We start from the raw sequence: 115343 nt of genomic DNA on the forward strand, positions 1-115343 counted from the left end.
CGCGCGCCGGAAGCCGAGCGCGACCTCACGCTCTCGGCGCTGCGGCTCGCCGAAAGCCTCGGGGGAAAAAGCGTGGTGATCGGCGGGGGCGACGTCGCGACAGCGGTGCTCGACTTCGCGCGCGGGCAGAACATCACGCGCATCCTCGTCGGACGCCCGCACCGTCGCGGATTGCGCAAATGGCTCGTGGGGTCGACCGCCGACCGCGTCGTGGCCGGCGCGCACGACCTCGACGTCTCGATCGTCGGCGCGCAAGAGCGGCCGACGACGCTTGCCGCGACGATGATCGCACGCACGCGCGAAGCGCTCGATATACGGCGCTCCGACAAGCTGCGCTGGCCGCGGTACGCCTACGCCGGCGTGGTCGCGACGGTCGCTACTCTGATCGGGTCGACCATGCACGGCGCGTTCGAGCTCTCGAACATCGTGATGGTGTACCTGCTCGGCGTCGTCGCGGCGGCCTTCTTTCTGGGACGCGGCCCTTCGATACTCGCGGCCGTCCTTTGCGTCGCCGCTTTCGATTTCTTCTTCGTCCCGCCGTATCTCACCTTCGCCGTCTCGGACACGCAATACCTCGTCACTTTCGGCGTCATGCTCGTGGTCGGCCTCGTAATAAGCGAGCTGGCCGCCCGCGTTCGGCTGCAGGCGCGCATCGCCGGCTATCGCGAAGAGCGTGCTTCCGCGCTCTACGACATGAGCCGCGAGCTCGCTGCGACCGACAAGCTCGAAGTGATCGTCGGCATCGCGGTGCGCCACGTATCGGACGTGTTCGCAAGCCAGGTCGTGCTGCTGCTGCCGGACGCCGACGGGCGCATGCGCTATCCGAAGGCCCAAAGCGGATACGGCTCGCTGCATGGCGCCGATCTCAACATTGCGCAGTGGGTGTACGACCACACCGAGCCCGCGGGACTCGGCACCGATACGCTCGCCGGCAGCGACACGCATTTCGTGCCGCTCGCCGCGCCGGGCAGAACGATCGGCGTGCTCGCTCTGCTCCCCGCGAACCCGCGCCGACTCTTCGTGCCGGAGCAGCGCCGGCTACTCGAGACTTTCGCGGGCCAGATCGCGGTGGCGATCGAGCGCGCACAGGTGGCGGAGTCGGCCCGCGCCGCCGAGCTCCGCGCGCAGACCGAGAGCGTGCGCAACGCACTCCTCGCCGCGATCTCGCACGAGCTGCGCACGCCGCTCGCCACGATCCTTGGCGCCTCCTCGACGCTCGCCGAATCCGACGCGCTGTCGGATGCAGCGCGACGCGAGCTCGCGCGGAACGTGTCCGAGGAAGCGCGCCGCATGAGCGACGTCATCGCGAAGGTGCTCGACCTCGCGAAGCTCCAGGCAGGTGCGACACGAGTCCAGCTCGAATGGCAGCCGGTCGAGGAAGTGGTCGGCGCCGCGCTGTCGCGCCTCGCTGCGAGGCTCGCGCGGCATCACGTGACGACGGCGCTGCCGGCGCGAACCAAGCTCGCCCGGTTCGATTCACTGCTGATCGAGCAGGTGCTCGTGAACCTGCTCGAAAACGCAGCCAAGTACTCCCCCGAGGGCGGACACATTAATGTCGGCGCGGATTTCCGCCATGGCGAGCTGGTCGTCACCGTCACCGACGACGGCCCGGGGCTTGTTTCAGGCGAGGAGGCGAAGATCTTCGAGAAGTTCTACCGCGGCGCCGCGGGCGGCGGCCCGGGCGGCGTCGGCCTCGGTCTCGCGATCTGCAAGGCGATCGTCGAAGCACATGGCGGCACGATACGCGCCGAGAACATCCCGGCGGGCGGCGCGATGTTCGAGTTCACCATCCCGCAGGAAGGCGTAGCGCCGGTCGTCGAGCGCGAGCTCGAAACGGAGGCGCATTGAGCGCGCCGAAGGCGGTCGTGCTCGTCGTCGAGGACGAACCCGCCATCCGCCATTTCCTGCGCACCGCGCTGGGCGCGGAAGGATTCGAGGTGATCGACGCGGAAAATGCAGCGCGCGGCCTTACGCTTGCGGCCAATAGCAGACCGGATTGCGTGATTCTCGATCTCGGCCTGCCGGACCTCGACGGCGTGCAGTTCCTGAAGAAACTGCGAGAGTGGAACACCGTTCCGGTGATCGTCCTTTCCGCGCGCTTACAGGAGGACGACAAGATCGCCGCACTCGATGCCGGCGCCGACGACTATCTTACGAAGCCTTTCGGTGTAGGCGAGCTCCACGCGCGGCTGCGAGTGGCGCTCCGTCACGGGTCAGCAACCTCGCCGCTCCCGCAAAGCCCAATACTCGAGGCGGGCGACCTGCGCGTCGATGTTGATCAACGGCGCGTTATGCTGGGAAATGCGGAGATTCACCTGACGCCGATCGAATATCGCCTGCTCGTGACGCTGCTGAAGCATCACGGCAAAGTGCTGACCCACAGTTTTCTGCTCAAAGAGGTGTGGGGCGCCGCCTACGCCGATCGGCCCCATTACCTTCGCATTTACATGGCTAACCTGCGGCAGAAGCTGGAACCCGATCCCGCTCAGCCGAGACGTCTGCTGACCGAAACGGGCGTCGGGTATCGCTTGGTGGACCCATGACTCGCGGCGGCAGCGATGGACGTACGCCAACATCTTCCGAACGTTGGGAGTAAGCGCTCGGGGCCGCTGCGGAGAGAGTGGATTCGAAGATTCGCCCTGCGCTGCCGCCACCGCGTGTCCCGCAGCATTTCGGACGGCGTGCCGCCCGAAACAGGCCGCAGCGTCTTTTCACTACACGAGGCTCGCGCCGCTCGGCGCTGCCACTCGAAAGCACCCTCTTATCGCCAGCTTTTGCGTGGTGTCAGATAGACGCCGCTTGAACACGCCGCAGCCACGAGCACATACTCACATCGAGACGAATCGCGTCGTTCAACCAAGCACAGGAGGCACCTGATCACACATAGCTGACGAAGGATGCGCCGATCAAGACATCGACGTTTACACTCGACAGCACGTTCGTAAATAACGAAGCCGCTAATGACTGGAGGTACGCTAACGCGTTGATCTGACTGGAGGCGGGGGTCACAACCGAATCGCGGAGCTAACCTGTTGAATGCGTGCCCTTCTCTGCCTCGGTGGGCGACCCGGTTACCCCAACAGTTACCCCGCACAGCACAGCCCTCCATCGCGGGCATTCGGACGCCCTGGCTGCTGAGGTTCGCGGAGAAGGTGTCTGCCTCGATATGCTGAGGATCGCACGGTGCCGCGACATACATCTACTTCGGGAAAGCGGACGCGAGCCACCTCAGCGGCACGTCGCCACGCGTAATCGAGGACCCGGCCGCGGTCGCGTAATTCGCCGCCCAGGATTAAGCGGTTAGTCGTCGAAGTTGCTTGAGAAAAGCAACGACCTCGCCGCCAGTGAACCGGTCCGACGACAACCCTTTGCTTTCCCACAGTTCGAAGATCCGTGCTTCGTTGGCATTCGGAGCGCGACCGCCGCCACCCGTCCCGCCACATGCTGCCGTAGCAAGGCGCAGGTTGAGGCCGCTGGTATTAATAGCAACCTCAACGCATACAGGTTGGCCGTCGCCCCGTCTACGGTTCAGCTGATCAGTAATCCAACTTTCGGACGCATCAGCCAATGCCCGTGTTTCGGTCCCGATTCTCAGTGTGATCATGTCGTCCCCTCGTGCCGAATGCCTCGAATATAAGCACAGGGGGTGGCTCATAGGATGAGCTACTCAATATTTTGCGCTAAAGAAACTTGCTTATCTAGAGACGAGAGCGCGACAGCACAAGCTACCCGATAACAATCAAATCGCGGACCTCGGCGGCGTTAAAATTCGGGCGGCTGCACCGTTCTTGGAGAGGCCTGAACAAAATGTCGCAGATTTTCTTTTCCTACGCTCACGACGATGAGCAACACCGCGATCAGCTGGAGAAGCACCTCGCGTCCCTGCAGCACGAAGGCTTGATCGAGTCCTGGCACGACCGCCGTATTCTCGCCGGATCGGGCTTTGATGCCGAAATCGACACTCACCTTGAGCAGGCTGACGTTATTCTTCTGCTGGTCAGCTCAAGCTTTCTAGCCTCCCGCTATTGCTATGGAATCGAGATGCAGCGCGCAATGGCTCGGCACGCGTCCGGAGACGCAGTAGTGATACCCGTCATCGTACGTCCATGCGATTGGCAAAAAACTCCGCTCGGCAAACTTCTGGCCGTTCCCCGCCATGGCAAGCCGATTACAACCTGGTCGAATTTCGATGAGGCGTACGCTGACGTCGCGCGAAAGGTCCGCGAGGTTATAGAACACCTGGGAAGTTCCCGCGGAGGACAGCACAGCATTGCCGACACGCCGCCCCGCGAATTTGCGTCTCGGCCAGTCGCGAGTTCGTCACCGAGGCGCTCGAGCAACATGCGACTTCGGCAGGTATTTTCCGAAGCCGACAAGGACAACTATCTGCACGATTCGTTCGAGTTAATCGCGCAGTTCTTCGAGGCGTCTTTGCAGGAACTGCAAAGACGCCATTCCGACGTAGAGTGCAGGTATCGCCGAGTGGACGCGAACAACTTCACTGCGGCGATCTATCGATCCGGCAAGAAAGAAGCGGAGTGTGGCATACGGCTGGGCGGCACTTTTAGAGAAGACGGCATCTCCTACTCGCGCGAGGCCTCTGCACGCTCCAACAGCTTTAACGAAATCCTGACCGTCGAGCATGATGACCAGACCTTGTTTCTCAAGGCCATGGGGATCTTTTCTCAAGCCAAGCGTGACGACAAACTCTCGACGGAGCAGGCGGCAGAGTACTACTGGCAGATGCTCATCGAACCGATGCAATAGTGGTAGTTACACTCGCACAGACGGGAATAACGAAATGGCCAAGATCAATGAAGATCGCGTTGAGCTTTACAACGTACCCGATATTGCGGATCAGACGCTCTTGCTGATCGTAGTCGGGAAGCACTCGGAATACATAGCCGCCGCGGAGTCCTTCTTGGTGGTATTTGTTGACAAGTTGATGTATCGAGCCGAGCAGCTTCGCGTCGGCTTGCCCGGTCAGTCGTCGATGTATGTAGGAGGCTTACCTCGTCACGTGACGGCCGAGCGGTTCTCCCAGCACGCACGACGGCGCGCATTGCGTTAGGTGTGACCTGCTCCCTTCGACGACACCACCAAGAAGTTAGTAAAGTCCGTTCCTGAGGGAGGCGGACGTGAAGAAGAAGCGCTACACCGAGCAACAGACATCGGGCTACCGGCCTAACGACTAAGGATCGAACCGGCTGCCGGTCCTCTGTTCAATGCCGCGGTGACTTGTCGTTCCGCGCGTCGATCTCGGCGCCAAGCACAGCGAAGCGTGCCCGTTCGTGCTTGTCGCTCAACTCCATCCACCGGGTCCCGCCTTCATGATCGCCGCGGTCACGTCCACCGGCAATCCATCCGGTTCCGGCAGGCTCTCTTACCGCGGTTTGATCGCTGCGGCTTTCACCAGCTTTGCGTACTTCGCAAGATCGCTCTTGATGACATTGGCGAACTCTTCCGGGGTGCTCCCGACCAGCTCGCTGCCACCTTTCGTCACGAGCACGTCGATGACATCGGGCATGTGCAGCGCTCGAACGACCTCTCGGTTCAATCTCTGCACAATCTCCTTCGGAGTTCCAGCCGGCGCCACGACCGCTTGCCATTGAGTCAGCTCAAACCCCCTCAGCCCGAGTTCATCAAGCGTCGCGATCGCTGGCAATGCCGACGCACGCTTGAGTCCGGTCACACCTAGCGCCTTGATCTTGCCCGCCTGCAGTTGCGGCACCGAGGTGATCACCGTGTCAAACATGTAATTGATCTGGCCGCCCAGGAGAGCGCTCAGAGCTGGCCCGCTCCCGCTGTATGGGACGTGAATTGACTTCGTGTGCGTCATGAGATTGAACAACTCGCCAGAAAGATGGTTACCGCCGCCTATCCCGGTCGACCCGTATGTCATGGCACCGGGCTTTGCCCTGACGGATGCAATGAAATCGTTCAGTGAGCTGACGGGCATATTCGGGGGAACCACGAGCACGTACATGTACGACGTGGCAAGCGTGATCGGGGCAAAGTCTTTGACCGGATCGTACGGAACGCTTTCGTAGAGCACCGGGTTTATGGTCATGGGACCGCTATTGCCCATGAGCAGGGTGTAGCCGTCGCCCGCCGACTTCGCGACGAGCGCCGTGCCTATCCCTCCATTTGCACCGGCCCGATTGTCTACCACCACCGGCTGTCCCAAGGCGTCGCCAAGCTTCCTGCCGATCGTGCGTGTGAAGATGTCGCAATTGCCGCCGGGAGCGTAAGGACAGATAAATCGAATCGGACGGGAGGGATATGTAGATTCGCTGGCCCCGGCAACCCCGGCCGAGATCAACAACACGGCCGCCAAGTATCGAACTTTCATTTGTACCTTTCGGAATCGCGTTATGTCAAAGTGATCGAGCCCCGGGCGCAAAAAGTCAGTCACGGATGCGTAGCTCTCGAGGCGTGATCGTCAAGACTTCGACGCCGTCGTGCGTGACCATCCACGTCTCGCTATTGCCGATACAGCCGAGGCCGGGAACGAGTACCCACGGCACCGTATGAAACACCGTGTTGGGTTCCAGGACTCGGGTGTCGCCAGCCTTGATATCCATGATCTCGCCCTCGCCCCATGTGGGCGAAAAGCTCGCGCCCATCGAATACCCCGTTCGATGCAGCCAAAACCGCCCCAGTCCGGCTTTCTCCACGACTGCGCGTGCGGCTCTGTCGACTGCTCCAGCCGTGACGCCTGGCCCTGCGGTATCGAGGATGGCATTCAGAGCGCTCACCATGACGGCCGAAATCTTTGCCAAATCCGCCGACGGCTTCCCGATCGCGGTCGTTCGCATGATTGGTGCGCCATATCGGCGCACAAATGCGGAGCCTTCGTACCATACCGACGTTCCCTCCCTCAACGTTCGACCTTCCGTCAGACACCTTCGCGGAGGGTCTCGATATCCCGCTACGACGATCGGCTGCGCGCTCACGTAGTCACTACCTGCACGCACCATCGTGTTGTAAGACGCCGCCATGACGTCGCTCTCGGTTTTCCCGGGAGTCATCTCGTTGAATGCCGCCTCGAACCCCAGCACCGATAACTTGGCGGCGCTTCGGATCGCCTGCAGCTCGGGTTCTGATTTGTACAATCGGCATTTTTCGACCAAGCCGAAACTCGGCACCAAGCGAGCATTGGAGAATGTGGCGCGCAGCCGATCATAGAAAGCTGGGGGCATTCCCAGATTCTGATGGTCATAGCCGATTGAAGCGGTCGAGCCGGCAATGCGCTTCAATGCATCCAACGTCGCGGCATGCATGTCGTCAGTGTCCTCGACCGGCGTCCCTGCTTTCGTCCACGACAACCCCAGCACGGCCGTGAACCAGAGCTTGCGAAGCACAAAATGAGGCTCGCCGTTTCTCGGCACAATCAGGCACTGAAACCGATCCTGTCCCGAATTCTGATAGCCCGTCAGATAGTGAATGTTGATGCACGTCGTCACGAGCAACACATCGACGCCAGCTGCATCCATGTTCTCGTGCAAGACGTGGAGCCGGCGTTGATACTCTGATGCCGGAAATGCAAGCTCGTCTTCGTAGCGCGCCGCTTCAGCAGGCACAATGCGATCTGGATCGAAGCTCATTCGGGTTCTCTGGTAGGTTCGCGGTTAATTTAATACCGACAGAAGCAAATCGATCTCTTGCGGTGTGTTGTAGAAGTGCGGCGATACGCGGACGTGGTTCTCGCGCACGCTCGTTACAACGCCGCGCGCAAGCAAAGCATCGACGCACTCCTGAGCGGGCCTGCGAGGATGCTTGAACGCGACAATCTGCGATCTCAGGCCTGACGTTTTCGCTCCGCCGAACACGCTGCATCCCATGCGGGACAAACCCACTCGCAACCGATCGCCGAGCTCCACGACGGCATCCTCTACTGCGGGTATACCCACCTCCATCAGCAGGCACTGACTCGCGGTCGCTCCGCCTATCGCGTGAAAATCGAGAATTCCTGACTCGAATCGCGCCACGCAATCACGCGGCTGCAGAACGTGATCGAAATAGGATTCCCGAGGTTCTCGCGTTCTGACGCCTGCGGCAGTGAGTCCTGTCGCGGCGGAAAGTCTCTCGCTCATATAGAGCCAGCCGACGCCCTGTGGGCCGAGCAGCCACTTGTAGCTTTGAGTGACCAGCGCATCGACAGGCAACGATCCCACGTCGATATCGAGAGCGCCTACCCCCTGCATCCCGTCCACCACCAGAAATATGTCGCGCTTCCGGCAAGCCTCTCCAAGCGCACGCAAATCGAGTCTGAATCCGCTGCTGAACTGTACCCATGACGTTGAGATGACGCGGGTCCGACGGTTACAGGCGTCGAGCAGCGTATCGATCGACACTTGTCCATCCGGACACGGTATCCGCCGCAGCACAACGCCTTTGTCTCTCAGCACGACCCACGGGAGCACTGCGGAAGGAAATTCGATGGCGGGCGCTACCACCTCGTCTCCGTCCCTCAGGTCAAGCCCGGAAGCGATCATGCTGATGCCTGCCGACGTGCTCGGGACATATGCAATCTGGCGTGGCGACGCGCCTGTCAGCTTGGCAAAGCGGCCCCGTGCGTCCTCGGCCGTCTCGTGAAGTTGCGGATGGTCGAGGGAACCGCGCCGCGCCTGCGAGCCAAGACTCGCGGTCATCGTCTCCAGCGCCGGGCACGAAAGCGGCCCGACGCTGGCGTGGTCGAGATATGCGTACGAAGCCGTCACCGGGAATTGCTCTCGCCAGCTCGTATGACTCTGTGCCACAGGTAATCCCGAGTAAAAATCCGATTACATATTACATGTAAAATGCACGCATGGCTCAGGAACATCCCGATGGGATCAGGCGCTGCAAAATGATGGTAGTGGGTCAACCCCCGAGCCTTCCTCATTGATCGGCCACCGATGGAACGAATAGACACGACCGGCAGAATCTCGGATACCGTCTACGGCATCCTGCGTAACGCCATCCTCTCGCACGAGTTGAAGTCGGGAGAGTCGCTCAGCATTCCGGAACTCGCGCGTAAGCTGGGCGTCTCGCGGACGCCAGTTCGCGACGCGGTTCTTCAGTTGGTAGCCGAAGGGTTAGCCGCAAGCGAGCCCAGAAAAGGTGCCACGGTACTGCACCCGGACGAAGAATCGCTTCTCGCGATTCACGAGGTGCGCGAAGTGCTGGAGGGGCTTTCTGTCAGGCGCGCGGCCCAGGCGATCAGTGCGTCGCAAATTCGACGTCTGGATCAAATTCTCAAGAACCAGGCAAAAGCCGTTGGGCAGAGCGATGTCACGCTTTTTTCGAGCACCGATGAGGCATTCCACGAGCTCATCGCGGACGTGAATCCCGAGCCTCGCCTCTCGCAGTTCCTGCGAATTCTGCGCGATCAGATGCAGTTGGCAGTCACCGTGGCCACCGCGAACCCCCAACACCTGCGCGAAGCCCACCGGGAGCACGTCGCGATCTTCAGTGCGCTGTCGAAACAAGATGCGAAAGCGGCGGAGCGCGCGATGCGGCTGCACATTTCACGTTCACGAGCCCGTGTCGCCAGTGCGCTGGCGGGCCCGGCTCTGAACACGGGGTCCGCACGCTCGGAAACGCCGCAAAATGCACGCAGGCGTAAGGGATGATCCTTCAGCCATCTCGATCTACCTCGTCTAGCGTGATGCCGGCAGTGCCAATCACAGTGTCCGTGAGCGTAGAGACGGGAACGTTGGCGTGCCGCCCGGCCACTGCCCCACCTCAGCAGAGATGACCGACTGGCCTGCGCCGTCCCGGAACATGCGCGTGAAGAGGATGGCAGAGTGCGCGGGCATTCCGACGGCCAGGCGACGCAATTCGTCCATGCTCAAACCGTCTAAGATGTCGGCGGATACACGCCCGCGCGCCGCCTCCGCTGCAGCACGCGCACGCTGGATCGCACGGCGATCGACGGCAGCTGTCCCCCCGACGATAACGATGCGCCGCAAATCGGGATGGAGCCTCAGCACGAGCTCCATCGTTGCACCCGCGTTCTGGCGTTGCGCGAACCCGCTCACGAGGGGCCTAGGCCGCGCATGTCGAGGTCTTCCTCGGTAAGACCGACAACGACGAGAATCACGACGTCCGGCGGATCGCGCGCATATTTGGCGTTCAGATATTCGGTGAAAATCTGCTGCGAGCGCTCCGGCTGCATCCGGATAACGTCAAGGTTCTCGGCGTGCGTCTCGGTACGCACCTTCAGTGCGCCCAGCGCTTTGAGTATGAGCTGGTCGACGAGGACGAACCCGGGCGCGAGGCGGCTCTCGGTGGAGATGATTAGCACCCGGCACCCGATTCTGGCTGGCGCACCGGAGGCCACTATGCTGCACGAAGCTCACGCGGGGACTGGAACTAGGCATGTGCGCAGGTTTTGAGCGCGCTACGTTGCGCCACTCGAAAGCAGGCCCATTGTCACGGGGTTTTACATGGTGTCGCCTGGACGCAGCTTGAACACGCCTGAGCGACAAGCACATACTCACATCGGCACGACGAACGTCCTTCAACAGGACAGGAGGCGCTGCACGACACCTAACGCAGTAAGCCTCGATCACAAGATCGATGTTCGCGCTCGAAAGTTCTTCGAAAAATCGGACGCGCGGTAAGCGGAGGCGCGCTAGCGTGGGCAGCGTAGTGGGAATTTGCACGCACGCGCCGCTCGCAACGGACACCTCGGGCACGAACGGATGCGAGCCCCGCACGTCGGACGCGCACTCGAAACCCATGGCGGCTTCCAGCCCGAACGCGGCTTCATTCATCTGCCAGCCCGCGGCACCGTGAACGCCCGGCGCTTCGCCGAAGATCTCACCGAAGGCGTCTATGCCGCACTGCAGCTCGTGCCGCGACCAGCTGGCATCGCGCCGCGCCACGAAATCCTTGCCACTTCACGTGATCGTAGGCGTGCAGGCCGACGTCGAAGCCGTCCGTGCGCACGTGCCGCATGAGCGCCGCACACGCTCGGCCGATGTGCGGCCCGGGAAGCAGTGTCCCGTAGAGCAGCGTGCGCAGCCCGTAGTGCGACAGCACCGATGTCCGCGAGACTTTGCGGACCAAGCCCGGTTTAAGCACACGGCGCAGCGCCCGGCCGGTATGGTCGGGGCCGAAGCTGAACAGAAAAGTGGCCTGAGCGCCGATGTCGCCGAGAAAGCGCGCGATCGCCGGCACGCCTTCGCGCGTACCGCGCAGCGTGTCCACGTCGATCTTGAGCGCGAGCAGCGGCTTCGCCGCAATCACACCGCGCTCCGCCTCCGGTGCGGTGTCGGTTCTGCCGTCATCGCGAGGTGCGGCGCGCCCATGAGATCGTGCAACGCCGGCAACTCCGGGCCGTAATCCTCGAAGAGCCGCATCAGCGTCTCTTCCATGCCCACGCGGGGTGTCCAGTCGAGATCCGCGCAGGCGGTGTCGATCTGCGGCCTGCGGTTCAGCATGTCCTGGGTTGCATGCGGACGCCTGAATCCCGTGAGCGCATCGTGCGCTCGTGATGGTTGGTGTCGATCCCTACGGCCGAAGGCCGAGCGTCTTTATGATCTTTCCGAACTCCTGGAGCTCGCGCCGGATCTTCGCTTTGAACTGTTCGGGCGTGCTCGCTACCGGGTCGGAGCCGAGCAGGGTGAGCTTCTGGCGGGTGTCGTTCTCCTTGAGCAGCTTCGCCGTTTCGGCGTAGAGGTGCTCGACGATTGCGTGCGGGGTCGCCGCGGGCGCCAGCAGCCCCTGCCACACGCTCACGTCGATCCCGTTGACGCCGGCCTCGCTGAATGTCTGGACCTCCGGCAGATACGGCAGACGCGCGGGCGCCGATGTGGCGAGAACTTTCAGCTTGCCGCTTTTCAGCTGCGGAATCGTCGCGGTGGCCGTCGCGAAAGCGACCTGTATTTCTCCCGACAGCAGCGCGACCTGGACTGCGGCGCCGCCTTTATAGCTCACGGAGACCAGACTCTTCGCGATGTCCGTGCGGTGCTTGAAGATCTCAGTCGCGAGGTGGGTGGCGCTGCCGATCTGCGTATAGCCCGAGGTCAGCGTACCCGGCTTCGCCTTGCACAGCGCGATCAGCTCCTTGACCGAGCTCGCCGGGACCGAGGTGTTCACCACCAGCATCAGCGGCTGGTTCGCGATCTCGGTGATCGGCGCGAAATCCTTGACCGGGTCGTAAGGCAGCTTCGGCTGGAGAAACGGTGCGGTCGTGAACGTCGCATAGACGAAGAGGATCGTGTGGCCGTCGGGCTGCGCGTGCGCAACCAGCTCGGAAGCGATGATTCCGCCGGCGCCCGGACGATTGTCGACGACGACCGGCTTGTCGAATACCAGCGTCAGACCGTTGGCGACAAGACGCGCGACGCTGTCGTTGCTCGCGCCCGGCGCGGACGGCACGAGCAGGCGAATCGGCCGCAGCGGATAGTCGGCGCGTTGCGCGGCGTGGGTCGGCTGGGACGGGAGCAGCGCCGCGGCGGCTGCAAAACCAGCGTGCGCGGCAAATCGGATCGGCAGCATGGGCTCGCGTCCTAATAAAAAAATCGACCGACCTTGACGGCGGTCAGCCACGGTTTTTCCTGCCCCTCGACTTCGAGCCGGAACTCGACCTGCACGCGCAGCGAGCCGTCCGGCCGCTCCTCGACGCCGAGCAGGCGCGACAGCGCGCGCACGCGTGAGCCCGTGCGCAGCGGCTCGAGGAACCGGATGCGGTCCCATCCCTGGTTGAGCGAATACTTGCGCGGATAGCGGCCATACGCCGAGACGCTGCGGCTCAGACGCGGCAGGAGCGCGATGCCCATGTTGCCCGGCGCGATCGTCTTTCCGAACTTCGACTTTGCGGCACGCTCGGGATCGGTGTGCAGCCAGCCGGTCTCGCCGCTGATCGCGATGAATTCGTCGATCAGCTTCTGATCGATCGTGAACCAGTCGCCCGGCGCCGAGTCCTGCCCGACTTCCTTCCGCATGGCTGCGAGCACATCGTCCTTCGACGGTGCTTCCTTCGTTGTCGCTTCTTTCGTTGTCATTGGCTACCTCAGGACGATCAGTGCGTCCGCGGCGGCTACACCGCCGCCCTCCGGACGCACCAGAACGGGGTTGATATCCATTTCCGCGAGACGGTCGCGCAACAGCCATGCGAGCTCGGACACGCGCGCGAGAGTCTGCGCGAGGGCTTCGGTGTCGCGCGCAGGCTGGCCTCTGAGCCCGCCGAAAAGCGCGGCCCCGCGCAGCTCGCCGATCATCTCGCGCGCGGTCTGCAGGTCGAACGGGGCGATCCGGTAGGTCGTGTCGCGCAGCGTCTCCGCGAAGATGCCGCCGAGGCCGAACGCGACGACCGGGCCGAACGCGGGATCGTTGACCACGCCGACGATGGTCTCGATGCCGTCCGCAACCATCTCGGAAACGAGGACGCCCGCGAGCTTCGCCTGCGGCGCCGCTTTGCGGGCGTTGGCCACGACCTCCGCCGCAGCGGCGGCGAGCTCCTCGTCGCCCTCCACATTGAGCTTCACCGCACCGATGTCGGTCTTGTGCGCGATATCGCTGGAGGCGATCTTCACCGCAGCCGGAAACCGCATCCCGTCCGGCAGCGCAGTGACCTTGGAATCGACACGCAGCAGCACGTCGCGCGTCACGGCGATGCCGAATTCGGCGAGGATGCGCTTGGCTGCGTGCTCGTCGAGCGATCCCGGCAGGTCCGGCAGCGCAGGCCGCGGGCGCTCCGGCGGGCGATATTCCGCGGCCAGCCTGTCCTTGCGCTCGCGCGCGATGCTGAAGTCGGCGATTGCACGCATCACAGCCGCCATGCGGCGCGGCGTCGCGTAGACCGGAATGTTCGCGCTCTTCAGCACCGCCCGGCCGTCGACGGTCATCGCCGGCGGCAGCGCCGAGAACGTGTAGATCGGCTTCTCGAAGGGATTGCTGGAGGCGACGATCGCTTCCGAAGAGCTGACCAGGTTAGGCCCGCCGGCGGTCGCCATGAACAGACCCAACTGGTCGATTCCCGGATCGGCGAGCAGCGCTTCGATGCAATTGCGGAAGCGCTCGGCGTTCGCTTTCTTGTGAAAGCCGGCGGTGCAATCCACCGGGTTGTTGATCGACGCTATGCTCGGCAGGTTCTCCCTGAGCACCGAGCGCGTGTGCTCGGTGAGGGCGCCGAGCGTGAGCCCGTGATCGTCGGCCGCATCGGAGAAGCTCACGAGCGATCCGCCCGAGCCGCTCATCACCGCGACCCTGCGCCCGCTCGTGAAACGTCCGCCGACCAGACCCTGCAGGATGTCCACCGCATCGCCGATGTCGCGCGCTTCGATCACCCCGCACTGCCTGAACGCCGCTTTGTAGACGTCGTAGGAAGCGGTCATGAACGCCGTATGCGACGCTGCCGCGCGCTTGCCCTGGCTCGTATTGCCCGCTTTCACGACGAGCAGCGGCTTGCCCGCGGCGAGCGCGCGGCGCGCAGCGGCCATGAAGGCTCGTCCGTCCTGCACGCCTTCGAGGTACGCGAGGATCACTTTGGTCTCGGCGTCGTCGACGAACGCGTCGATGAGCTCGGTCACCTTGATATCGCTTTCGCCGCCACTCGCCACGAGGTACCGGAAGCCGATGCCCACGCTCGACGCCTGGATCACCATGCTGTTGCCGAAACCGCCGCTCTGGATCACCGCCGATACCGGCCCGGGCTGCAGATCCGGCGGACGCGTGATGCTGCCGAAGCTGCCGTACACCCGGTCGTGTATGTTCACGTAGCCGAGGCAGTTGGGGCCGATGATGCGCATGTTCCCGGCGCGCGCGGCGTCCAGCATCCTTCGCTCCAGCGCCTCGCCTTCGGGTCCCATCTCGCGGAATCCGCCGCCGACCACGACGGCGTAGCCGATCTTCCTGCGGCCGCACTGTTCCAATGCGCCGGGGACGAGCGCGGCCGGCAGCGCGATGACTGCGACGTCGCACGGCCCGTCGATGTCGTCGATCGAGGCGAAGCACTTCTGCTCGCCGATGCGCTCGTATTTCGGATTCACCGGGTAGATCCGGCCTTGGTAGCCGTGACGCTCGAGCGCATCGACGGTCTGGCGGCCCGGCCGCGTGATGTCGGTGTTGGCTCCGACCACGGCGATGCCCCGCGGATTGAACATGCGGAAAAAAGTCGATTCGCTCATTTGAGCGCCGCCGGCGCGGCTTCAGCGCCGCGCAGTTTGATGATCTGGTGATGGAAGATTTCCGCGCAGACTTCGCCGCGGCTGCGCACGGCGCAGTAAACCGTGAGCCAGTGGTTCTGTTTCTTCTCCCACTTGTCGATCGGCACGGTGAGGACCTGCACCGGGTCGCCGACGCGCAGCATGCGGCGGATCACCGCTTTGCCCGAGCTGTGCACCGCGCTCTCACCGATGAACTGGTTGTTGTACCCGAGCTGCACCTGGCGCAGGACGTGCGCGGGGTGCAGCGGCGGGCGCTCGCCTTCGCGGTATATCGCGAGATCGTCGCCGAGCACGCGAGTCCAGTGCGCGTTGTCTTCGGCGGTGAGAGTCGCATGCAGCGAGCGGTATGCCTTGCCGACGACGATGTTGTCCCACGTCCGCCGCAGCGTGACCGGCCCTTCCCACTCGTTGGGCGCAAGGTTCGCCGTGGGATCGAGCGGCGGAAACGGGTCCGGCACCGAGCTGGTGAGCTTCGCCGACACTTCGCCGCCGGCGGTTTCGTTGTACATCGTGACTTCGAATGCGCGCTCCGCCTCGCCGTCCGGCACCGCCAGCGTTTCGATGCGGATGCGGTCTCCCGCGCACACCGGCTTGATGAGCTTCACCTCGTTCACCGCGCGGCTCAGCCACGCTTCGCCGAGCGTGGCGACCAGCGCACGCGTCATGTAGCCGTAGAGGCCGACGCCGAGGACGAAAGCGCCGCGGAAACCGAGCTTCTGCGGCAGCGCATCCTCGTGCATTCGATTGTTCGACTTGTGTTCGGGCTGCTGCGCCACCGCGTGGTACGGCACTCCGATTTCGTATTTCTGGGTCATGCGTTCCTCTTCTTCGTAAGTCGATGCCCGGATGCGCCTTTGCTCATCCGCGTAGACGCTCGAGCCAGTTTTCGGGCAGCACCACTTTCCTGCTGGTGCGGCTGCCTTGCGTGTTGTTCGACATGTAACCGCGCGACTGATTGCGGTCGGCGTCCCCCGCCACGACGATGCCGATGTCCTCCGGGCGCACGATGAGCGGCACCGGCCGCTCCGGATCGTCCGACGCCGCGTAATACGCCGGGAGCGTGCCTTCGCGCACCAGCTGTGCGAGATCCATGGTCCAGGCGCCGGTCTGGTAGGCGAAGTGCTTCATCAGAGACGCGGGAATCGTCGCGCCTTTCCAGATGAAGCGGCGCACCTCGTCCTTCGACCATTCGCGCGCGATCACTCTGGCGACACCCGGGCCGATCACGATCAGGGGAAACCAGTAGCCGCGCTTGACGCCCGACTGCGCCCAGTACGCAAAGGTACGGCCGAGCACGTCGACGAACTGCTGCACGTGATTCACCGCGTTGTCGCCGGAGCTGTACACCGGCGGGCTCACGCAGTTCACGCTGGTGACGGTGACCACGCTGTCGTCCGGCGCGAAGCCGCTGTCCTCGCCGAACGAGCTCCAGCCGATCGCGCGCGCGCTCTCCTCGTCTTCCGCGAGCGCGACGAAAAAGCTCTGCGCGATGCTGCCTTTGTCGCCCGCGCCGGGCGGAATGCGGTAGCCGCAGATGTTGCGCATGTAAAGGCGCAGGAAGCGCCCGAGGCTGGTATTGGCCTGGCGCCCGACGCGCATCACGCCCTGTCCGCTGTTGAAATCGAGCTGCCTGACGATCGGGCCGCTCACGATGATCAGCGGCTCCCAGCCCGGCGTCGAGCCGGCATCCTCGATCCTGAAGTGCGGATCCGATATCGCTTCGATCAATGCAATGAGCACCGGCATGTATTCGGGACGGCACCCCGACATGACCCCGTGCACCGCGATGCTGTAGATGCTCGCCTCACGGCCCTCCTGAGGCAGCACGCGTATCACGTCGTCGGCACCGCGGTCGGTGAATGCGAGGAACGCTTCGACACGCTCGCGCGTCGGCGGCACGATCGGCAGCCCGTCGGTCCACAAGTGCCGATAAAAATAATCCTGGACTTCGTCGAAGCCGCCGCGCAGCACGACCTCCCACGGCCCCGGCTCCACGGCTTCGGGCTCGTCGGTGCTCCGCACGGCGCCGGTGAGACCGCTCAGCAGGCCGGGGACGAGGCTTTCCTCGACTTTGCGCCTGATCTCGTCTTCGCTGTCGACCATCGGAGGGCCCGGATAAACGCCCATGGGCAAAGGCACGCCGAGGCCCTTCGCGACGGTCTGCGCCTGTTTCACGAAGCCCGAACCGATGATCGAGGCCGTCGGTATGCCGAGTTTTTCCACCAGAGCCGATACCCGCAACACGGCGGGCGTGCAGCTGCCTCAGGCCCCGATGCCGACGATCGCGGCGTCGACCCCGTGCGCCTTCAGCTTCTCCGGCAGAGCCGAGAGGATCTCGCGATCGCGGGCGCCGTAGAAGTTGCCGAACGCGCTCGGATCGACGAAACGCACGCGCGGAAACTTCGCCTTGATGTGCTCTCGTACCAGTGGATAGATCGTCTCGCCGCGAAAGATGCCGTCCCAGATCTCGCAGACGGTCTTGTCGTTCAAATCGGCGAGCCGCGGCGCACCGGCGGTGGTGCCCGCGTTCTTTCTGCTCAAGGGCGAAAGCACGGCGTAATGCGGCTCGGCCGGCTGCGTGGGATTCTTTGCGTTCATGATCGGTCTCCGGGACGATTCGATGAGGATTGCGCTGGCGCGTCTACTGCGCACGGATGCCCCGCGATTTGATGATGGCGCCCCACTTGGTCATTTCGGAGGCTACGGTTTGCGCCAGGACCTGCGGGCTGCTCGCGACGACCTCGGTCGCATCGGCGAAGAGCGCCGCCCTGACTTCGGGCTTGTTGAGACCCGCGACGATCTCGCGATTGAGGCGCGCGACGATCTCCGGCGGCGTGCCGGCCTTGGCCATCACGCTGTAGATCGCAGCCGATTCGAACCCCGGCAGCCCGGCTGACGCGACCGTCGGCAGATCGGGCGCGAGCTCGGACGGCTTCGCGGTCGCGATCGCGAGCGCCCTGAGCCGCCCTGCGCGCACGTGCTTGAGCACCGAGAGGCCGAACATCATCTGCACGTTGCCCGCGATAAGGTCGACGATCGCCGGACCCGCACCTTTGTAAGGCACGTAGACGATGTCCACGCCGGCCATCGACTTGAACAGCTCCGCCGCGAGATGGATCGTCGAGCCTGCACTGCCGGCGGCGTAGTTGACCTTGCCCGGCTGGGACTTCGCCAGCGCGATGAGCTCCTGCACCGACTTGACCGGCAGTGAGGGCGTCACGACCAGGATATTGGGCGCCCTGACCGCGAGCGAGACCGGCGTGAAGTCGGCAACCGGATCGTACGGCACGCCCGACTTCAGCATCGGTATGGCCCAGAAGTTGTTGCCGATGAAAAGCAGCGTGTAGCCGTCGGCAGGCGCCTGCGCCGCCAGCTCCACGCCGATGACGCCGTTTGCGCCTCCGCGGTTGTCCACGACGACCGGTTGGCCCAGGGAGGTCGACAGCTCCCGCGAAATCAATCGCGCGACCATGTCGACCCCGCCACCCGGCGGCGTCGTGACGATCGCCCGGATTCGCTTGTCGGGGTAATCGCCCGGTGCGCCGTGGCAGATGCCGAGCGCCAGGCTCAGACATGCACCGGCTGCGACGACTGCGAACCGGCGCGTCACGAAGCCGCGTCCCGCACCACCACGGCATCGCCTTCGACCGCGAACGTGTGCGGGAAACCTTCCGAGGCCCAATCCATGTAATCGACGGCGTCACGGAAGCGCGGATCGCCCTGCTTCAGCACTTCGGGACGCAGCTGCTTGTCGATCAGCACAGGAAGAAACGAGGTTTCCTCGACGCCGTTCTTCCCGAACACCGCTTTTGCGATCAGGCTGCGCTTGGCATCCCTGCCGTAGGGAAGACGCGGATAGTCCGGATCGAGCTCGGCCGTGTAGCGTTCCTTGAAGACCTGCGCCTGGTGGGCGTTCTTTTCGTTCGCCGACATCATGAAGTTGCTGAGGCTGTAGAAGCACACCTTGCCGCCGCGGCTCTCGATCGCCTTCGGGACGTGGGCGTGATGGCCGAGGATGAGGTCCGCGCCCGCGCCGAACACCGCTTTCGAGACGATCTTCTGGTAGTCCGCGATCATTTTGGGGATGAAGTGAATGCCCCAGTGCAGCGAGACGACGACGGCCTGCGCCGACTTGCGCGCTTCGGCCACGTCATCGAGCAGATTGCGCAGGTCCTCTTCGTAAGGAACGGTAACGGTGCGCGGCGGCACGCCCGCCTGGTAGTCGAACGATTCGTAGTAGGTGTGCGCGCGCAGCGGCGCGACGCCGGGCTTGCTCTTCTCCGCGGTGTAGCCTTCGCGCAGCACGGTGCAGTAGGCGAGGAAGGCGATGCGGATGCCGTTGCGCTCGATGAAGGCGGGCTTTCTCGCCTCCTCGAGGTTGCGGCCCGCACCGACCGTCGCGATGCCTTTGCCGCGCAGCAGATCGATCGAATCGAGCATCGCTTCGGGGCCCCAGTCCATCGCGTGGTTGCTGGCGACCGACACGACATCGAAGCCGCAATCCTCGAATACCGACGCGAGCTCGGGCCTGACCCGGCTGTGCGCGCCGCCCGAGTGGAGCTGGAGCGCGCCGAGGTTCGAATACACGCGCTCGACCTGCGCGAAGCGCAGGTCCGCGCCGCGCAGCGTGTCGCGCGCGAGCGCGCTGTAGCTCGCCATCGGCTCGTGTATGGGTCCGACGTCTCCGACTGCAAGCAGAACGAGGCGATCGTTGGTCATGATGGCATTTTCTCCAGTGAGTAATGCGGTGGTTCGATCTGCGGCGCCCGGGTCAATCGGCCTTGGCGCCCGCGCGCTTCACGAGCGCGCGGTTGTCCTCGAGCTCGCGGTGTATGCGCGCCGCAAACTCGTCTGCGGGCCCGCTTTGCGGCTCGATGCCCTGCTTTACGAAAAGCTGCTTCGTTTCGGGCATGTTCACGATTTTGACGGCGATCGCGTTGTAGCGCGCGACGATCTCCGGCGGCGTTCCGGCGGGCGCGGCCAAACCGTGCCACGTCGTGCGCTCGTATCCGTGCAAGCCGGATTCGTCGAGCGTCGGAACCGACGGCAACAGCGGCGTGCGCTTCACACCCGTGACCGCGAGCGGCCGCACCTTGTTCGCATGGATGAGCGGCAGGGCGCCGGGCACGCTGGGATAGTTCATCTCGATCTCCCCGGACGCGGTGGCAGCGGCGCCCAGCGTGGCGCTGCGATACGGCACCGCCACGATCTTCACTTTCGCCATGGCGTTGAAAAGCTCGCCCGCGAGGTGCGAGGAGCTTCCCACGCCCGACGTGCCGTAGCTCAGCTTGCCCGGCCGCGACCGGGAGAACGCGATCAGCTGCTTCACGTCGCGCACCGGCAGCGACGGATGGACCACCAGGACGTACATGCCGTTGGCGAGCATCGAGATCGGCGCCAGATCGCGCTCGATGTCGTAGCCCAGATCGGGCTTCAGTGCGGGCAGTATGGTATCCGACGCCGTCATCAGCAGCAGCGTGTTGCCGTCCTTGGGCGACTTCGCGACCAGCTCGGTCGCTACCGATCCCGAGCCGCCCGGGCGATTGTCGACGATCACGCTCTGACCGAGCGCTTCGGACATCGGCTGCGACACGATGCGCGCGGTGATGTCCGCGCCGCTGCCCGCTGCGAAGCCCACCACGAGCCGTATCGGCTTGCCGAAGAGGCTCTGGCCCACCGCGCCGGTGCTCATCAGCAGCGCGGCGAGCGCGCCCGCCGGGACGACGCGAGACAGGCACCGTTGCAAATCAGGACTGCCGAAAATCATGGATCGACCTCGCTGGCGTGCCGTCGGCGAGGCGCAGCATGCGCGTCACCGAAAGCGTATTGCCGAAACTGGGGATGTACGCGGAGTGCTTCCCGGCGCCGCCGAGTACGATCGGGATGTACTTGTCGGGGCTCTGTACCATGGGCACGCGCTCGTTCGGTCCTGAATGCAGGTAGCGGTCGCCGAACTTCACCTTGAAGCGCCGCCGCACGTTCTCCTCCGAGAATTCCCCCAGCGCGCGCCGCGCGTTCGCGAAGAGATACGCCTTGACGTCGTTCTTCGAATAACCTTCCCCGGCGATCGTCGCCGCGTGCTCGGGGCAGATCAGGACCACGATCTCCGAAGACGGGTGATACACGTTCTGGCCGCCGATCGTGGCGATGGTGCCCGCCATCGTCTTCAGTATGCCGGCGGCGCTCGTGCTTTCGTGATCGTTGATGTTGTGCGGGCCTTCGGCCGACACGACGGTGACGGCCGAGACGTCGCGAGGCAGGCCGCGCTCGACGTGCAGCGGCTCCCACGGACTGGCCGTCTCGTTCTCCGGCGCGCAATAGCTGAACTTCGCCGGCGAGCCGTAAGTGCCCATGTCGCCGACACCCGGGATCGCGCCGCCGATGTTCACCAGGGACAGCCTCACCGCGCGGCCGATCGTCGCGTTGCTGTGCGTCCCGGAACCGAGCGCCCCGTGCCCCGCGTTCATGCCGAGCTCTTTCGCCACCGGGCCGTTGACGATGATCAGCGGCGCGCACGAATGCGTCGTCGCCTGCACCGCGTAGAGGTTGAACGGCTCCTCGCACAACGCTTCGATCGCGAGGATCACGAGCGGGAAATACTCCGGGCGGCAGCCTGCCATGACCGCGTTCGCTGCGACGCGCAGCACCGTCGCCGCGCCATATCGCGGCGGGATCGCGGCGATCGTCGAGTCCGGGCGGCGATGGCAGTACGTGAGCATCCGCGCGACCCGCTCGGCGGTCGGCGGCACGACCGGCAGGCCATCGGTCCAGCCGCGGGCGAGGCAGAAATCGTTCGCCGCGTCGTAGTCGTCGGGCACATCGAAGCCGGCGTCGGGCGTCGCGCGCAGGGTCTCAAGGTCGATCAATTCAGGCGTTCCCGGATCAGCGCAGCGATGTTTTCAATGGCGGCCTCGGCGCGCCCTTCGACCGCTTCGAGCGTGAGCCCGCCCAGCGGATGCGCAATGAAGACGAACGCCAGCTCGGGCATGCCGTAAACGCGCGCCTGGGTCTTGCCGAGCGCCTTGAACGGTTCGGTGCATATCTGGGCGATCGCCAGTCCGCGCTGCTGCAGCGCGTGCATGTCGTGGACACTCCACGACGTGCACGAGCCTCAATCGGCGATGGCACTGACGACGAAGTCGGTTTCACTGACGAGCCGGTCGTAGATCTCCTGCTGCGCCGGGTGGCTCATGCTGGTCTTGCGCAGCCATACGAGAGACTCGACCGGAAACAACTGCTGCAGGCGGTCGGCGACGAATCGCAGCAGGTGGTCGGCGTTGCCTTTGCCGTTGTCGAGTATGCCGAGCCTCAGCGCTTTCGCCGCCGGCAGGGGCTGCGCCTGCGCGGCGGTGGCGGGACCCGCGGACGGCTCGGGCGCCACTGGTGAGATCAGAAACATGGTCGGAATCCTCTGCGTTAATCGACCGTGACGCCCGCGGACTTGATCACCCGCGCATAGCGGTCGATCTCATCGCTGATCACCGCGGCGAACTGTTCCGCGCTCTCGCTGAGCGGCTCGGTGCCCATTGCGATCAGGCGATCGCGGACCGCTTGCGATCCGGCGGCGGCCAGGACGTCGCGCTGCAATGTCGCCAGTACCGCTTGCGGCGTTTTCGCGGGCGCGACAAGGCCGTACCAGCTTTCGACCCGGATCGTCGAATAGCCCGATTCGGCGAACGTGCGCACTTCGGGCAACAGCGCGGAGCGTTTCGCGCTCGCGATCGCGAGCGCGTGCAGCTTGCCCGCTCGCACACCGGGCGCGAGCAGCGTAACGCTGTTGAACATCATTTCGATGCGGCCGGCGATGACGTCGGTCATCGCCTGCGTGGATGCCTTGTACGCCACGTGCGCGAGATCGACGCCGGCGGCTGTCTTGAAGATCTCGCCGGCGAGATGCATGATCGTCCCGGTACCGTTCGACGCGTAGTGGATCTGCCCGGGCCGCGACTTGGCGTAGGAGACGAAGTCCGCGGTCGATTTCGCCGGCACCGACGGGCTCACCGCCATCAGGTACGGCGTCTTGCCGATGCGTGCGACGGGCGCGAAATCGGTCCGGAAGCTATACGGCAGCTTCGGATAGAGCGCCTCGCCGATGACGAATACCGGCGAGACGACGAGCAGCGTGTATCCGTCCGGATTGGCCCGCGCCACCATCGCGCCGCCGATTTGCCCTGAGGCGCCGACGCGGTTGTCCACCACGACCGCCTGCCCCCACGTCTCGGCGAGATGCTGGCCGAGGAGACGCGCGGCGATATCGATCCCCGAGCCCGCCGCGGACGTCACCACGAGCCTCACCGGGCGCCGGGGGTAATCCTGCGCGGACGCGGACGGCGCGATGCACAGCACGAGCGGCAGCAGCGCCATGGCTGCGCGCGCCCTCATGGCAGGTAACCCGTGAACACATCGCGGCTGAGGTCGAGCGGATAGAACGACTTGCGGAAAGCGGGCAGCATGTTGTCGCCGATCGACCCGGGGGTCCAGCCTTCGCTGCAGTGCACCCGCTGGAGCGGACGCATCTGGCTGAACAGCACGATCTCGTTCTTGCGCACGTAGAACACCTGGCCGGTTACCTCCTCTGCCTCGTCGCTCGCGAGGAACACCACGAGCGGCGCATTCTTCGCAGGCGGGATGCTCGCGCGCTGGCGAAGACGTTCCTTGTGCTTTTCGGTGGCGGCAGGAATGGTGTCCGCCATGCGGGTGTGCGCGGTCGGCGACACCACGTTCGACCGCACGCCGTAGCGCTGCATGTCCACCGCGATGCTTTTCGACAGCCCTACCAGGCCCATTTTTCCCGACGCATAGTTCGCCTGCCCCAACGCGCCGACGAGACCGGAATTCGACGAGATATGCACGAAGCTGCCGCTCTGCTGCTCGCGGAAGTGCTCCGCCGCCGCGCGGCTCACGTAAAAGCTGCCCGAGAGAATGACCTTGAGCGAGAGGTCCCAGTCTTCGCGCGACATCTTGTGGAAAATCGAATCGCGCAGGATCGCCGCGTTGTTGACGACGCAATCGAGCCTTCCGAATGCATCGATCGCGGTCTGCACGATCCGGTGTGCGCCGTCCCAGTCCGCCACGCTGTCGGTGCTGGCGACCGCTTTACCCCCGGCGGCTTCGATCTCGTCGACGACGCCCTGCGCCACGCTCTCGTTCTGTCCGTGGCCGTTTACGCTCGTGCCGAGGTCGTTGACCACGACCTTCGCGCCGTGCGCCGCCATGAGCAGCGCGATCTCGCGGCCGATGCCCCCGCCGGCGCCGGTCACCACGACCACTTTGCCTTCTACGATACCCGTCGTTTCCATACCCGCTCTCTCTCTTTACTGCCAGCCGGCGTCATGCATCGCCGCCCGCGCCTGATACGACCACTTCATCTCCGACGATCTCGAATCTGTGGTCGAACTCTTCCGACGCCCAGTCCATGAAGCGGATGGCGTCGTCGAAACGCGGATCGCCGTGCTTGAGGATTTCCGGGCGCAGCTGCTTGTCGATGAGCGCCGGTAGAAACGAGACCTTCTTCACGCCGTCAGGCGCGAGCAGCGCTTTCACGATCAGGCTGCGCTTGCCGTCGGTGCCGTACGGCAGCGGATGGTCCGGATCGAGCGTGACGCCGTAGCGCTTGCAGAACGCGGCCCCGGCCTTCTCGACCGACGTGGTGTTGGCCCTTTTCATCCAGCGCGACATGATGTTGGTCGACATGATGAAATTGCCGAGGCTGTAGAAGCAGGCTTTTCCGCCGTGCACGCCGATGGCCTTCGGCACATGAGCGTGATGTCCGAGGATGAGATCCGCCCCCGCCCCGAATGCCGCGCGTGCCGCGATGGGCTGATACTCGGCGATCGTGCGCGGAATGAAGTGCAGCCCCCAGTGCAGCGACACGACGACGACGTCGGCGTTCTTTTTGGCCGCGGCGATGTCGGAGGTCATCGCCTCAAGATCTTCCTCGTAGGGCACCGTCACGACCCGCGGCGGCATGCCGGGCTGCGTCTCTACCGCTTCGTAATAGGTGTGCACCCGCAGCGGCGCGACGCCGGGCTTGTCTCGCGCGGCCTCGTAGCCGTGCGGAAGGATCGAGCAGTACGCGAGGAGCGCGACACGCGTGCCGTTGCAGTTCATCACCACCGGCGTGCGCGCCTCCTCGATGTCGCGCCCGGCCCCGACCGTGGGTATCCCCATGTCGCGAAACACCGCCAGGGTATCCAGGAGCGCGTCGGGGCCCCAGTCCATGCCGTGATTGCTCGCGAGCGAGACGACGTTGAACCCGCAGTCGGCGAACACCGACGCCATGTGCGGCTCGAGCGGCCGTTCGCTCACGCCGGAATGAAGCTGCAGCGCGCCGCGCCGCGAATAGAGGCGCTCGCACTGGGCGAAGCGGATGTCGCCCGAGGCGAGGGTCTCGCGCACGAGCGTGCTGTATTTATCCATCGGCTCGTGTATCGGACCCACGTCGCCGACGCCGTAGAGAACGACGTTCGCTGCTGTCATGGCGTAGCTCTTTTCGCTGTGTTGTATGCGTTCGGCGCGTCGGACGCGCGATCAGTAATCCAGGCTGATACCCGCTTTGCGGATCACCGTCCCCATGCGGGCCATCTCGGATTTCACCTTGGCGCCGAGCTGCTCGGGCGAGCTGCCGACGGCTTCCACGCCGGCGTTGAACAGGCGCTCCCTGACGTCGGGCGTGCCGAGCACGCGCACCATCTCCGTGTTCAGGCGGCCGATGACCTCCGCCGGCGTCCGGGCCGGCGCGAACACCGCGGTGATCGACACGAACTCGTAACCCGGCAGGCCCGCGCTCGCGATCGAAGGCAGCGCCGGAAGCAGCGGCGACGGCTGCGCGCTGGTCACCGCAATGCCGCGCAGGCGGCCGGATTTGATGTGCGACGATCCGCTGCTCACGTTCGCGAACATGAGGTGTATCCCGCCCGACATCAGCGTCGTGAGCGCGGCCGCCTCGCCGCGAAACGACACGCGCACGATGTCCACGTGCGCCATCACATCGAAGAGCTCGGCCGCGAGATGAATGGATCCGCCCGGCGTGGTCGAGCCGACGTTCAGCACGCCGGGTTTCGCGCGCGCCAGCGCGATCAGATCGCCGACGGTCTTCACCGGCAGCGAGGGATGCACGACCAGGACGTTCGGCGCACTGACAGCGAGCGTCACGGGCGCGAAGTCCGCAACCGGATCCCACGACACGTTCTTGCGCATGAACGGCGACAGCCACACGGTCGTTCCGCTCAGAAGCAGCGTATAGCCGTCGGCCGGCGCCTTGGCCACGGTCTCGATGGCGACGACGCCCCCCCGATTATCGACGACCACCGGCTGCCCCAGCGGTCCGGTCATCCCCGTCGCCAGCGTGCGTGCGACCATATCGAAATTGCCGCCCGTTGCGGACGTCACGATGCGCACCGTCTTCGAAGGAAAGCCTTGCGCCCATGTCGTGCCGGCGCAAAACGCCGCACTCGCCAGCAGGATGCCTGCTGCCGCGTGTCGCACGGCGAGTCTCCTTCTACTCACCTTTGGCCCCCGTCGACTTGATCAGCCGGGCATTCTGCGTGATGTCGCGCCGTATGCGCGCCGCGAAAGCCTGCGGCGTCGTCGTCTCGGGCTCGAGCCCGCGCCGGTTGAGCGCGACCTTCATCTCTTCGGTATTGACTGCCTGCTCGATGAGCCCGTGGATGCGCTTGACGATCGGCTGCGGCGTGCCTGCGGGAGCGAGCACGCCGTACCAGTTCGATCGGTCGAAGCCCTTGAGCCCGGATTCCTGAAGCGTCGGAACCGACGGCATCGCAGACACGCGCGTGGCGCTGGTGACCGCGAGCGCCCTCACCTTCCCGCCCGCCACCATCGGCAGCGCCGCGGCGGCGCTGGGAAAGCTCATGTCGACTTCGTTCGCCGCCGTGCCCACCGCCATCTCGGTGGCACCTTTGTAAGGCACCGGCACGATGGCGACATTCGCGAGCTGGTTGAAGAGCGACCCTGCGAGATGCGATGAGCTCGATACGCCGGCTGAGCCGTAATGCAGCCGGCCCGGCTGCTGCCTCGCGAGCGCAATGAGCTCCTTCACGTTGCGCGCCGGCACGGTCAGATTGACCACCAGCACCTGCGGCCCGTTGGCGACGATCGATATCGGCGAGAGGTCGCGCCGTATGTCGTACGGCAGCGTGCGCAAAGCCGGCAGTATCGCTTCGGTCGCACCGAGCATGAGCAGCGTATAGCCGTCGGCCGGCGCCCTCACCACCATCTCGGTCGCGATCGCCCCTGCGGCGCCCGCCCGGTTGTCCACGATCACCGGCTGGCCGAGTCCTTCCGAGAGCTTCTGCGCGATGAGGCGCGCAGTGGCGTCGGTCGCGCTGCCCGCGGAAAAGCCCACCAGCATGCGGATCGGCTTGCCCGGATAGCCGTCCTGAGACGCAGCAGTGGCGCTCACGCTGAAAAGCAGCGCCGTCGCCGCGCCGAGGGCGACCGATCGTGTGCGCCGCTTCATATCTGCTCTCGCTTCAAATGGATCGCGCTGATGAGGTTCCTGAAGCGGACGATCTCCTCGTTGATGTATCGCGCCAAATCGGCGGGCGTGCCGGGATCGGTCTCGACGCCTTGTTTTTTGATGCGATCGCCGATCTCCGATGTGCTCAACACCGCGTTCACCTCCTTGTTGAGGCGCTGAATGATCGGCACCGGCGTGCCGCGTGGCGCCACCAGCGAGTTCCACGATCTCGTCTGGTAGCCTTTGACGCCGCTTTCGTCGAGCGTCGGAACGTCGGGCATGCTCGCCGAGCGCTTGATCGTGGAGACGCCCAGCGCGCGCAGGCGGCCTGCGTTCACGTGCGGCTGTATGCCCGATACGCTGCTGAAAATGAGGCCGATCTGGCCGCCGATCAGATCCACGATTGCCGGACCGCTGCCCTTGTACGGGACATGAACGATGTCGATGCCGGCCAGGTGCTTGAAGAGCTCGCCGGCGAGGTGCGCGCTCGAGCCCGTGCCGGCCGAGCCGAAGCTGAGCTTGCCCGGATTGGCTTTGGCGTAAGCGACCAGTTGCGCGGCGGTCTTTGCGGGCACGCCGGGATGCACCGCGAGCACGTACGGGCTCGCCCCCAGCATGGCGACCGGCGCGAAATCGCGCACGGGGTCGTAAGGCAAACCGGCCTTCAGCGCCGGATTCGCGGCGAGCGTCGTCACCGTCGCGACCAGCATCGTGTATCCGTCGGCAGGCGCGCGAGCCGCGATCTCGGCGCCGATGATGCTCGCCGCGCCGCCGCGGTTGTCGACGATCACCGGCTGGCCCAGGCGCTTGCCGAGCATTTCGTTCATGGCGCGAGCGATGTAATCGGACGGACCGCCGGGCGGATACGGCACGACGAGCCTGATCGGCTTGACGGGATACGATTGCTGCTGGGCCGCCGCGCTCGCACAGAGGCCCATGGCAATCGCGGCGAATCCGATTCGGATGGTCGGGCGGATGTTCAGCATCGTAGTCCTTCGAATGTGCTCATTGCTCATGAGTGGTCGCCCGCGACAGCAGCGCGTCCCAATCCTTTGGAAAACGGATCTTCCTGCTGGTCGCGTAGCCCTGGTTGAAGTTCTGCCGGTAAAGACAGCTCCTGTTGCGAGTGGGATCGCCCGTGACCACGACGAGGAACCGGCTCGGCGGCAGCATCAGCGGAACGAGTCGCTCGGGATCGTCCGAGGTGCACCAGGCCTGCGGCAGGACGCCGCGCTCGACCAGCTCGCACAACGTGGTGCCCTGCGGATGCGACAGGCCCTGGGTCATGCTCCACTCGAAATACCTGGCCGGCACCAGCGCGTTCTTCTTGAGATAGTCGTTGACGCCCTCTTTCGAATAGCCGCCTGCCGCGATCGTCGCGGCGATCACCGGGCTCATCAGCAGCACGTGCGATTCGGTGTAGTTGCGCGACGCCTGGTAGGGCTCGATCATTCGCTTTACCCAGTCGACCATGTAGTCGAGGTGCCGCTCGGCGTTCTCACCGGCGGTCAGCAGCGGGTCGCTGACCGCGCGCGCTGAAGCGATCGTGACGACGCTGTCGGATGCGGCGAATCCCCGTGCGACGTGCAGCGGCTGCCAGCCGATCTCATCGCACACGGCCTCGTTCTCCGGGACGACGGCCCTGAACATGTGGCCGAACGTCGCCATGTCGGTGAGGCCGGGTAGGAAGCCGGCGACGTTGCGCGCATAGAGGCGAAAGAAGCGACCGATGCTCGTGTTCGCACGGTTGCCCGGCCGCTGCACGCCGCCTTGGTAATTGAATCCGAGTTGTCGGATCACCGGACCGTTCAGCAGGATGATGGCTTCCCAGCCCGGGGTCGCACCGGCGTGCTTGAGGCCGAACTCGGGCGCCGCCATGACTTCGACGATCGCGAGGAGGATCGGCATGTGGCGCGGCTCGCACCCGGCCATCACGCCGTTCACCGCCACGTTCCATACGGTGGCCGACGCCTGGCTCGGCAGGAGCACGCCCAGAACTTCCTCGGGCGCGCGGTCGGTAAAGCGCAGGAACGCTTCGATCTTGTCGACCGTGGGCGGAACGATGGGCAGGCCGTCGCTCCAGGCCCTGCCATAGAACGCCTCGTTCACGTCCTCGAAGCTGCCGCGAAAGACGATCTCGCGGTTCGACCGTCCCGCGGCCTTCGTCACGACCGGAAGCTGGGCGCGGCGCTCGGTGAGTCCCTTGACGATCTGGTCGACCAAGACGTCCTGCACGTTGCGGGCGATCACGTCCGGCGTATGGATGGAGATCACGCCCGGATACTGTGCGATCGGCAGATCGAGCCCCGCGCTCTTTCCGATGGCGCGAATCGCGCCGGCAAATCCCTGGATGGCGATGGTGACGCTGGGAATGCCGCAGTTCTCGGCGACGATGCTGGCCCGCGTACACGCGGCGCTGCAGCTCCCTCAGCCGCCGTTACCGGTGATGACGGCATCGCATTCGAGCGACCTCAGCTTGTCGGGCAACGCCTTGACGACGTCCGCCTCCCGATTGGGATCGTCGATGTTGCCGAAGGCTTCGAACGGGACGAACTTGAGACCGGGATAGCGCTCGAGCAGCGCCTGCCTGATGACGTCGAACGTGAGCTTGTGGTGGAACTGATAGTTCGACAGCTCGCCGATGGTCATGCCGTTGAGGTCGGCGATCCGGGCCGGCATCGCTTTCGGGCGCCCCGGCGCTTCACCGAGCGGACTCACCACCTCGTATTGCGACACCCGGCGTCTCCTCGTGACTGCGGCCCGCTGCCGACGCGATGTATTCGCGTTCTGCGAGCTCGAATGAGATCGAGACTATCACTGCGATATTCTTCCCAAAAGCACTAAAATAGAATCGAACGATCTCGTTATGGAATAGTGGAATGAACCTTCGCCAGCTGCGATACATCAGCGAAATCGCGAAGCGCCGCCTCAACATCTCCTCCACGGCCGAAGCGCTCAACACCAGCCAGTCGGGCGTGAGCAAGCAGCTGAAGCTCCTGGAAGACGAGCTCGGGCTGGAGATTTTCGTACGATCGCGCAACCGCCTCTCCGGGTCGACGCCGCACGGGCGCAGGATCATCGCGCTGGCCGACGCTATCCTCGGAGACCTCGCGAGCATCAGGTCGATCGCCGAGGAGGTGAGCCGCGACTCCAAGAGCTCGCTCGCGATCGGCATCACGCACACGCAGGCGCGCTACGTAATGCCGGAGATCATGAAGCGCTTCAGCGAGCGTCATCCCAGGGTGCGCATCCGGCTGCGTCATGCGGAGCCCGGCCACCTGCTCAAGATGCTGCTCGCCGGAGAAGTCGACATGGCCGTCACCGCCAGCGACCCGCCGGCGAACCGCGATCTCGTGATTCTTCCCTTCCGCCAGTTCCACCGCGTAATCATCGTGCCGAAGGGGCACAAGCTTCTCCGCGTGCCGCGGCCGACGCTTCAAGACATCGCCGAATACCCGATCGTCACCTACGAGCCGGGTTACTCGGCGCGGCAGGAAATGGTGCGGGTTTTCGAGAAGGCAGGACTGGAGCCGAAGATCGCGATCAGTGCGATCGATGCCGACGTCATCAAGACCTGCGTCGAACAAGGCTTGGGCATCACGATCATGTCGGAAGTCACGTTCGACCCGAAGCGCGACACGAACCTACGCTCCATACTCGTAGAGCACCTGTTCGAGCCGTTCTCGACGAAGATCGTCCTCGCAAAACAGCACGGTGTCCGGCAGCATACCTTCGACTTCATCGAGATGTGCGCCCCGCAATGGGAGCATGAAAGAGTCGAACGGGCGATACGAAGCTAGTCGTCACGCGTAGCTGCGCGAGTCGCGGCGCACGACGGCGTGCATGGCGAGAATTTAACCACGGCAGGTCACGCAGCGTCGCTCCGACCGTCCGCGAGTTTATATAAATCCCGCTAGCTCGATGCCGTAATCATCGAGAAACGGGCTTCCGCATAGCGTCTAACTCGTCGAGACGCCAGCACAGGCCGAGGACAGCTGCCCATCCGTACGCGCTTCTCGTTGACGCAAGTGGCGTCGCATCACCGGCAGGAGCTTCGTCTGGCCGTAGTCGTAGTGTTTGTAGCGGGCCAGATGCGCTGAAACTCGATGACGATTACAGTAGCTGGTGCCGGTCCAATCAGCCCGCGACAATGAAGGAAAGAAATGACAGCAGCGGCGAAACCGAGCCCATGCCTCAAAGTCCACCACGAATAAATGGACCCTACGGGAATCACGCGCTGCCGAGTTCAATGACTCTCTGGGTACCGTTATCTGATTTGATAACTGACTGGAGGCGGGGGTCACAACCTAATTGCGGGTGTAACAGCTTGAAACTTCAGTACCATCCGTGAAGCCGCTCGATCAGTTACCCCAAGACATACCCCGCTTGCACTCGATAGTCGACGCAGGCCAGGTCGTGCCGATTAAGGCGCCATCTGCCGGTGACATAGACTCGCGGACGTTCTTGGAGAAACGAATCGAGTGTCAGAGTTCAAACGGTGACCCGTGTCGCGTCAAATCTCGTCAGAGAAAAACCGGCAAATTGCTCCGGGTAAAGTCGAACATGGTCAGCGAGAACGGATAGGGCAAACGCTTCGCCGAGCTTGAGACCCTCGATTGTGTCGGAACGGAAATGCGAGCCGTTGAAGTTAGCCGCAAATGCTCCGCCGGCCAGCTTGTTCAATTCTGTTCCGACTGTGAGCTCGTCGGATATTGCCGTCAGACTCCGCCCGTCGTCGCTCGGCTGCACGGGCTCCGGGAATACAAACGCCTCATTGAAGAACCACTTGAGGATCGTGACCCCTGCGCCGAGGAAGGTCGCGCACGACTGTGTGTAGGACGGCTGCTGGCCCCCGCCGTCGGGCAGTACTTGCGACACCAGGTATGTGCGCTGCCGCGCGCACACTTCGGAGAGAACGCGTGAATTCAGCAATTCGGGGTGGAATGGATACTGCGCGCGGCCGAGGACGTGATTATGGACACGTCCGCCTACCTGTTCAGGCTTTGGGCGACGATGGACAAGCCACTTCTGGAAACCCGAATGCGTGTCAACGGACCTCCATACACGCCCAATGAGGCCGCGGATGTCCTCTCTCCCAAACGTCACCCCGCCCAACTGCTTTCCTGCAGTCCTATACGGGTTGGCCTGGTCGAGGGCCTCCGGGCCCATCTCTAGCAGAATCCCTGCCGCGTTGATGAGGGTTTGGAAAGTCGTGTAGTTGCGGAAAGCCTCGAACCAACCCCGGGCAGTCAAGGCGTAGCGCCGCTCGGGCTCGAAGACGCGCCGGTTGGGCGAATGATTGCCGCTCTGAATGCTAAGCCACTCGTCGTAGTCGGTCATGAAGTCGAGCTTGGCCATCCCTGCACGGGTCAGCTGCTTCACGTGGGCGAAAGACCCGTTAGGCACATCGAGAAGTGAAAGCTGCGACAGACGCGGCCCGTATAGCTCGTTCGGTAAGCCGGCGCGGCCGAACGTGCGCGGTGTAACACGCCCTCCCTCCTTCTGCCCCCTGTAGCCGCTCATGCGCGACAGATCCTCACAAGCAGCGGCTATCAGGGGGTCGCTGTCGTACTGCGCGAAGGGCACGTCTCGTGTAAGCGCCATCCAGTAAGTCTCGGCGAGCTCCGCCGCGAACTCCGCGCTCGCGAAGGCCGGTGCCGCCGGCGTGGTAAAGCCCCACGGATCCTGGCCTTCGAGAAGGAATGAATGACCTTGGAGAGGGTTCCCGAACCTGATGGTGCCGCCTAGCGGCACGGCCTCGAACGCCTCGAACGTGCCGGTATGTATGGCGCCAAGCAGTGAACGGTAAGCGACTGGATCGACCTCGCCCAACCCGTTGTGCGGCAACCCGCGACTGAACGAGGCGAAGTAGTTGCGGTCCGCGTAACGCACCTCGTCACCGTTCGTAGGATGCTCTGAGACGAACGATCGCGCCTGGGCTTCCGCTCGCTCGATCCGCAACTGCCTCGCGCGGTTGCGTCGATGCGTCAGACGGTCCGCATCGAGACTGTGGGGGGCATTGTCGTTATGCACGGTCTTCTTCAACGTGGCGATGAAACAAGATTTTCGCAGCGCTCCGCAATCATGTCGGCCGATTGATTGTGAAGGTACTCGCTGGCTGGAGCGAAGCGATAGCGTCCAAGGGCTCCGGGTCGCGCCAGAGGAACTGGCGCACGTCGATCCGATCCGGATACACATCAAACAGCGTGAAACCGTCGCGCTCCTCGATACTCTTGCGAGTCGTGGCCGTGATCTTCTCCGGGTACCAACCGATGTTGCCACGTGCGTAGCCTGCGAAACCGGTCTTGCCAGTACCGACCGTGCCGCAGAGGATGGCCTCAATCGGATTGGCACTCAGGTCGATATCGCCGCTGCGCGTGATACGCGCGGCCGCCGTGGCGTGCAAGTCGCCCGAAATACTGATCGCAGCCCGCCCTCGCTGGTCGGTCAAGGCCTTGACCAGGCGCTGGTGCTGAGCGAACCAGCCCGCCTGCCAATACTTCTTATCGTTGCCGCGGGTGGATTCACCGCGAGGCCGATCCTCGTACCATTCTCCCAGCGCGCCCTTGGACCACCCGAATGGATTGGAGGGCACATGTATATAGTGCCGGGCACTCGATTGCTGGAGCCGCTCGATTAGGAAGCGCTCGACCTCGGGAAACAGCACGTGCGCGTCCGAGCCGGTCGACCAGCCACGTCGGCAGTCGAACAGCGCCATCTCCAGCAGGTTACCGATCCGGACCGTTTCGATTGTCTCGTTGGCGAGCGGTCCCGACAGAGTCGGATGGCCGAGCGCGACCGGATAAGCCATCGCCGCGCTGCGGCGCTGCAGCCCGAGGATAAAAGGACGCGGCGGGAAGGTGTAGCCCCACGGGCCGGCATTGTCGTTTTCGAAATAGTCGTGGTCATCCGAGATGAAGATCAGAGGAACCGAGGCGAAGCGGTCCTCGTAGAGCGCCGCGATCTGGCGCCCGACGATGGTGTTGAGCGATCGCCGATTGGCGACTGAATCGAAGTTTTGATCTTCGTCGAGCCATGCGATGCGGTGATACAGCTCAGCCTGCCGCGCGAGTCGATCCGCGTTGCGCGTGTATTTGAGACCGGTCCACTGATCCCAATAGACGTGGTCGCCATTCGCGACTGCTAAATCAGGCTGGAAGCTCAGCGCGCGATCCAGGAGCGCGCGCCGTGTCGCCATCGCGATGAACTTGTCTTGATCGGCTTCGTCGCCACCGGCGCAGGTAAAGAACAGAATGCGATAGTGATCTGGCGTCGAGCCAACGGGCGGAAGCGTGCTGAGGGTCCACGGCTCGCGCAGTGTGGCTCCGGCCTCATCGGTCAGCATCAGCCGGTGCGGCGTACCCTCCTTCAAGCCCCTCTGCACGAAACTCCATGCGAAACCGTCGGGATCCGTCCGCTCACCGTGAACCGACCGGCCATCGATCGTCAGCACCGGGGCGCCTTTGGGAGGCGCATCGAGCAACACCTTCAGTGCGATCGTATCGCTGGTGACGGACGGCAGAATGGTGCGGATGATCTGATCCGGCTTCGACCAGGCTACCCCGCCCAGGAGGATACCGCCGAGCCCGACTGCCCCGGCTTGAAGGAATTGGCGACGATTGAACATGGGCTCCCCGAGCGCTTGCGATACATGATCTTGGCGCGTATCGTCGCACGCGGAGTGATAACCAACTAGTCGGAATTCCCGATCGAATGAACGGTTTTTCTGAAGACTCGCCAGAGAAGTTGCGTCCTGCCGTGGATCGCCTTCGCATGCGGCACCTGCGGTTGTTGCACGTGCTCGCGAGTACCGGGAGCGTGCGCCGAGCCGCGGAGCAACTGCATATGTCCCAGCCCGCGATAAGTCAGACGTTGAAGGAGATCGAATCGGCTTTCGGTGGTGAGCTCTTTACTCGGACAGCCCGCGGGGTCATTGCCAACGACCGGCTACAACCACTGCTTAGGCGAGCGGCCATTGTGCTAGGGGAGATCGCAGCCGCCGAGCGTGAACTACGAGGACCCAAGATTGCGACACGCGTGATACGCATCGGCGCAAATCTGCATCTACTTCGCTTTCTCATACCATCCGTTATCGAACGCTTACGAGCCGCACGAGGAGCGCCGCGCTTCTCCTTGACGGAAGACTCGAGTGCGCGTCTTCTCACCGCACTTGCATCGGGTCAGTTCGATTGCGTCCTTGCCCGTCTCGGGGACCAGGGGACGGAGGACTCGAATATGAAGGACTTTGCGTTCTGGCCTGTTTATCGCGGGCGGCAGTGTGTAGTCGTGAACTCCAGGCATCCCTTGGCAAGGCGACGCCGCATAAGCCTTCTTGATCTCGCCAACGAAGAATGGGCACTGTCGACGACCGAAGGTCGATCACGCGACCTTCTGGCGAACGCATTTTTGCGCGCTGGTCTAAGCCCGCCGGAGCCTGTAATCGAGTGCAGGCCTTTTCACGCAAATCTTGCTATCGCTTTAGCCCTGCCGGTCGTCACGATCGTTATGCGAGCTGAAGCAGCGTTGGAGCAGAAAGAGGGACGCCTTCGTATCCTTCCGGTCGACTTGAATATCGATGCGCCGCCTATTGCCTTCGTCTGCCGCAAGTCCTGGGCCGATGATCCGCTGATCGCCGAGGCCCGTGCCGCCGCGATAGCGGCGGGCCGGCGCTTGGATCGAATTTAATCCGCCTTACGGTAACTGACGGCGGCAGCTATACGCATCATTCGCTGAGGATGTCCGAGAACTTGGTCCGCATGGTTTTGCGACGCGGATCGCTCGACTCCCGGCTCGGGTCGTGGCGGTCCGACGCGTCCACAGCGCGAATTGCGTCTGCCCTCAACCAAAATCAGGTGATTTGTGCGTCACGCGGACGTGCGCTGGTTTTGACCGCCGCCTACTTCCCTATCTCGGACGCCTGCGCCTCGAGCTCGCGCCGCCACCGTCTTCGCAGCTCTGCCGCTTTGTGCCGCCGACGGTCATCGCAGGAGAGCGGGCAAAGCGCGGGAACGGGCACGGGCCTGCGTTCGTCGTCGACCGCGACCATAGTGAAGAAGCAGCTGTTGACATGCCTCACTTGCTGGCTTCGTATGTTCTCGGCAATGACTTTGATACCCACCTCCATCGACGACGTTCCGGTGTAGTTGATACTGGCGAGGAACGTAACCAGTTCCCCGACGTAGATGGGCTGCCGAAACGTGACCTGATCGACCGACATTGTGAGCACGTATCGTCCTGCATAGCGACTGGCGCAGGCATACGCAACCTGATCCAGAAGCTTCAGAATCGTTCCACCATGCACATTGCCAGCGAAATTCGCGGTGTCCGGCGTCATCAGGACGGTCATCGTCAGTCGGTGTGCGGCCAGATCCATGCTTGCGTCCTCGTTGCTGCGAGCCGTCGCGACGGCGTTACTCGACCTTCACTTTCGCCGCCGCAGCCACCTTCTTCCACTGCGGGATCTCCTTGGCGATGATCGCCGCGAAAGCCTCCGGCGAGCCGCCCGCCGGCGCAACGCCGTCCGCTTCGAGCTTCTCGATCATGTCCTTCTGGCTGATGATCTTCGTCACCTCGGAGTTGACGCGGTCGACGATCGCGCGCGGCGTGCCTTTGGGCGCGATGAAGCCGTGCCAGTTGGAGACGTCGTAGCCCTTCACCGTCTCGTCGATCGCCGGCACGTTGGGCAGTGCCGGGATCCGCTTGGCGGTGGTCACTGCGATCGCGCGGAGGCGCCCCTGCTTCACGATCGGCATCGTCGCGGCGATCGAGCCGAAGATGAGCGTCGTCTGGCCGCCCATGGTGTCGGTGAGCGCGGGGCCCGTCCCCTTGTACGGGATGTGGTTCATCTTGATGCCGGCCTGCATCGCGAACAGCTCGGTCGCCATGTGCACGATGCTGCCCTGGCCGCTGGTCGCGTAGTTGATGTCGCCCGGCTTCGCCTTCGCCGTCGCGATCAGGTCCTTAATAGTCTTCACCGGCAGCGACGGGTGCACCGACACGAGGAACGGGCCCTTGGCGATCTGGATGATCGGCTGGATATCGTTGACCGGGTCGAAGTTGAGCTTGTAGAGGCTCGGGTTCACGGTGTAGCTGGCGGCGATCATCGTCAGCGTGTAGCCGTCGGGGGGCGATTTCACGCCGAGCTCGGTGCCGATCGTGGCGCCGGCGCCTGGACGGTTCTCTACGATGAACTGCGGCCCCTTGAACGATTCGGTGAGCTTGGTCGCGATGAGGCGCGCGATGAAGTCGGTGCCGCCGCCGGGCGCGAAGGGTGCGATTATGCGCACGGGCTTAGAGGGCCATTGTTGAGCCGATGCCTCCGTTGTCACTCCGCTGCTTGCAATTGCGCACGCCACGATGGTCGAAAAACCGAAGAATTTCATGCTTACTCCCTTTGATGACATTACGCCGCTTCCCGCACACCTGCGGGGGCATCCTGCTGCAACGGCACATAGACATACCCGTCAAAAAGACGGCGTTGAGTACGGAAGAACGAGCCGCGAGTTGCGTGCCACGCGCCGTCGCGTAACTGCACGTCTGCGCCAACCGTGAGGACACCTGACGGCATCCCGATTCGCAGCGTTTGCGCCGTGTCGCGCCTGCTCGCCTGCCAGACAATGCTTCCCTCGATCCGCGCCGCAACCGCAGTACACAGCGATGCCGTGAGCGGTAGTGCGCGGTGTGGCTGCCCGTTCGAGATCATCCGCGCAGTAACATCGATGTCTGATGCGCGGATTTGGTCACCGGAAAGAGTGCGTGCGTCTTGCGGCCCTGATACAAAGCCGACGTAGGGAACCGCGGTTTTCGCCCGCGCCTCCTCAACGTTGCGACCAATGCCCATCTTGAGCGACGCCTGCACACGGATCGCCGCAAGCTTCTCAAGCAAGGCGACGTCCGCGTCCAGCGCGTCCGGCATCTCGCGTCCGGTGAGCCCTAGATCCTCGGCCGCGACGAATACGACTGCGTTGGCGGCATCGATCATCGACACTCTGATGCTGCCGAGCCCGGGTACATCGAGCACATCCACGGCATTGCCGGTTGGCAGCAATTTGCCGGTCGACGCGCCGCCTGGGTTCAGAAAGTCGAGCCGAACCGGCGCGCCGGTTCCGCCGACGCCCGGAATAGGCAGATCGCCCGCGGTGATGGCCCGGCCATCCTTTACCGTGAATGTCGAATGAATCACTTTCTTCGTGTTCGTGTTGTAGATCCGTACCGTCGCTTCCCCGTCAGAGACACTCACGATGCCCTCTTCCACGGCGAAGGGCCCCACCGCCGACGACATGTTTCCGCAGTTACCGCTGTAATCCACTTGTGCGTCTTTTATGAGTACCTGCGCAAATGTGTAATCGACGTCTGCGTCCTCGCGCTCCGAAGGAGCGAGCACACATACTTTGGACAGCGACGAAATACCGCCACCCATGCCATTCAACTGGCGCCCGTTCGGATCCGGGCTGCCCATCGCCGCGGTAAAAATATCGTCCCATTGCTTGCGGTCTGCCGGCAGGTCGCGACTGTGGAACATCAGCGCTTTGCTCGTACCGCCGCGCATGAAAACGGCAGGAATCTTTTTCAGCATGTCAGTCTCCGAATTGTCAAGCCGCTTTGAGCAGCTGATTACGCATGAGCGGGAGCAGACCACCCGCCTTGAAATAGGCGATCTCCTCGTAGGTATCGAGGCGGCACGTCACCGGAACGGAAAGCGTCCTGCCGTCTCCACGCGTGATGTTCAGCTGCAGCGTACCTCTGGGACCGAGTCCCGATGTCACGTCGCCAATATCAAAAGTCTCGCTGCCGTCGAGCTTCAGTGTGTGACGCGTCGTACCGGGTTCGAACTGCAGCGGTAACACTCCCATACCCGCAAGATTTGCGCGGTGGATACGCTCGAAGCTTTCGGCGATGATCGCGCTCACGCCGAGGAGCCGCGGTCCCTTCGCCGCCCAGTCGCGAGACGAGCCACAGCCGTAATTGCGGCCTGCGATGATCACGAGCGCCTGCTGCCGGTCAACGTACAACTGCGCCGCGTCAAACAAAGGAACGATCGTGCGATCCGGCTCTACACGCGTGTAAGAGCCTTCCATCTCCGGGACCATCTCGTTGCGCAGACGAATGTTCGCGAATGTCGCGCGCACGCCGACCTCGTGAATACCCCGGCGCGTGCCATAAGAATTGAAGTCGTGCTCGGTTACGCCGGCCGCGAGCAGGAAACGGCCCGCGGCGCTGTCAGCCAGGATCGCACCGGACGGTGAGATGTGATCGGTCGTGATGTTGTCGCCAAGGATCGCCAGCGCGCGGAGATCTTTCAGTTTCCATGCGTCGCTCTGCGCCTCCCAGTACGGCGGTCGCTTGATGTAGGTGCTCGCGGGATTCCACGGAAAACGCGCGGGAACGCTACGTGTAGCTTTCGCTGCGCTCTCGATACGCTCATACGCCTGCGCGAACTGCTCAGGTCGCACGTGTTCGCGCAACACCGCTTCGATCTCGGCGTCCGACGGCCAGACGTCGCGCAGGTATACGGGGCGCCCCTCCGCATCGACACCCAGCGCATCGCCGGCGATATTGCATTTCGCTGTGCCCGCGATTGCATACGCGACGACGAGAGGCGGCGAGGCTATATACGCCTCACGCACCAACGGATGTATGCGTCCGTCGAAATTCCGATTGCCTGACAGTACCGCCGTCACTCCCAGCTTGCGCTGCCGCACTTCGGCGTCTACAGCCGCCGGAAGCGGTCCGGACATACCGTTGCACGTCATGCAGCCGAACCCGACCACGTCGAATCCGAGCTCCTGCAACGGTCGATAAAGGTCAGCGCTCTGGAGATAGCTCAGGACGGTGCGCGAACCAGGCGAGAGAGACGTCTTGACCCAGTGCGACCGCTGCAGCCCGCGCTGCCGCGCGTTGCGGGCCAACAGACCCGCGGCAATCATTGCACGAGGATTCGACGTGTTGGTGCAACTCGTAATGGCGGCAATGACGACCGAGCCTTCTTCGAGGCTTGCCGGCGGCAGCGAAGAAGTTTGCTCCTCCGCCAGCGGCAGCAACTGGTGAGGGTCGCGAGGGCCGGCGATCGCCCGGCGCACCGTCGACAGGTCGAAGGCGATCGCCCGGTCGTAGACAGCGGTTTCGACAGCATCGGCCCAGAGCCCCTGCGCCCTGGCATACGCTTCGACGAGCTCGCACTGAGCCGCGGGGCGGCCGGTGAGCTTCAGATATTCGATCGTTTTTTCGTCGATCGGGAAAAGCGCCGCGGTCGACCCGAATTCCGGCGACATGTTCGCGATGGTGGCGCGGTCGGCCAAAGACAGGGCGCCAACGCCCGGCCCATGGAATTCAACGATGGCGCCTACCACGCCCTCGGCCCGCAGCCTCTCGGTCAGCGCCAGCACGACGTCAGTCGCGAGAATTCCCGGCTGCGGTGCGCCTACCAGCTTCACCCCGACAATCTCAGGCAACCGAAGGTGGATCGGCCGGCCCAGCATTACCGCCTCCGCTTCAATCCCGCCGACACCCCATCCTAGTACACCCAGAGCATTGATCATCGTGGTGTGGCTGTCGGTTCCGACGAGCGTGTCCGGATATGCCCATGACTCGCCGCCTCTCTCCTGCGTCATCACAACAGGAGAAAAGCGCTCCAGGTTGATCTGATGAAGGATGCCTTGGCCGGTGGGCACGATGTCCACGTTGTTGAAGGCGGCGCGGGCCCATTCCAGGAATTCGAAGCGCTCGGCGTTTCGCTCCCGCTCGATCTGCGCGTTCCGCTCGAGCGCATCCCCCCTGCCCGCATGCTCCACTGACACCGAATGATCGATCACCAGCTGCACCGGCACTTGCGGATTGACCTGTGCGGGATCGCCACCGGCCTCGGCCACGGCATCGCGGAGACCGGCGAGGTCGACGAGCGCCGGGGTTCCCAGAAGGTCCTGCAGCACCACTCGCGCAGGGAAGTACGGGAGGTCCACGCCACGTTGGCGCTCGACGATGGTGCGCAACAGCTCGTCGCCCTTAGCGCCGCCGCGGCGCAGGACGTTCTCAGCAAAGATCTTCAAGGCGAACGGTAGGCGCTCGAAAACTGCGGGTTCGAGTGCGCCGGAGACGCTTACGTAACGGTAGGAACGGCCGGCCGCGGAGAAGCTGTGCATTGCAGGCATGGGAACCTCGGAGAAGTGGCGTGGAAAGGGTCGACATTTTGCATAAAACTGCTCTTTTATGCAATATATTTCTGCCGATCACCACGGGTATATGGCAATTTCTGCCTTTTTTCAGGATAATGAGCTATGCCCTCGCTAACGCGCCTCCAGCAGAAGGTCACCCGCGAAATCGTCGCCATCGCTCGCCGCGAGAACTGGCCGGCCGGCCATCGCTTGGCAAAGATCCCCTTGGCTGCGGAGCTGAATACATCGCACAACCCGGTCGAGGCTGCGTTGGCGCATCTGGCCGAGATCGGCGTTGCCCGGCACGAGCCCGACCGCGGCTACTTCCTCGCGCACGACGCTAACGAGCTCGGGGTCTTGGCCGACAAGCTCGTCGCAGCCGAGGACCCGCTGTATCTGAAGATCGCGGATGCGCGCCTCGCCCACCGCCTTCCCGACACGGTCACTGAAACCGAGCTGGCACGCCTCTTCAAGACCACGACGGCTGCCATCCGGCGCACGTTGCTACGCGTGCAACAGGAAGGCTGGGTTGAGCGCCGCACGGGTCAGGGATGGAGCTTCCTCCCGCTTATCGATTCGCAGGAAGCCTATGAGGAAAGTTATGAAATGCGCCGGGCTCTTGAGCCGGCAGCGATTGTGAGTCCGAAGTTTCAACCCGATCGCGCCGAGCTGACGGCGCTCCAGCGCCAGCAGGCGTTCATTGCCGAATCGGGCTACGCAACGATGACGCCGATCGAGTTGTGGGACCTCAACGCGCGTTTTCATGAATCAATTGCGCGCTGGTCGGGTAATCGCTTTATCCATCAGACGGTGCGGCGTCTCAACCAGCTGCGGCGTCTCGTCGAATACAAGCAGGCCTCCGCCGGGCCGCGCGAGCCCCGACAGGACCAGGCGCGGCAGCATCTCGAGATCCTTCGGCTCATCGAGCTCGGGGACTATGTCGGCGCTGCGGCCCTCGTGCGTGACCATCTCCAAGGCGCCCGCGACACGAAAGTGCGTCCGTCGGTTTTCGGCTGATCAGTTCGACACGTCCACGTTCGCTGGCCCTGGCGTGGTCCCGCGGCGCCAGATGAGCCAAAGCACAGCACCGCCAGCGAGTACCAGGTACGGAATCGAGCAGTAGTTGACCGCGTGCCACCCGCTCTTCAGAAGCAGAACGCCCGATGAGAGTGAAGTGACCGCCATCGTGCAAACACCACGAAGTCGTTCGCAGCGTGAGTCTTCGCGCGCTCGGCGGCGCAGTTGCGCCAGCGAGATAGCGCGCCTGCTGGACGATGCGAGATCGACGTCACGATACGGAAGCAAGTGCAGTTCGGAGAGCTGCTTAAGAGACGAGCACGAAAGGCGTGCACACGAACTGCGTCTTGATGCAGTCGAACGACATCCGCTGGTGCGTGAAGCCGCCACAGCAGGCGTTGGCGCTGCGCCGCTGCTGCGCTGTATGACCCGGATCGATCCATGGCGCCGAGGCCGGGTGGCAGCAGCACGTCGTGCATGAAACTCGAACCGCTTTGCACGCCACACGAAACCAGCCGACTGTCGCGAGCGTTTACGTGGTGTCGCCTAGCCGCAGCTTGAACAGCCCTCAGCGACAAGCACATACTCTCATCCGAATGAACAACGTCGTTGTTTATCCAAACACGGAAGGTGCCGATCGCGACACACAGATAACGAAGGAGGCACACCGATCCCTCGATCGATGTTCGCACTCGTAAGCACTGCCAAGAATCCGAGGCGCTGGTAAACGGAGCGGCGCTGGCGCCTTGATCTGACTGGAGGCGGGGGTCACAACCTGATTCCGGACCTAACGTGTTGACTGCTGGTCTTTCTCAGCGTCAGTCGGCTAACAGTTACCCCGACAGTTACCCCGCGCGGCAAAGACTCAACCGCGCGCATTCGAAACGCTGCATGCAGCTTCGGCACCCCTGGTCCTGACTGTCGTAAGAAACCGTCGCGAATTGCCGCCCTAGAGCGGGTTTCAACAGCCTACGCCCGCCTTGCCGCCGCTGCCTGCGAACTAATTCCCGACGGCCGGGTCTCCCCCCTTGCATCATCCCCCGAGGCGTGTCTACACTTCGCGCCGTGCTTGCTCGCTTACATCGTTACCTGCTGATTGCGCTGCTGCTGGTGATTCCCGTGCAGGGAATGGCCGCGGTAGTGCACTCGTTCGCCTGCGGTCCTGACGCCTCGGCGGCAGCGGCTGCAGCGAAGGACAGCAGCCACAAGCACGACCACATGGCAGCTGCTGACCACGATCACGGCGCCGCACACAGACACGATCACCAGTCCGGCAAGGGCACCGGTGATTCCGCCCAACATCAGTGCTGTCATCAGGTTTCGGCAGCGCCGATCGTGTACATACCTCCTGCGCAGGCCGACCTCCCGGTCTACGTGTCCTTCGAGCCGGTCCTCGAGCTCACCTTCGTGCTCGAGCAGCCGCAGCGACCTCCCCGAGCCTGATCCTTCGGTAACGCCGCGAGCCCCGCGGCGCGCGTAAGCGCGCGCGTGGGCGACACGCGCACGCCTGTCGTGCGCCCGCAACCGAGGATCACCATGAAACGCTCTACCCTGCTCCTGGGCCTTTTGCTGGCCCAGGCGTCGCCGCTGTTCGCGGCCGACGCCAAACCGACGGACGCTGCCGCCCCGGTGCCGCAGACGAGCTACCGGTCAGCTTTCGAGGGCTACCGCTCCGCCACTGAGGTGTCAGTCGCCGACTGGCGCTCGCTCAACGAAGAAGTCACCGCGATCGGCGGCCACGTCGGCATCATGCGCGGCGCGGCTCCGCAGCCCCCGCAGGCTGGCGCGACGAGCGCAAGACCTGCCCCGCCCGCGCACAGCGGGCATCAGCACTAAGGGACGCGCATGCTATCGATTCGATTCCTGCGCCATGCGGCAGCGGCCTCTGGCGTGGTCCTGCTGACCGCCTGCGCCTCCTTCTCGCCGGACAACGGCTTCGACAGTGTGAAGAACGCCGTGAACCAGCGAACTTCCGCCGAACCGCGTTGGGCGCGAACCGATGCGGAGCGCGGCGAAGTCCGGCAGGCCGTCACGAGTCTGCTCGGTCAACCGCTCACGGCGGATGCCGCCGTGCAGATCGCGCTCATGAACAATCGCGGTTTACAGGCCACGTATTCGGACCTCGGCATTGCCGAGGCCGATCTCGTCCAGGCCGGCCGCCTGCCGAATCCCCGGTTCGCTTTCGAGCGCCTCGTGCGCGGCGATGAGCTCGAGATCGGGCGCGCCTTCATCGTGAACGTGCTGAGCTTGCTGACCATGCCCGCGCGCACGCAGATCGAGCAGCGTCGTTTCGCCGTCGCCAAGACACGTGTCGCGGGAGAAGCCGCCCGCGTCGCTGCCGATACGCGCCGGGCTTGGTACTCTGCCGTGGCTGCGCAGGAAGGCGTGAAGTACATGCAGCAGGTGAAGGACGCCGCCGAAGCGAGCGCGGAGCTCGCCCAGCGCATGGCTCGCGCAGGCAACTTCAGCAAGCTCGACCAGGCCCGGGAGCAGGTGTTCTACGCCGAAACGACGGCGCAGCTCGCTCGCGTGTCGCAGGCCGCGGTCGCCGAACGCGAGAATCTCACGCGGCTCATGGGGCTCTGGGGTGAACACATCCGCTTCACGTTGCCCGAACGGCTGCCGGACCTGCCCAAGGCACCTCAACAGCTCGAGCAGGCCGAATCCGACGCGCTCCGGCAACGCCTCGACGTGCAGGCGGCTATGCAGGAGGCCGAAAGCGTCGCGTCGTCGCTGGGCCTCACACGCGTAACGGGCTTCATCAGCCTCCTCGAGGTCGGCTACCAGCACAACAGCGAAACAGGAAAGCCGCCGCAGAAGGGTTTCGAGGTCGAGCTGCGCCTGCCGATCTTCGACACCGGAAATGCGCGCGTCGTCCGGGCTCAGCACACGTACATGCAGGCGGTCGAGCGCGCCGCCGAGCTGGCGGTGCGCGCGCGCTCGGAAGTCCGCGAAGCGACGAATGGTTATCGCACGACCTACGACCTCGCCCGGCATTACCGCGATGAGATCGTCCCGCTGCGCAAGCGGATCTCCGATGAGAACGTGTTGCGCTACAACGGCATGTTGATAAGCGTCTTCGAGCTGCTCGCCGACGCACGGCAACAGGTAGCCAGCGTGAACGCCTATATCGAGGCGCTGCGCGACTTCTGGATCGCCGACGCGAATCTCCGCAGCGCACTCACCGCGACATCTCCCGGTGCGACCACAGTGTCGCGCCGAACCTCCGCGCCGTCCGAAGCGACTGCGGCTGGCCATTGATCGGAATTCTCATGACGAACAGACGAAATTTCCTGCGAACAACCGGTGGCATGCTCGGCGCGGCCGTGGTGAGCAAGGCGGCCATGGGCGCCGTGCCCGAAGCCGCGTTGCAAACCAGCCCGCAGACGCAGCCACCGCTCGAGCCGTCGAACGGCCGCCCGTATCAGCCGGTAGTGACGCTCAACGGCTGGACGCTGCCGTGGCGCATGAATAACGGGTGGAAGGAATTCCACCTGGTCGCAGAACCGGTGGTGCGCGAGCTCGCGCCCGGCATGAAAACACATCTCTGGGGCTACAACGGACAGTCGCCGGGGCCCACGCTCGAATGCGTCGAGGGCGACAAGGTGCGCATCTTCGTCACCAACAAGCTCCCGGAGGCCACTAGCATCCACTGGCACGGGATCATCCTGCCGAACGGCATGGACGGCGTCTCGGGCCTGACGCAGCCGCACATCCCCGTGGGCAAGACCTTCGTCTACGAATTCGTGATGGGCAAATCGGGGAGCTTCATGTACCACCCGCACGCCGACGAGATGGTGCAGATGGCAATGGGCATGATGGGCTCGATCGTCGTGCACCCGAAGAATCCGAAGTTCATGCCGGTCGATCGCGACTTCGTGTTCCTGCTCTCGGCTTTCATGATCGAGCCGGGCGCGTACACACCGAAGGTCGCCGAGATGCTCGACTTCAATCTCTGGACCTTCAACAGCCGCGTGTTCCCCGGCATCGACGCCATGCCCGTGCGGCTCGGCGACCGTGTGCGGGTGAGGATCGGCAACCTCACGATGACCAACCACCCGCTGCACATCCACGGCCACCACATGGAGGTAACCTGCACCGACGGCGGCTGGGTGCCGAAAAGCGCGCGGTGGCCCGAAACGACGATCGATATCGGCGTCGGGCAGGTGCGCTCGTTCGAATTCGTCGCGGACAACCCCGGCGACTGGCCCCTGCACTGCCACAAGTCGCATCACACCATGAACGCGATGGGGCACAACGTTCCCACCATGATCGGCGTCGACCACCGCGGTATCGCCGAGAAGATCATGAAGCTCGTTCCCGACTACATGGTGATGGGCGAACGCGGTATGAGCGACATGAGCGAGATGGAGATGCCGCTGCCCGAGAACACGCTGCCGATGATGACCGGCAAAGGGCCGTTCGGACCGATCGAGATGGGCGGCATGTTCACGGTCTTCAAGATCCGTGACGGGCTCGCACGCAACGACTACAAGGATCCCGGTTGGTACAAACACCCGCAAGGCACCGTCTCGTACGAATGGACCGGCGCACCGCTCGCCACAGAGCGTGCGCCGGCGCAAGCCGTCTCGGCACCTAAGGCCCGAGAGTTCCGCGCGGTGAAGCCGTCCGGACATTCCGGCCACTGATCGCATCCCTTAGCGAAAGGATTGATGGAATGAAGTTCTGGAACCTACCGGCCGCGCTGGTCGTGCTCGCCACGACCGTGCCGGCGTTTGCTCACGGCGAGAAGCCGCATACCTCGAAACCTGAAGACCGAGCGATATCAACCGAAGATAAAGCGTTCGGCCGCGAGGGCGACCCGAAGCGCGTCTCTCGCAGGGTAAGCATCGAAATGAGTGACCAGATGCGCTTCAAACCCGGGTCGATCCAGGTGAAGCGCGGCGAGACCGTGCGGCTGGAAGTCACGAACGCCGGCAAGGTCATGCACGAGATGGTGCTCGGCACGATGAAAGAGCTGCAGGAGCACGCGGAGCTGATGCGCAAGCACCCGGGCATGGAACACGACGAGCCCTACATGGCGCACGTCGCGCCCGGCAAGACCGAACGCATCGTCTGGAGCTTCGATAAACCGGGCGAGTTCTATTACGGGTGCCTCATCCCCGGCCATTTCGAAGCGGGCATGGTCGGGCGCGTCGTCGTGCGCTGACCAGCCCCTTGACTCCGTACTGGGGTACGGCCCTTACCCTGCCGTGCGCGACTACTTTCAACCAGGAGAAATCATGAAACAGGTTCTTTCCGCACTCGCACTCTCCACCGCCCTGCTTGGCGCGGCGCCGGCATTCGCGACCACGCATGGAAACGCGGCTCAGTCGGCCTCGACGACGCTGACACAGGGCGAGATCCGCAAGGTCGACAAGGATGCGAAGAAGCTGACGATTCGTCACCAGGCAATTACGAATCTCGATATGCCGCCGATGACGATGGTGTTCCAGGTTCAGGACACCGCCGTGCTCGATCAGGTGAAAGTCGGCGACAAGGTGCGATTCGCCGCCGACAAAAAGGATGGCGCGTTCATCGTGACGGCCGTGGAAGCAGACCGCTAAGCGACCAAGCCGCATCTCACCATCGGAGCACATGCATGACTCGCTCGCGGCTAGTCCGCCCTTTGTTGCTGTTCTGCGGCGCGCTGGCGCTTCTCGGCGTCGGGGTCGCGGCATTCGTATGGTCTGGCGTTTACGGCATTGGCGCAGATGATCCCCATGCCAAGCCCGTTGAGGCCGCGCTCCAGCGACTCCGCGAACGGTCGGTCGCGGTCCGCGCAAAAGGCATCGAGGTGCCCTCGGACCTGGATCATACGAAGCGCGTGGAAGCTGGCGCGCAGCACTACGCGGAGATGTGCGCCGGGTGTCACCTTGCGCCTGGCATAACGCGCTCGGAGCTGCGGGAGGGGCTTTATCCGCAGCCGCCGTCGCTTGTCGAGGCGTCCCCTCGCGATTCCGGATCAGCGTTCTGGATCATCAAGCACGGCATCAAGATGAGCGCCATGCCGGCATGGGGAAAGTCACACGACGACGAAGCGATCTGGAGCATGGTCGCCTTCGTGCGGAAGCTGCCGACGCTGTCCCCTGCGGATTACCGGGAGCTCGCGGGACAGGCCGGCACGAACCACGTCCATGGACACACCGAGCCCCCGCACTCGGCCGCACATGACGCCAGCGCGCCACCGACTCGGGCCTCAGAACCGGTCACGCGCAAGTCAGGATCGCACGCACATGGGCATGGACAGCATCATCGGCATTGACATGAGGCCTCGTCGGCTACTTGGTCCCACCGGTCTTGGACGGGTTCGCCTTCAGCCACTCGTCGAACTCGGCGATCTCCTTCTTCTGGCTGTCGATGATCTTCTGGGCCATGTCGCGCATCTTCTTGTCCTTCCCGTTCTTGAGCTCCTGCTCCGCCATGCGCACGCCCTGCTGATGGTGGTGCCGCATCATCGTGGCGAAGTCCCGGTCGAAGTCGCCGGTCGGCTTCATGGACTGCATTTCCTTCATGCCCTGCATCATCTGCTGGTGCATCTCGATCGACGAGCCACCGCCCTTGCCGCCTTTCATGTCGTGCCCTGCCATGCCGCTCTTCGAGCTATCGGCGTCTGCGGCAAAGGCCGCTGCCGGCGCGAACGCGGCCGCGAGGACGAGAACGGTAAGCGTCTGACGAAGTTTGTCGGGAATCATGCGTGTCTCCTCGAAAGAGAAATGGGAAGGGCCGTTGATGCAATTCCCGCGCCTCGCCGCCATGCTGTTTGATCTACGTCAAAAAGGACGCGTCGCTGGCGGCGTACCATGTAGCTGCGTAAGGCGCTTTTGCCACTCTGCGACGGACGCCCAGATGAGCTTCTCACGTTGGTTTGCAGTCATCGCCGCTCTCTTAGCCCTCGCTGTTGCACCTGCCGCTATGTCGGGAGAAGTGAGTACGCAGAAGAGCTCCGCCAACGGCGTCACGGTGGCCGTCACCCCGAACATCGAAGGAACGTCGACCTGGTCGTTCAAGATCGTGCTCGACACGCACAGCCAGGATCTCAGCGACGATCTGGTAAAGACCTCGGCGATGATCGGACCAGACGGTAAGCGCTACGCGCCGCTCGCGTGGGACGGCGCCGCGCCCGGTGGTCATCACCGCGAAGGCGTCCTGCGGTTCGCGGCAGTCGCTCCACGGCCGGCGTCGATAGATCTGGAGATTCGCCGCGCGAGCGAGCCGGCGCCGCGCGTGTTCACGTGGCAAATGCAACCGTGAAGCAGCAGTGATCTTTTGCTTCGCCGCGGGGGCGTTACACGGTTGGGCTCGAAACGTGTTCTCGCGCATCGCCCGCCCCGTCGGCGCAACCGTAATCCCCACTAGACGCAGCCGCTAGCGTTCAAGGAGTGGTTTCATGGAACAGGAACATCGGCACGGACACGTAGCGTTGCGGGCCAAGTGGGTGTTGCTCGGATTCCTCCTGGTCGCCGGCTACTTCGTGATCGCGGAACATCGCGCGCACCTGAGCGGCGTGCTGCAATACCTTCCGCTGCTGCTCGTGCTCGCCTGTCCGCTCATGCACGTGTTCATGCACGGTCGACATGGCCATCATCACGGCCGCGGCCGGACGGATGATCGGGAGCAATCATGAACGAGCAGTCTGCCTACGGGCTTTGGTCGCTGGTTGTCCTCAATTCGCTGGTCTTCATCATTTTCGCGTTCAGCTTCGCGAAGCCGCAGAGCGCGCGTGATTGGCGGTCCTTCGGCGCCTTTTCGGCGTTCATCGTCGCGCTGTTCACGGAGATGTACGGCTTTCCGCTGACGATCTATTTTCTTTCTGGCTGGCTCGCGAGCCGTTTCCCCGGGATCGATTTTCTGACCCACGACGCGGGGCACCTGCTCGAGATGATGTTCGGGTGGCGCGCGAACCCGCATTTCGGCCCTTTCCATATCGCGAGTAACGTGCTGATCTTCGGCGGGTTCATCCTTCTGGCGCGGGCCTGGAAGGTCTTGTATGAAGCGCAGCGCGCACGCGCCCTCGCAACGACGGGACCATACGCCCGGATGCGTCATCCGCAATACGTGGGATTCGTCGCAATACTGCTCGGGTTCCTGCTGCAGTGGCCTACGCTGCTGACGCTTGCGATGTTCCCCGTGCTTGTCGCGATGTACGCACGCCTCGCCGTCTCAGAGGAACGCGACATGCTGTCGCAGTTCGGCGCGGCCTATGCGGCATACGCGCGGCGCACGCCCCGATTCGTCCCGCAGCTTCGTGCCCGCCTAGCGCCTAATCCGTAGCGATCGCGCTGATGATCGGACAGCGGTGGCCGGTACCCTTCCTGCAATCGTCGAGGAGATGGCTCAGCGTGCGCTCGATGCGGCGCAGGTCGGCGATGCGCTCGCGCACCTGCTCCAGCCGCGCGGTGGCGATTCGTTGCACACTGCGTCGATCGGTGCCGTCCTCGAGCTTGAGAAGCGACTCGATCTCTTCAAGCTTGAACCCGAGCTCCTGCGACCGCTTGACGAACTGGATGCGCCGGACGTGATCGCCGCTGTAGCGCCGGTAGGCTCCGTTGAGCTTGGCCGGCTGCGCGATCAGCCCTCGGCGCTCGTAAAAGCGGACGGTCTCAACGCCTACCCCTGCGGCCTTCGCCACACCCGCGATCGTGAGGTCACTCGCCTGCATTCTTCCTCCCCTTGACACCGTACAAGGGTACGGACTTTAGACTGGCCTCACGTTAGTCACAACGGGGAACCTCAACATGGATCGCCACGACCACCACCACCAGGGCCATGTGCACGGCGAAGGCCACGAGCACGCGCACGGCCACGCGCACCAGGCCGGGCCAGCGGCCGCCGCCGCGCCGGTGCGGAAGGGCGCCAAGTACACCTGCCCGATGCATCCCGAGATCGTCCGGGACGCGGCGGGAGACTGCCCGATCTGCGGCATGGCCCTCGTGCCGATTCCCGGCACCGGCGAGGCGGACGATTCCGAGCTCCGCGATCTGACGCGTCGATTCTGGATCGGCACGGTGCTGAGCATTCCGCTGGTCGTGCTGGCGATGTCGCCGATGCTCGGCTACCACGAGCCTTTCGGGCTTCTACCGCGCGTGCGCGCCTGGGTCGAATTCGCGCTCGGCACGCCTGTCGTGCTGTGGGTCGGCAAGCCCATCCTGCGCAAGTTCTGGCTGTCTCTCACGCACCGGAACCTGAACATGTACACGCTGATCGGGCTCGGCGTCGGGCTCGCCTACCTGTTCAGCCTCGCGGCTGTGTTCATGCCCGGCCTCTTTCCCCAGGAGTTTCGCGAGCACGACGGGGCCGTCGGCACCTACTTCGAAGCCGCTGCCGTGATCGTCACGCTTGTGTTGCTGGGTGACCTGCTCCAGGTTCGAGCGATGGGCCGTACTAGCCAGGCGATCAGCGAACTGCTGCGGCTCGCGCCCAACCTGGCTTGGCGTGTGCGGGAAGACGGCACCGAAGAGCAGGTCCCGCTGGATACCGTGGTGGTCGGAGATCGACTGCGCGTCAAACCGGGCGAAAAGATCCCGGTCGACGGCAGCGTGGTCGAGGGCTCCAGTCGCGTCGACGAATCGATGATCACCGGGGAACCGGTCCCCGTCGCAAAGGGCGCCGGCGATAAGGCGACGGGCGGCACCGTCAACGGCACGGGCTCGTTCATCATTCGCGCGGAACGCGTCGGCTCGGACACACTCCTGTCCCGCATCGTTCACATGGTCGGAGAGGCCCAGCGCACCCGTGCGCCTATCCAGAGGCTCGCGGACGTGATCGCGGCCCGTTTCGTTCAGATCGTCATCGCTATCGCGATCCTGACCGCGGCGATCTGGTGGTTTTTCGGCCCCGAACCGGCGACCACTTACGCTCTGCTCAACGCGGTTGCCGTGCTGATCATCGCGTGTCCCTGCGCGGTCGGCCTGGCGACGCCGATCTCGATGACCGTAGCCATGGGTGAAGGCGCGCGCAGCGGGATTCTCTTCAGGACCGCCGAAGCGATAGAGCGCATGCGTGACATCGACACGGTCGTGGTGGACAAGACAGGCACGCTGACCCTGGGGCGCCCCGCCCTCACGGACTTTGAGGCGCACGGCATCTCCCGCGACGGCGCGTTAGCATTGCTCGCGTCCACAGAGCGCCCGTCGGAGCATCCGATCGCGCATGCGATCGTCGAGGCGGCGAACAGCGCAGGGCTCGATATTCCAGCTGCCGTTGATTTCGAAGCTATCAACGGCCTCGGCGTGCAAGCCCGCGTCGCGGATCGCAACGTGCTCGTCGGCAGTCGCGCGTTCATGGAACAGCGCGACATCGATTCGGAACAGTGGCATGCACGCGCCGACTCGCTGCGGTCAGAAGCCAAGACGGTCGTATTCCTGGCGGTCGACGGCAAAGCCGTGGCGCTCGCCGCGATCGCCGATCCGATAAAGGAAAGCACGCCGGACGCAATAGCCGCCTTGAAGGAAGCAGGCGTGCAAGTCGTCATGTTGACCGGCGACTCGCAGCGCACCGCCGACGCAGTAGCGCGGCAACTCGGCATTGACGTCGCGATCGGCGAGGTGCTGCCGGAGCACAAGGCGAAGCACGTGAAGGAGCTTCAGCAGCAAGGGCGCAAGGTTGCCATGGCCGGCGACGGTATCAACGATGCACCCGCCCTGGCTCAGGCGGACGTGGGTATCGCGATGGGCACCGGAACCGATATCGCGATGGAGAGCGCCGGGGTTACGCTCGTGAAGGGCGATCTGCGCGGCATCGCGCGAGCGGCGGCGTTATCCCGCGCGACGATGCGGAACATCCGCCAGAATCTCGTGTTTGCGTTCGGCTATAACGCGCTCGGAATCCCGATCGCTGCAGGGGTGCTCTATCCGATCGCGGGGATTCTGTTGTCACCGGTGTTCGCCGGCGCGGCGATGGCGTTGAGCTCGGTGTCCGTTGTCACGAATGCCTTGCGCCTTCGGCGCTGGACGGGGCATTGAGACGGGCGCTGATGCTCGTTGCGCCGGCTGCTGCGTACACGACGCAGCAGCCGAGCGCTGATCTACGTAAACATCCCCGTCGACTGGCACTCCCCGCGATACGAAGACTTCGAACTGTTCAGCCGCATACTGAAGTCCGCGGAGACACGGCACGTTTTCGTGCATTGCCAAATCGACAAGCGAGCGTCGTTATTCACCTTTCTGTATAGCGTCATACATGAAGGCGCACCGCCCGACGCGGCTTATCAGAACGTGACCGCGGTCTGGATTCCTGACGCGCAGTGGAAGGCGTTCGCCGTCGAGACGCTCAAGAGGCACAACATCGAATACGAGGTCTATTGAGGCGCTGCTCGCTGTTCGTGTTTCTCCGTCTTACGTGGCGAGCAGTTACCCCCAACAGTTACCCCTGGACGCGCTCGACCGACGGCGTAGCCAATCTCCGAGCCTTGCAAAGGCTTTCGGCGTGTGGCCCTTCTGGCGGGAGCTGTACTTGCGCATCCAGGCCGTAAACCCATCACCGTATCGGATGGTTAACGCCGACGCGATTCCAGAAGCTCGTTTTTCGTCCGTGCGCCGTCCGAACTGCACTTTCGAAAGTTTCGTGGGTTTCGAGCGGCCCATAATCGACCACGCTCGTGTCGAGCCTGCGCAGCGTGCGTAAATACTCCGCCGCATGACCGTAGGCCTTCGAATGCGCGCGCGTGAGAATAGCCAGTAGCAGCGCGCGGTAGCAGACGATCGCGCCGAGCAGGCGCCCCTTGCCCTCGAGTTCCAGCGCGACTTCGCCAACGCTGACGTAAGACTCGCCTTGGACCGCTGCTTGCCGTGCGACGAGCAGCGCCTCGGCCGCTGCGTCGTCGTTCAGCGCAAGGAGTAGTTGAGCGCCGGCGATCGGATCGTCGAGGGTCTGTGCACGGGCGTGCGCCACCTCGACCGCTCTCGCGTAGTCGCCCGGTGCGAGGCTCTGGCGCCAAGCCGCGAAGTCGCCGGGCGAGCCGGTTCGATCGAAAAGGGCCCGGCGCAAGGACTGCAGTCGCTCCGTGTCGCCGAGCGCCTCATAAGCTTCCGCCACAAGCCGTTGGCGGTCCGTCTCGTGAAAACCCCAATCGCCTTCCAGCCACGCGAGCGCCTCCGCAGGCCGACCGTAGCGGATGTAACGATCGGCGAAATGCTGCTTCTGCAACGGGTTCGGGTTCGGGCTGTAACGCAGCGTTGCTTTCGCGTACAGATCCGGATCGCGCAACGCGTCGGCGATAAGTCCGACGGCGCCCGCGGCCTTGAATAACCCGTAAGTCCGACCATCGCCGTCGCTCGGCGCCCGCAAGGCCTTCTCCAGGTCGGCCTCGAATCGACTCGCGAGAGCACGCAAGTCCGGCTCGTCGAAGAGTACGTCGGCGTGTCTCAGCAGCGCTTCGCGGGCGCCATACCCGTCGGCGGTGACAAGCGCATGGACGCGTTCAATCCAACCGGAGGCTGGTCGATCGGGCTGGGCTTTGGCAGATCGGAGCCACAGATCGCATCCCGCGCGCATCGCATCGCCTATCGCACCGTCGGAATCGTCGGCCTGCTCGAAAAATCTGGCGTCGCTGCGCACAAACGCGTCTGCGAGATCGTGTGTCTTGCCCGCGTCGAGTGGAAGCAGCTCGTGCTCGATCTGGCCCACCCAGACTTCGAGCTCCCGCGCGAAACCACGAGCGGCGGTCCTCCAGTAGAACCGCTTCGAGCGCTTCCAGCCTTGCAACCGCGTGCGGAAATCCGCAGCCAGACGAGCCGGATCGGCCGCGAGGGCATGGCGTGCCAGACGCTCTTCGACCTCGGGGTGCGTGGCGGCAAGCTCCGCCAGCAGCTCGGCGAGCTCATCACTGCTCCGGCCACGCAGCGCCTTGAGGCGGTCGGCGGGCGTCGCCGCTTTCGGCACCTTCCTAGCCACGCGACCTATCGATCAGGCGCATACGCATCAATCGGCCGCCCTGAGGGGCTTCTCGCCCTTGAGGCGCGCGATCCAGCGCAGCGCTGCCTTGCCGCGGCCGACCGTTTCCAGCACCCCCGTGCCGTCCGCGCGAATCACCACGCGCGTTTTCATCCGGCGGCCGCGAACGTAATCCGCGTCGAGATGCAGCTCGCCGCAGCGATATTTCAGCGCCCCTACCAGATCCGAGACATTGAAGTCGTCCGCTGCGTTGTATTCCAGTTCGGACACGCCTCTCGGCCGCGCGTCGGCGAATGACAGCACGGCGATAACGAACATGAAACCCAGCGCGCCCCATTCCACGATGTCGGCGCGATCCTCTTCCGGACTGTCGTCGTCCTCGAACGAAAGTGCCAGCCGCAGCGCAAACTCTCCCTCGTCGGCCCCGGGGATTACCTGCTCCTCCACGATCTGCACGGGCACGATCACACCCCTCCGAAGCAGCGCCGCGGCCGCGTCTTTGTCTTCGATCGTCATCTATTTCAGGTAAGCGTCCAAGGTCCGCGGCACAGGCTTCAATGGAAGAGCGTCGCGTAAATTACTCATTCCAGCAGGGTGAACGCTTGCCCGTCCGGGAGGCGATATCGAGAAAAGTCCGCGACGTCCGTCGTCAGAATCTCGGTCACGCCGGTCTCGTTCGCAAGCCAGTAGAGCGAAGCGTCGGCCAGATCCATCTCCCGCTTCGTTTTCCTGGAATACTGCTGCATCCACTTGACCATGTCCCCCAGGTTGTGGGGCTCGAACGGATAGACCACCACGCCGCCGAGCTCGACCCAATGCAGCATTTCGTAGCGTTGGGGGCTGACAAGCAGGTAAGAGGCTTCTACGATGCACGGCCAGGTCGTCAGGAGCCGCAGCCCTTCGGCCGAAAGTGAGCTGACGCGCTCGTCGAAGCGTTGATGATGGCGATCATCGACGGCGAACAGCGCGATCAGCGGTCCCGAGTCAACGAGGACGCTTCGCACGCAGCTTCGCCCTCATTTGCGCGGAGACATTCTCGGAGGCGTCCGGTTTGCCCATCGGTTTGCGGCTTCGAACTGCCTCGAGAAGCGCGGCCGGGTTCTTGATCCCCAGGACCCGCTCGATAGCGTCCTTGACGAACTCGGATTTGGTAATGCCGAGACGCTTGGCTTCCTGGTCCACCCTGGTGTCGAGCGCCGCATCCAGTCTCACGGTGAGCGTCATCGTTCCCTCGCTGTATTCACAAAATACCGAAATACACTACCGTATGCCCCGGTCTCGTGGCAACCACGTGCGATTACGGGGCGGATCGCACGGATACACGGTCGGAACCGCATAGTCGGGCGCTCGCTGCCAGGACGGGCGTTTGGCCGATGCGTGAAGCCGTTCGCCGACACCTCCAGTACCCAACATGAGGTGCTCACCGGGATCGCGGCCTGATTCGTGTCGCGAGTTCGAAGAGCGCCCGTTCCTGGCGGCGAAGGCAGTGGCCGTTGCCAGCATGTAACGCTGCATATGGTCACTGCCGCACCCGCCGGCGCAGCCGCGCGAGTTCCTCGCGCTCGGCACTCGTCAGCCCGTTTGCCGAGCAAAGGCTTGCCGGCATCGATCGCGTCTTGCGCGACCCAATTTCGGATCACCTGTGCGGAGGATGCGAACTCCGCGCGAGCGAGTTCGCAGTACGACCGGACCCAAAACGGCTCAACTGCAGTGCGACGCTCGCGCCGCTTCGCTCGCCACGCGAAAGCATCCGACTATCGCAAGCTTTTCGGTGGCGTCGGTTAAAGGGACCTTGAACGGCCCTGAGCGACAAGCACATACTCGCATCGGAACGAAAAACATTGTTCGACGGAAGACTGGAGGGCACCGATCAGGAAACATCGCTAACGAAGGAAGCACGGAGCGGAAGCTGAGTGTTCGCACTCGAAAACCGTTCGCTGAAAAACCGGAGCCGCTGCTGAGCGGAGGCGCGCTAGCGCCTTGATCTGACTGGAGGCGGGGGTCGCAATCCAATCCCAGGGGTAACTGCTTGTAGCGTCAGCACTATGACCGGCGCCTTTTGGTGGATTACCCCAAAACTTACCCCGCGCTAGCGGCGCCCCCTTAAGCCCGCAGGTGCAGTCGACGTGCTGGTGTTCTCGCGCAAGGCCCCACCATATGGTCGAGCCCTCGATGATCCGTCATCATCGACGCGACCGTGCTCGTCATCGTCCTGCGGATCGTGTAGCTGAATCAGCTCGAACCCGTGACGCACGGCGCGCTGCGCGACTCTCGCTCGAAGACGAATTCGTTGCATCCAAGCCGGCCGCCGACTGTTTGCAAGCCGTCCAGCCGGTAGCCGCGCAGCCGGTAGAACTCGAAGACCTGCTCAGGCTTCGACACGTCGAAAGGGTAACCGCCGAGCCGGTCGCGAAGATCGTGCCAGGCGCTCATACCGCGCTCCTGCGTCCTTACCTGGATCAGCTCGATGAGGGCGCTGGGCAGCGCGGGGTATGTCGCGTGGAGCGCAAAGAGGAATGGTGCAATGCTTGTTGTAGGCGCGCTTTACGAGAGTCCAGTATCTCTAGACACCCGTCCTGAGTAGCTCATTTGGGTGAATTGCAATAGATACGGTGTGCCGTCGTGTGCTCGCCGAATCCGCAGCCGGTACAAATCGCTGGCGGAGTGGGCGGGCACGGCAGCACCGGTCAGGTCGTTGCCGAGATGCTGAAAGAGCTTGCGCGTATCGACATCCGCCATGTGCCCTACCGGGGCGCGGCTCACGCGGTGGTCGATCTCGTCGGCGGTCACATCGAGGCGGTGTCGGTGACGCTCACGACGGTCTCGCCGCAGATACACGTCGGGAAAGCTTGCGCGCTTGCGATGAGCTCCCCGTCGCGTGTTGCGGACTACCCGGATGTGCCGACATTCAGCGAATCGGGTTATCCGCAGCTCGTCGCCTCGGTGTGGTTCTCGCTTTCAGGCCCGGCCTGCATGCCGCCGGAGATCGTCAACCGCCTCAATGCAGAGGTGCGGCGCATCCTGCAACTGCCCGACGTCCGCCAGCGGCTGCGCGCGGACGCGATCGAGCCCGGAACCCTCGACGCGAAAACGTTCACGGCTTTCGTCGCCGCCGGGCTCGCGCGCTGGACGCCGATCGTTCGCAAGGCCGGCGGACCCGGGAGGTAGAAGTCGTCTCAGCCGATCGCCTCTTCCACCATCGTGCGCGTCAGTCGCGGCGAGATCTCTTCGAGAAACGCGTAGGTATAGCTGCGCAGGTACTGCTTGCGAACCAGGAGCAGATACGTGACGCTCGGGGGAAACAAGTGGCTCGCGTCGATCGCCCGCAGACTCTTGTCCCGCCGTTCGTCGAACATGAACTCCGCGAGCGCGGTGATTCCCAGGCCCTGTTCGACGTAGGCCTTCATGACGTCGGAGTTCGGAGCGAAGAGAATCTGCCGTAACTCGACGCCGCGCTCCGCGAACGCGTTCGCGACCGGACCCGCCGAGCCGCTCGGCTCGTACAGGACGAAGGGGTATTCGGCCAGAGCCGCGAGCGTCGGCCGCCCACGCTTCAGCAACGAGTGCTTGTGCGGCACGAGCACGATGCGGCGATAGCGGTGACACGGCAGCAACAGCAGCCTCTCGCCGAGCTCCGACACGTCGCTCGTAAGCCCCACGTGAGCTTCGCCGCCGAGCAGCATGTCGGCGATCTGCTTGCGCGTTCCGTGCCTGACGGTCACCTCCACTTTCGGAAAGCGACGGCTGAAGCGCTTCATGGCGGCCGGCAGCACGTTGCGCGACTGCCCGTGACTCGCGGCCACGACGAGGGTGCCGGTGTCGTCCCTCAGATGCTCACGCCTGATCTCGTGAATGCCTTCGATCTCGAGCAGCGCACGCTTGGCGCGGTCGAAGATCGCCTTGCCGTTCGCGGTCAGCGCGGTCAAGCGGTTCCTGCGACGAACGAAGATCTCGAAACCGAGCTCCGCCTCGAGACGGTGTATCTGGGTGCTCACCGCCGGCTGGGACGAATGAAGGCTTGCCGCGGCGCGCGAGACGTTCATGTCGTGACGCACGACTTCACAGACACAGCGCAACTGCCGGATATTCATCGGCAAACTATAACAACGGTGAATAGTTCATCTCAAATAATTATTTTTTGCATTGCCGTGCATCGACTAGCATGCCTGCTCAACGAGGCTCCGGGCCCGCGCAGCGGGTCGAGCCGGACAACGAGATTCCACGCGAGTGAATACAACCCTGAACATCGCAGAAGACGCCGCCGGCGAGCGGCTGCAGTCGATCACGCCGCAGGTCTTACGACGCATGCTGGACGATGGCGAGGAGATCGTCGTCCTCGACGTACGCGAGGAAGGCGTCTTCGCGCGCGACGGCCATCTCCTGCTCGCGGCCAACCTGCCGCTCAGCCAGCTCGAGCTGCACGCCAGCGCGCTGCTGCCGCGGCGCTCGGTTCGCACCGTGGTGTGCGACGGCAACGACGGCCTGGCGGCGCTCGCCGCGGCGCGGCTGAGCCGGTACGGCTACACGGACGTCACCGTTCTGCGCGGCGGCGCGCCCGGGTGGGCGGACGCGGGCTACCGGCTGTACTCGGGCGTGCACGTGCCGAGCAAGGCTTTCGGCGAGTACGTGCAGCACCGATACGAGACACCGGAAGTCACGCCGCAAACGCTCGCGGCGTGGAAAGCCGACGGCCGGCGACTCGTCATCCTAGACAGCCGGCCGCTCGAGGAATACCGCCGCAACACCATTCCGGGCTCGGTCGACTGCCCGGGCGCGGAGCTGCCTTACCGGGTTTTCGGGCTGGTGCCGTCTGCGGATACGACCGTGGTGGTGAACTGCGGCGGCCGGACCCGCGCGATCATCGGCGCGCAGTCGCTGATCAACGCAGGTCTGAACAATCCTGTGTTCGCTCTCAAGGACGGCACCCAAGGCTGGCGCCTCGCCGGCTTCGAGCTGGCGACCGGTGCGACGCAGGTCGCGCCGCGCGCCGCCGCCGGCGCGCTTGCAGAAGCCCGGCATGCCGCCGAGCGCGTAGCGCGACGTTTCGACGTTCGCAGCATCGACAGGCCCGAGCTCGAAACCCTGCGCGACGCCGCACGCACCCTGTACCTCGTCGACGTTCGCGGACCGGACGAATTCGCGGCAGGGCATCTACCGGGGTCGATCAGCGCTCCCGGCGGCCAACTCGTGCAGGCGACCGACCGCTACCTCGGCGTGCGTCGCGCGCGCGTTGTGCTGGTCGACGACGACGGCGTTCGCGCGACCATGACGGCCGCATGGCTCGTCCAGCTCGGATGGCGTGACGTGTTCGTGCTGCGAGAGGCCTTCGCCGGCCAGACGCTGGAAACCGGCCCGGCGCGCCACGAAGTTCTCGGTCTCGGCGCGAGCCGCGCCGCAACCGTCGGAGCGAACGAGCTGAAGGCGCTGCTCGATCGCGGCGAAGCCGCGGTCGCCGATCTCGATACCAGCCTCGCCTACCGCGAAGGCCACATCCCCGGCGCGTGGCACGTCGTACGCTCCCGATTCGCCGAGAACCTGCGCGCGCTTCCGTGTGACAAGCGCCTCGTGCTGACTTCGCGCGACGGCGTGCTCGCCCGCGTCGCGGCCGGGGATGCGGCACGCGCCGCGGCGCGCGACGTGGCGGTTCTCGACGGCGGCACGTCCGCGTGGATCGCCGCCGGGTTCCCTCTGGAAAGCGGCACGGACCGCATGACCGGACCCGCGGACGACATCCGCTATCGCGCGCTGGAGCAGACGGCGAACGTCGAAGGCGCGATCAGGGAATACCTGGAGTGGGAAGTGAATCTGCTGCGGGCCGTCAAGAGCGATCCCGACTTCAGCTTCAGAAAGTTCGCGTAAGACATGCCATTCGCCCTGCGGAGGACCGATGAAGACTCGCAAACATGACGTCGACACCCGTGTCGCTCACCTCGGACGAGACCCCCGGCGTTACTCGGGCATGGTCAATACGCCGGTCTTCCGCACGTCGACCGTGGTCTTTCCGGACCTCGAATCGTACAGCGACCGCAAGAGCGGCGGCTACAAAACTGTGCGCTACGGCAGGCACGGCACGCCGACCACTTTCGCGTTCGAGGAAGCCGTTGCCGAGCTCGAGGGCGCGTATAACGCCGTCGCGGTTCCCAACGGGCTGGCGGCGATCGCGGCCGTGCTCCTCGCGCTGACGGCACGCGGCGGCCACCTGCTCGTCACCGACACGGTGTACGCGCCGGCGCGGGCTTTTTGCGAACGAAGGCTGCGACCGGCGGGCATCGACATCGAGTACTACGATCCCCGCATCGGCGAACGGATCGAAGGCCTGATCCGCGAGAACACGATCGGCGTCTACTGCGAATCGCCGGGCTCGCTGACGCTGGAGCTGCAGGACATCCCCGCCATCTCGGCGGTGGTGCGCGGGCGCGGCATACCGGTCGTCGCAGACAACACATGGGGAACACCGTATTTCTTTTCCCCGTTCGCGTGCGGCGTCAACATCTCGATCCACGCAGCCACGAAGTACATCGCGGGGCACTCGGACGTGATGCTCGGCGTCGTCGCGACCGACCAGGCGCATTGGGAGCCGGTGCGCGAGACCGTCAGCGACTACGGCTACGCAGTGAGCCCGGACGACTGCTATCTCGCGCTGCGCGGCATGCGCACGATGGGCGTGCGCCTGAAGCAGCAGATGGCGAATGCGCTGGAGGTGGCGCGCTGGCTCGAATCCCGCGCGGAAGTGGAGCGCGTCATCTATCCCGCACTGAAAAGCCATCCCGATCACGCGATCTGGCAGCGCGACTTCCGCGGTGCGGCCTCGCTCTTCTCGTTCGTGCTGCGCGAATCGAGCCGGCAGCGCGTCGCGCGCTTCGTCGACGCGCTGGAGCTTTTCGGCATCGGATCGAGCTGGGGCGGTTACGAGAGCCTGATCACCATCGCACAGCCCGGACGCACCGCTACCGCCTGGAGCTCGGACGGCACGCTCGTGCGCCTGCACATCGGTCTCGAATCACCGTGCGATCTCGTCGACGACCTCGCACACGGATTCGATTCGATGGCCGGCGGCGACAGCGGCGCGTGACTTTCGCAACTCTTCACCAGGGAATCCCATGACTCGCATATCGCTGCAACTCCTCGCCTGTGCCTGCGCCGCCGCAGGCGCGACGAGTGCTTTCGCCCAGCCCTATCCGACGCGGCTGGTGCGCATCGTCGTCGGCTTCGCGCCCGGCGGCTCCATGGATGTGGTCGCGCGCATCGCCGCCGACCGGCTCAGGGAAAGCCTGGGTCAACAGGTGATCGTCGAGAACAGAGCCGGCGCAAGCGGCAGCATCGCGGCCGACGCGCTGGCGAAGGCAGCCCCCGACGGCCACACCATCATGCTGGCGGGCGGCGGCACGCTTGCGATCCGGCAAAAGCTCGAGCTGAAGCTGCCCTACGACGCGCAGCGCGATTTCGCGCCGGTCATACAGGTGGCGAATCTGCCGCTGCTGCTGGTAGTGCCGACGTCCCTGCCCGTGAAATCGGTGAAGGAGCTCGTCACGCTCGCGCGCGCCCGCCCCGGTCAGCTCAACTTCTCTTCGTCGGGCGTCGGCTCGACGACGCATCTCAGCGGCGAGATGCTCAAGGCACTGGCGAAGATCGAGCTCACGCACGTCCCGTACAAAGGGAGCTCGCAGATGCTGCCCGATCTCGTCGCCGGACAGATCTCGCTCGCGTTCGATCAGATCACGACGACCCAGCCTTATATCGCGGCCGGCAAGCTGCGCGCGCTGGCCATCTCGACGCCGAAGCGCTCGCGGCTGATGCCGGCGCTGCCGACGATCGCAGAGGCCGGCGTTCCCGGCTACGAAGCGATCTCGTGGAACGGGTTCGTCGTTCCTGCGGCGACGCCCAGGACCATCGTCGAACGGATCAACGACGAGACAGTGAAGCTTCTCAATACGACGAGCACCGCCGAACGGCTCGCATCGATCGGCGCCGAGCCCGCGGGCGGCACGGCCGAGCAGTTCGCGGCGTTCATCAAGGCCGAGTCGATCCGCTGGGGGCGGCTCATCGACCGGCTCGGCATCAAACCGCAATAGCCGAAGGAGAAGTGATGACGCAGACACTGCAAGCATTCGTCGCGAAGTGCAGCGAGACTCTCACGCTCGCGAACAATCCCGCGGGCCGGGCGAGAGTCTGCCTGCTGCTCGAGGCGGCGCTCCGCGACGCGGACTTCATAGCCGAGGCGTTCGACGACCATACCCCCGAACGCAAGCTCCTGTACGAGGATGCGCGGCTGGGATTCTGCGTCCTCGCGCACAACTACCTGCGCGCCAAGCAAAGCGCGCCGCACGACCACGGCCCTTCGTGGGCGATCTACGGCCAGGCGTCGGGCGAAACCGCGATGAGCGACTGGGCGCTCGTGGAGCCCGCCACGCCGACGACGGCCGGCAAGGTCCGCAAGGTTCGAGAGTACAGGCTCGTCCCCGGCGCGGCGCACGTCTACAACGAAGGCGACCTGCATTCTCCTTCGCGCACCGGTCCGACGCGCCTCATCCGCATCGAAGGGACCAACATGGAAAAGGTCCGGCGCCTGAGGTACGAGCCCGTCGCCTAGCGGCCGGCCGCCTCCCGGCGTTCGCGCAAGATTGTATACAACGTATACAATGTGCCTGCGACACACCACCGACATTCCAAAGGAGGCCCGATGACTGCCGTTCAGCCCGCGCTCGACAGCGCCACGCACGTGAATGCACCCGAGAACGTACAGATCGTACCGACCGCCACGGCGGTCGGCGCCGAAATCCGCGGCGTCGATCTGTCCAAACCGGTGCCGGAGGAAACCAAGGCCCTGCTGCGCAAAGCGTGGGCCGATCACCTCGTGCTCCTGTGGCGCGGCCAGACATTGCCTGACGTGTCCTTCCTGGAGGCCGCGGCGATCTTCGGCAGCCCGAAAGAGCCCGCGGCCCGCAAGTACCAGGTCGCCGGCGGCTACAAGATCGGCGGCAAGATCGTGCCGCTGCACCCGCACGTCAGCCTCATCAGCAACCTGAACGAGCACGGCGAGCCAGTGATGCACAACGGCGCGCTCGGCAGCGCCGAAGTGGTGTGGCACAGCGACAATTCGTACGTCGAAGTGCCCCCGGCAGGCAGCATGCTGTACGCAGTGGTGCTTCCGACCGACGGCGGCGGCGACACGTACTTCAACAACCAGTACCTGGCCTACGATGAACTGCCCGATGATCTGAAGCAGGCAATCGCCGGACGTTCGCAGCGCCACGACGCGAGCCGCAACAGCGCCGGCGTGCTGCGTCCCACGGTCAAGATGCCGACGACGCCGGAGGAAGTGCCCGGTCCGGTCCATCCTCTGGTGCGCGTGCATCCGGTCACGGGCAAGCGCGCGCTGTATCTCGGACGGCGCCGCGACTGGCCGTCGAACTACATCATCGGCATGCCCAACGACGAGAGCGAGGCGCTGCTCGACCGGCTGTGGGCGCATGCGACGCGGGACAAGTACGCGTGGTGCCACAAGTGGCGCGTGGGCGACGTCGTGCTGTGGGACAACCGCTGCGCGATGCACTACCGCTCCGAAGTGGACGCGATGCAGGCGCGCGTGCTGTATCGCACCGTCGTCACCGGCGAGCCGGTCATCGCCGGCTGATCGCACGTCCGTGAGCAGTGTAGCCAGGCAGCGCCGCGGCGCTCCCGCCGATGCGGACGCCGCGCTCGCGCGTATCACGGGGCGGCGCGACAAAGCGCCCTCCCCCGCGTCTCAACCGCTGGGGGAGCGCGCGTACCGTGCGCTGCGCGAGGCGATCCACGAAGGCACGATCGAGCCCGACACGCATCTCACCGAGGTGGACGTCGCCGCATGGCTCCAGATGAGCCGCACGCCGGTGCGCGAAGCCATGCGCCGGCTCGAAAGCGAAGGTGTCCTGCGCAACCAGCCGTTTCGCGGCGCGGTCGTGGTCGCGATCGACGAACGGCAACTGCGCGAGCTCTACGCAGTGCGCGAGCTGCTCGAGGTGGCCGCCGCCGGATGGTGCGCCGCGAATGCGACCGAAGCGCAGCTCGACGCGTTGCGCGAGATCACCGCCGCCGAGTCAAAGGCGACGCGCGATCCGCGCGCGCTGAGCAAGCTCAACCGGCGCTTCCACGACGAGATCTGCCAGGGCGCCCGCAACGAATTCCTGCTCAAGGCGCTCGCGACGGTGCACACGTCGTTCGCGCTGCTCGGCAAATCGAACCTGCTGACGGCCGGCCGCGCGCGCGTTTCGATCGCGGAGCATCGCGAGCTGCTCGCGGCGATCGAGAAGCGCGACACCGAAGCTGCCGAAGCCGCCGCACGCAAGCACGTGCGCCGATCGCTGGAGCAGCGCCTGAAAGAGCTCGGCGCCCGCGCCGCGGCGACGTTCTGAACCCGTTCCTGATTTTTCCATACCGTAGAGACATGAATCGAATCACCCTGCCCTGCGCGCTGCTGTGCGGCGCCGCCTTTACCGCCTCCATCAGCTTCGCCTGGGCGAATCCCACTGCGAGCAAATTCCCGAACAATCCGGTGCGCTTCATCGTCCCGTTCTCCGCCGGCGGCGGCACCGATACCACCGCGCGCACGATCGCGGCCAAGCTCTCCGAGAAATGGGGCCAGCAGGTCGTGACCGACAACCGTACCGGCGCCGCCGGCGCGATCGGCGTCGAGCTCACCGCCAACGCCAATCCCGACGGCTACACGATCTGCCTCGTCTCGGCGTCCACCGCCGTCAATTCCGCGACCAACCCGAAGCTGCCGTACGATCTGACCAAGGACCTCCAGGGGATCACCCAGGCGACGTCGCTGTTCTACGTCGTGTATCACAACCCTTCGCTGCCGGTTAAATCGATCAAGGAGCTCATCGCCTACGCCAAGGCCAATCCCGGCAAGCTCAACTTCGGCACGTCCGGCACGGGCGGGCTTCAGCACGTGGGCGGCGAGCTTTTCAATCACATGGCGGGCGTGAAGATCGTCCATGTGCCGTACAAGGGCGGCGCCACGGTGGTGCCGGCGATGATCGCGAACGAAGTGCAGATGGGCTATGCGTCGCTCTTCGCGGTGCGCCCGCAAGTGCAAGCGGGCCGGCTGAACTGGATCGCCATCACGGCGAAAAAGCGCTCGCCCATCGTGGACCTGCCCACCGTGGCGGAATCGGGCCTGCCCGGCTTCGAGGTCGACCAGTGGTACGGCATCGTCACCTCCTCGAAGGTGCCGCGGCCGGTGGTGCAGCAGATCCACGCGGCGATCGCCGATGTGCTCAAGATGCCGGACGTGGTGCAGCGTCTCGGCGCCGACGGCTCGACGCCGGTGGGCAGCGCGCCCGACGCGTTCAACGCGCACGTCAAGGCGGAGATCGCGAAATGGCGCAAGCTGGTGAAGGACGCGAATCTCAAGCTGCACTGATCGGCCGTCGCATTCCTGTCGAGACGCAAGAAGCGCATAACCACGATCCACGCCGACGAAAGGTCAGGCTGCGCGTAGCTGCCGATAGACTTCCTGCGCCAGACGCTCGAGCTCACGCTTGTCGGCGCCAGCCGAAATTGCGTAACCGAAGTGGCCATCGACCCAGTAGAAAACATTCACGGGCCCGTCGCTCGCAAAGCGAAACGCGGCCTCCCCGGAGCGCGCGCCTTCCCGGCTCACGTACAGCGTCAGGCGTTCACCCTGTCCATTGTGGTACATGAACTGCGCGACGGGACCTTCGCTGCCCGGGAGAAGGCGTCCTCCGATCAGCTCGTAGCCGAGCGTCGTCAGCCGCGGCGGCTTCAACGACGCACCCAGGCGCTTGGAGAGCCACGTCACGAGCTGCTCTTCCTGCGAAGCGTCGACTTCAACGGGGTGCCGCACGTCCGGGCTGTAAACGACGTGCGCGATCGCGGCGCGGTGCGCCATGCCATCCAGTCTGTCCCGCGATGGCGCAGCGATGCCCTCGGCAGGCGCCACGATGGCCGCACCTCGCATCAGCCAGCCTCCCGACGCACTCACCACCGCGATCGAGGCCGCCGCGCCGAGCTGGCGCCAGCGAGTCGCACGCGCCGCCGGAGGGCCGGCCAGCGCGATGGGAATCGGCTCTTTCGTCACCGGATCGAGCATTGAGCGCAGCGCGGCGTTGTCGCGCGCCCACGCTGCGACGAGCGCCGCCTTCGCAGGATCCGTAGCGAGGTATGCCTCGACCTGCAGGCGACGCGCCTCTCCGAGCTGACCGTCCGCATACGCGTGCAGATCGCTCTCCGTCAGCGGAGGCATTCTCGAGTGTTCACTCATTTGACCGCCTTCAGCCTTGAAACGGGTTCGCTTCCCTCCAGCAGCGCGCGCAGGTGCTGCCGCGCGCGCGAGAGTCGGGACATCACGGTCCCGAGCGGCACACCGACCGCCTTCGCGATTTGTTCGTAGCTCATTTGCTCGACCGCGACGAGCAGCAGCACCTCGCGTTGGTCAGGCGGAAGGCGCATCAAGGCGCGACCGAGATCGCGCACTTCGAGCATGTCCGATTGCGTTGCGCGCACAGGCGCGGTCAGCTCCTCGCCGCACCTCGGCTGCACGGGAGAGCTCTTCGCCGATCGCACGCGATCGATGAATACATTGTGCATGATGCTGAAGAGCCACGCGCGAAGGTCCCCCCGGCGCTGCCACAGGGCAATGCGGCCGCACGCGCGCTCGAGCGCGTCCTGCACGAGGTCATCGGCTGCATGCACGTTGCCGGTGAGCCCGCGCGCGTAGCGGCGCAGGTTCGGCATCCATGCGACGATCTGATCGTGCAGGTCGGTCATGTGTCGCGGGAGTTGGCTTGTTGCGAAGCGACTACTCGGCTCGGGTACCGCCGAGCGCCGGATAGCCATCGGGCTCGCTCGTGCTGGCGCCTCTGCGCAGTTGCTCGAGACGCCGGCGCATGCCTTCGATCTCTACCTGCTGACTCGCGATGATGTCTTCGGCCAGCTTGCGCGTCACAGGGTCGCGTCCATACACGAGGAGCAGGCGAGACATCTCGACGGCACCTTCGTGATGCGGAATCATCATCGCAAGGAAATCGGCGTCGACGTTGCCGGTATGTGCCGACGCATGCATGTCGTGCATCATCTTTGCCATGCCGGCATCGATGCCGCGCTCGAATGGCGCGCTCACGCGGTCTGCCCCCGGTATCCCGGACGCACGTACACGAGGTTGATGCTCTTCTTGTTGCGAAGCTCTCCGGAAGGCAGCTTCAGGCTGCCGAGAGGGATTTGCGCGACGTGTTTCGGATTGAACGGATCGGAAACGTCGAAGGCGCTGCACACGGTCTGTCCCGCATTCGGAGTTCCGGGCAATTCGTCCTGCTCGTGCGCGACGTAGAGCAGATCGTGGGCGGGGTTGGTCCACAATCCATGCGCTTCCCGACCGTGCGTGAAGAACGTCCCCACGACCTTCCGCGAGCCTGCGGGCGCGCTGCGATCGATGATCGCGATGCGGCTGGACGCGACGCTGCCGGGTCCGCCGTCGTCCACGCGGGCAAGACTCGCGTATACGACTTTGCCTTTGGCGTTCTCGACGAATTCGACATGATTGGGCCGCGCCATAGGGCCCAGCGCGACGGAGTCGTGAAGTCCGAAGGGCTGGCTCGTCGAGCGCGCGGACACGGCGTCGGCAAGCTTGTGTGAAAGCCATACCTCGGCCCCGTCAGGGCTGGTCTTGAGAAACGGCGTGAACGCCGGCTTGTCCTGTGCCGAGATATCGATCGTCGTGATGCGTGACGGCCGCGAATAGCCGGAGGCGTCGGCATTCACCGCAAACACGTCGATCGCAGCGGTCTTCTGGCTGGCGACGAAGGCGATCGTGCCGCGGGCATCGAACCAGGCTTGCGCCGGCCCGTTGATCGTCGGCAGGTAGCGCAGCACTGCCCCCGCATCGACGCCGCCTGCCTGCTTGATCGCGCGCTCGACGTCCAGAATCGCGATGCGGTTCTCGCCGCGCACAGTCACCCAAAGCTCCTTGCCGTTTCGCGTGAACGTCGGCTCGTGCGGCTCGCGGCCGACGAGGATGCCGCTCGACAGGCGCTCGGGGTTGCCGCCGGCCGTCGCCTGCGGGTTCGGCGTGTTACCCACGACGCGCCGGTTGACGGCATCGATGAGGTAGATGTTGCTCGAACCGCGGCCGCTCGTAGCAAGCAGTCGCCCGTCCGGCGAAGGGACGGCGCCGTGCGCGTCTATACAGCCGTGATAGAGAGGCTTGTGGATCATCGCGGCATGCGGCGGCGCGACTCCCGCCGTCACGAACCGGAACGGCGGCCGCGGGTCCTCGTCGAAGCTGGTCAGGTTGATGGTCGTCTCCACCGCGTTGCTGTTCGGGTTGATGACTGCGATCGTGTTCGAGTCTTCGTTGGTGATGAAGACGCGATCGCCTGCCTCGATCGAAGCGGCGCGCTGCGCCCAGGCGGTGCGGGTGGTCGACAGCGTCGCCGCTGCGGCGAGCGCGAAGCTCGTCTTGATGAATTCTCGGCGGTTTTCCATCGGGATCTCCTGAAAGGGTCAAGAGGTGGACGTATGCCACCCTCGATTTATTCCCCGGATGGAGCGTGGCGACTGTGGCGCAGTGGCGGGCTCACGCCGCGTTCCCGGCACCGCTCGCTTCACGCAGGATCACTTCTCGATAGCGACGCACGCAGCGCCCTTGCTGTTCCCGCCGCTTGCGCCGAACAGCGCCTCACGCCCGCATTGCGAGCCGAACATCCCTGCCTGGTCGTGGCTGACCCCGATCACTTCGTAGGCGTGGTGCCGCAACGTCGCCATGCGCTCCGCGGCGAGCCACCGCTCGTAGCGCACGTACGAGAGTCCCCGCTCGATGCGCGTGCGCCCTTGCGCCGCGGCGGCGCAGCGCTTGTCCAGCGCCCGGTGGTTCGGATCGTTGTCCGCGGTCCCGAGCAGGTACAGCACGTCGCGCGCGGCATACGCTGCAAAGAGCTGATCGGCCGAGCGGCCGTCGCTGTACGGCACACGGCCTTCGAAACCGTACTTGTATCGGTTGTACTCCGGGCACAGCGCACTGTCGTAAGGCGCGTAACCTGCGCCCTGCGGCCGGTCCTTGGTGAAGTACAGATAGGACGACGGATTCGCGATCACGAAGCGCAGATCGATGCCCGCTGCGCGCACCTTCTCGTCGACACGGCTCAGAATCGCGTAGCGGTGGACCGCCTGCCCGCCGGCGGAATGGCCTGCGAATACGATGCGCCGGAGCGCCGGGAAGCGGGTGCGGTCGGTGAGCAGCGCGACGAGGTCGTGATACACCCGAAAAGAACTCACGCCTTTCGTTCCGCCGATCGAGTCCGCGCCTTCCATCCAGCCGCCGCGGCTCCACAGCGGGATCGCATCATCCGCGACCTTCGCGATGTCTTCAGTCGCGAAGAACTGCGTCGCGATGACCAACACCGTCCGCGGATCCGTTCCGCTCTGCGTGAGGAGCTTCTCGGCGTCGGCGAAATACACATCGCCGTTGCGGGAGCGGCCGTGCTGGATGACGATCGCTGCCGTGATCGTCTTCGGCGCGGCGTCGAGCGGATAGTTGCCGTAGATCGGGAATGGATACGCGTTGTCGCCAGTACCGAGCGTCGCCGTGCGCCATGTGACTTTCGCCGCCGCAATCTCCGGCGCCGCGGCGTACGCACGAGCCGCGAGCGCAAGCGCCACGGCGACGATCAGTCTTGCCAGAATTTTCATAGGCAGCTCTGGTTTCGGCTCGCGCGCGTGCGGCCGATGTCATAGGGTCGGCTCCGACTTCTATTGTGACAGGGCTGTCACCGCTGGGCCGAAGAATTGCGCACGGCGATCGCTGATCGACCGGGACGCGCTCGCGCGCATCGAGCGCGGCGCCTACCTCACCTACGTCGGGCGCGGATCGCTGGCGTCCGCGCGGCCACCATAACCGGCCGCGCACCGCTTCCGCGACATGCGAGATCGCCGACCGACTCGGAATCACCCGTCGCACCGCGGAGACCCACCGCGCGAACGTACACAAGAAGCTCATAATCGAGAACCGCGCCGACCTCGTTGCGTTCGCGCTGCGGCGGGGCCTAATCACCAGGGATATCTAGGCAGAGCAGTTCGGCACAGTCGGCAGGATGCATTCGTCATGACGCGGCGCTCGCCTGAAATCCGGACGTGACGCACGACGAGCACCACTGCCGGTACTTCCTGGAGTGCCTCCCGCAACAGCGAAGCACCCGAGCTCGCGTCGACGCCTAAACGAGCCGCAATTGCTTGCGTCCAGCAACTGCGTTGCTCGTGACAAGTGACTGGCATGTAAGACTTTGGGAGGCGGGGGTCTGATCCTAATTAGGGACCTAACCCGTTGACTGTTTGTTTCTCTTAGCCTTCCTCGGCGCTCAGTTACCCCAACAATTCCCCCTGAGACGTTCGGCCCGGAACCTGGGCCGGACTGCGCCGGGCCCGCAGCGACGCCGAGCGGAGAGATGTGCAACAAGGGGGCGAGCGTCTGCTCGGTCCTCGCCTTCGAGCGCCTGGCGCGCGGTCCAGGGTGCCTCTCGACGCGAGATCAATCGCTTGCGTCGGTCCGACCCCTGAGCGAGGCTCAGAGGGCCGGCCGTTGCGGTGCGAAGTCGCTCTCGTTGATACCGGCGATGCGCACCGGCTTCTTCATCGCGTCGCGCCGGAAGGGCTCGCCCAGCTCCTGGTTGAGCACGACCTCGATGAAGGTGGTCACGCGATCCTTCATCTGCGCATTGATCGCCGCGCGCAGCGCCTGCGTGAGCGCCTCCGCCGTGCTCACCTGCACGCCCTTGAGCCCGCACGCCTGGGCGAGCTTCGCGTAGTCGACGCCGGTATTGAGCTCCGTGCCGACGAAGTTGTCGTCGAACCAGAGCGTCGTGTTGCGCTTTTCAGCGCCCCACTGGTAGTTGCGGAAGATCACCATCGTGATGGGCTCCCACTCTCTGCGTCCGCACGCCGTCATCTCGTTCATCGAGATGCCGAACGCGCCGTCGCCGGCAAAACCCACGACAGGCACGTCGGGGCATCCGATCTTGGCGCCGAGGACCGCGGGGAAGCCGTAGCCACAGGGGCCGAAGAGACCCGGCGCCAGATATTTCCGGCCGGCCTCGAATGTCGGATAGGCGTTGCCGATGGCGCAATTGTTGCCGATGTCGCTCGAGATGATCGCCTCCTTCGGCAGCACCGCCATGATCGCGCGCCAGGCTTGCCGCGCACTCATCCGGTTCGGCTCGCGCTTGCGGGCGCGCTCGTTCCACGTCGTGCCCGGGTCGTCCTCCTCGTGATCCATGGTGGCAAGCTCCTTCGCCCAGCGGGATCGGGCCTGCTCGATCAAGGTGCGGCGTTCCTGCCCGCCGGCGCCGGCGGTGCTGGGAAGCTGGGCAAGTATCTGCTCCGCGACGTAGCGCGCATCGCCCTGGATGCCCACCGTGACTTTCTTTGTCAGGCCGATCCGGTCGGCATTGATATCGACCTGGATGATCTTCGCTTCCTTCGGCCAGTAATCGATCCCGTAGGCCGGCAGCGATGAAAAGGGATTGAGCCGCGTGCCGAGCGCAAGAACGACATCGGCTTTCGCAACAAGCTCCATGGCCGCCTTCGAGCCGTTGTAGCCGAGCGGGCCGCAGGAAAGCGGGTGCGAGCCCGGAAACGCGTCGTTGTGCTGGTAGTTGCAGCACACCGGGGCGGCCAGCCGCTCGGCCAGCGCGGCGGCCGCGCGGATTCCGCCGGAGAGCACCACGCCCGCACCGTTCAGAATGACCGGAAACTTCGCCTCGGCAAGGAGCCTGGCCGCGGCCGCAATCGCCTCTTCGCCGCCGCGCGGGCGCTCGAGCTCCACGATCTGCGGCAACTCGATGTCGATCACCTGCGTCCAGAGATCCCGCGGCACGTTGATCTGGGCCGGCGCGGAGCCACGCCGCGCCTTGGTGATGACGCGGTTCAGCACCTCGGCGATGCGCGATGGGTCGCGAACCTCCTCCTGGTAGCAGACGCAATCCTGGAATAGCGCCATCTGCTTCATTTCCTGGAATCCGCCCTGCCCGATGGTCCGGTTGGCCGCCTGCGGCGTGACGAGCAGCAGCGGCGTGTGGTTCCAGTATGCAGTCATGACCGGCGTCACCATGTTGGTGATGCCTGGACCGTTCTGGGCGATGATCATGGACATCATGCCGGTCGCTCGCGTATAGCCGTCCGCGGCCATACCGGCGTTGCACTCGTGCGCGCAGTCCCAGAACTTGATTCCGGCAGCCGGAAAGAGATCCGAGACCGGCATCATCGCGGAGCCGATGATGCCGAAGGCATGCTCGATCCCGTGCCTCTGCAGTACCTTGATGAACGCTTCTTCGGTCGTCATTTTCATGCCGTTGCTCCTGTTCGTAGAGTGCAGCTTACGCGAGTCTGACACCATCCTGCTCTGCAGGCATCATCTCCTGGATTGGTTATAGCTCGTGAAGTCCGGACTGCACTCTTCTCCATGATGGGCGGCGCACCGGCCTGAAGCATGCCGCATAATCCGTGATTCGCTCTCCGAGGATGACCATGCGCCACAGAATCGCTTTGCTGCTGCTCGCGCTCGCGCCCGCGGTCGCTGCCGCCCAGGTCCGACGCGTCGATTACCCGACCAAATTCGTGCGCTTCATCGTGCCGTATGCGCCCGGCGGCAGCTCGGATGTGCTCGCGCGCGCGCTCGGGCAGAAGCTCGGCGACGCGCTGGGGCAGAGCTTCGTCATCGACAACCGCCCGGGCGCCGGCAGCATGATCGGCACCGACGTCGCAGCGAAAGCGACACCCGACGGTTACACGCTGATCCTCTCCGACATGCCTCACACGATCAACCCGAGCATCTACGCGCACGTGCCCTACGATCCGGTGCGCAATTTCGCACCCGTTACCATCATCGGCGTGTCTCCGATGTTCCTCTTCGCGAACCCGTCGTTTCAGGCGCACAGCGTGAAAGAGCTCATCGCGCTCGCGAAATCGCAGCCCGGCAAGATCGCGATCGCGTCGGGCGGCACCGGTGCGACCACGCATCTCGCCGCCGAGCTCCTGCGAGGCCGCGCGGGCATCAAGCTCAATCATGTGCCCTATAAAGGCGCCGGGCCCGCTCTCACCGACGTCGTCGGTGGGCAGGTGCCGCTGACCTTCACTTCGATGGCGACCGCGGCGCCGTTCGCGAAATCGGGACGCCTGCGCATACTCGGCGTCACGAGCGGAAAGCGGCTCGCTTCGTTCCCCGACGTTCCGACGTTCGAGGAGAGCGGCGTGCCTATCGTGTTCGAGCACTGGTGGGGCGTCATGGCGCCCGCGGGCACCCCGCGGCCCATCATCGACAAGCTTCATGAAGCCATCGTCAAAGCGCTTGCGACGCCCGACCTGCGCGAACGCTTCGCAGCGCTCGCGGTCGAACCGCGCACGAACACCCCTGAGCAGTTTCGCGCGCTGCTCGAATCCGACCTCAAGCGCTGGGCGAAAGTGGTCAAAGACGCCGGCATCAAACCCGAATGAGCGCGATGGATAACGCATTACAGGAAGTGCTTGGTGCGGTCTCCGCGGATGAAGCGATGTGGTCCGATTTCCTCGCACTGTGCGATTGCGGCGGCCGCCGCGCCGGCACGCCGAGCGAAGAGCGGGGTATTGCGCTGGTGCGCGAGCGGCTCGCGAAAATCGGCAGTGAAGTGAGTGTCGCTCGTGTGCCTTATGCCGCGTGGCGTCTCGACCGGGCGTCTCTCGATCTCGACGGCGTGCCGCTCGCATGCAATCCGCTGCTCGGATCACAGTCGACGCCGGCTGAGGGCGTCGCGGGGGAAGTGTGCGATGTGGGCCGCGGGACGCCCGCAGACTTCGAGCGACATGCCGCCGCCATCGCCGGCCGCTTCGTCGTCGTGCGGCACGAATATCCGTTCAGCACCGAGACCGTCCACCGCCGCCGCAAGCTTGCGATGGCGATGGAGAAGGGCGCGGCCGGATTCATCATCGCCAATCCGTTCCCGGGGGCAGGCGCCGTAGCAGGTTCGTCGGGACGCGGCGGCGCCGCGGGCATACCCGCGGTCGGCACCGACTATGAATCGTCCGTGCGGCTCGCAGCGGCTTCCGGCTCGCACGCACGTGTGCGTGTTGTCCTCGCTGCCGAGGACTGTGCGGGAGAGACATCGGCGCTGATCCTCGATCTGCCCGGCAGGACACGCGAATGCGTGGTGCTGAGCGCGCACGTCGATGGCCACGATCTTGCCGAAAGCGCCATGGACAATGCGACCGGTGTCGCAGCGGCGCTGGCGATCGCACGCGCGGTCGCGCCACGCATCGCTGAATGCGAACGAGGGTTGCGCGTGTGCATCTTCAGCGCGGAAGAGTGGGCTCTCGCGGGCTCCCGCCAGTATCTCGATACGATGCCCGACGAAGAGCGCGCGCGCATCGCGTTCAACGTGAACCTCGACACACTCGGCGGCGACGAGCGCTTCACCGCGCTCACCAGCGACTTTTCGAAGCTGGACGCCTACGTGCAGACTGTCGCGCGCGAATCCGGATTGGCGCTCGGAACCCACCTGCCGATGATGCCCAATTCCGACCACTACAACTTCGCGCGCCACGGCATACCGGCGCTGCGCCTCGTCGCCGGCTTCAACCGCCCCGACAGCGACATCCGTCTCATCCTGACCCGCGGCGACACCCGCGATCGCGTCGAGCCCGCCCAGTTCACCGAAGGTGCCAGGATTGCCGCAACCCTGGTATGGCGCGCGCTCACTGCCAAAAGCGAAGCCCTGCGAGACTTGCGCAAATAAGGACGGGAGGCCAGGAGGGAAACATCGTCGGCGGCAGCTCGTAGGACTTTACCTCGCTCATAGCGCGCGAGTCGCGGAAATGGGCTGACGTCGCGACAAAGGCTGGCATACGGCCGGATTGACGAAGCGCCAGGCGACCGCGGCACGAGACGTTCATCGCAGCGCTCGCTTGAAGGGGCATTCGCCGCCTTCGCATGCTTGGTGGGTCAATTGACGGGTCGGGAGTGACCGCTCGGGGCTACAGGCGGAGAGCTGGGGATTCTGGCGGAGAGAGGGGCTCGAAGCTTCGCCCTGCTCTGCGGCCGCTGCGTTACAGCAGTACGGGAATGGCTGGCGCCGAAAGCATGTCGCAGGGAGATTTCGCTGCACGAGCCGCGCGCTACGTTGCGCGCCACGCGAAAGCAGCCGATTGTCGCGGGCTTTTACGTGGCGTCGGCTAGACGCAGCTTGAACGTGCCCCCCGCCACGCACATACTCACATCGGGGAAGAACGTCGTTTCAAGGAACACCGGAGGAACCGATCACGACACATCGCTAACGCACCGATCAAGAGATCGATGTTCGCTCGAAAGCACTGCCGAAAATCCGAGGCGCTGGTAAACGGGTAAACGGAGGCGTGCTAGCGACTTGATCGACTGGAGGGGGGGTCACAACCTAATCGCGGACCTAACCTGTTGACTGCTCGCCCTTCTCTGCCTCGTCGGCGACCAGTTACCCCAACTGTTACCCCGCGCCGCACAGCCATCAATCGCGGGCACCCTGTTGCTGAGGCTCGCGGAGAGGGTGTCCGCCTCGATAGCGTCCGACAGCGTCGTCCACTAACGGCAAGCTAAGTGCCCGTGTCACTACCAAAACAGACTTCTCACGTCTTATGATGTCCGTACCCATCCAGTAGCCTCCAGAGCTGGTTCGGTAGTCATTTCGGTAATCACCTTTCGTGGCGACCAAGGCACATGACGCGGCAAATTCACAAGCTCACAGCGGTATGGATCGCCAGCCAAAAGCTGGCCGAGCATATCCCAATCTCGGTGGTCGCTATCTTCAGATCGGTGGGAGCGGCGCGAAGTCTTGGCTGTTCAAGTTCATGGTCAGGGAAGCGATTCGGCATGGGCTTGGCCCCTTACACGCGGGTTCACTCGCGGAAGCTCGTAAACGCGCCGCGGAATGCCGAGCGCTCGTCGCGGGACGCATGATCCGATGGTCCGTCAGGGGCAGCAGCAGGCGAAGCTGGCGGAGAAGACCGCGGTGAAGACGTTCGGCGATTGCGCCGACGCTTTCATAGAGATGCAACGCCCCGACCCGGAAGAACGAGAAGCATGTAACCCAATGGACGAATACGATCCGCGACTATTGCGGGCGTCTTCGCCCCCTCCCCGTCGCTGACATCGAGACGTCCCGCGTCCTCGAAGTACTGCAGCCGATCTGGAGCCCCAAGCGGGAGACCGCCAGCCGTCTGCGCCGGGATTGGAGCGGATACTCGACTGGGTGAAGGTCCGCAACTACCGGGCGGGCGAAAATCCGGCTCGTTAGCGCCGCCACCTAGACAAACTTCTCCCTGTGTTCAACAAAGTCGGATGCGCTCGCGAGAATGATACGCACAGAGGTGGCTCCGCTTGTTAAGACAGAATTCTGCGGAAGTTAAGTGCAGCCCTGCGGGTTAAGCTGCCAGCGGAAGCGGCAGCGATTTGAAGTACACGGCATCGGGCGTCATGCCGTCAAGCGCACGATGCGGCCTGCGCCCGTTGTAGAAGTCGATGTATCGCGCGATTCCGGCCTTGGCGTCGGCAACGGTGTCGTAGGCGTGCAGATAGATCTCTTCGTACTTGATTGTCTTCCACAGCCGTTCGACGAACACGTTGTCGCGCCATGCCCCCTTGCCGTCCATGCTGATCGCGATGCCGTTGCGGCTGAGCAGTCCGGTGAACTCGGCGCTGGTGAATTGGCTGCCTTGATCGGTGTTGAAGATTTCGGGCTTGCCGTTCTTCACCAACGCTTCCTCGACCGCCTCGGTGCAGAAGTCGGTGTTCATGCTGATCGAGACCCGCCAAGCCAGAACGCGCCGCGTCGCCCAATCCAGCACCGCCGCCAGATACACGAAGCCGCGGCTCATCGGAATGTAGGTGATGTCCATTGCCCACACTTCATTCGGACGCTCAATCACCCGGTTACGCAGCAGATACGGATAGATCGCATGCGCCGAATGCCTGCGGCTGACGTTAGGCCGGCGATAGAGCGCTTCGATCCCCATCGTCTTCATCAGCGTCGCCACATGCCTGCGGCCGACGCTGTAGCCCTCGTTGTTCAGCAGATCGCGCAGCATGCGGCTGCCGGCGAAGGGATGGTTCAGGTGCAATTCGTCGATGCGCCTCATAAGCACCAGATCGCCAGGCGGCGTTGCCCGAGGCAGGTAGTAGACCGAAGCCCGCGAGAGCTCGAGCAGCTGCGCCTGGCGCGTGATGGGAAGCTCGTGCTCAGGATCGATCATCGCTTTGCGCTCGCATCGTCGATACGACCGAGCGCGCCGGCCAAAAAATCGTTCTCCATGGCGAGCTGCCCGATCTTCGCCTGTAGGTCCTTCACGCTCGGGCCTTCGGTCCCGCGCTTCTCGCCGGCAGTGGCGAATACGTGGCCGGCACGCTCGAGGAGTTGGGCCTTCCATTGGGTGATTTGCTGCGGATGGACATCGAAGCGCTCGGCGAGCTGCGCCAGCGTCTGGTCCCCTTTGAGGGCGGCCAGCGCCACCTTCGCCTTGAACGCCGATGAGTGGTTACGACGGGGTCGTTTCATTGCTCATGCTCCTATGCGGGCTCATGGCCCGATTAGAGCAGAGCTACACTTATCCGACTGTCTGAAAAACCGGAGCCCTCTCTCACTGCGTACATCGACATCCCGGCAATTTGAGTCTTTGGTACGCACCCGATACACTGAGACGAAAGAAGTGGGGTCAGGAGGGTCGGTTATGTCTTCCACGCAGAAGGCGTTCCTCACGGACGCTAAGCGCAGGCTTCAGCAGACCATTCCCAGCCTTACCTGGGATCAGTTCGCCAACCTCTTCCAGATCGAGCCGCGGGCCCTTAAGACGTATCGGATGCCCGAGACGTCCGCCGACTACCGGGTGATGCCTAAGGCATTGCGGGCCGCCATCGAGCATCGCGTTCAGCCGAAGGCCGACTCCGCAGCCATACCCGATGTTTCTGACCCAAAAGACGTCCCGGCGACCGTCATTGTTCAGGCGCTGGCCGCGCTTGTCGTGCGGCAATCTCGGATTGCCGTACTCGAACGGCGCGGGATCTCAGGCCTAGACCGCACACCTGGCACGACATCGGGGCTCACGAGCGAAGACCGGCGCGCCATGGCACTCGTCTCTCGCGCCCGCCTTTCGCAGGGTCAATCTGATATCGGCTCAGAGATTCACGAGTTGCTCTGGCATTGCACGCAAGCTCTCGGTGGATGGCTTAGCCTGCCGGATATCTACTCAGAGCAGTTGAGCCAGATTGTGCTGCTTGACGCGGAAGAAGGCGTTCCTACGCGAGAGGCCGACGAACTCGCGCGCAACTTCGGCGGGGTATCAGCTGGTCTCGAAGAAATGATCTTCGGGCGTTTCAAAGAGTTGCTTCTTACGAAGAACTCAAGAGCCACGGCAGAAGAGCATTACACCCTGGTGCGCGAATTCGTCGTGCGCAATCCCATCACGACATCCGAAAAGCTAAACGAGCTCACACGTCGACTGCATGTATCAGTCGGACAGTTTCTTACGCAAACGTTTTACGAGCCGGTGCCGGAGCACTGGCTGATTGGTGAGGATGTGCAACTGTGCGCGCATTGCGGCAACTCAATGGGACATGGTGTTGCCGCACTTAAGTGCCGAACCAACGCTTGCTCCGAAACCCACGCTGAGTTGCCCGGCGCGCGTATTCACGGCAGCAAGGCGTTGCGACTGGGACGCGGCCTGCGCCAGTACTGGCAGGAACCTGGAGTTGATGAAATCAGCCTATTCGACGCTCTTAAGCAAGCATCGCACAACCCAGCACTCTACCCCAGCATGGATCGGGTAGACATCGAGGTAGGTGACGTGGGCATGGACTTGAAAGCCTACGCGTCGCCCGAATTGCTTGCGGCCCGAATATCGCGTAGCGCCGGCGGATTACTTTACTACCGGAAGAAGTGGCTCGTTATCCCCGACCGCTTAACAAAGCGGGTGCCCGCTTATATGGATCGCCTCAAAGCACGGCTTACGAATAGCGACGTGCGCTGCCTTACGGCGGCTCAAGTACTGAAGGAAATACGCCATGCGTGAGGCACTGAAACCATATCACGGCGCAAACGCGTTGAACTATGTATGCGTAATCGCCACTGAAATCTTGCAAGTCAATCACCTGCGTGACATGCCATCACTTGCCGCAGGTTTCGCAAGTGTGATCAACACGCTGCCGATCGCTGCGGCTCGTGCGCTCAAGAACTTGCGGGCTGCTGGACATGCTCCCGCGACTCTACGTGAGCTTCGGCTGATGGTGGACCAATACAACAATCACCACGAACGGCGTTTGGAGCAGCGCCGTAGCACTTCAGGGCCTGTACGCGTTAACGAAAGAGGACGCCCGCCCAATGATGACGTCGACACATTCGAGGCACGGTTCCAGATAGACGAGAGATTGAACGTCACTCGGCGCTGGGGACGCATCATGCCTAAGGATGTGTCACAGGCCGTGCAGATGCTCACGGGGCGCCTACCACCACGCGAGTGGAAGCGCCGTCCGCCGCATGATCCTCTGCGCAGGGCAAGCGCAACAGTCAAGAGCTCCGGCTTCCGGGCCGACGTGGAGCCGCTCGGCTTCACGCCGCTCCCACCACCTACCTATGACCTCGCGCGGAAACCGCGGGCCGTGCCACCTATTAACTGGGCGGACTTGGTCAGCATTGCAGATCAGTTCGACAACCTCGACGTGGACGGTGGCCGCCAACAGCCAGACGAGCGGAGGTGGTACAACCGACTTTACGATAGTAAAGGCAACTCCACCGCGATTCTCAAAGAAGCCACGCAGAATGGCCTGCAATCCACGGACATACTAAATCTCAGCGGCATCAAACATCTCATCGGCTTGCCCGGCGCAGGCAAGACCACGCTGTTGTACTTACTCGGCGCTTACTTTGCGCAGCGCGGTTACCGCGCGTGCTTTCTGTTCCCTTCCATTGAGGTGTCAACTCGGTTCGCCGAGACGCTCAGTCTCTACGACATTCCCGCGGCGCTCCTTTTCGGCCAGAGTGAGGCTTCGCGCACGCGTCACGTAGCCAATTTCAGCGCGTCTTTGTCGTCGAAGAGCCTGGGACTAGGCGTTACTCGTTCAACAGCACCCTTCTTTGCCACGAACTGCGCATTGGCGGGCTTCGCCTCTGATGAGGAAGAAGCCTTTCCTCATAGCCGTCCGCCGTGCGAACAACTCGAGCAGCGCGAATCACAGGGCCGGCGTTATAAGCATTGCGCACTCGCATCCGTATGCGGCCGACAGTATTCCGAACGCGCGCTCATAAGCATGCCTCTCTGGGTCGGTCACGTATTGTCTATGGATCGCGCGGTCACGAATCTCTTCAGCGACCACCGCTTACAGCACTTCGAATACCTCGCGCGGACATTCGATGTGCTGATCATTGACGAATGTGACGGCGCGCAGAATATGCTCGATGCTCGCGGCACGCCCATGATGAAACTCTCTGGCAGTCACGATTCGGTCTGGAGTCACCTCATACAAGACTTCCACGGCGCGGTAGCGCGAGGCAGTAACGCCTTCGTCTCACAAGCCATGATGCCGCACATGCTGGAGATGACCGGACGGTTCGGCCGGGCCACTGATCGGCTCATGTCCTGCGTAAAGCATCTGTCGAAGCCACTGCACGAAGCTTACAAGAACAAGATGATGACGACGGTTTCCCTAATCGCTGATCTCTATCATGTCGGCGACCCAGAGGGTCTAGACAACGTAAAAAGCAAGGCGCGCGACGCGCTCGAAAAGATATGGGATTTGGCGGCGAAAGAAGTTGCGTTCCGTAACGTGCCAGCCACGCAGGACATAGATGAATACGAACAGGACCCGGACGAAAACCCTACCGACATCCATCGCGCGATTTTGGACGCCGCGCTTGACGTGAATGTACCAGAGGATCAGCTACGAGCTCTTTACCAAACGGTCTTTCAAAATCTCGAGCGATGGGATGCGACGGCAGACAAAATGCACCTGCTTGCGCTCTCAAACGTGCTGAGGCACGACGCCAAGTCGCTACTAAAGCTTGAGTCTGAGCACGACGCTAACGCTTTCTTCGAGCACGTAAGCCTGCTTGCAACTGTCTCGCTTCTCGTGCTGCAGCACTTCGGACTAGCGCCGCACCTCCGGCTCCTCAACGCGCAGGGGCTCGTTGGTGATGATGTATTCGAGTCCCGCCCGTCGAAGGACATGCTTGGCCTCGTTTCGGAGGCACTGGTTGGCCGATTAAGCGGAGTGCGCTACACGATCAGCGAAGAGGGTAACGTGGAGATTACCCACATCAGCTTCGTTGGTACCCCACGCCTGCTGCCCGAACGTATGAACGCCCTCGGTGTCGAGGACGGCGAAGGCCCTGCGGTCCTTTACACCAGCGCCACCTCAATGCTCGAGGCGAGTCCGAGCTTTCATGTGTCAGCTGGACCGCATTACGTCCTGCACCGCCCAAACGCCGGCTCGGGTTGGACTGCCTCCAAGTACACATTCAAGCCACTTAAAGGACCGGACGGGCATTTCCTGCGCTTCAGTGGTGCAAAGATGAGCCAACGCGAGCGAATGCTGCGAACGATGGCAGAGGAATTGCTGCGCGGTGGCGCGATGAGCGATGTGGAGAGCGCACTGAACTCTCATGATGTGGTGGATGGTGTCGGCCGCAAGGCGGCATTCGTCCTAAATAGTTACGACCAATGTGAGATGCTCTTTTCATACATCCAGGACAACCACCCCGAGTGGCGCGGCCGCGTTCGGTACCTCGTGCGTGCCGCGCCCAGCGCCGCAATTGCTGAATTCGCAATCACGGCATCGGAAATCGAGCGCCTCGGTGAGGACCCGAAGTGGGATCTGCTCTTGTTCCCCATGAACGCGATAGGTCGCGGCGTGAATATCGTCTATCGATTTGGACCGCGCATCGACAAAGCGATGATTGGATCTCTGTTCTTTCTAACGCGTCCACACCCGCGCTCGGAGAGTCTGCAGTTGATGCAAGGCATCATCGGACGAGCTTCTGAGGATTTTGACGGGCAGACGTTTCATACCACCGACGAGGCACTGCAGGCGCTCTCGACGCATCGACACTCACGTTCTCGAGAAATCCGTCGCTTGCTGCGACTTCCGCTCGCCATGGGCGCACTGGGAAGTTATGCGAAGCCCTTCGTGGCCGACCAAATGATCATGATCTTGCAGACAATCGGCCGCGCGATGCGAGGCGACTGCCCTGCGTACGTATATTTCATCGACGCCGCCTGGGCGCCGAACTCTGCGCATGGACTTCCTGACACAGCCCAGAGCTCTATGTTGGTAATGATCCGGGAGATCTTAGCGGAATGCTTAAACCACGCCGATCAGTCTAGGCGCGAGTGTTACCAAAATCTTTATACGTCGTTCTCGATTCCGATGAACAACATTGAAGGACTGGTGAGCTGATGCATGCCATCGATGACGGCGATAAATGCTGGACGCGTATTAGTGGTACGACGCTCAAGGACGGTATCAAGAAAGATCGTAAGAGCCTCGTACTCTGCGGCGTGACATTCTGTCAGCCCTGGCTACACGAGCCTGTCGACACCTTAAACATTCACTTCACCGGAGAACTGCTCCAGTCCCTGCGCGACCTTGCCGCGGTCGCCAAAAACACCAAAGATGAGCGCGGCTTTCTGTTGCCGGTCCGAAGCCTGCGGGCCACGCTAGCCGCTCGCGTGAAGTCTCTGATTCGCGTCGATAGGAATCTCGGCTTGGACGAGGCTGCTCGAAATGAGCCTGCCCTCCTGCTATACGGCAGTATCGCCGACACCGAGCAGAAGACGATACTGGTGCAAGGCATTTTGGATGCGCTTCATGCATGGGGCGTCAATACGCTAGACCGCTGGGCTGAACAATTCCATGCCGAAGCGATCGTAAAGCGCATTCGGAATGCGATCGCCCCAATAAACATCAAGATCGTTCCAGAACGCCGCATTCCGGCGAGCAGTGGTCGCAATAAGGCCTACGACTACCAACTCATTATTCAGCGCGTTGCCGATCGTCTTGTTGGAGCCGAGCTTTTTGCCGGCTTTGGCCCGTGTGAAATAGTTCTCGACACCGAGCCTGACAGCAATTCAGTCGAACTGATGACGGCTCCCGCTAGAACTGCCGGCCAAAACGCAGTCTTTTCGCTGGTCGCAAAGCTCTCCGCAATCACGGTCCCCTACGACACAAGATTGTACCTCCGCATTGCCATGTCGAAGCGCGTTTGGTCGGCACGAGTGCCGAGCATCCGCTACAGCAATGTTGGGCGTGTGAGTGGATATGTGATGACCCCCGACGGGCGCATAGCGGCCATTCCCGTTTTTCGCAACAAGACGGATGGCTGGCAATTTGGTGATGAATACGCCGTTTGGCTATACGAGTCTCAGAGTCAGTTGCCCAGCAAATTAGCAGACGCCGTGGCGAGGCGCGTGCCCGGTCAAGGGCAGTGGTGGGCCGGACTGCCAGAACTCACCACCTTATTCAGCCGAGTGTCTCCGCGGACTGTGTTTGAAAACGACGAAGCCGAACTGCGCGAGAAGACCCTCGGTCTGCTCAAGAGCGCAGGCGTGGTCGATCAAGATATCGATTTTCGTCCTGTGCTCATTCCGCGACGTAGTAAAGCGGTCGAAAAGCGTGAGCCAAACAGGATCGCAATGCTCAAACTCCAAGACCTCGGCATCGTGGCGGGCGATCCTCTCTTCCACGATGAGCCTGAGGAAGACGAGCCGGACGCGAATCCCCGGATAAAGGCGCACCGCGAAGAGAACGTCGCGCTGATTCAACTTATCTACGATGGCGTGAGGCCCGTTCTTTGGAGCTTTTGCAGCACTGAAGACGAAAAGCGACTCATCGAGAGTACGGTAGTGGGCATGTTCGGTGACTCCGTCGACCTCAGGGCGGAGCTGTTGCCGACGGATAGCCACGGTCTAAAGGCTAATCTTCCAGGAGCCGACAAATCTGGGCGATTGCGCTTTGAAGAGCGCGTGAAAAGCTGGCAAGAGGCCGCACTGGAGGTAGCGAGCAGTCGTGAGCCTCGATACGTGCTCATCTGCGCTCCTGACAAGATCGCGGGAAAATTCGAAGACCCAGTGAATTACTTCGCTGGTATGCATGCGATGTGCGCCATCGGCAAAGCCAACGTTCACCACGTGCTGCCGATTGGCGCGGGCAACATCGCCGACTCGCAGCAACACTTCGTTCATCGTTTGCAAAGTGCTTTGCTGGATGTTTTCTTTGCCCATTCCGGCCTGCTCTACGGCGTGCGGAATGAGTTCGAAGCACACTTTGGCGAGGCAATGCCCAATGCTGTTTATGGCATTCAAGTCGTGCGCTCACGCGCGCGCGCATTCTCCGGCGAAAGCTCTGTTGAATTCATTCTTTACACGCGGCTACCCATTGGCATTAGCAAGCCTAATGGCGACCGCGTTACCGCAACCGACGTGCGGTTTGTGTACTCGACGAAACGTAAGCTCACGAAATCAGCGTGGATGCCCATGCGTGAGGGGTTGCAGTGGCTCGCGTCCCAACGCGACATAGATCCAGAAAAGAACTGGCTCCGGGATAACTTTGCACGACAGACCCGCGATTTCTTAGGGGAGATACACAAAGACGACCCGCGAGCGGTCGTATTGATAGATTGGCAAACCGTTCGCGGATTGTGGCCCAATCTCTCAGATGCAGATCTAACGACCACGGGACGTCCGATGATTGATCGGATCGATATCGCCAGCGCATGCCCAAAGATGACGCTTGTGCGAGTGCGCCACGGTGACGGATCGATCAATTTGCGGGCGAAGACAACCACCATCTACCAGGAACTCTTTCTCGGCGAATCGGGCAGCCAAGAAATTGAAGGGCCGGAACGAGGCGTAGAGATATACCCACACACCTATACCACGACGACCAAGGCGATTGTTTCTATTGACCCGGCTGGAGCAGGCGCTATGCAGTCGTCGTGTGGTCATTACATCATGACCATGGGTTACCGCAGCACCGTCCAACTACCGAGGGGCCAGTCATGCTATCGCGTAATGCCCCGGATGAGGAAGGTCGCGGACGAGTTGTACCGCAGGGTATGGATGCAGCCGAGCAGAATTGACGCGGCTCTGCCGGCCCCGCTCGAAGTCACGGTAATGCATTGCCCAAGTGACGTGTCACCGGACAACGTCGCCATAGCGATTATGGCGCTGCGGATAGGCTTTACCCACTACAAAGACTATAGCAAGTTGCCAGCGCCGCTTTTCTTCAAGCGAAAGGTCGAAGACTACATCATCCGATACCGCGGTCCCGCTGTAGATGTATCAGACGCCGCTGAGGAGCCTGACTCGGATCTTCCGGATACGGAAACTATCGCGATCGATGATGAACCAGAAGCTGCCGCGGATCTGGATGCGGAGCAGGTTAGTCTGAAGTTCGAGCAAACACTCAATTCTTCGACAAGTGCGGTTTCTTCGCCACTGCCCGACCCTGCGGAATCGGTTGGCTCGCACTGCGTTGGGTCCGGCTTCCCAGATCGGATAGACGGCTGCGGCACGGTCGAGGCTGGCGATCTGCTAGGGCGCGCGAAGGAACTCGCTAAAACTGACATTTTGCTCTACAAAAAGGACGCGGCATTCGCGCGACGCAAGCTATACAACAGCATGCTGACAGGCCAGTGCCGCGTCTACGTGCCCGTACCCTACTTCGTTACGCAAGGGTCGATTTTCGATGGCCGCCCCCCGATCGACAAAGCGACTTTGGGGCGTTTTTGGCGCAATTCGAAGGAATGGCGCTGGGTCGCCGGTGCATGTCCGACGCTTGGCCAGATCCCAAAGTGGGTGATGAACCGTCTCAACATCCCGCAGGGGGGCATAAGCCTAGATGGATCGCCACTATTTCCTCGCACCACCCTATTTCGCGCGATCAACAACGGCTGGGATGATTATTGCGAAAGTCATCCACACGATGATGGAGTGGAAACTGCGCGCCGTCGCATCGACCTTGTGAAGCTCACGCGCTGGGCCTGCGATAGCAACAACGACGTCCTTTTGGCGTGGCTTGTATTCGGCGCGGCTCAATTCCCATACAAGTCGCACCTCAGCGACGTGGTTGAAAACGTCACGGCTATCCTCGGGCAAGCAACGCACGCGGCTTTGCACTATTTCTGTGATTGCGCGTGCGCTATCGCGATGACTAAAAACCGAGACGCATTGGAGCGTGGAATTCACTTTGCACCTGGTCCTCGCCCGGAGCACATCTTCGGCGACGAACAGGCGCCTCAAGCCTTCGGGGTAAGCGAACCGCAGACAAACCACCGGCACGAATCAACAAGGGACGTTTTGAATATGGCATTCGTACCTAAAAGCGCCGTTCATACTGCTGTGGCGCAGGTGTTCCGAGACCAGCGCGTCAATCAAACGTCAACTGGTCTCCTCTTCTCGGCTGTCGAGTGTGCGCTGACTCCTGCACCCGGTGTGGTTAGTAGCGCTTTGTCTGAAACGAATTGCGAGTGGGCCGACGACACGTCGATCATGACGTCCCTGCAAAAGGCCGGCATACCGAAACCTGGGGATCCGCACTTTGCTGACGCCGTGGCGAAGCTGCGCGCAGCTCTAGATGACTTAGAAGATCAACACCAGAAACTCATTGACGAGCGCGAAGCCGAGGCCAAGGCTGCGGAAGAAGCGGCGGCGGCGGCGCAGAGATCAGCCGAACTTTGGAGTGAGCTACTCTCGAACGCTGGCGCCCTCGTCGAACGTGCTTGCAACGACTTACTAGATCTGCAGCAGAGTGGGATCAGAGTCGCCGCGGAGCCGGCCGGGGACATTGAAGCCGCGAGAAAGAGCTTCGAACTCGTGCAGGGACTGATCGCCGCCGCTAAGCAGGCACAAGACGAATGGCAGGCTGTTGAAGACAAGGCTGACACGCGCAACATGAAACCGCTTGAAGCGACGCGTCACCGTAAGAAATGGGAGCGTGCCGTTGAAGTCGCGGAACGCACGCTTGAGGCGGCCTATAGCGAGATCGCCCTTGCCGTTGCAGATTCTCCGCTATTCGTGATGCCAGTCGGCCCGCAGGAATCCCTAGATCCTGCGGTTCCTATGGCGGCTTTAGTAGATGGCGGTCACGTCGGCCGGCTCGTGGCTGAGTCATTGGTGCCTGCGGGACCGGACCGCGAGCCCGAACCTCGACCGCATCTGGCGTGCCCACCCGCCGTTACACTGCCTTCTGCCCCGTCATCTGTTGATGTCGACTCCGCCGGCGAGGCCGTACCGCCGCGGGGCGACGAGGCGCTCGTTCAACTGCTCGTTGAGCCTTTCGCGGTACGGAACCTTGCGGCCGACGCCAAGGAGTCTACGCGCGACGCACTACCTGAGACCTTCGTTGGGCGATCCGACAACGATCGAACGCCCGAGCTGGCGGAAGAAGCGCCCGCTGGAGCTCCCGGCAGCACAGAGTTCCCCGACGGCACCAATCTTGACCAGCGTGTTGCCGTCCTGAGCACTCTCGTCGACCAGCAAGTGCTCATCGGAGCTGAGATCTACGCTGACGCTATGGAGCGCGCTGCGCAGCCGAATATGCTTGGAGATCACCCGGCAATCATCGGCGCCGCACTGCGCGAGATCCGTCGGCTCCAGCGGCCAAACGACCAAGACCCTGCGCGGTCTGATCGCGGTGCTACGCAGCGACTACTTTCACTTATCGCATCAGAGAAAGGGCTGGACGCCCGAGAATACGCGGGGCAACCCGCTATAGCGCTTGCCGTGCTCGCTGCCGGCCTCCATCTAATGCTGTTTCCGGAGACCGATAGCGGGGCGCGCTGGACGTTCATTCAATACCTCGCGCCGCGCTTTACGCCCTATCTACCGCTGAAAGCCTTGATCGAGCGCATTGAGAATCTCGAAGGTTTTACCATCACTCGAGAGGATATCGCTGCTGCAAAGATCGGGATCCGCGATGCGGTGAGCCGTAAATTGGATGCCATGCGGCAGCGCGCTCGACACTGGCACCAAGACGGCGACTTGTACCGCAATTGGACTACCCACGAATACAGAGCCATACATGCAGCATTCTTCCAAAATGAGATCACCCCGGTCGGCAGATGCCTCGCTCTAATCGCTCGCGGAGCCGACGGCGAACTGGTCGACGCCATCGCCGACGCCGAAAAAAGCTTCGCGACTGCGGTTAACGCCATTGATGACTTGCGCCGCAAAATTGGCCGTCGCCAACCGATCGAAGGACAAGCGCGCGCGCACATCGTAAAGAACCTGCGCACCACTGAAGAATTCATCAGGCTATACCAGGAGGCCGCCGCACGCGCCGCCAACCCGCAAGCGGAAGTGCCGCCCAACGTACGCCAGTTTCTGCAAGGTCTCTACCGGGACATCGTGACGGCTGTTGAGTTTGTGTGTGGAATGGGGTTTGGCCAGTCGGTTGAAATTCTCTACCGCACTCTCGCGTCTCATGCTCTCTTTACGATCAAGGCGATGTTCGACTGCGCTGAGGCCGCGCCTGCATTGTCAAACCGGGAGCAGCTGCTCCTTTTACAGCTCCCGATGAATTCCGATCTCACGCCCTCTATTCAACCGACAGCGGATTTTCTTGGTCGAGCGCTTTCGCCCGTAGCCGACCCGCTGATGGCCATGAAGGAGGTCGAAACGTTGAGCCGCATACTGGAGGATGCTGGGAGCCAAATCACGGATGGCGCGTGGAGACGGGAACAGATGCAACGCGCCTTTGAATTCCACTTGATGCAGCGTCGAATGTTGCCCGCCGAAATCATCAACAAACAATACTTGGAAGGCGCAAACAGCACGGCTTGTGGGGACGCCCGAAATCGTAACGTCCTCGAACTTACTGCCGAACTGCATAAGGAGCGTCAACGCGTACTTCATGCCGTTGCGGTCGCCGGTCTCAGCCAGAGCGAGTCTGATCGGATGCGCGAGGTGATCGAGCGTTTACTAAGTGCTACACCCCTACTTGGCATGCCTGGCGCGGAAGTCCATGGCATTCCGGATTTCCCGCACGCATATGGCGCGCTACGCGAACTAGTCCGGGACGAACTGGACGCAACGCTCGAGCAAAGCGTGTTCAAACTGCGGCAGGAGGCCGAGGAATTTTACGAGACGCATAAGGACACCATAGGCCGAAGCGACATAGATCGCATCTTTCACCTTGTTTCCGACCGGTCCGCGTCCAGCATCCGCACTGCCGCGGACATGCTCTCCTTGTTACGCGATGGCGCGTTGCCGCCGGCGCGCGCGGCAAGCGACGCGAACGCTACAGAATACGTCGGATTTATTCGCACCGTTCGCTCCACGATCTCAGCCAGCCGCCCACTCATTGAGTCTGTCGAGCGGCGCCTACATACCGAGCATTCACAGGAGGACCCAGCGTGGATCGGCGCTTTGAGCTCTGACGAGCGCATCGAAGGGCTGCATCTGGTTCAGACATGGATCTCGCTGACTACGTCCGGAAATCCACGAGAGACTGAGGAAGCATTAAAACGGCTGTTCGCCGTGCTGGATGTCGAGATCACGGTAGCGCCAATTTCGCGCACAGAACAAAAGATCATCGACTTCTTCCTGCCGGATGGGCCCTTCGCCGGCATGGAACGCACGCACCCGGGCTTGTTCATACCACCCAGTCTAGGTTCGCAGAAACGGCCGGTGCAAGGCATTCTTTTGCGCGGCAACATGACGGACGCGGCGATAAGTCAGCTGATCGAAGACCGATGCCACTCTACGCCAACGCTCGTCCTGACAAAGAATCCGATGCCTTTGGAAAAGCGCGCAGCTATCTGTCGTGACAATCCGGTACTCATCCTTGATGATGAACTGCTCGCCTATGTTGCCTTACACCCCAAGGACCGTCTCGCGCGACTGCTTCACGTTGCGCTGCTGACCTACCACGATAGCCCCTACGACGACTATGGGGCTCAACCCGTGCCGACCGAGATGTTCTTCGGGCGGCGTCAGGAGCGTAATAAGCTGAGGAACGTGAAGAGTAGCGCCATCCTGTATGGAGGTCGTCGCCTCGGCAAGTCGTCGTTGCTTGCTGAGCTCCACTATGACACTACTGTCAATGGCGCCGATCGCGGCGAGGAAGTGATCTACATCCCGTTCGCTGCAACCAGCGACCTCGAAGATCACGTATCCGTCGCATGGAGCACTATTTACCGCAAACTCGTTCAAAGCAAGTTTATCCCCCGTCCGTCTGGCAAGACGCCGACGTCCGCAAAGGCAATTCGCGAGTACTTGGAAGAGATGCTAGCCACAGGACAGGCTTCGCGACGTAGCCTCTACATGTTGATCGACGAAGCTGACGACATTATGGGGCGCGATCTAATTGCGGGCGGTCAATTCGTTGCCGAATTGCAGCGGCTGTGCGAATCAGTGCGTGGCAAATGCAATATCCGGTTCGTTATTACCGGCTTGCACAATCTAACTCGCATGGCCAACGAGGAAAATTCCCCGCTTGGTAAGTTTGACGCGATCGCGCTGAAACCGTTTTGGTCCGCCGAGGACATACAACGCGGTATTGACCTTATTACGGTGCCTCTCGCTGGCTTGGGATTCTACTTCGGCAGCGGCAAGGACGATTTGGCTTATCGAATCATGGCTGTATGTAACTTCTATCCCGCCCTTATCCAATTGTATTGCAAGAGCTTGCTCGCACACCTGTACAACAAACGCGAAGTCGCACCGCCACCCACATTCATCGATGAGAGTGATCTCGATAAGGTCGAGAATGACAGCACCTTCCTGCGGGAGATCCAAACGAAGTTTGTGGCAACACTCAATCTAGACAAGCGGTACAAGGCTATCGCTCTGGTACTCGCAGACCACTACTACTCCGCCAATACCGAGCGGGGGCTGACGGTGCCGGAAGTACGTGAGCTTTGCGAAACCTACTTTCCTGAGCAGTTCCGCAACACCTTTCCCGACGCTTACAACTCGCTGCTAGACGAGATGGAGATTCTGACCGTATTAAAGCGAGTCCAGAATCGCTACATGCTGCGTACGCCAAACATCGCCACGATGCTTGGCAATAGAGACGACATCGATCGACTGATTGAAGAGTTGGCGATGGAGAAAGCGAACCATGGCCGGCTACGCGGGGAGATGCGAAGCATTCTCACCCCTTTCAAAGGTGGTCGCGAGCACCATACCTTTCCGATGGCCAGCGCTTGGACGCGCAGTGTCATGAATGTAGGAGCGGAATTAGACCGGGATGTACTTATTCTCGTTGGAAACGCGCTGTCTGGCCTCTCGACGCTAAACACGCTAAAGGGCGACTGGCAGATTGGCGAAGCGGGTGCGGCCACTAACGTGCTCGATGTGAAGCTCTACCCGTCCCCTGAGATGGCCCGCACCATTCTAGTGCGGGAGACTCGTGCGTCGCGGGAGCCGAATTATGTTCGGCGAATCCATTGCGTAGCCGAGGGTTCCTGGAAGCTTCACGATCTACAGCAGTATGCCAGTCTGTCAGCGACGGTAGCACCGGCTATCGCGGCCGACGGCACCCTGCGTGGACAAATGCGTCGGCTGGCGTTGCTCTGTAACACCGAGCGTGCATACGAAGTGGCGCAGCTCTGGGCCGCCCGCCAGGCTGACGCCCCATTAGGCTGGCGCCCCGTGCCCGCGCCTGTGTGGACGGAGGACGCGCTTTACTTCCGAAAAGACCTCCAGGAAAAAGCCGAAATTCGCGAAAAGAGCGAGGTCCTTAGGACAATATTGGATTGCACGTGTGGATTCGGTGTCGAAGTGGATCGTCTGTGCTCTACGAAGTCGCTGAGCATCGAGTCGATCACCGAAAGCCTCAGCGCTGCCGAAAGACGTCTTGCGCCAGATCTAACAACGCTCTACAAGCACGTCGGCATCGCCCCCGCAATTAGTAGGGAAGAATTGCGAAGCATTGAAGACGTTTTACGCGCACTGCACGGTAAAAAGCGGGACCCGCTTGAACTCGAAGAGTTGTGCAAGGCCGTACAGCCTATCGTGACACCCGCGATGATCGTCTATTTTCAATGGATGGGCTTGCTACAAGACACGACGGATGGCACTTGGTACGTGCCCTCCCTTTACGCGAGGCTTCTCCATTGAACCGAGTCGGCAGCAATATTTACGTTTCCACAGCTATCTATTGGCAGATGCCGAGTCCACAAGCGTTTTCAGAGCAGGTCGCATGGACGCTTGCAAAAGGTCGCTGGGCGCTTATACGGATCCCCCACGACTCAGTCCCGGGAATCACTAGCGCGCTGGAAATGGCGCTGTCGCATGTGCATTACGACAATGAAAAACTCGCCCGGCTGCACATCGACGATGGCATGAACGTGCCAATGGAGGTCGGAACAGTATTCGAGCGTAAGCACATGCACGCGATTGACCTGGCAAAACAATCGAATGGCGTGTCATCCGTGATTCTCGAATACAGCGGTGACAGCGCGTCTCGGAATTGTCGACAGTATCTCGTAGACTTCGAAGCGGCTTGTCGGTCCACGAACAACATCACGAACGGCACACGACTGCTCGTGCTGTCACGACAGCCGCTGCACGATTTACGTACCCCGAAGGCTTCCTCCGTCCAGGATATCGTCTTCTCTGGCGCTTTGAGCTACCGCGAAATGCGGGCATACGTTTATATGCGAACGGACCGTATTGGACCGGGTACGATTCCATTAGTGCCAGCGCTGATTGCCGAGTTTGCCGGCTACGACCCGTTGCTCGCGGAGCAACTCATGGCACTCCCCCTCGAGGCGCTGCTGAATCTGCCACATCCGCTAGACGCCCTTCTCGCCTTGGACACTCATAGATGGCGTGCCGGTCAGTGGTCCGCCGGCGCAGTTGCAGAAATTGACGGCCGGACCTACCGGCATGCACTGTACGATCAATATCTCGCGACTCACCCGGGCCCAGAACAAGATACAGCCATCACAGCATTAAAGCGTCGCTACTGGCAGGCCTGTATCCAGGCAGTGATGCCATGGCTGGAGCTGCGTCGCCCGCTTGTAATGAGCATATTGAAGCCGTCCGTTCAGCGCTTCCTGCAGTCCACTGGTGAAAAGCTCTACAACCGCAGCGATCGTCCCGATTATGAAATTGACATTGAAGATCTTGAATACAATCGGATCGTAGGTTTGGTTTACAAGCAGAACCTGCGGATCGCAGCTGATGCCGAGGCGCAATTGGCATTCAAGGTTTGCTGCTTAGCCAAAAAACTGCGCGATAGCCTCGCGCATATCCGCTGTCCCGGCCCACGCGATCTCGTTGACCTGGCCGAGGCTATGGACTATTTGGTGCCTGAAGTCGCCTAACTAAGGCGCGCAGTGCCACTGATTGTCGCTGTTTTGAGTCACGATCAGCTTGTGACCACGCGCTGCGCCGCAGGTATCTGCTGATCTATCCAGTTTTCAATCTGCGTCTCGGGCCAGCCCACTGCCCTTGGCCCTCACCGACAGGTTCCACGCGTTCAGATAAAAGTCGGTTCTTATATTGGACAACTGACTGGAGGCGGGGGTCTCCATCGAATTTGCCGTGTAACCTGTTGTCACAGCGGCAATATCAACAAGATGCGTTCCGTTAGTTACCCCGGGACTTACCCCATTTAAAGCCTGGCCGGACGCGGGCACTCGACAAGCTACTTCCCACGCGGGGCAAAGAGAAAGCGCGTAAAGCCCCAAACACGGCCTGCTCGGGTGACGCACGTGACCTGCCCAGGTTTTTCGGGCCAGCCGGAACTTGAGAAAATGGCTCCCGTACTGGCAAGGGAGTTCCATGAAGAAGGTCCGTTTCACCGAAGAGCAGATGGTCGCGATCCTGCGGGAAGCCGACAAAACGCCGGTCGCTGAAGTCGCGAAGAAGCACAAGATCAGCGAGCAGACGATCTACAACTGGCGGCGTCATTTCGGCGGCCTGGAGCCGGTCGATGTTAAGCGGCTTCGCGGTCTTGAATCCGAGAACGCAAAGCTCAAGCGGCTACTCGCCGAGCGCGATCTGGAGATCGATACGCTCAAGGAGATTAACCGCCGAAAGTGGTGAGCTCGCAGGCGCGTCGGGAACAGGTGGCGTTCGCATGCGAGCGCGGCCTGTCGCAGCGACGGGCTTGCGAGCTGCTTGAAGTGGCGCGCTCGGCGCTGTCGTATCGGTCGGTCCGCGCCGAGCGCGATGCGCCAGCGCTGGATGCGATGAAACGACTTGCCGCACAGTATCCGCGCTACGGCTATCGTCGAATTCGCATTTTCCTGCGGCGCGAAGGGTTCCACATGAGTCGGCATCGTGCGCATCGCCTGTGGCAGCTCGCCGCGCTTCAGTTGCCAGCGAAGCGCAGACGGCGGCGCGTCGCGAACTCTCGGCCACGGCCTATTCCGCCGAACACTACAAATCACGTGTGGGCGTATGACTTCGTGTTCGACGCCTGCGCCAACGGACAGAGCCTCAAATGCCTCACGATCATCGACGAGTTCACACGCGAATGTCTGGCAATCGACGTCGCCGGCAGCATCCGCTCCGCACGCGTCATCGATGTCCTGAGTCGCCTTGTCAGCGAGCACGGTGCGCCGCGCTATCTTCGCTCCGACAACGGGCCGGAATTCGTCAGCAACGCAGTTCTCGAGTGGCTGGACAGCGCCGGCGTCGAGACGGCGCTGATCGATCCGGGAAAGCCGTGGCAGAACGGCATGGATGAGAGCTTCAATGGCCGATTCCGCGACGAATGTCTGAGCGTCGAGTGGTTCCGCGGTCGGCGCGAAGCGAAGGTCATCATCGAGACCTGGCGCCGGCACTACAATGCAGTTCGACCGCATTCGAGCCTCGACTACCTCACACCCGTCGAGTTCAAACAGCAGCACCAGTTCATCAACCAGGGCGCCGTTCTAAAGTAACGAATGGTCCGAAGATCCCTGGGCACGTCACACGTTCGAACGGCACGAGGATGCGCGCACTACGCTCGCCCCCGGTCTTTCGTGCGATCGCACGTACGATCTTCGACGGCCCGGCCGTGAACCCACCCGGCGCGCAGGCCAGCGTGTCGAGTACGCGCCGCTTGCATTCGTGTATCGCTTGCGGGGAAAGATCCGCGTAGGAGATACCGTGTGTCCAGTCGATCAGCTCTGGAGCCACGCCGCCTCCACACAATCTTCACGCCTGCGAACGCAGAATCGCGGGACTATCGGCGAGCTCGACGATTCGCAAACGTCGCCCCCCTCCGGGATTGCTCGTCGACGGAACGAGCAACGCGTAGCACTGCTGTCATTGCAGCATGTCAGGCCGAGGAGACCGTTGTTACCCAATGGAGGCCGACAATGTCTCACGCTCCCCGCAGGTCCCTCATTTCGCATTCGGTTTCTACCCCACCCGTTCTTCGCTCCGTCGCTCGATGTCTCGCTGTCTCTATCGTTTCGGCGATCGTCGCGGCAGGCTCGGCACTCGCGGACGAGGGTGACGGCGGCGCAGTACGGCTGGTGAAGAGCATACCCATCCCGCCGAGCCTCGCGCCCCTCAGATCGTTCGACATCAGCTGGGTCGATGTGACCAGCCAACGCTACTACCTCGCCGATCGCTCCAACAAGACCGTCGACGTGATCGACGCGAAGAACAATACGTTCATCAAGGCGATCTCCGGAGGCTTCGCGGGCGTGCACTTCAACGGCGCGGGCGCTGCGAACAACGACATCGCCGGGCCGAATGGCGTCGTGACCTCCGGCCGCTGGCTGTTCGTGACGGACGCGCCGAGCCGCGTCGTCACCATCGATCTCACGAACGACCAGATCGTCAGCACTGCGTCGACTTCTGCGAGCCCGAATCGCGCGGACGAGCTTGCCTACGATCCGGCGAGCGGCACGCTGCTGGTCATCAACAACGCCGACGACCCGCCGTTCGGCACGCTCATCTCGGTCAACAAGACGAACGGACACCTGTCGGTCGTCCGCAAGATCATCTTCGACATGTCGCATTCTGGATTCGACGCGACGAACGGCGCGGAGCAGCCGGTGTGGGAGGCCGCGACTCAGCGGTTCTATGTCTCGATACCCGAGATCAACTGCAACGTCGCGGCGCAGTGCGGCGGCAAGTTCCCGCTCGGCGCGATCGCGCGCATCAATCCGGTGAGCGGCATTGTCGACGGACTCTTTCCGGTGCAGCACTGCCAACCCGCGGGCCTGACGCTCGGCCCGAAGCAGGATTTGCTGCTCGGCTGCGGCGTCGCCTTCGATGCCGCGGGCAATGCATGGAGGACCACCGACCCCAATTCGGCGGCGCCCATCTCGGTGATCATGGACGCGAAGAACGGCAGCATCGACAGGATGGTGGCGGGCGTCTCCGGCAGCGACGAGGTCTGGTTCAACAGCGGCGACGGACGCTACTACCTCGCTGCGCGCAACCAGCCTGGCGGCCCTGTGCTGGGCGTCATCGACGCGCGCTCCCAAAAGCTCACGCAGGTCACGCCGACGGTCAATGCGGCGGGAGTGCCCTTCGTGTTTCCAGCCGGCACCGCGCATTCGGTCGCTGCGAATGCGCGCAACAACGAAGTGTTCGTGCCGTTGCCCGCCAACAATGTCTTTCCGCAGTGCCTGAACGGTTGCATCGCCGTGTATGCGGCGCCGAACGATGACCATCACGAGGGTCATCACTGAAGCGCCTGAGTCCTGATACAGCGCGCGATGACGAGGGGCCCGGGTGAACCGGGCCCTTCTCAACTTGTCCCGCTCACACGAGCGCGATCACGAGCCGTTTATGGCGAGCGCGCTAACGGATGTCCTGCGGGTGGTAAGGGAAAACCCGCGCATCATGCGGCGCGTCGGTGAACGCATGTTCACGCCGTATTAACGAATCATTGACAGACGCGCCGGTATCCTCCCGGCATACCGTTGGGGGAAGGCCGGCTTCGTGATACCAAACCGTGGACGCTTGACAGGCGCCCCCCTCCTGCTCGTGAACGTCGACCGAACGGGCCTGCGCGTTTATCGTGCACGGCGTGCATGGCGCTATGTCGCGCCCGCGCTGATCATGCTGGCGTTGTGGTGCGCGCTGCTCGAGCGCCGCGCGCTCTGGGAACCGGACGAAGCGCGCTACGCGGAGATCCCGCGAGAGATGGTCGCCACCGGCGACTGGACGACGCCCCGCCTGAACGATCTCCTCTATTTCGAAAAGCCGCCGCTTCAGTACTGGGCCACGGCCACGGCCTACACGTTGTTCGGTCAGCGCCACTGGACGGCCCGTCTTTGGATCGCGTTGACGGGACTCGCCGGAGCTCTGCTCGTCCTGCATGCCGGCCGCAAACTTTATTCCCCCACTGCGGGTGCCGCGGCAGCGGTCATCCTCGCGAGCAGCCTTCTGTATTTCGGGATGGGGCACATCAACACGCTCGACATGGGGCTAGCGCTGTTCACGTCGATCACGGTGCTCGCGCTGGCGCTCGGATTGCGGGACGACGCGGGCGAGAAGGAACGCGCCGTGTCGGTGTACGCGGCATGGGGTGCCGCGGGGCTCGCCGTGCTGAGCAAAGGCCTCGTCGGCATCGTGCTGCCTGCAGGCGCTCTCGTCGGCTACTCGCTGCTGTACCGCGACGCCTCGGTATGGAAGAAGCTCTCTCCACTCCGCGGCGCGGCGCTGCTGCTCGCCGTGTCGGCGCCGTGGTTCATCGCAGTATCGCGCGCCAACCCCGACTTCGCTCAATTCTTCTTCATCCACGAGCACTTCACTCGCTTCACGACACACGAGCATCACCGCGTGCAGCCGTGGTTCTTCTTCGTGCCGGCACTCCTCGCCGGCACGCTGCCCTGGATCGTGCCGATGATTGCGGGCTGGATGCGCGGACTCAGGCGGGACGCGGGCACGAGGTTCCAGCCTTCGGCCTTCCTCGCGATTTGGGCCTTGGTCGTATTCGTCTTTTTCAGCGCATCGGGCTCCAAGCTCGTTCCATACATCCTTCCGATGTTCCCCGCGCTCGCGCTGCTCGCCGGACGCTATGTTTGTGAGGCAAACCCCGCGCGCATCGGACGCGCCCTCCTCGCGAGCTCGCTCATACCCGCCGCCCTGCTGGCGCTCGCGCCTGTGGTCCTGTCGCGCTACCCGCAACTCATCGACAGCGCCGGATCCCGCAGCGTCACGGTCTACGCGCTGAGCGCGGCCGCGCTATGGGCCGCAGGCGGCGTCCTCGCCCTGATGATGGCGAGAAGGGGTGACGTCCTGCTCGGCGTGTTCCTGCTGGCGCCCGCGGCGATGGCGGCCTACCAGGTGCTGCTGCTCGCCGCACCCGTGCTGGCGCCCGCCAAATCGACCCTGGAGCTCGCGCAAAAGATCCGTCCCCATCTCACTGGAGAGACTCGTCTGTATACGACCGATACGTATCCCCAGTCCCTGCCGTTCTACCTCGGGCGCACCGTCACCGTTGTCCACGTCAGGGGCGAGCTCGACTTCGGTCTGACGCACGAACCGGACAAGACCATACCCACGATCGAAGCTTTCCGCGACGTGTGGCCGCGCGAGCGCGACGCGGTGGCCGTCATGACCCGAGCGACCTATCGCGAGCTCGCGGGGAGCGGGCTGCCGATGACGGTCATCGCCGAAGACGTCGCGCGCGTCGCGGTGCGCCCATGAACGCCGCGTCCTTCTCGCTGATACTTGCTGGCGTCGTCCTCAATGCCGGCGCCCAGTTGCTGCTCAAGGCAGGTGCCGTTCGCGTCGGACCGCTCGATCTGCATCTGGGCAGGCTCGCGTCGGCCGCGGTCGAGCTCGCGTCCTCGGGCCCGATACTCGCCGGGCTCGCGTGCTACGGCGTGAGCGTCGTGCTCTGGATAGCTGCGCTCACGCGAGTCGAAGTAAGCCTGGCCTACCCGATGCTGTCGATCGGTTACGTCATCAACGCGATCGCCGCGTGGATGTTGTTCGGCGAATCTCTGAACGGCATGCGCGTGGCGGGCATCGGCGTCATCATCGTCGGAGTTTTTCTGCTGGCAAGGAGCGGGCATGGCGCGTGACATCCCGCCGGCAGCGCCCACCGCGTCGTTCCTTCAGTTCGCCCGGCCGGACATCGACGAAGACACGATCGCAGCCGTCGCCGACGTACTGCGTTCCGGATGGATCACCACCGGGCCCCGCACTGCGGAGTTCGAGCACGCGCTCTCAGACTATTTCAGCGGGCGCACCGTCCGGACATTCACCAGCGCGACCGCGGCCCTCGAGGTCGCGTTGCTGGTCGCCGGGATACGCCCCGGCGACGAAGTGATCACCACCGCCATGAGCTTCGCCGCGACCGCCAACGTCATCCTGCGCGTCGGCGCGCGGCCGGTGTTCGTCGATGTCGATCTCGCCACGCGCAATATCGATCTCCAGCAGGTCGAGGGCGCGTTTACCAGCCGCACCAGGGCGATCATGCCGGTGCACTTCGCCGGGCGCCCCGTCGACATGGACCGGCTATATGCGCTGGCGAAGCGCCACCGCGTGCGCGTTATCGAAGACGCGGCCCATGCGATGGGCGCCTCGTGGCGCGGAAAGCGCATCGGCGCGCTCGGCGACCTGGTCGTGTTCAGCTTCCATCCCAACAAGAACATGACCACGATCGAAGGCGGCGCCCTCGCGCTCGACGATCCGGACGAGGCGCGTCAAGTCGATCTGCATCGCTTCCATGGCCTCCAACGGACGGCTGCGGGAGAGCTCGACGTCGAGCTTCCGGGAGGCAAGTTCAATTTTTCGGATGTGGCGGCCGTGATCGGCCTCGGGCAGCTGCGGCGGCTCGATGCCATGAACGCTCGGCGCAGGCACCTCGCGGCGCGCTACTTCGAGCGGCTTGCGGACGAGCCCTCGCTCGCCCTGCCGGCGCGCGCCGACGACGGCCATTGCTGGCATATTTTTACGCCGCTGCTGGCGGAGGACGCGCTCGGGCTCACTCGCCAGGAGTTCATCGGCCGCATGCGCGACCGCGGCATCGGCGTCGGCGTGCATTACCCGGCGATACCGGGGCTCACCCTGTACCGGCGCCGGGGCGACGAGCAGCACGCCTGCCCCAATGCCGAACGCATCGGGCGCGAAACGGTGAGCCTGCCGCTCTTCCCCGCGATGTCCGACGCGGACGTCGATCGCGTCTGTGACGCCGTGCGCGAAGTGTCGGCGACGGCGGCGGCGCGACGAGCGAGGCGCGCGTGAGACGCCCGTCGGTTTCGGTCGTGATACCGGTCTACGACGAGGAGGCCGTGCTGCCGCGGCTCTTCGAGCGTCTGTATCCCGCACTCGACGCACTGGGCTGTCCGTACGAAGTGGTCTTCGTCGATGACGGAAGCCGCGACGGCTCGGCGGACCTGCTGCGCGCGCAGTACGCACGCCGGCGCGACGTGACCCGAGTGGCGCTGCTCGGATTCAACGTCGGCCAGCACATGGCGATACTCGCCGGCTTCGCGCATGCACGCGGCGCGCGCATCGTCACGCTGGATGCGGATTTGCAGAACCCGCCGGAGGAAATCGTCAGGCTGCTGGAGACGATGGACAGGGGCCACGACTACGTCGGCGGCGTGCGGGTGGACCGGCACGACAGCCGGTGGCGCACCCACGCGTCGCGCGCGATCAACTGGCTGCGCGCGCGCACCACACCCATTCGGCTGACCGACCACGGCTGCATGCTGCGCGCCTACGACCGGCGAATCGTCGACATCATCCTGCGCTCCGGGGAAGCGAACATCTTCATACCCGCCCTCGCTTACAGCTACGCCCGCAAGCCCGTCGAGATCGAAGTCGCCCACGCCGAGCGCGCCGCAGGCGCGTCGAAATACTCGCTGCTGAGTCTGGTACAGCTCAACTTCGATCTGATGACCGGCTTCTCCGTGGCCCCGCTCAGGATTTTCTCGCTTTTCGGCATGGCGGTCTCGGTGCTATCGGGCGTGTTCGTCGTCTATCTGTTTCTGCGGCGGCTATGGATAGGCCCCGAGGCCGAAGGCGTATTTACGCTCTTCGCGTTGCTCTTCCTGTTGATGGGCATCGTCCTCTTCGCGGTCGGTCTGCTTGGCGAGTACGTCGGCCGTATCTACGAGCAGGTGCGGGGACGTCCGCGCTATCAGGTGCACGAGCTGCTCGAAGCCGGAAGCGAAACGGCCGCACAGAAAGTGGAGGCGCTGCGATGACGAGCGCAATCGTTTTCGCCAATCACGACGTCGGGGTGCACTGCCTCGCGGTCCTGCTCGCGGCGGGCGTGGACGTGCGGCTCGTCGTCGCTCATGACGAGGATCCGCGGGAGTCGCTCGCTTTCGCCAGCGTGATCGGCGCCGCCGTCGCCCAGGGAATCGAAGTCGCGCTGCCGGACGATCCCAACGCCGAGACCTTTGCGCGGCGCATCGAGCGGCTAGCGCCCGATTTCATCTTTTCCTTTTACTACCGGCGCCTGCTGGGCGAGCGCATCCTTCGCGCCGCGAAGGTTGCCGCCCTGAACATGCACGGTTCGCTCCTTCCGGCTTATCGGGGACGGGCGCCGACCAACTGGGCCGTGATCCGCGGCGAGAGTATCACCGGTGCGACGCTGCACCACATGATCGCGGCCCCCGACGCGGGGGACATCGTCGATCAGCAGCCCGTGCCGATACTCCCCGACGACACGGCTTTCGACGTGTTCGGGAAGGTTACCGTCGCCGCCGTGCTTGTTCTTTGGCGCAGCCTGCCGGGGCTGCTCAACGGCACCGCGCCGCGCGCGGCGCAGATGCCGGAGGCGGCGAGCTACTTCGGGCGGCGCCGCCCCGAGGACGGCCGCATCGACTGGCGCGCGGATGCGAAGACCGTGCACAACCTCGTGCGCGGCGTCGCCCCACCCTACCCCGGCGCGTTCACCGATATCCGTGGACGACGCCTGCGCGTGCTCAAGACCGCGCTGGAGCGCTCTCGCGCCGCACGTAGCGCATCCGCCTCGATCTACGTCGAAGGCGATGTGTGCTTCGTCGACTGCGCGGGGGGCGGCGTGTTGCGACTCGTAAACATCGAACTTGACGGACAGCCGCTCTCGCCCGGCGCGCTTGGCGGAGTACTCGGACTCGTCGGCGCGCTCGCGCTGGAACCCTAACAGAAGACAGGCAGATGAAGAAGATTCTAGTTCTCGGCGTCAATGGGTTTATCGGGCACCATCTGGCGCGCAGAGTGCTCGCCACGACGGACTGGTCGCTGTACGGCATGGACATGCACAGCGACCGGGTCGAAGACTTTATTGGAGACCCGCGTTTCCATTTCTTCGAAGGCGACATCACGATCAATCACGAGTGGATCGAGTACCACGTCAAGAAATGCGACGTCGTGCTTCCGCTGGTGGCGATCGCGACCCCGGCCGACTACGTCACTCGCCCCCTCGACGTATTCGAGCTCGACTTCCTCGCCAATTTGCCGGTCGTCAAGGCCTGCGTTCAGCGCGGCAAGCGGCTCGTGTTCCCTTCGAGCTCCGAGGTGTACGGCATGTGCGCCGACGAACATTTCGACACCGAGCGCTCCAATCTGGTGCTCGGACCGATCGACAAGCAGCGGTGGATCTACTCATGCTGCAAGCAGCTCATGGATCGGGTTATCTGGGGATACGGGGCCGCCGGAAAGCTCGATTTCACGCTGTTCCGTCCCTTCAACTGGGTCGGCCCTGGGCTCGACGATTTGCACGCCGCCAAGGAGGGCAGCTCGCGCGTGATCACCCAGTTTCTGGGACACATCGCTCGCGGAGAAGACATACGCCTGGTCGACGGCGGAGCGCAGCGCCGCAGCTTTACGGCCATCGAAGACGCCATGGATGCCCTGATGGCGCTCATTGCGAACCGTGAGGGCGTGGCGAGCGGGCGCATCTACAACATCGGCAATCCGCAGAACAATTTCTCCATACGCGAGGTTGCCCACATGATGCTCGAGCTTGCCCAACAGTTTCCGGAGTGGCGCGAGCGCGCCCGCAGGGTTCGCACCGTCGACGTCTCGGCCGCAGCATATTACGGGACCGGCTACCAGGACATGACTCATCGCAGCCCCGACATCGGGCCGACCTGCGCGGACCTGCAATGGCAGCCGCGGATCAGCCTGCGCGAGACGCTGACGCGGCTGTTCGATCATTACCGCGCGCAGTTACCCACCGCCGGACAGTTGCTGGACAGCGCCGACCCCCCTCAGTACGACCAGGAATCCCGACGCGCCCTGAGCTACGCCTCGTCATGACGAGGCGCAAGCCCATGCTCGGGCTCAAGGTCGACGTGGATACGCTGCGCGGCACCCGCGTCGGCGCGCCGCAGCTCGCGCGCATGCTTTCCGCCGCCGGCGCGCAGGCAACGTTTCTCTTCAGCGTCGGCCCGGATCGTACCGGCCGCGCCATCCGGCGCGTGTTAAGACGCGGGTTCATCCACAAAGTCGCGCGTACCTCCGTGCTCGAGCACTACGGCCTGCGCACGCTGCTGTACGGCACGCTGCTGCCGGGCCCGCACATCGGGCGCGCATGCGCGAGCGAGCTGCGTGCGATACGCGCCGACGGATTCGAGACCGGGCTGCACGCATACGATCACGTCGAATGGCAGGACTTCGTCGCGCATCGGGACGCTGCGTGGGCCGCTCTCGAGTTACGCCGCGGTATTTCCGCTTATGTCGACGTCTTCGGCCATGCGCCGAAGGTGCACGGAGCCGCCGGGTGGCAGATAACGGCGGCCGGTTTCGAAGCCGAGGCAATGTGCGATTTCGACTATTGCTCGGATACCCGCGGCGCTCATCCCTACCTGCCTGTGATCCCGGGCGCAACCGCGGTGTGCGCACAGTTGCCGACAACACTGCCTACTCTCGACGAGCTGATCGGCGTCGATGGCCTGACCGCGCTGACTGCGGTCGATCGTCTGCTGGCGCTCACCGCGGAGCCGCCGCGTCACGGCCACGTCTTCACGCTGCATGCCGAGCTCGAAGGCATGCGCCTGAACGCGGCATTCTCCAGGCTGCTCGACGGGTGGCGCGCGCAAGGTTACGAGCTCGTCGCGCTGCGTGAGATGTTCGCCGCGTTGGATATACGCACGCTTCCCCGGCACGCCGTGAAGATGGCGCCCATCGAAGGTCGAAGCGGGTCGCTCATGCGGCAGGGGGCCGCAGTCGCGGCGCCTCAGGTGAATTGATACGGGGTTGTCGCAATCTCTCGCGACGCCAATCCACAGCTTTACGCGCCATAAGTCAAGGCTTTCGAGCGACTTTAACGCCCCGTTCACGCGGCGTTGACGCCGGCTTCACAAAGGCATTGGTACTCTTGTCGCCCCGCCTGATCCTCGCGAAAAGTTGCCGTGCCGCAAGAACGCATTTCTGGTCGTTTTGCCCGCTTTTCGCTAGGGCGACATCTCCCCGTAGTCGACTTGCCTCTTCCATTGTTGAACCTGGGCGTCGCGCTGTGGCTGCTTGCGGCGCTAAACGTTCCGTTTTGGCGGTCGCTTTGGATGGCGACACAGGGATGGGATCCAACCCGCGCCGTTTATCTGTTGTCGCTGCCCGTATTCGTCGTGGTTTGGGTTTGGCTGCTTCTGGAATGTCTTACCTGGGGACGAGCTGCCAAACCAGTGCTCGGCGTCCTGTTGGTGCTCTCCGCGGCCGCGGCGTATTACATGAGCGCCTACGGGGTGGTGTTCGACCGCGCCATGATCACGAACATCGTGGAGACAGACCCGGCCGAGGCTGCCGAGCTGCTGAACGCCCGCATGGTCGGGTGGCTGCTCTTTCTTGGTATCGCGCCCTTAGGGCTATTGGCTCGCGCGCGCGTGCGGCGCCACGGGTGGCGCCGACAGATTCTCGTCAAAGCGACGACCATCGGCGTGCTGATCTGCGCAATCGCCGTGTTGGTCGCGCCCTCCTTTCAATCTTACGCGGCGCTCTTGCGCAATCATCGAGAACTGCGCCTCAGTCTCGTGCCCGCGAACTACCTGGCCGCGGCTCACAGCTACCTCAGGACGCAACTGAGTACCCCGGATCGGCTCGAGGCGGTCACCAACGATGCGAAACGCGCATTGGCGCCCGAGCCCGGCGCCAAACCGACTCTGACCGTGTTGGTCATCGGCGAAACCGCGCGCGCGGCGAACTTTCAGCTGAACGGCTATTCCCGGCCGACCACGCCACGGCTCGCGGCGGAGACCGACCTCATCCATTTTCGTGACGTGAGCTCCTGCGGCACGTCGACGGCGGTTTCGCTGCCCTGCATGTTTCTCGACGTCGGTCGATCCGGGTTCAGCGATACGCTTGCGCGGCGGCGCGAGAATCTCCTCGACGCGCTTCAGAGGGCCGGGTTTGATGTCCTGTGGCGCGACAACAACTCCGGCTGCAAAGGCATCTGTGATCGCGCGCCGTCGGAGGATCTCACCCGCGCCGTCGATCCAGCGCTATGCGGCAGCGGCGAATGCTATGACGAAGTGCTGCTGACCGGGCTGCAGGACAAGCTGGACGCTTTCAAACGCGACACGGTCATCGTGCTGCACATGAAAGGCAGCCACGGCCCGGCCTACCACCTGCGATACCCGCCTGCGTTCGAGCGCTTCAAACCGGTCTGCCGCGACGCGCAATTCGACCGTTGCGAGCGCCAGGCGATCGTGAATGCTTATGACAATACGCTCTTGTACACGGACTACGTCATTTCGCGCACGATCGAGCTGTTACGCCGGAACTCCAACCGTTTCACGACTTCCCTCGTATACGTGTCGGACCATGGCGAATCGCTCGGGGAACGCGGACTCTACTTGCACGGAGTGCCGTACGCCCTTGCGCCGGCGGAGCAGACGCACGTGCCGCTCCTGATGTGGTTCTCGGCAGAAGCCCAGAAGCGCTTTGGAGTCGACATGGCGTGTCTGCGCCATAAAGAGGGCACTCCGGCCTCACATGACAATCTTTATCACTCGACGCTCGGGCTGCTCGAGGTGCAAACGCGAGTCTATCGCCCGGACCGCGACCTGTTCCGCAGCTGTCGCACCCGAGAATGGGAGCTCGAAGCGCGGGCTGAGCAGCCACGTCGCGTCGTTTTGCAGTAAGGAATGGTGCCGCTCAGCGCAAAATCGCCCGCGCGCGGGCGCTACCGCGAGCTCGTCAGCTCGGGAGCTGAACCGGTTTACGCGCGCGCGCCGGCCGGATGGCTCGCGATCCCCGCGGCGATCGCGTGCGTGTTGCTTCTGCTTGGCCAGGCGACGGACTTCGATCTACTCGTTACCCGCTACGTCTTCAATGCCCACACGGGCGAATTTCCACTGCGCCTGAATTTCTGGTTCGATGTCGTCCTGCATCACTGGACGAAATATATCGTCATGACGGTCGCGGCTCTGACGATAGCGGGTCTCGGGCTGACTTTCATGCTGCCCCCATTGAAGGTTCACCGGCGAGTGTTGACGTTTCTGGCGCTTGCGCTGTGTCTCGCCCCGCTCAGCGTCAGCATCGCGAAAACCACCAGCGCTCGCCATTGCCCGTGGGACGTCATCGAGTTTGGGGGAGACGTGCCCTACGAACGCCTCTTCGAGCCCAATGCCGTGGGCGTGGACCCCGGCCGCTGTTTCCCTGCCGGGCACGCGTCGACCGGCTTCGCGTTGATGGCGTTCTATTTCGCGGCATACAGCCGCCGCGCTCGTAGGGCTGCGCGCAATTGGCTGCTCGCCGGCATCGTCGCAGGCGTTGCCTTGGGCCTGGGGCGTGTCGTGCAAGGCGCCCATTTCATCTCTCATGTGCTCTGGGCAGGACTTCTATGCTGGATTGTGATGGTCGCGCTCTATCGAGTGTGCCTGTCCGGCGCGCCCAGTCGCGACGCGGCGATCGCGCTTCGTATCGTGGATGAGGGCGGCCTCACGCCTTGACCTGGATCGTGGACGCGCGAGGCAGCCTCAGGCGGCACCGTTGCCGAGACTATGACCAGCAGCCGGCGCGCGCCCCTGTCCTACATCAAGCGGCGACCGGGACAAGCGCACGCGGAATACCGCACCGCCTCCGAGCCGCTCCTCCACGCTGACGTTTCCGTGGTGTAACCGGGCGATCTCTCGCACGATCGCAAGCCCCAGTCCCGAGCCGCCGGGAGGGCTTCCGGGAAGCCGATGAAAGCGCTCGAAGATGTCCGCGCGTTCCGCAGGCGCGATGCCCGGGCCGTCGTCCTCGACCGAAATCTCGGTCGCGTCACCGCAGTGGAGCCTCACGGTGATCGCACCGCCCGCTCTCGCTCCGTAGCGCAGCGCGTTATCGATGAGGTTATTGAGCATCTCGGTGAGCAGCGCCTCATGCCCGACGACCTCGCAGCGCCCGGCCTCGCCGACGAACCCGAGATCGACGCTGCGCTGGAGCGCTTCGGGAACCCATTCGCGGCAGACGTTCTGCACGAGTTGCGACAGGTCGAGTGGAGCGATTACGTGTCGCGGGTCGTTGCCGGGCTCGGCGCGAGCGAGCGTCAGTAGCTGGTTCACGAGCCGGATGACTCGCCGGGCCGACGATTGAAGCTGCGTCAGAGCCGGGGTGATGCTCTCGACGTCGGCGGCGAGGAGCGCGCGCTCGGTCTGCGCCGCCAGCGCGGCGAGCGGGGTGCGCAGTTGGTGCGCCGCTTCGGCGATGAAGCGCTGCTGCGCCTCCTGCGAGGCCGAAAGGCGCTCGATGAGGTCATTCAGCGCATCGACGAGCGGCTTTACCTCGTCGGGGGTGCGCGCTTGTGTGACGGGCCGCAGATCGCCCCAGCCTCTACGTCCGAGCGCCAGGGCGAGGTCGCCGAGCGGGGCGAGACCCTTGCGCACGCCGTAGCCCACGATCGAGGTGACGATGACCACCGCGAACACGAGCGGCAGGACGACTGTCCAGATGAGCCGTTCCGACAAGCGTCTGCGCTTGATGAGCGTCTCGGCGTAACGCACGGTGGCGGCGGGACGGCCGGCACCGGTGAAGATCGCGTAGGTAGCGACCCGAACGTGGTCGCGCGCGATCTGCGCATCGTAGAACTGCACCGGCGCGTCCTTCGACGGCGCCGCCGGCGGCGCGGGAACCGCGGCGTTGCCGGCGATCGCCGCGTCGTTCCCGTCGAGCACGGTGAAAAACACGCGGTCGTACGGATCGGCCAGCAGGATGTCCCGTGCGGCCTTGGGGAGGTCGAGCGACGGCGCCGCAGCGCTCAGGTGAATTTGCTGCGCGAGCGAGCGCGCGGAATCGAACAGCGCGCTGTCGTACGCTTCGGTCGCCGAACGCCACGCCACCGTATACGACAGCGCGCCGGCCGCGGCGACGACGAGCAGCATCGGCGGAATCAGCGCCCACAGAAGCTGCCGGCGCAGCGTCGGGCCGCGCGCGGCGCCGGCGCCGCTCAACTGTGCGCGCCCTGTTCGGCTGCGCGGAGCAGATAACCCAACCCGCGAATCGTCTTGATCTCCACACCAGCGCCTTGCAGCTTCTTGCGCAGGCGGTGCACGTGGATCTCGATCGCGTTCGAGCTCACGTCCTCATCCCACTGGTAAAGGCTCGCGATCAGCGCGTCCTTGCTGACGACGCGCCCTGAGCGCGACGCGAGCACTTCGAGCACTTCGAATTCGCGGGCCGAAAGGTCGAGGCCCGCGCCGTCGAGCAGCGCGCGGCGCCCGCGCAGGTCGACGGAGAGACGCGCCAGCTCGATGCGGTTATCGGCGAGCCCCTGAGCGCGCCGCACGAGCGCACGGATGCGGGCTTCGAGCTCCCCCATCTCGAAAGGCTTGACGAGATAGTCGTCGGCGCCGAGGTCGAGGCCGTGGATGCGATCGTGCACCCCATCGCGTGCGGTAAGCACGAGCACCGGCACGCTCGATCTGCGCCGGCGCATCCGCCGCAACACCTCGAAGCCGTCGAACACCGGGATCTCGATATCGAGGATGGCGAGGTCGTACTCTTCTACGGCGAGCGCCTGGTCTGCCTGCTCGCCGGTGGCCATGCAGTCGACCGCGTAGCCGAGGCTGCGCAGCGACGCGGCCACGCCGTCAGCGAGGATCGCGTCATCTTCGACCAGTAGTATGCGCACGGCGGCATCATCATGGCTTGCCCCTGACGCGTCAATGCCCGGCGTAAGGACCGCTGCAAGATTCGCGAAAGGAATACCCGGTTATCCTGCCGCCCCTTCGTCCCTGACGCGGCCCGGCTGCCGTTGCGGGTGGACGAAAGACCCGCAGATCACGGCTCATGACGTCCCGCATCCTCGCCACAACACTCACCTGCATCGGGCTTGCCGCGCTGTGCTTTGCTGCCGGCTCGCTGTGGCAGCGGGAGCGCACGACCGCGGCAGCGCCCGCGCCGGTGCAGCATGAGCTCGCAGGTCCCGACTCGCGCACGGCGCGCTTCGCGGCGGATTCACCGCAGCTTCAGTTCATCAAGACCGAGCAGGTGGTCGCACTGCCTGAGCCGCTGCTCGATCCGCTCAACGGCCGTGTCGCTTACGACGAGAACTACACGGCGCGCGTGACCTCGCCGATCGCCGGCCGCGTCACGCGCATCGAAGTGCAGCCCGGTGACCGAGTCGGCGCGGGATCGCCGCTCGCGTGGATCGATGCGCCGGATTACGCAACGGCTTCGGCCGATCTCGGCAAAGCGCAAGCCGACGTGCAGCAGAGGACCCGTGCTTACGCACGCGCCAAAGAACTGCTGGAAGGTGGCGTCGTGCCGCGCAAGGACGTCGAATCGTCCGAGACCGACCTCAGACAGGCCCAGACCGAGCTGCGCCGCGCCGATCTTCGCCTCCGCAACCTGACGGCGGGCACGCGCGCGCCCAACGACGGCAAGCTCTCGCTGCGCTCGCCGATCGCCGGCGTGGTGGCGGACCGCAAGCTCAACCCCGGCGCGGAAGTGAGGCCCGACGCACCCGATCCGCTTTTCATCATCACCGATCCGGCGCACGTCTGGGTGATCGTGGAGCTGCCGGAGCGCTTTCTCGGCAAGGTCGCGGTGGGCCAGACGGTCTCGGTGGAGACCGACGCGTACGCCGGCGTCGACATCAACGGCCGGATCGCGTCGATCGGCCAGGTGCTCGATCCTGCGACACGGCGCGTCCAGGTGCGCTGCGTCGTCAACAACCCGCGGCAGTTGCTCAAGCCCGAGATGTTCGCGCGCGTCATCCCGCTGCGCGACGAGCGCGAGAAGCTCGTCCGGGTACCCAACACGGCGCTCATCAGTCAGGGACTGTACAGCTTCGTCTACGTCGAGACGCAGCCCGGCGCCTTCGAGAAGCGGAAGGTGACGCTCGGCCTCCAGGGCCGCGATCAGAGCTACGTCCGAGCCGGTCTTGTAGAGGGCGAGCGCGTAGTGGCGAGCGGGACCCTGCTGCTCGAGTCAGAGCTCGCGTCGCGGAACTGACGTGCTCGATCGCATCATCACCTTCGCTCTCCAGCAGCGCGTTTTCGTGGTCGCGGCGGCGCTGATCGTCGCCATCGCCGGCTGGCGGGCGTGGCAAGACCTCCCCGTCGAGGCCTTTCCTGATGTGCAGGACGTCCAGGTCATCATCATCACCCAGGCCCCCGGCAAGGCCCCCGAGGAAGTCGAGCGCAGCATCACGCTCCCCATCGAGCTCGAGATGGGCGGCGTGCCGCGCATGACGCAACTGCGCTCGGTGTCGATCACGGGGCTCTCGGTCATCACGCTCACGTTTTCGGACAATACCAACGATTACTTCGCGCGCGCGCAGGTGCTGGAACGGCTGCAGGGGGTCGCCCTGCCCGCCAACGTGCAGCCGACGCTGGCGCCGCTCACGAACGCCATCGGTGAGATCTACCGCTACGTCATCGAAGCGCCTCCCGGCATGCCGCTCTACGAGGTGCGGGCGGTCCAGGACTGGATCATCCGTCCCGCGCTGCGCCGCGTCAGCGGCGTCGCGGACGTGGTGAGCTTCGGCGGAACGATCAAGGAATACCAGGCGAAGATCGACCCGTCGCAGCTACGCAAATACGGCGTGACGATCGACCAGGTCTCGGTGGCGCTCGGCGCCAACAGCGCGAACACCGGCGGCGGCCTGCTCGCGCGGGGCGAGGAGGCCCTCGTGATCCGCAGCGTGGGCATCTTCGAGAGCATCGACGACATCGCCCGTGTCGTGGTGGCGAGCCGCGGCGGGAGGCCGATCGTGGTGGGCGACCTCGGCACGGTCGAGGTCGGCTCGCGCGTGAGGACCGGCATCGTCGCGTTCAACGAGCGCGCCCAGGTCGTCCAGGGCGTCGTGCAGATGATCAAGGGCCAGGATCCCGCAAAAGTCGTCGACGAGCTCAAGCGCGAGGTCGAGCGCGTGTCCGGGCGTCTGCCGCCGGGCGTGAAGATCCATCCGTTCTACGACCGCACCGAGCTCGTGAAGCACACCGTCCATACCGTCACCGAGAACCTCGCGATCGGCGCCGCCCTCGTCGTGGCGGTACTCATCATCTTTCTGCGCAACGGGCACGCGGCGCTGGCGGTCGCGGTGGTAATTCCGCTCTCGCTGCTGATCGCGTTCTCGCTGATGGACGCCAAAGGCATCGCGGCCAACCTCATTTCGCTCGGCGCGGTCGACTTCGGCATCATCATCGACAGTGCGGTGGTTCTCGTCGAGGCGCTGATGGTGCGCCTCGCGCTCACCGGCCACGACGACAATCCCGCGCACTCGGGCTACGGCTGGCGGCTGCATACGCTCAAAGCCGTGACCCTGGAGATGGGCCCGCCGATCCTCTTCTCCAAGGCGATCATCATCCTGGCGTTCCTGCCGATCTTCACGTTCCAGCGGGTCGAAGGGAAGATCTTCGCTCCGATGGCGTACACGCTGTCGTTCGCCCTGCTCGGCGCCATCGTGCTCACGCTCACGCTCGTTCCGGCGCTCGTCAGCTTCTCGCTGCGATACACCGATTTCGCCGAGAAGCACTCGCGCTGGATGCATGCGCTGCAGACGCGCTACCGCAGCTTCCTGCAGAGCACGTTCCCGCGGCGCATCGCCGTCACGGCCGCGAGCTGCGTCGCGCTCGCGATTGCGCTGGCGCTCGCGCCGAGGCTGGGCAGCGAGTTCCTCCCGAAGCTCGATGAAGGCAACATCTGGCTCACGATCACGCTGCCGCCTTCGACGAACATCGACACGACCAAGGCGATCGAACAGCACGTTCGCAGCATCCTGCGCGGTTATCCCGAGGTGAACAGCATCGTGACGCAGATCGGCAGGCCCGACGACGGCACCGACCCGAAAGGGCCGAACAACGTGGAGATCATGGCCGACCTCAAGCCCCGCGACACGTGGCGCTTCGCGCGCAAGGACGACATGATCGCGGACATGACCGCGAAGCTGAAGGTCATTCCGGGACTGCCGACCAACTTCTCGCAGGTGATCGAAGACAACGTCAACGAGGCGCTGTCCGGCGCCAAAGGCGAGATCGTCGTGAAGGTGTTCGGCCCCAACCTCGAGATTCTCGAGCAAAAGAGCGAGCAGATCGCGCGCGTTCTCGCGGGCATCCGCGGCGCCGCGGACGTCGGCGCGTCCAAGGTCGGCGGGCAGAGTGAGCTCACGATCAATCTCGACCGCGCGCGCATGGCGCGGTACGGCATCAACGTCGCCGACGTCAACTCGACGGTCGAAGCCGCGCTCGCCGGCACGATCGTCAATACTTTCTTCGAAGGCGATCGCCGCTTCAACGTGACGGTCCGCCTTGCACCCGAGTTCCGCGACGCCGTCGACGATGTCGCCGATCTGCCCGTCGCTCTCCCCGGCGGCGCAGGCACGATACCGTTGGCGGCGATCGCGGACATCGCGGTGAAGCAAGGCGTCGGGCGCGTATCGCGCGAAGCCGGCGGACGCAACGTCGCGGTCAAAGCGAACCTGCTCGGGCGGGACCAGGGCAGCTTCGTCGACGAGGCGATGGCGAAAGTCGACGCGCAGGTGAAGCTGCCGGAGGGTTACTACATCACGTGGGGCGGACAGTTCGAGAACCAGCAGCGGGCGATCGCCCGGCTGAAAATCATCGTGCCCTTGTCCGTGCTCGGGATCTTCGTGCTGCTCTTCTGGGCGTTCAGGTCGATGAGGCAGGCGTTGCTGGTCGTGTCGATGATACCGTTCACGCTCATCGGCGGCCTCGCGGGCCTCGCCGTCGCGGGGCTGCACCTGTCGGTGTCGGCCGCGGTCGGATTCATAGCCGTTGCGGGGATCTCGGTGCAGAACGGAGTGATCATGGCTTCGCAGTTCAACGAGCTCATACGCAACGGCCGCAGCGTAGGCGTCGCGGTGCTCGAGGGCGCGGCGGACCGGCTGCGGCCGATCCTGATGACCGCGCTGATGGCGGGTATCGGCCTGATGCCCGCCGCGCTCTCGCATGGCATCGGCTCGGAGACGCAACGGCCGTTCGCCGTGGTCATCGTCGGCGGCATCGTATCGGCGACGCTGTTCACTCTCGTCCTGCTGCCGCTGTTGTACCCGCTCGTGGCGCGCGAAGAGCCGAGCGCCGTGACCGAGGGCGATTCGGTCACCGCGTAATTGACGCTCCCGCCATGGGCGTAGAAGCGCGCGTTCTCCGTATCCGCGAATGCCGGGGAGCAGCGGCCTATACGGATATCACGGCATCCGCCCGGATACCCAAATCAACCAGCACTCGCGGAACGTGTTGCAATGAACATGTTGCGGGTCCATACGGGGCTGGGGGCGAGTACGCAGTCATATCCAAAGCCCGCCGATAGGCGTGCCTGGGATGCATTCGTCATCGGGGGTACGCGCTTCTTATTGGAGCCAGTCAGTGA

Annotated in this window: 99 protein-coding genes (1 of these 99 running past the window's edge); 48 read left to right on the plus strand and 51 right to left on the minus strand. The window is 63.6% G+C overall.

Features of this window, described 5'->3' with window-relative positions; translation table 11 throughout:
- Together VHP37_31995 and VHP37_32000 are read left to right on the plus strand one after the other, a co-directional pair.
- A partial coding sequence (locus VHP37_31995) for a DUF4118 domain-containing protein (GenBank protein HEX2831000.1) occupies nt 1-1848 on the plus strand: 1848 nt, incomplete at its 5' end.
- Entirely contained in the window at nt 1845-2543 is a 699-nt protein-coding gene (locus VHP37_32000) for a response regulator (protein ID HEX2831001.1), read from the plus strand. The genes VHP37_31995 and VHP37_32000, both read left to right, overlap by 4 nt.
- A 749-nt stretch (nt 2544-3292) precedes the next feature.
- On the opposite strand, the gene VHP37_32005 is transcribed toward VHP37_32000, so the two are convergent.
- A complete protein-coding gene (locus VHP37_32005) occupies nt 3293-3604 on the minus strand; it encodes a hypothetical protein (GenBank protein HEX2831002.1) in 312 nt (103 codons plus the stop codon).
- 203 nt (nt 3605-3807) lie between these two features.
- On the opposite strand from VHP37_32005, the gene VHP37_32010 reads away from it, so the two are divergent.
- Nucleotides 3808-4767, plus strand: coding sequence for a toll/interleukin-1 receptor domain-containing protein (locus tag VHP37_32010; GenBank protein ID HEX2831003.1), 960 nt, complete (start codon nt 3808-3810; stop codon nt 4765-4767).
- 34 nt (nt 4768-4801) lie between these two features.
- Nucleotides 4802-5071 carry a hypothetical protein gene (locus VHP37_32015; GenBank protein HEX2831004.1) on the plus strand — a complete coding sequence of 90 codons (270 nt, stop codon included), beginning with the start codon at nt 4802-4804 and terminating at the stop codon, nt 5069-5071.
- Nucleotides 5072-5383: 312 nt separating this feature from the next.
- On the opposite strand, the gene VHP37_32020 is transcribed toward VHP37_32015, so the two are convergent.
- The 3 genes from VHP37_32020 to VHP37_32030 are packed head-to-tail and all read right to left on the minus strand — an operon-like array spanning nt 5384 to nt 8723.
- Entirely contained in the window at nt 5384-6352 is a 969-nt protein-coding gene (locus VHP37_32020; protein ID HEX2831005.1) for a tripartite tricarboxylate transporter substrate binding protein, read from the minus strand.
- A gap of 55 nt (nt 6353-6407) precedes the next feature.
- A complete protein-coding gene (locus VHP37_32025) occupies nt 6408-7607 on the minus strand; it encodes a Xaa-Pro peptidase family protein (protein ID HEX2831006.1) in 1200 nt (399 codons plus the stop codon).
- A 24-nt stretch (nt 7608-7631) separates the two neighbouring features.
- The gene (locus tag VHP37_32030) at nt 7632-8723 is read right to left on the minus strand and encodes an aminotransferase class V-fold PLP-dependent enzyme (protein HEX2831007.1); all 1092 of its coding nucleotides are present in this window, start codon (nt 8721-8723) and stop codon (nt 7632-7634) included.
- 177 nt (nt 8724-8900) lie between these two features.
- Between VHP37_32030 and VHP37_32035 the strand changes: the two genes are divergently transcribed.
- Nucleotides 8901-9617: a GntR family transcriptional regulator gene (locus VHP37_32035; GenBank protein ID HEX2831008.1), complete on the plus strand. Its 717-nt coding sequence runs from the start codon at nt 8901-8903 to the stop codon at nt 9615-9617.
- A gap of 51 nt (nt 9618-9668) precedes the next feature.
- Here the strand turns inward: VHP37_32035 and VHP37_32040 are convergent, their stop codons facing one another.
- From VHP37_32040 to VHP37_32155, 24 genes are all read right to left on the minus strand, one after another.
- Entirely contained in the window at nt 9669-9986 is a 318-nt protein-coding gene (locus VHP37_32040) for a hypothetical protein (protein HEX2831009.1), read from the minus strand.
- A 35-nt stretch (nt 9987-10021) separates the two neighbouring features.
- Nucleotides 10022-10327 carry a hypothetical protein gene (locus tag VHP37_32045; protein ID HEX2831010.1) on the minus strand — a complete coding sequence of 102 codons (306 nt, stop codon included), beginning with the start codon at nt 10325-10327 and terminating at the stop codon, nt 10022-10024.
- Between the two features lie 482 nt (nt 10328-10809).
- On the minus strand, nt 10810-11238 hold the full coding sequence (locus tag VHP37_32050) for a hypothetical protein (GenBank protein ID HEX2831011.1): 429 nt from the start codon (nt 11236-11238) through the stop codon (nt 10810-10812).
- Nucleotides 11235-11432 (minus strand): hypothetical protein, encoded by a 198-nt coding sequence (locus tag VHP37_32055; GenBank protein HEX2831012.1) that lies wholly within the window; start codon nt 11430-11432, stop codon nt 11235-11237. Before VHP37_32055 ends, VHP37_32050 begins: the two co-directional genes overlap by 4 nt.
- A 70-nt stretch (nt 11433-11502) precedes the next feature.
- Nucleotides 11503-12492 (minus strand): tripartite tricarboxylate transporter substrate binding protein, encoded by a 990-nt coding sequence (locus tag VHP37_32060; protein ID HEX2831013.1) that lies wholly within the window; start codon nt 12490-12492, stop codon nt 11503-11505.
- An 11-nt stretch (nt 12493-12503) separates the two neighbouring features.
- On the minus strand, nt 12504-12998 hold the full coding sequence (locus VHP37_32065; GenBank protein ID HEX2831014.1) for a MaoC/PaaZ C-terminal domain-containing protein: 495 nt from the start codon (nt 12996-12998) through the stop codon (nt 12504-12506).
- 3 nt (nt 12999-13001) lie between these two features.
- Nucleotides 13002-15122 carry an acetate--CoA ligase family protein gene (locus VHP37_32070; GenBank protein ID HEX2831015.1) on the minus strand — a complete coding sequence of 707 codons (2121 nt, stop codon included), beginning with the start codon at nt 15120-15122 and terminating at the stop codon, nt 13002-13004.
- Entirely contained in the window at nt 15119-15976 is an 858-nt protein-coding gene (locus VHP37_32075; GenBank protein ID HEX2831016.1) for a hypothetical protein, read from the minus strand. Before VHP37_32075 ends, VHP37_32070 begins: the two co-directional genes overlap by 4 nt.
- A gap of 43 nt (nt 15977-16019) precedes the next feature.
- Nucleotides 16020-17384 carry a hypothetical protein gene (locus tag VHP37_32080; GenBank protein ID HEX2831017.1) on the minus strand — a complete coding sequence of 455 codons (1365 nt, stop codon included), beginning with the start codon at nt 17382-17384 and terminating at the stop codon, nt 16020-16022.
- A gap of 39 nt (nt 17385-17423) precedes the next feature.
- Nucleotides 17424-17759 (minus strand): hypothetical protein, encoded by a 336-nt coding sequence (locus VHP37_32085; GenBank protein ID HEX2831018.1) that lies wholly within the window; start codon nt 17757-17759, stop codon nt 17424-17426.
- A gap of 43 nt (nt 17760-17802) precedes the next feature.
- On the minus strand, nt 17803-18771 hold the full coding sequence (locus VHP37_32090; protein ID HEX2831019.1) for a tripartite tricarboxylate transporter substrate binding protein: 969 nt from the start codon (nt 18769-18771) through the stop codon (nt 17803-17805).
- Nucleotides 18768-19880, minus strand: a complete 1113-nt coding sequence (locus VHP37_32095) for a CapA family protein (GenBank protein HEX2831020.1) — start codon at nt 19878-19880, stop codon at nt 18768-18770. The genes VHP37_32090 and VHP37_32095 overlap by 4 nt, the downstream gene beginning before the upstream one ends.
- A gap of 52 nt (nt 19881-19932) precedes the next feature.
- A complete protein-coding gene (locus tag VHP37_32100; GenBank protein ID HEX2831021.1) occupies nt 19933-20907 on the minus strand; it encodes a tripartite tricarboxylate transporter substrate binding protein in 975 nt (324 codons plus the stop codon).
- 1 nt (nt 20908) lies between these two features.
- Nucleotides 20909-22027: a hypothetical protein gene (locus tag VHP37_32105; protein HEX2831022.1), complete on the minus strand. Its 1119-nt coding sequence runs from the start codon at nt 22025-22027 to the stop codon at nt 20909-20911.
- The gene (locus VHP37_32110) at nt 22024-22242 is read right to left on the minus strand and encodes a hypothetical protein (protein HEX2831023.1); all 219 of its coding nucleotides are present in this window, start codon (nt 22240-22242) and stop codon (nt 22024-22026) included. Before VHP37_32110 ends, VHP37_32105 begins: the two co-directional genes overlap by 4 nt.
- 30 nt (nt 22243-22272) lie before the next feature.
- A complete protein-coding gene (locus VHP37_32115) occupies nt 22273-22560 on the minus strand; it encodes a hypothetical protein (GenBank protein ID HEX2831024.1) in 288 nt (95 codons plus the stop codon).
- A 17-nt stretch (nt 22561-22577) separates the two neighbouring features.
- Nucleotides 22578-23543: a tripartite tricarboxylate transporter substrate binding protein gene (locus tag VHP37_32120; protein ID HEX2831025.1), complete on the minus strand. Its 966-nt coding sequence runs from the start codon at nt 23541-23543 to the stop codon at nt 22578-22580.
- Complete coding sequence (locus VHP37_32125) at nt 23540-24460, minus strand: SDR family oxidoreductase (GenBank protein HEX2831026.1); 921 nt, start codon at nt 24458-24460, stop codon at nt 23540-23542. The genes VHP37_32120 and VHP37_32125 overlap by 4 nt, the downstream gene beginning before the upstream one ends.
- Before the next feature lie 31 nt (nt 24461-24491).
- Complete coding sequence (locus tag VHP37_32130; protein ID HEX2831027.1) at nt 24492-25640, minus strand: CapA family protein; 1149 nt, start codon at nt 25638-25640, stop codon at nt 24492-24494.
- 51 nt (nt 25641-25691) lie between these two features.
- Nucleotides 25692-26648: a tripartite tricarboxylate transporter substrate-binding protein gene (locus tag VHP37_32135; GenBank protein ID HEX2831028.1), complete on the minus strand. Its 957-nt coding sequence runs from the start codon at nt 26646-26648 to the stop codon at nt 25692-25694.
- Between the two features lie 13 nt (nt 26649-26661).
- Nucleotides 26662-27639 carry a tripartite tricarboxylate transporter substrate binding protein gene (locus VHP37_32140; GenBank protein HEX2831029.1) on the minus strand — a complete coding sequence of 326 codons (978 nt, stop codon included), beginning with the start codon at nt 27637-27639 and terminating at the stop codon, nt 26662-26664.
- Complete coding sequence (locus VHP37_32145) at nt 27636-28625, minus strand: tripartite tricarboxylate transporter substrate binding protein (GenBank protein HEX2831030.1); 990 nt, start codon at nt 28623-28625, stop codon at nt 27636-27638. The genes VHP37_32140 and VHP37_32145 overlap by 4 nt, the downstream gene beginning before the upstream one ends.
- A 19-nt stretch (nt 28626-28644) precedes the next feature.
- Complete coding sequence (locus VHP37_32150; protein HEX2831031.1) at nt 28645-29913, minus strand: hypothetical protein; 1269 nt, start codon at nt 29911-29913, stop codon at nt 28645-28647.
- 153 nt (nt 29914-30066) lie between these two features.
- Nucleotides 30067-30375: a hypothetical protein gene (locus tag VHP37_32155; protein ID HEX2831032.1), complete on the minus strand. Its 309-nt coding sequence runs from the start codon at nt 30373-30375 to the stop codon at nt 30067-30069.
- Nucleotides 30376-30518: 143 nt separating this feature from the next.
- On the opposite strand from VHP37_32155, the gene VHP37_32160 reads away from it, so the two are divergent.
- Nucleotides 30519-31439 (plus strand): LysR substrate-binding domain-containing protein, encoded by a 921-nt coding sequence (locus VHP37_32160; GenBank protein HEX2831033.1) that lies wholly within the window; start codon nt 30519-30521, stop codon nt 31437-31439.
- A gap of 691 nt (nt 31440-32130) precedes the next feature.
- On the opposite strand, the gene VHP37_32165 is transcribed toward VHP37_32160, so the two are convergent.
- Nucleotides 32131-33684: a hypothetical protein gene (locus VHP37_32165; GenBank protein HEX2831034.1), complete on the minus strand. Its 1554-nt coding sequence runs from the start codon at nt 33682-33684 to the stop codon at nt 32131-32133.
- A gap of 37 nt (nt 33685-33721) precedes the next feature.
- Nucleotides 33722-35266, minus strand: coding sequence for a hypothetical protein (locus VHP37_32170; protein ID HEX2831035.1), 1545 nt, complete (start codon nt 35264-35266; stop codon nt 33722-33724).
- A 218-nt stretch (nt 35267-35484) separates the two neighbouring features.
- On the opposite strand from VHP37_32170, the gene VHP37_32175 reads away from it, so the two are divergent.
- On the plus strand, nt 35485-36324 hold the full coding sequence (locus tag VHP37_32175; GenBank protein HEX2831036.1) for a LysR substrate-binding domain-containing protein: 840 nt from the start codon (nt 35485-35487) through the stop codon (nt 36322-36324).
- A 211-nt stretch (nt 36325-36535) separates the two neighbouring features.
- Here VHP37_32175 and VHP37_32180 read toward each other — a convergent pair whose 3' ends face one another.
- The 4 genes from VHP37_32180 to VHP37_32195 form a co-directional block, all read right to left on the minus strand.
- Complete coding sequence (locus tag VHP37_32180) at nt 36536-37012, minus strand: acyl-CoA thioesterase (protein HEX2831037.1); 477 nt, start codon at nt 37010-37012, stop codon at nt 36536-36538.
- 37 nt (nt 37013-37049) lie between these two features.
- A complete protein-coding gene (locus VHP37_32185; protein HEX2831038.1) occupies nt 37050-37925 on the minus strand; it encodes a tripartite tricarboxylate transporter substrate binding protein in 876 nt (291 codons plus the stop codon).
- 116 nt (nt 37926-38041) lie between these two features.
- Nucleotides 38042-39214: a PrpF domain-containing protein gene (locus VHP37_32190; GenBank protein ID HEX2831039.1), complete on the minus strand. Its 1173-nt coding sequence runs from the start codon at nt 39212-39214 to the stop codon at nt 38042-38044.
- A 16-nt stretch (nt 39215-39230) separates the two neighbouring features.
- Nucleotides 39231-41786 (minus strand): aconitate hydratase, encoded by a 2556-nt coding sequence (locus VHP37_32195; protein HEX2831040.1) that lies wholly within the window; start codon nt 41784-41786, stop codon nt 39231-39233.
- A gap of 126 nt (nt 41787-41912) precedes the next feature.
- Between VHP37_32195 and VHP37_32200 the strand changes: the two genes are divergently transcribed.
- The 8 genes from VHP37_32200 to VHP37_32235 all read left to right on the plus strand — a co-directional run bounded on the left by VHP37_32200 (nt 41913) and on the right by VHP37_32235 (nt 49071).
- Nucleotides 41913-42806 (plus strand): GntR family transcriptional regulator, encoded by an 894-nt coding sequence (locus tag VHP37_32200; GenBank protein ID HEX2831041.1) that lies wholly within the window; start codon nt 41913-41915, stop codon nt 42804-42806.
- Between the two features lie 1047 nt (nt 42807-43853).
- Nucleotides 43854-44249, plus strand: coding sequence for a hypothetical protein (locus VHP37_32205; GenBank protein ID HEX2831042.1), 396 nt, complete (start codon nt 43854-43856; stop codon nt 44247-44249).
- A gap of 93 nt (nt 44250-44342) precedes the next feature.
- Nucleotides 44343-44642 (plus strand): hypothetical protein, encoded by a 300-nt coding sequence (locus VHP37_32210; GenBank protein ID HEX2831043.1) that lies wholly within the window; start codon nt 44343-44345, stop codon nt 44640-44642.
- A 54-nt stretch (nt 44643-44696) separates the two neighbouring features.
- On the plus strand, nt 44697-46067 hold the full coding sequence (locus VHP37_32215) for a TolC family protein (GenBank protein ID HEX2831044.1): 1371 nt from the start codon (nt 44697-44699) through the stop codon (nt 46065-46067).
- 11 nt (nt 46068-46078) lie between these two features.
- On the plus strand, nt 46079-47455 hold the full coding sequence (locus tag VHP37_32220) for a copper oxidase (GenBank protein ID HEX2831045.1): 1377 nt from the start codon (nt 46079-46081) through the stop codon (nt 47453-47455).
- 29 nt (nt 47456-47484) lie between these two features.
- Nucleotides 47485-47976 (plus strand): cupredoxin family protein, encoded by a 492-nt coding sequence (locus VHP37_32225; GenBank protein HEX2831046.1) that lies wholly within the window; start codon nt 47485-47487, stop codon nt 47974-47976.
- 73 nt (nt 47977-48049) lie between these two features.
- A complete protein-coding gene (locus tag VHP37_32230) occupies nt 48050-48373 on the plus strand; it encodes a copper-binding protein (protein HEX2831047.1) in 324 nt (107 codons plus the stop codon).
- 35 nt (nt 48374-48408) lie between these two features.
- Nucleotides 48409-49071 (plus strand): cytochrome c, encoded by a 663-nt coding sequence (locus VHP37_32235; GenBank protein ID HEX2831048.1) that lies wholly within the window; start codon nt 48409-48411, stop codon nt 49069-49071.
- 16 nt (nt 49072-49087) lie between these two features.
- On the opposite strand, the gene VHP37_32240 is transcribed toward VHP37_32235, so the two are convergent.
- Nucleotides 49088-49501, minus strand: coding sequence for a DUF305 domain-containing protein (locus VHP37_32240; protein HEX2831049.1), 414 nt, complete (start codon nt 49499-49501; stop codon nt 49088-49090).
- A 154-nt stretch (nt 49502-49655) separates the two neighbouring features.
- Here VHP37_32240 and VHP37_32245 point away from each other — a divergent pair, with 154 nt between their 5' ends.
- From VHP37_32245 to VHP37_32255, 3 genes are all read left to right on the plus strand, one after another.
- Nucleotides 49656-50060, plus strand: a complete 405-nt coding sequence (locus tag VHP37_32245; GenBank protein HEX2831050.1) for a hypothetical protein — start codon at nt 49656-49658, stop codon at nt 50058-50060.
- 136 nt (nt 50061-50196) lie between these two features.
- Nucleotides 50197-50433 (plus strand): DUF2933 domain-containing protein, encoded by a 237-nt coding sequence (locus VHP37_32250; protein HEX2831051.1) that lies wholly within the window; start codon nt 50197-50199, stop codon nt 50431-50433.
- Complete coding sequence (locus tag VHP37_32255; protein HEX2831052.1) at nt 50430-51080, plus strand: isoprenylcysteine carboxylmethyltransferase family protein; 651 nt, start codon at nt 50430-50432, stop codon at nt 51078-51080. Before VHP37_32250 ends, VHP37_32255 begins: the two co-directional genes overlap by 4 nt.
- Here VHP37_32255 and VHP37_32260 read toward each other — a convergent pair.
- The gene (locus VHP37_32260; protein ID HEX2831053.1) at nt 51070-51438 is read right to left on the minus strand and encodes a MerR family DNA-binding protein; all 369 of its coding nucleotides are present in this window, start codon (nt 51436-51438) and stop codon (nt 51070-51072) included. The two genes, VHP37_32255 and VHP37_32260, sit on opposite strands and share 11 nt — an antisense overlap.
- A gap of 106 nt (nt 51439-51544) precedes the next feature.
- Between VHP37_32260 and VHP37_32265 the strand changes: the two genes are divergently transcribed.
- Together VHP37_32265 and VHP37_32270 are read left to right on the plus strand one after the other, a co-directional pair.
- Nucleotides 51545-53770, plus strand: coding sequence for a copper-translocating P-type ATPase (locus VHP37_32265; protein HEX2831054.1), 2226 nt, complete (start codon nt 51545-51547; stop codon nt 53768-53770).
- A gap of 18 nt (nt 53771-53788) precedes the next feature.
- Complete coding sequence (locus tag VHP37_32270) at nt 53789-54112, plus strand: hypothetical protein (GenBank protein ID HEX2831055.1); 324 nt, start codon at nt 53789-53791, stop codon at nt 54110-54112.
- A gap of 172 nt (nt 54113-54284) precedes the next feature.
- Here the strand turns inward: VHP37_32270 and VHP37_32275 are convergent, their stop codons facing one another.
- The 5 genes from VHP37_32275 to VHP37_32295 all read right to left on the minus strand — a co-directional run bounded on the left by VHP37_32275 (nt 54285) and on the right by VHP37_32295 (nt 58133).
- Nucleotides 54285-55688: a hypothetical protein gene (locus tag VHP37_32275; protein ID HEX2831056.1), complete on the minus strand. Its 1404-nt coding sequence runs from the start codon at nt 55686-55688 to the stop codon at nt 54285-54287.
- 39 nt (nt 55689-55727) lie between these two features.
- Nucleotides 55728-56216 carry a hypothetical protein gene (locus VHP37_32280; GenBank protein ID HEX2831057.1) on the minus strand — a complete coding sequence of 163 codons (489 nt, stop codon included), beginning with the start codon at nt 56214-56216 and terminating at the stop codon, nt 55728-55730.
- A gap of 65 nt (nt 56217-56281) precedes the next feature.
- Nucleotides 56282-56704: a hypothetical protein gene (locus VHP37_32285; protein HEX2831058.1), complete on the minus strand. Its 423-nt coding sequence runs from the start codon at nt 56702-56704 to the stop codon at nt 56282-56284.
- Nucleotides 56685-56924, minus strand: coding sequence for a ribbon-helix-helix protein, CopG family (locus tag VHP37_32290; protein HEX2831059.1), 240 nt, complete (start codon nt 56922-56924; stop codon nt 56685-56687). The genes VHP37_32285 and VHP37_32290 overlap by 20 nt, the downstream gene beginning before the upstream one ends.
- Before the next feature lie 1008 nt (nt 56925-57932).
- Entirely contained in the window at nt 57933-58133 is a 201-nt protein-coding gene (locus tag VHP37_32295; protein HEX2831060.1) for a hypothetical protein, read from the minus strand.
- 189 nt (nt 58134-58322) lie between these two features.
- Between VHP37_32295 and VHP37_32300 the strand changes: the two genes are divergently transcribed.
- Nucleotides 58323-58868 (plus strand): tripartite tricarboxylate transporter substrate-binding protein, encoded by a 546-nt coding sequence (locus tag VHP37_32300; GenBank protein HEX2831061.1) that lies wholly within the window; start codon nt 58323-58325, stop codon nt 58866-58868.
- 8 nt (nt 58869-58876) lie between these two features.
- Here the strand turns inward: VHP37_32300 and VHP37_32305 are convergent, their stop codons facing one another.
- Nucleotides 58877-59791, minus strand: a complete 915-nt coding sequence (locus VHP37_32305; protein HEX2831062.1) for a LysR substrate-binding domain-containing protein — start codon at nt 59789-59791, stop codon at nt 58877-58879.
- Nucleotides 59792-59927: 136 nt separating this feature from the next.
- Between VHP37_32305 and VHP37_32310 the strand changes: the two genes are divergently transcribed.
- From VHP37_32310 to VHP37_32340, 7 genes are all read left to right on the plus strand, one after another.
- A complete protein-coding gene (locus tag VHP37_32310) occupies nt 59928-61559 on the plus strand; it encodes a rhodanese-like domain-containing protein (protein ID HEX2831063.1) in 1632 nt (543 codons plus the stop codon).
- A 28-nt stretch (nt 61560-61587) separates the two neighbouring features.
- On the plus strand, nt 61588-62772 hold the full coding sequence (metC, locus tag VHP37_32315; GenBank protein HEX2831064.1) for a cystathionine beta-lyase: 1185 nt from the start codon (nt 61588-61590) through the stop codon (nt 62770-62772).
- 28 nt (nt 62773-62800) lie between these two features.
- The gene (locus VHP37_32320) at nt 62801-63772 is read left to right on the plus strand and encodes a tripartite tricarboxylate transporter substrate binding protein (protein HEX2831065.1); all 972 of its coding nucleotides are present in this window, start codon (nt 62801-62803) and stop codon (nt 63770-63772) included.
- A 14-nt stretch (nt 63773-63786) separates the two neighbouring features.
- Complete coding sequence (locus VHP37_32325) at nt 63787-64290, plus strand: hypothetical protein (GenBank protein ID HEX2831066.1); 504 nt, start codon at nt 63787-63789, stop codon at nt 64288-64290.
- Nucleotides 64291-64380: 90 nt separating this feature from the next.
- Entirely contained in the window at nt 64381-65334 is a 954-nt protein-coding gene (locus tag VHP37_32330; GenBank protein HEX2831067.1) for a TauD/TfdA family dioxygenase, read from the plus strand.
- 10 nt (nt 65335-65344) lie between these two features.
- Entirely contained in the window at nt 65345-66091 is a 747-nt protein-coding gene (locus VHP37_32335) for a GntR family transcriptional regulator (protein ID HEX2831068.1), read from the plus strand.
- A 32-nt stretch (nt 66092-66123) separates the two neighbouring features.
- A complete protein-coding gene (locus VHP37_32340) occupies nt 66124-67107 on the plus strand; it encodes a tripartite tricarboxylate transporter substrate binding protein (protein HEX2831069.1) in 984 nt (327 codons plus the stop codon).
- Nucleotides 67108-67170: 63 nt separating this feature from the next.
- On the opposite strand, the gene VHP37_32345 is transcribed toward VHP37_32340, so the two are convergent.
- The 6 genes from VHP37_32345 to xsc all read right to left on the minus strand — a co-directional run bounded on the left by VHP37_32345 (nt 67171) and on the right by xsc (nt 74040).
- Complete coding sequence (locus tag VHP37_32345; protein HEX2831070.1) at nt 67171-67968, minus strand: anti-sigma factor; 798 nt, start codon at nt 67966-67968, stop codon at nt 67171-67173.
- Nucleotides 67965-68474 carry a sigma-70 family RNA polymerase sigma factor gene (locus VHP37_32350; protein ID HEX2831071.1) on the minus strand — a complete coding sequence of 170 codons (510 nt, stop codon included), beginning with the start codon at nt 68472-68474 and terminating at the stop codon, nt 67965-67967. The genes VHP37_32345 and VHP37_32350 overlap by 4 nt, the downstream gene beginning before the upstream one ends.
- Nucleotides 68475-68505: 31 nt before the next feature.
- A complete protein-coding gene (locus VHP37_32355) occupies nt 68506-68826 on the minus strand; it encodes a DUF305 domain-containing protein (GenBank protein ID HEX2831072.1) in 321 nt (106 codons plus the stop codon).
- Nucleotides 68823-70187 carry a YncE family protein gene (locus tag VHP37_32360; GenBank protein HEX2831073.1) on the minus strand — a complete coding sequence of 455 codons (1365 nt, stop codon included), beginning with the start codon at nt 70185-70187 and terminating at the stop codon, nt 68823-68825. Before VHP37_32360 ends, VHP37_32355 begins: the two co-directional genes overlap by 4 nt.
- Nucleotides 70188-70316: 129 nt before the next feature.
- Entirely contained in the window at nt 70317-71390 is a 1074-nt protein-coding gene (locus VHP37_32365) for a hypothetical protein (protein ID HEX2831074.1), read from the minus strand.
- A gap of 871 nt (nt 71391-72261) precedes the next feature.
- Nucleotides 72262-74040, minus strand: coding sequence for a sulfoacetaldehyde acetyltransferase (gene xsc, locus VHP37_32370; GenBank protein ID HEX2831075.1), 1779 nt, complete (start codon nt 74038-74040; stop codon nt 72262-72264).
- Nucleotides 74041-74219: 179 nt separating this feature from the next.
- On the opposite strand from xsc, the gene VHP37_32375 reads away from it, so the two are divergent.
- Both VHP37_32375 and VHP37_32380 read left to right on the plus strand, forming a co-directional pair.
- Nucleotides 74220-75185 carry a tripartite tricarboxylate transporter substrate binding protein gene (locus tag VHP37_32375; protein HEX2831076.1) on the plus strand — a complete coding sequence of 322 codons (966 nt, stop codon included), beginning with the start codon at nt 74220-74222 and terminating at the stop codon, nt 75183-75185.
- A 5-nt stretch (nt 75186-75190) separates the two neighbouring features.
- Nucleotides 75191-76459, plus strand: coding sequence for a M28 family peptidase (locus tag VHP37_32380; GenBank protein ID HEX2831077.1), 1269 nt, complete (start codon nt 75191-75193; stop codon nt 76457-76459).
- 1657 nt (nt 76460-78116) lie between these two features.
- Here the strand turns inward: VHP37_32380 and VHP37_32385 are convergent.
- A protein-coding gene (locus VHP37_32385; protein HEX2831078.1) for an IS3 family transposase occupies nt 78117-79246 on the minus strand; the annotation gives its coding sequence in 2 pieces (ribosomal slippage) (nt 78117-78985 and nt 78985-79246; 1131 coding nt in all).
- A gap of 172 nt (nt 79247-79418) precedes the next feature.
- On the opposite strand from VHP37_32385, the gene VHP37_32390 reads away from it, so the two are divergent.
- The 15 genes from VHP37_32390 (at nt 79419) to VHP37_32460 (ending at nt 108478) form a co-directional block, all read left to right on the plus strand.
- On the plus strand, nt 79419-80756 hold the full coding sequence (locus VHP37_32390) for a hypothetical protein (protein HEX2831079.1): 1338 nt from the start codon (nt 79419-79421) through the stop codon (nt 80754-80756).
- Nucleotides 80749-84135 carry a hypothetical protein gene (locus tag VHP37_32395; GenBank protein ID HEX2831080.1) on the plus strand — a complete coding sequence of 1129 codons (3387 nt, stop codon included), beginning with the start codon at nt 80749-80751 and terminating at the stop codon, nt 84133-84135. The genes VHP37_32390 and VHP37_32395 overlap by 8 nt, the downstream gene beginning before the upstream one ends.
- The gene (locus VHP37_32400) at nt 84135-93800 is read left to right on the plus strand and encodes an RNaseH domain-containing protein (protein ID HEX2831081.1); all 9666 of its coding nucleotides are present in this window, start codon (nt 84135-84137) and stop codon (nt 93798-93800) included. Before VHP37_32395 ends, VHP37_32400 begins: the two co-directional genes overlap by 1 nt.
- Complete coding sequence (locus VHP37_32405; GenBank protein HEX2831082.1) at nt 93797-95011, plus strand: hypothetical protein; 1215 nt, start codon at nt 93797-93799, stop codon at nt 95009-95011. Before VHP37_32400 ends, VHP37_32405 begins: the two co-directional genes overlap by 4 nt.
- Nucleotides 95012-95471: 460 nt before the next feature.
- Nucleotides 95472-96577 (plus strand): IS3 family transposase gene (locus tag VHP37_32410; GenBank protein HEX2831083.1). Its coding sequence is split into 2 segments (ribosomal slippage): nt 95472-95718 and nt 95718-96577, totalling 1107 coding nucleotides; the frame shifts between segments, so codons are not numbered across the junction.
- 579 nt (nt 96578-97156) lie between these two features.
- Nucleotides 97157-98326 (plus strand): hypothetical protein, encoded by a 1170-nt coding sequence (locus VHP37_32415; GenBank protein ID HEX2831084.1) that lies wholly within the window; start codon nt 97157-97159, stop codon nt 98324-98326.
- A 298-nt stretch (nt 98327-98624) separates the two neighbouring features.
- Nucleotides 98625-100292 carry a glycosyltransferase family 39 protein gene (locus VHP37_32420; protein ID HEX2831085.1) on the plus strand — a complete coding sequence of 556 codons (1668 nt, stop codon included), beginning with the start codon at nt 98625-98627 and terminating at the stop codon, nt 100290-100292.
- Entirely contained in the window at nt 100289-100672 is a 384-nt protein-coding gene (locus tag VHP37_32425) for an SMR family transporter (GenBank protein ID HEX2831086.1), read from the plus strand. Before VHP37_32420 ends, VHP37_32425 begins: the two co-directional genes overlap by 4 nt.
- Nucleotides 100662-101837, plus strand: a complete 1176-nt coding sequence (locus VHP37_32430; GenBank protein HEX2831087.1) for a DegT/DnrJ/EryC1/StrS aminotransferase family protein — start codon at nt 100662-100664, stop codon at nt 101835-101837. The genes VHP37_32425 and VHP37_32430 overlap by 11 nt, the downstream gene beginning before the upstream one ends.
- Nucleotides 101834-102805, plus strand: a complete 972-nt coding sequence (locus VHP37_32435) for a glycosyltransferase (protein HEX2831088.1) — start codon at nt 101834-101836, stop codon at nt 102803-102805. Before VHP37_32430 ends, VHP37_32435 begins: the two co-directional genes overlap by 4 nt.
- Nucleotides 102802-103731, plus strand: coding sequence for a formyltransferase (locus tag VHP37_32440; protein HEX2831089.1), 930 nt, complete (start codon nt 102802-102804; stop codon nt 103729-103731). The genes VHP37_32435 and VHP37_32440 overlap by 4 nt, the downstream gene beginning before the upstream one ends.
- Before the next feature lie 14 nt (nt 103732-103745).
- Nucleotides 103746-104849 carry a bifunctional UDP-4-keto-pentose/UDP-xylose synthase gene (locus VHP37_32445; protein ID HEX2831090.1) on the plus strand — a complete coding sequence of 368 codons (1104 nt, stop codon included), beginning with the start codon at nt 103746-103748 and terminating at the stop codon, nt 104847-104849.
- Between the two features lie 14 nt (nt 104850-104863).
- Nucleotides 104864-105781, plus strand: coding sequence for a 4-deoxy-4-formamido-L-arabinose-phosphoundecaprenol deformylase (locus VHP37_32450; protein HEX2831091.1), 918 nt, complete (start codon nt 104864-104866; stop codon nt 105779-105781).
- A gap of 162 nt (nt 105782-105943) precedes the next feature.
- Entirely contained in the window at nt 105944-107668 is a 1725-nt protein-coding gene (locus tag VHP37_32455) for a phosphoethanolamine--lipid A transferase (protein ID HEX2831092.1), read from the plus strand.
- Nucleotides 107669-107671: 3 nt separating this feature from the next.
- Nucleotides 107672-108478 (plus strand): phosphatase PAP2 family protein, encoded by an 807-nt coding sequence (locus VHP37_32460; protein HEX2831093.1) that lies wholly within the window; start codon nt 107672-107674, stop codon nt 108476-108478.
- A gap of 27 nt (nt 108479-108505) precedes the next feature.
- Here the strand turns inward: VHP37_32460 and VHP37_32465 are convergent, their stop codons facing one another.
- Both VHP37_32465 and VHP37_32470 read right to left on the minus strand, forming a co-directional pair.
- A complete protein-coding gene (locus VHP37_32465) occupies nt 108506-109960 on the minus strand; it encodes a sensor histidine kinase N-terminal domain-containing protein (GenBank protein HEX2831094.1) in 1455 nt (484 codons plus the stop codon).
- Nucleotides 109957-110640, minus strand: a complete 684-nt coding sequence (locus tag VHP37_32470; protein ID HEX2831095.1) for a response regulator — start codon at nt 110638-110640, stop codon at nt 109957-109959. Before VHP37_32470 ends, VHP37_32465 begins: the two co-directional genes overlap by 4 nt.
- 158 nt (nt 110641-110798) lie before the next feature.
- Here VHP37_32470 and VHP37_32475 point away from each other — a divergent pair, with 158 nt between their 5' ends.
- The 3 genes from VHP37_32475 to VHP37_32485 all read left to right on the plus strand — a co-directional run.
- Nucleotides 110799-111965 (plus strand): efflux RND transporter periplasmic adaptor subunit, encoded by a 1167-nt coding sequence (locus VHP37_32475; protein ID HEX2831096.1) that lies wholly within the window; start codon nt 110799-110801, stop codon nt 111963-111965.
- A gap of 1 nt (nt 111966) precedes the next feature.
- On the plus strand, nt 111967-115083 hold the full coding sequence (locus VHP37_32480; GenBank protein ID HEX2831097.1) for a CusA/CzcA family heavy metal efflux RND transporter: 3117 nt from the start codon (nt 111967-111969) through the stop codon (nt 115081-115083).
- A gap of 259 nt (nt 115084-115342) precedes the next feature.
- On the plus strand, nt 115343 holds a 1-nt sliver of the coding sequence (locus VHP37_32485) for a hypothetical protein (GenBank protein ID HEX2831098.1). The gene runs 128 nt beyond the window's last position; only 1 of the gene's 129 nt is visible here; the start codon is cut by the window's right edge — 1 of its three bases falls inside, at nt 115343; its stop codon lies off the right edge, out of view.

It is taken from the genome of Burkholderiales bacterium (assembly GCA_036262035.1).
Classification (GTDB): domain Bacteria; phylum Pseudomonadota; class Gammaproteobacteria; order Burkholderiales; family SG8-41; genus JAQGMV01.

Excerpts from the sequence above, each read along its gene's own strand:
- VHP37_32180 (HEX2831037.1), bottom strand. The coding sequence starts at position 37,012 with ATGGATCTGGCCGCACACCGACTGACGATGACCGTCCTGATGACGCCG.
- VHP37_32280 (HEX2831057.1), bottom strand. The coding sequence starts at position 56,216 with ATGACGATCGAAGACAAAGACGCGGCCGCGGCGCTGCTTCGGAGGGGT.
- VHP37_32060 (HEX2831013.1), bottom strand. The coding sequence starts at position 12,492 with ATGCTGCCGATCCGATTTGCCGCGCACGCTGGTTTTGCAGCCGCCGCG.
- VHP37_32195 (HEX2831040.1), bottom strand. The coding sequence starts at position 41,786 with ATGCCTGCAATGCACAGCTTCTCCGCGGCCGGCCGTTCCTACCGTTAC.
- VHP37_32290 (HEX2831059.1), bottom strand. The coding sequence starts at position 56,924 with ATGACGCTCACCGTGAGACTGGATGCGGCGCTCGACACCAGGGTGGAC.
- VHP37_32445 (HEX2831090.1), top strand. The coding sequence starts at position 103,746 with ATGAAGAAGATTCTAGTTCTCGGCGTCAATGGGTTTATCGGGCACCAT.
- VHP37_32395 (HEX2831080.1), top strand. The coding sequence starts at position 80,749 with ATGCGTGAGGCACTGAAACCATATCACGGCGCAAACGCGTTGAACTAT.
- VHP37_32115 (HEX2831024.1), bottom strand. The coding sequence starts at position 22,560 with ATGTTTCTGATCTCACCAGTGGCGCCCGAGCCGTCCGCGGGTCCCGCC.
- VHP37_32065 (HEX2831014.1), bottom strand. The coding sequence starts at position 12,998 with ATGACAACGAAAGAAGCGACAACGAAGGAAGCACCGTCGAAGGACGAT.
- VHP37_32440 (HEX2831089.1), top strand. The coding sequence starts at position 102,802 with ATGACGAGCGCAATCGTTTTCGCCAATCACGACGTCGGGGTGCACTGC.
- VHP37_32200 (HEX2831041.1), top strand. The coding sequence starts at position 41,913 with ATGCCCTCGCTAACGCGCCTCCAGCAGAAGGTCACCCGCGAAATCGTC.
- VHP37_32430 (HEX2831087.1), top strand. The coding sequence starts at position 100,662 with ATGGCGCGTGACATCCCGCCGGCAGCGCCCACCGCGTCGTTCCTTCAG.
- VHP37_32340 (HEX2831069.1), top strand. The coding sequence starts at position 66,124 with ATGAATCGAATCACCCTGCCCTGCGCGCTGCTGTGCGGCGCCGCCTTT.
- VHP37_32130 (HEX2831027.1), bottom strand. The coding sequence starts at position 25,640 with ATGACAGCAGCGAACGTCGTTCTCTACGGCGTCGGCGACGTGGGTCCG.
- VHP37_32145 (HEX2831030.1), bottom strand. The coding sequence starts at position 28,625 with ATGCTGAACATCCGCCCGACCATCCGAATCGGATTCGCCGCGATTGCC.
- VHP37_32265 (HEX2831054.1), top strand. The coding sequence starts at position 51,545 with ATGGATCGCCACGACCACCACCACCAGGGCCATGTGCACGGCGAAGGC.
- VHP37_32095 (HEX2831020.1), bottom strand. The coding sequence starts at position 19,880 with ATGACCAACGATCGCCTCGTTCTGCTTGCAGTCGGAGACGTCGGACCC.
- VHP37_32175 (HEX2831036.1), top strand. The coding sequence starts at position 35,485 with ATGTCCCAGCCCGCGATAAGTCAGACGTTGAAGGAGATCGAATCGGCT.
- VHP37_32390 (HEX2831079.1), top strand. The coding sequence starts at position 79,419 with ATGTCTTCCACGCAGAAGGCGTTCCTCACGGACGCTAAGCGCAGGCTT.
- VHP37_32245 (HEX2831050.1), top strand. The coding sequence starts at position 49,656 with ATGAGCTTCTCACGTTGGTTTGCAGTCATCGCCGCTCTCTTAGCCCTC.
- VHP37_32400 (HEX2831081.1), top strand. The coding sequence starts at position 84,135 with ATGCATGCCATCGATGACGGCGATAAATGCTGGACGCGTATTAGTGGT.
- VHP37_32325 (HEX2831066.1), top strand. The coding sequence starts at position 63,787 with ATGACGCAGACACTGCAAGCATTCGTCGCGAAGTGCAGCGAGACTCTC.
- VHP37_32330 (HEX2831067.1), top strand. The coding sequence starts at position 64,381 with ATGACTGCCGTTCAGCCCGCGCTCGACAGCGCCACGCACGTGAATGCA.
- VHP37_32170 (HEX2831035.1), bottom strand. The coding sequence starts at position 35,266 with ATGTTCAATCGTCGCCAATTCCTTCAAGCCGGGGCAGTCGGGCTCGGC.
- VHP37_32380 (HEX2831077.1), top strand. The coding sequence starts at position 75,191 with ATGGATAACGCATTACAGGAAGTGCTTGGTGCGGTCTCCGCGGATGAA.
- VHP37_32070 (HEX2831015.1), bottom strand. The coding sequence starts at position 15,122 with ATGAGCGAATCGACTTTTTTCCGCATGTTCAATCCGCGGGGCATCGCC.
- VHP37_32475 (HEX2831096.1), top strand. The coding sequence starts at position 110,799 with ATGACGTCCCGCATCCTCGCCACAACACTCACCTGCATCGGGCTTGCC.
- VHP37_32020 (HEX2831005.1), bottom strand. The coding sequence starts at position 6,352 with ATGAAAGTTCGATACTTGGCGGCCGTGTTGTTGATCTCGGCCGGGGTT.
- VHP37_32460 (HEX2831093.1), top strand. The coding sequence starts at position 107,672 with ATGGTGCCGCTCAGCGCAAAATCGCCCGCGCGCGGGCGCTACCGCGAG.
- VHP37_32425 (HEX2831086.1), top strand. The coding sequence starts at position 100,289 with ATGAACGCCGCGTCCTTCTCGCTGATACTTGCTGGCGTCGTCCTCAAT.
- VHP37_32220 (HEX2831045.1), top strand. The coding sequence starts at position 46,079 with ATGACGAACAGACGAAATTTCCTGCGAACAACCGGTGGCATGCTCGGC.
- VHP37_32350 (HEX2831071.1), bottom strand. The coding sequence starts at position 68,474 with ATGACCGACCTGCACGATCAGATCGTCGCATGGATGCCGAACCTGCGC.
- VHP37_32025 (HEX2831006.1), bottom strand. The coding sequence starts at position 7,607 with ATGAGCTTCGATCCAGATCGCATTGTGCCTGCTGAAGCGGCGCGCTAC.
- VHP37_32005 (HEX2831002.1), bottom strand. The coding sequence starts at position 3,604 with ATGATCACACTGAGAATCGGGACCGAAACACGGGCATTGGCTGATGCG.
- VHP37_32125 (HEX2831026.1), bottom strand. The coding sequence starts at position 24,460 with ATGGAAACGACGGGTATCGTAGAAGGCAAAGTGGTCGTGGTGACCGGC.
- VHP37_32345 (HEX2831070.1), bottom strand. The coding sequence starts at position 67,968 with ATGAGTGAACACTCGAGAATGCCTCCGCTGACGGAGAGCGATCTGCAC.
- VHP37_32375 (HEX2831076.1), top strand. The coding sequence starts at position 74,220 with ATGCGCCACAGAATCGCTTTGCTGCTGCTCGCGCTCGCGCCCGCGGTC.
- VHP37_32085 (HEX2831018.1), bottom strand. The coding sequence starts at position 17,759 with ATGAACGCAAAGAATCCCACGCAGCCGGCCGAGCCGCATTACGCCGTG.
- VHP37_32255 (HEX2831052.1), top strand. The coding sequence starts at position 50,430 with ATGAACGAGCAGTCTGCCTACGGGCTTTGGTCGCTGGTTGTCCTCAAT.
- VHP37_32305 (HEX2831062.1), bottom strand. The coding sequence starts at position 59,791 with ATGAATATCCGGCAGTTGCGCTGTGTCTGTGAAGTCGTGCGTCACGAC.
- VHP37_32360 (HEX2831073.1), bottom strand. The coding sequence starts at position 70,187 with ATGGAAAACCGCCGAGAATTCATCAAGACGAGCTTCGCGCTCGCCGCA.
- metC (HEX2831064.1), top strand. The coding sequence starts at position 61,588 with ATGAAGACTCGCAAACATGACGTCGACACCCGTGTCGCTCACCTCGGA.
- VHP37_32210 (HEX2831043.1), top strand. The coding sequence starts at position 44,343 with ATGAAACGCTCTACCCTGCTCCTGGGCCTTTTGCTGGCCCAGGCGTCG.
- xsc (HEX2831075.1), bottom strand. The coding sequence starts at position 74,040 with ATGAAAATGACGACCGAAGAAGCGTTCATCAAGGTACTGCAGAGGCAC.
- VHP37_32120 (HEX2831025.1), bottom strand. The coding sequence starts at position 23,543 with ATGAGGGCGCGCGCAGCCATGGCGCTGCTGCCGCTCGTGCTGTGCATC.
- VHP37_32240 (HEX2831049.1), bottom strand. The coding sequence starts at position 49,501 with ATGATTCCCGACAAACTTCGTCAGACGCTTACCGTTCTCGTCCTCGCG.
- VHP37_32225 (HEX2831046.1), top strand. The coding sequence starts at position 47,485 with ATGAAGTTCTGGAACCTACCGGCCGCGCTGGTCGTGCTCGCCACGACC.
- VHP37_32230 (HEX2831047.1), top strand. The coding sequence starts at position 48,050 with ATGAAACAGGTTCTTTCCGCACTCGCACTCTCCACCGCCCTGCTTGGC.
- VHP37_32110 (HEX2831023.1), bottom strand. The coding sequence starts at position 22,242 with ATGCACGCGCTGCAGCAGCGCGGACTGGCGATCGCCCAGATATGCACC.
- VHP37_32450 (HEX2831091.1), top strand. The coding sequence starts at position 104,864 with ATGCTCGGGCTCAAGGTCGACGTGGATACGCTGCGCGGCACCCGCGTC.
- VHP37_32235 (HEX2831048.1), top strand. The coding sequence starts at position 48,409 with ATGACTCGCTCGCGGCTAGTCCGCCCTTTGTTGCTGTTCTGCGGCGCG.
- VHP37_32365 (HEX2831074.1), bottom strand. The coding sequence starts at position 71,390 with ATGAAAATTCTGGCAAGACTGATCGTCGCCGTGGCGCTTGCGCTCGCG.
- VHP37_32140 (HEX2831029.1), bottom strand. The coding sequence starts at position 27,639 with ATGAAGCGGCGCACACGATCGGTCGCCCTCGGCGCGGCGACGGCGCTG.
- VHP37_32055 (HEX2831012.1), bottom strand. The coding sequence starts at position 11,432 with ATGCTGAACCGCAGGCCGCAGATCGACACCGCCTGCGCGGATCTCGAC.
- VHP37_32160 (HEX2831033.1), top strand. The coding sequence starts at position 30,519 with ATGAACCTTCGCCAGCTGCGATACATCAGCGAAATCGCGAAGCGCCGC.
- VHP37_32250 (HEX2831051.1), top strand. The coding sequence starts at position 50,197 with ATGGAACAGGAACATCGGCACGGACACGTAGCGTTGCGGGCCAAGTGG.
- VHP37_32190 (HEX2831039.1), bottom strand. The coding sequence starts at position 39,214 with ATGCTGAAAAAGATTCCTGCCGTTTTCATGCGCGGCGGTACGAGCAAA.
- VHP37_32295 (HEX2831060.1), bottom strand. The coding sequence starts at position 58,133 with ATGAGCGCCTGGCACGATCTTCGCGACCGGCTCGGCGGTTACCCTTTC.
- VHP37_32075 (HEX2831016.1), bottom strand. The coding sequence starts at position 15,976 with ATGACCCAGAAATACGAAATCGGAGTGCCGTACCACGCGGTGGCGCAG.
- VHP37_32320 (HEX2831065.1), top strand. The coding sequence starts at position 62,801 with ATGACTCGCATATCGCTGCAACTCCTCGCCTGTGCCTGCGCCGCCGCA.
- VHP37_32040 (HEX2831009.1), bottom strand. The coding sequence starts at position 9,986 with ATGGAGCTCGTGCTGAGGCTCCATCCCGATTTGCGGCGCATCGTTATC.
- VHP37_32035 (HEX2831008.1), top strand. The coding sequence starts at position 8,901 with ATGGAACGAATAGACACGACCGGCAGAATCTCGGATACCGTCTACGGC.
- VHP37_32015 (HEX2831004.1), top strand. The coding sequence starts at position 4,802 with ATGGCCAAGATCAATGAAGATCGCGTTGAGCTTTACAACGTACCCGAT.
- VHP37_32010 (HEX2831003.1), top strand. The coding sequence starts at position 3,808 with ATGTCGCAGATTTTCTTTTCCTACGCTCACGACGATGAGCAACACCGC.